116 protein-coding genes, 2 tRNA genes, 1 other RNA gene and 5 pseudogenes (2 of these 124 only partly in view) are annotated in these 115343 nt (G+C 42.3%); 90 read left to right on the top strand and 34 right to left on the bottom strand.

Features of this window, described 5'->3' with window-relative positions:
- From SSV_RS10480 to SSV_RS10455, 6 genes are all read left to right on the top strand, one after another.
- Positions 1-705 carry the 3' portion of a LicD family protein gene (locus SSV_RS10480; RefSeq protein WP_002914162.1) on the top strand. Its footprint begins 219 nt before the window's first position, so the window shows 705 of its 924 coding nt (coding positions 220-924); the start codon falls outside the window, past its left edge; the stop codon is at positions 703-705.
- On the top strand, positions 705-2030 hold the full coding sequence (locus tag SSV_RS10475; RefSeq protein WP_072074729.1) for an O-antigen polymerase: 1326 nt from the start codon (positions 705-707) through the stop codon (positions 2028-2030). The genes SSV_RS10480 and SSV_RS10475 overlap by 1 nt, the downstream gene beginning before the upstream one ends.
- On the top strand, positions 2027-2749 hold the full coding sequence (gene ispD, locus SSV_RS10470) for a 2-C-methyl-D-erythritol 4-phosphate cytidylyltransferase (RefSeq protein WP_072074728.1): 723 nt from the start codon (positions 2027-2029) through the stop codon (positions 2747-2749). Before SSV_RS10475 ends, ispD begins: the two co-directional genes overlap by 4 nt.
- Positions 2730-3815: an NAD-dependent epimerase/dehydratase family protein gene (locus SSV_RS10465; RefSeq protein ID WP_176693605.1), complete on the top strand. Its 1086-nt coding sequence runs from the start codon at positions 2730-2732 to the stop codon at positions 3813-3815. Before ispD ends, SSV_RS10465 begins: the two co-directional genes overlap by 20 nt.
- Before the next feature lie 9 nt (positions 3816-3824).
- Positions 3825-5234: a lipopolysaccharide biosynthesis protein gene (locus SSV_RS10460; protein WP_141640147.1), complete on the top strand. Its 1410-nt coding sequence runs from the start codon at positions 3825-3827 to the stop codon at positions 5232-5234.
- 158 nt (positions 5235-5392) lie between these two features.
- Positions 5393-6367 (top strand): acyltransferase family protein, encoded by a 975-nt coding sequence (locus SSV_RS10455; protein WP_072074727.1) that lies wholly within the window; start codon positions 5393-5395, stop codon positions 6365-6367.
- Positions 6368-6485: 118 nt separating this feature from the next.
- Here the strand turns inward: SSV_RS10455 and SSV_RS10450 are convergent, their stop codons facing one another.
- On the bottom strand, positions 6486-7358 hold the full coding sequence (locus tag SSV_RS10450; RefSeq protein ID WP_176693604.1) for an RluA family pseudouridine synthase: 873 nt from the start codon (positions 7356-7358) through the stop codon (positions 6486-6488).
- 176 nt (positions 7359-7534) lie between these two features.
- Between SSV_RS10450 and pbp2a the strand changes: the two genes are divergently transcribed.
- The 4 genes from pbp2a (at position 7535) to nusG (ending at position 10970) form a co-directional block, all read left to right on the top strand.
- Positions 7535-9763, top strand: a complete 2229-nt coding sequence (gene pbp2a, locus SSV_RS10445) for a penicillin-binding protein PBP2A (protein WP_072074725.1) — start codon at positions 7535-7537, stop codon at positions 9761-9763.
- Between the two features lie 68 nt (positions 9764-9831).
- Positions 9832-9984 carry a 50S ribosomal protein L33 gene (gene rpmG, locus SSV_RS10440; RefSeq protein WP_002914139.1) on the top strand — a complete coding sequence of 51 codons (153 nt, stop codon included), beginning with the start codon at positions 9832-9834 and terminating at the stop codon, positions 9982-9984.
- Positions 9985-9993: 9 nt separating this feature from the next.
- Positions 9994-10173 (top strand): preprotein translocase subunit SecE, encoded by a 180-nt coding sequence (gene secE, locus SSV_RS10435; protein ID WP_002894022.1) that lies wholly within the window; start codon positions 9994-9996, stop codon positions 10171-10173.
- Between the two features lie 260 nt (positions 10174-10433).
- A complete protein-coding gene (gene nusG, locus SSV_RS10430) occupies positions 10434-10970 on the top strand; it encodes a transcription termination/antitermination protein NusG (protein ID WP_002894018.1) in 537 nt (178 codons plus the stop codon).
- 105 nt (positions 10971-11075) lie between these two features.
- On the opposite strand, the gene SSV_RS10425 is transcribed toward nusG, so the two are convergent.
- The 3 genes from SSV_RS10425 to SSV_RS10415 form a co-directional block, all read right to left on the bottom strand.
- Positions 11076-11606, bottom strand: coding sequence for a hypothetical protein (locus SSV_RS10425; protein ID WP_072074724.1), 531 nt, complete (start codon positions 11604-11606; stop codon positions 11076-11078).
- Between the two features lie 303 nt (positions 11607-11909).
- A complete protein-coding gene (locus SSV_RS10420; RefSeq protein ID WP_072074723.1) occupies positions 11910-12674 on the bottom strand; it encodes a hypothetical protein in 765 nt (254 codons plus the stop codon).
- Positions 12675-12803: 129 nt separating this feature from the next.
- Positions 12804-12874, bottom strand: a tRNA-Cys gene (locus tag SSV_RS10415).
- A 307-nt stretch (positions 12875-13181) separates the two neighbouring features.
- Here SSV_RS10415 and rpsB point away from each other — a divergent pair.
- The 3 genes and pseudogenes from rpsB (at position 13182) to SSV_RS10400 (ending at position 16712) form a co-directional block, all read left to right on the top strand.
- A complete protein-coding gene (gene rpsB / locus SSV_RS10410; RefSeq protein WP_002894015.1) occupies positions 13182-13964 on the top strand; it encodes a 30S ribosomal protein S2 in 783 nt (260 codons plus the stop codon).
- A gap of 72 nt (positions 13965-14036) precedes the next feature.
- Positions 14037-15080, top strand: a complete 1044-nt coding sequence (gene tsf / locus SSV_RS10405) for a translation elongation factor Ts (RefSeq protein ID WP_002928238.1) — start codon at positions 14037-14039, stop codon at positions 15078-15080.
- 155 nt (positions 15081-15235) lie between these two features.
- Positions 15236-16712 (top strand): annotated as a pseudogene (locus tag SSV_RS10400) (IS1182 family transposase).
- A 35-nt stretch (positions 16713-16747) separates the two neighbouring features.
- Here SSV_RS10400 and SSV_RS10395 read toward each other — a convergent pair.
- Positions 16748-17236, bottom strand: a complete 489-nt coding sequence (locus tag SSV_RS10395; protein ID WP_176693603.1) for a hypothetical protein — start codon at positions 17234-17236, stop codon at positions 16748-16750.
- A gap of 146 nt (positions 17237-17382) precedes the next feature.
- On the opposite strand from SSV_RS10395, the gene SSV_RS10390 reads away from it, so the two are divergent.
- The 9 genes from SSV_RS10390 to SSV_RS10350 all read left to right on the top strand — a co-directional run bounded on the left by SSV_RS10390 (position 17383) and on the right by SSV_RS10350 (position 25865).
- Complete coding sequence (locus tag SSV_RS10390) at positions 17383-17847, top strand: CtsR family transcriptional regulator (RefSeq protein ID WP_002899234.1); 465 nt, start codon at positions 17383-17385, stop codon at positions 17845-17847.
- Positions 17848-20277 carry an ATP-dependent Clp protease ATP-binding subunit gene (locus SSV_RS10385; RefSeq protein WP_072074721.1) on the top strand — a complete coding sequence of 810 codons (2430 nt, stop codon included), beginning with the start codon at positions 17848-17850 and terminating at the stop codon, positions 20275-20277.
- 127 nt (positions 20278-20404) lie between these two features.
- Positions 20405-21115: a DUF4272 domain-containing protein gene (locus SSV_RS10380; protein WP_072074720.1), complete on the top strand. Its 711-nt coding sequence runs from the start codon at positions 20405-20407 to the stop codon at positions 21113-21115.
- 41 nt (positions 21116-21156) lie between these two features.
- Positions 21157-21642 (top strand): ECF transporter S component, encoded by a 486-nt coding sequence (locus tag SSV_RS10375; protein ID WP_176693602.1) that lies wholly within the window; start codon positions 21157-21159, stop codon positions 21640-21642.
- Positions 21626-22027 (top strand): DUF4430 domain-containing protein, encoded by a 402-nt coding sequence (locus SSV_RS10370; protein WP_002911498.1) that lies wholly within the window; start codon positions 21626-21628, stop codon positions 22025-22027. Before SSV_RS10375 ends, SSV_RS10370 begins: the two co-directional genes overlap by 17 nt.
- 187 nt (positions 22028-22214) lie before the next feature.
- A complete protein-coding gene (locus tag SSV_RS10365; protein ID WP_072074719.1) occupies positions 22215-23273 on the top strand; it encodes an AAA family ATPase in 1059 nt (352 codons plus the stop codon).
- 21 nt (positions 23274-23294) lie between these two features.
- Positions 23295-24110, top strand: a complete 816-nt coding sequence (gene pnuC / locus SSV_RS10360; RefSeq protein WP_072074718.1) for a nicotinamide riboside transporter PnuC — start codon at positions 23295-23297, stop codon at positions 24108-24110.
- Between the two features lie 56 nt (positions 24111-24166).
- Positions 24167-24955, top strand: coding sequence for an NUDIX domain-containing protein (locus SSV_RS10355; protein ID WP_072074717.1), 789 nt, complete (start codon positions 24167-24169; stop codon positions 24953-24955).
- A gap of 160 nt (positions 24956-25115) precedes the next feature.
- Complete coding sequence (locus SSV_RS10350; RefSeq protein ID WP_072074716.1) at positions 25116-25865, top strand: DUF6287 domain-containing protein; 750 nt, start codon at positions 25116-25118, stop codon at positions 25863-25865.
- Positions 25866-25905: 40 nt separating this feature from the next.
- Here SSV_RS10350 and dusB read toward each other — a convergent pair whose 3' ends face one another.
- On the bottom strand, positions 25906-26883 hold the full coding sequence (gene dusB, locus SSV_RS10345) for a tRNA dihydrouridine synthase DusB (RefSeq protein ID WP_176693601.1): 978 nt from the start codon (positions 26881-26883) through the stop codon (positions 25906-25908).
- Positions 26870-27742 (bottom strand): Hsp33 family molecular chaperone HslO, encoded by an 873-nt coding sequence (gene hslO, locus SSV_RS10340; protein WP_072074943.1) that lies wholly within the window; start codon positions 27740-27742, stop codon positions 26870-26872. The genes dusB and hslO overlap by 14 nt, the downstream gene beginning before the upstream one ends.
- A gap of 118 nt (positions 27743-27860) precedes the next feature.
- On the opposite strand from hslO, the gene SSV_RS10335 reads away from it, so the two are divergent.
- Positions 27861-28679, top strand: a complete 819-nt coding sequence (locus SSV_RS10335; RefSeq protein WP_072074715.1) for an ADP-ribosylglycohydrolase family protein — start codon at positions 27861-27863, stop codon at positions 28677-28679.
- 76 nt (positions 28680-28755) lie between these two features.
- Here the strand turns inward: SSV_RS10335 and SSV_RS10330 are convergent, their stop codons facing one another.
- The 3 genes from SSV_RS10330 to gshAB all read right to left on the bottom strand — a co-directional run bounded on the left by SSV_RS10330 (position 28756) and on the right by gshAB (position 33370).
- Positions 28756-30012, bottom strand: a complete 1257-nt coding sequence (locus SSV_RS10330; RefSeq protein ID WP_072074714.1) for a toxic anion resistance protein — start codon at positions 30010-30012, stop codon at positions 28756-28758.
- 24 nt (positions 30013-30036) lie between these two features.
- On the bottom strand, positions 30037-30882 hold the full coding sequence (locus SSV_RS10325; protein WP_072074713.1) for a hypothetical protein: 846 nt from the start codon (positions 30880-30882) through the stop codon (positions 30037-30039).
- 235 nt (positions 30883-31117) lie between these two features.
- Positions 31118-33370, bottom strand: a complete 2253-nt coding sequence (gene gshAB / locus SSV_RS10320) for a bifunctional glutamate--cysteine ligase GshA/glutathione synthetase GshB (RefSeq protein ID WP_072074712.1) — start codon at positions 33368-33370, stop codon at positions 31118-31120.
- A gap of 297 nt (positions 33371-33667) precedes the next feature.
- Here gshAB and SSV_RS10315 point away from each other — a divergent pair, with 297 nt between their 5' ends.
- From SSV_RS10315 to SSV_RS10240, 14 genes are all read left to right on the top strand, one after another.
- On the top strand, positions 33668-34960 hold the full coding sequence (locus SSV_RS10315; protein WP_002899212.1) for an adenylosuccinate synthase: 1293 nt from the start codon (positions 33668-33670) through the stop codon (positions 34958-34960).
- Positions 34961-35203: 243 nt separating this feature from the next.
- Positions 35204-35674 carry a tRNA adenosine(34) deaminase TadA gene (gene tadA / locus SSV_RS10310; RefSeq protein WP_072074711.1) on the top strand — a complete coding sequence of 157 codons (471 nt, stop codon included), beginning with the start codon at positions 35204-35206 and terminating at the stop codon, positions 35672-35674.
- Between the two features lie 34 nt (positions 35675-35708).
- An RNA gene (gene ffs, locus SSV_RS10305) (signal recognition particle sRNA small type) lies at positions 35709-35794 on the top strand.
- A gap of 659 nt (positions 35795-36453) precedes the next feature.
- Positions 36454-37803: a glucose-6-phosphate isomerase gene (locus SSV_RS10290; RefSeq protein WP_049547242.1), complete on the top strand. Its 1350-nt coding sequence runs from the start codon at positions 36454-36456 to the stop codon at positions 37801-37803.
- A 134-nt stretch (positions 37804-37937) separates the two neighbouring features.
- Positions 37938-38798 carry a hypothetical protein gene (locus SSV_RS10285; RefSeq protein WP_072074709.1) on the top strand — a complete coding sequence of 287 codons (861 nt, stop codon included), beginning with the start codon at positions 37938-37940 and terminating at the stop codon, positions 38796-38798.
- A 79-nt stretch (positions 38799-38877) separates the two neighbouring features.
- The gene (locus SSV_RS10280; protein WP_072074708.1) at positions 38878-39813 is read left to right on the top strand and encodes a hypothetical protein; all 936 of its coding nucleotides are present in this window, start codon (positions 38878-38880) and stop codon (positions 39811-39813) included.
- A gap of 30 nt (positions 39814-39843) precedes the next feature.
- The gene (locus SSV_RS10275) at positions 39844-40857 is read left to right on the top strand and encodes a hypothetical protein (RefSeq protein WP_072074707.1); all 1014 of its coding nucleotides are present in this window, start codon (positions 39844-39846) and stop codon (positions 40855-40857) included.
- Between the two features lie 291 nt (positions 40858-41148).
- Positions 41149-41826 carry a response regulator transcription factor gene (locus SSV_RS10270; protein WP_072074706.1) on the top strand — a complete coding sequence of 226 codons (678 nt, stop codon included), beginning with the start codon at positions 41149-41151 and terminating at the stop codon, positions 41824-41826.
- The gene (locus SSV_RS10265; protein ID WP_072074705.1) at positions 41804-43141 is read left to right on the top strand and encodes a sensor histidine kinase; all 1338 of its coding nucleotides are present in this window, start codon (positions 41804-41806) and stop codon (positions 43139-43141) included. The genes SSV_RS10270 and SSV_RS10265 overlap by 23 nt, the downstream gene beginning before the upstream one ends.
- Before the next feature lie 209 nt (positions 43142-43350).
- Positions 43351-43890, top strand: a complete 540-nt coding sequence (locus SSV_RS10260; RefSeq protein WP_072074704.1) for a PepSY domain-containing protein — start codon at positions 43351-43353, stop codon at positions 43888-43890.
- Positions 43891-44125: 235 nt separating this feature from the next.
- Positions 44126-44824 carry a 2,3,4,5-tetrahydropyridine-2,6-dicarboxylate N-acetyltransferase gene (dapD, locus tag SSV_RS10255; protein ID WP_072074703.1) on the top strand — a complete coding sequence of 233 codons (699 nt, stop codon included), beginning with the start codon at positions 44126-44128 and terminating at the stop codon, positions 44822-44824.
- Positions 44825-44901: 77 nt separating this feature from the next.
- Positions 44902-46035 (top strand): N-acetyldiaminopimelate deacetylase, encoded by a 1134-nt coding sequence (locus tag SSV_RS10250; RefSeq protein ID WP_072074702.1) that lies wholly within the window; start codon positions 44902-44904, stop codon positions 46033-46035.
- Between the two features lie 20 nt (positions 46036-46055).
- A complete protein-coding gene (locus SSV_RS10245; protein ID WP_072074701.1) occupies positions 46056-46595 on the top strand; it encodes a 5-formyltetrahydrofolate cyclo-ligase in 540 nt (179 codons plus the stop codon).
- Entirely contained in the window at positions 46576-47259 is a 684-nt protein-coding gene (locus tag SSV_RS10240; protein ID WP_072074700.1) for a rhomboid family protein, read from the top strand. Before SSV_RS10245 ends, SSV_RS10240 begins: the two co-directional genes overlap by 20 nt.
- A gap of 98 nt (positions 47260-47357) precedes the next feature.
- On the opposite strand, the gene galU is transcribed toward SSV_RS10240, so the two are convergent.
- Together galU and SSV_RS10230 are read right to left on the bottom strand one after the other, a co-directional pair.
- Positions 47358-48263, bottom strand: a complete 906-nt coding sequence (gene galU / locus SSV_RS10235; RefSeq protein ID WP_176693600.1) for a UTP--glucose-1-phosphate uridylyltransferase GalU — start codon at positions 48261-48263, stop codon at positions 47358-47360.
- 16 nt (positions 48264-48279) lie between these two features.
- Positions 48280-49302, bottom strand: a complete 1023-nt coding sequence (locus tag SSV_RS10230; protein WP_002922579.1) for an NAD(P)H-dependent glycerol-3-phosphate dehydrogenase — start codon at positions 49300-49302, stop codon at positions 48280-48282.
- Between the two features lie 160 nt (positions 49303-49462).
- On the opposite strand from SSV_RS10230, the gene SSV_RS10225 reads away from it, so the two are divergent.
- The 5 genes and pseudogenes from SSV_RS10225 to SSV_RS10215 all read left to right on the top strand — a co-directional run bounded on the left by SSV_RS10225 (position 49463) and on the right by SSV_RS10215 (position 53811).
- A complete protein-coding gene (locus tag SSV_RS10225; RefSeq protein ID WP_176693599.1) occupies positions 49463-51169 on the top strand; it encodes an ABC transporter ATP-binding protein in 1707 nt (568 codons plus the stop codon).
- Position 51170: 1 nt separating this feature from the next.
- Positions 51171-51309 (top strand): annotated as a pseudogene (locus SSV_RS12430) (ABC transporter ATP-binding protein); the annotation flags it as partial.
- Positions 51285-52007, top strand: a pseudogene (locus SSV_RS12425) (ABC transporter permease); the annotation flags it as partial. The pseudogenes SSV_RS12430 and SSV_RS12425, both read left to right, overlap by 25 nt.
- 144 nt (positions 52008-52151) lie before the next feature.
- Complete coding sequence (locus SSV_RS12420; protein ID WP_374989834.1) at positions 52152-52940, top strand: ABC transporter ATP-binding protein; 789 nt, start codon at positions 52152-52154, stop codon at positions 52938-52940.
- Positions 52941-53121: 181 nt separating this feature from the next.
- On the top strand, positions 53122-53811 hold the full coding sequence (locus SSV_RS10215; RefSeq protein WP_002907876.1) for a gamma-glutamyl-gamma-aminobutyrate hydrolase family protein: 690 nt from the start codon (positions 53122-53124) through the stop codon (positions 53809-53811).
- A gap of 633 nt (positions 53812-54444) precedes the next feature.
- Here the strand turns inward: SSV_RS10215 and SSV_RS12130 are convergent.
- From SSV_RS12130 to SSV_RS10135, 15 genes and pseudogenes are all read right to left on the bottom strand, one after another.
- On the bottom strand, positions 54445-54789 hold the full coding sequence (locus SSV_RS12130) for a hypothetical protein (protein ID WP_072074695.1): 345 nt from the start codon (positions 54787-54789) through the stop codon (positions 54445-54447).
- 214 nt (positions 54790-55003) lie between these two features.
- The gene (locus SSV_RS10200) at positions 55004-55195 is read right to left on the bottom strand and encodes a hypothetical protein (RefSeq protein WP_072074694.1); all 192 of its coding nucleotides are present in this window, start codon (positions 55193-55195) and stop codon (positions 55004-55006) included.
- Positions 55196-56115: 920 nt separating this feature from the next.
- Positions 56116-57096: pseudogene (locus SSV_RS10195) on the bottom strand (hypothetical protein); the annotation flags it as partial.
- A 202-nt stretch (positions 57097-57298) separates the two neighbouring features.
- Complete coding sequence (locus tag SSV_RS10190; protein ID WP_072074693.1) at positions 57299-57628, bottom strand: hypothetical protein; 330 nt, start codon at positions 57626-57628, stop codon at positions 57299-57301.
- Positions 57629-57640: 12 nt separating this feature from the next.
- A complete protein-coding gene (locus SSV_RS10185) occupies positions 57641-58186 on the bottom strand; it encodes a hypothetical protein (RefSeq protein WP_072074692.1) in 546 nt (181 codons plus the stop codon).
- Between the two features lie 651 nt (positions 58187-58837).
- Positions 58838-60487 (bottom strand): phage/plasmid primase, P4 family, encoded by a 1650-nt coding sequence (locus tag SSV_RS10180; RefSeq protein WP_080983550.1) that lies wholly within the window; start codon positions 60485-60487, stop codon positions 58838-58840.
- Positions 60484-60999 carry a hypothetical protein gene (locus tag SSV_RS10175; RefSeq protein WP_072074691.1) on the bottom strand — a complete coding sequence of 172 codons (516 nt, stop codon included), beginning with the start codon at positions 60997-60999 and terminating at the stop codon, positions 60484-60486. The genes SSV_RS10180 and SSV_RS10175 overlap by 4 nt, the downstream gene beginning before the upstream one ends.
- Positions 60996-61286 (bottom strand): hypothetical protein, encoded by a 291-nt coding sequence (locus SSV_RS10170; protein ID WP_072074690.1) that lies wholly within the window; start codon positions 61284-61286, stop codon positions 60996-60998. The genes SSV_RS10175 and SSV_RS10170 overlap by 4 nt, the downstream gene beginning before the upstream one ends.
- Before the next feature lies 1 nt (position 61287).
- A complete protein-coding gene (locus tag SSV_RS10165; RefSeq protein WP_072074689.1) occupies positions 61288-61506 on the bottom strand; it encodes a hypothetical protein in 219 nt (72 codons plus the stop codon).
- 10 nt (positions 61507-61516) lie between these two features.
- The gene (locus SSV_RS12300; protein WP_255297062.1) at positions 61517-62044 is read right to left on the bottom strand and encodes a hypothetical protein; all 528 of its coding nucleotides are present in this window, start codon (positions 62042-62044) and stop codon (positions 61517-61519) included.
- A 26-nt stretch (positions 62045-62070) separates the two neighbouring features.
- Complete coding sequence (locus SSV_RS12295; RefSeq protein ID WP_255297061.1) at positions 62071-62205, bottom strand: hypothetical protein; 135 nt, start codon at positions 62203-62205, stop codon at positions 62071-62073.
- Positions 62206-62229: 24 nt separating this feature from the next.
- Positions 62230-62490 carry a hypothetical protein gene (locus SSV_RS10150; RefSeq protein WP_072074688.1) on the bottom strand — a complete coding sequence of 87 codons (261 nt, stop codon included), beginning with the start codon at positions 62488-62490 and terminating at the stop codon, positions 62230-62232.
- 13 nt (positions 62491-62503) lie between these two features.
- On the bottom strand, positions 62504-62719 hold the full coding sequence (locus SSV_RS10145; protein ID WP_255297060.1) for a hypothetical protein: 216 nt from the start codon (positions 62717-62719) through the stop codon (positions 62504-62506).
- An 11-nt stretch (positions 62720-62730) separates the two neighbouring features.
- Positions 62731-63138, bottom strand: coding sequence for a hypothetical protein (locus SSV_RS10140; RefSeq protein WP_072074687.1), 408 nt, complete (start codon positions 63136-63138; stop codon positions 62731-62733).
- 255 nt (positions 63139-63393) lie between these two features.
- Positions 63394-63579 carry a hypothetical protein gene (locus SSV_RS10135; protein WP_072074686.1) on the bottom strand — a complete coding sequence of 62 codons (186 nt, stop codon included), beginning with the start codon at positions 63577-63579 and terminating at the stop codon, positions 63394-63396.
- Positions 63580-63721: 142 nt separating this feature from the next.
- Here SSV_RS10135 and SSV_RS10130 point away from each other — a divergent pair, with 142 nt between their 5' ends.
- From SSV_RS10130 to SSV_RS10080, 11 genes are all read left to right on the top strand, one after another.
- Positions 63722-64231, top strand: a complete 510-nt coding sequence (locus tag SSV_RS10130; RefSeq protein ID WP_072074685.1) for a helix-turn-helix domain-containing protein — start codon at positions 63722-63724, stop codon at positions 64229-64231.
- On the top strand, positions 64218-65162 hold the full coding sequence (locus SSV_RS10125) for an exonuclease domain-containing protein (RefSeq protein ID WP_255297059.1): 945 nt from the start codon (positions 64218-64220) through the stop codon (positions 65160-65162). The genes SSV_RS10130 and SSV_RS10125 overlap by 14 nt, the downstream gene beginning before the upstream one ends.
- Before the next feature lie 579 nt (positions 65163-65741).
- Positions 65742-66887, top strand: a complete 1146-nt coding sequence (locus tag SSV_RS10120) for a tyrosine-type recombinase/integrase (protein ID WP_072074684.1) — start codon at positions 65742-65744, stop codon at positions 66885-66887.
- Between the two features lie 94 nt (positions 66888-66981).
- Positions 66982-67428, top strand: a complete 447-nt coding sequence (locus tag SSV_RS10115) for a dUTP diphosphatase (protein ID WP_072074683.1) — start codon at positions 66982-66984, stop codon at positions 67426-67428.
- A gap of 1 nt (position 67429) precedes the next feature.
- Positions 67430-67945 (top strand): histidine phosphatase family protein, encoded by a 516-nt coding sequence (locus SSV_RS10110; RefSeq protein WP_072074682.1) that lies wholly within the window; start codon positions 67430-67432, stop codon positions 67943-67945.
- Between the two features lie 12 nt (positions 67946-67957).
- Positions 67958-69319: a DNA repair protein RadA gene (gene radA / locus SSV_RS10105; protein ID WP_072074681.1), complete on the top strand. Its 1362-nt coding sequence runs from the start codon at positions 67958-67960 to the stop codon at positions 69317-69319.
- 116 nt (positions 69320-69435) lie between these two features.
- Positions 69436-70152, top strand: a complete 717-nt coding sequence (locus SSV_RS10100; RefSeq protein ID WP_072074680.1) for a TIGR00266 family protein — start codon at positions 69436-69438, stop codon at positions 70150-70152.
- Between the two features lie 113 nt (positions 70153-70265).
- A complete protein-coding gene (locus tag SSV_RS10095; RefSeq protein WP_072074679.1) occupies positions 70266-70961 on the top strand; it encodes a TIGR00266 family protein in 696 nt (231 codons plus the stop codon).
- Between the two features lie 147 nt (positions 70962-71108).
- Positions 71109-71606: a beta-class carbonic anhydrase gene (locus SSV_RS10090; RefSeq protein ID WP_072074678.1), complete on the top strand. Its 498-nt coding sequence runs from the start codon at positions 71109-71111 to the stop codon at positions 71604-71606.
- A gap of 97 nt (positions 71607-71703) precedes the next feature.
- Positions 71704-72570, top strand: a complete 867-nt coding sequence (locus SSV_RS10085) for an ABC transporter permease (RefSeq protein WP_002928137.1) — start codon at positions 71704-71706, stop codon at positions 72568-72570.
- Positions 72567-73325, top strand: a complete 759-nt coding sequence (locus SSV_RS10080; RefSeq protein WP_002905458.1) for an ABC transporter ATP-binding protein — start codon at positions 72567-72569, stop codon at positions 73323-73325. The genes SSV_RS10085 and SSV_RS10080 overlap by 4 nt, the downstream gene beginning before the upstream one ends.
- Positions 73326-73521: 196 nt before the next feature.
- Here SSV_RS10080 and SSV_RS10075 read toward each other — a convergent pair whose 3' ends face one another.
- On the bottom strand, positions 73522-75003 hold the full coding sequence (locus SSV_RS10075) for an AcpB/EbpR/MafR family transcriptional regulator (protein WP_072074677.1): 1482 nt from the start codon (positions 75001-75003) through the stop codon (positions 73522-73524).
- Positions 75004-75296: 293 nt separating this feature from the next.
- On the opposite strand from SSV_RS10075, the gene SSV_RS10070 reads away from it, so the two are divergent.
- The 5 genes from SSV_RS10070 (at position 75297) to SSV_RS10050 (ending at position 77243) form a co-directional block, all read left to right on the top strand.
- Entirely contained in the window at positions 75297-75536 is a 240-nt protein-coding gene (locus SSV_RS10070) for a GlsB/YeaQ/YmgE family stress response membrane protein (protein ID WP_002899160.1), read from the top strand.
- 56 nt (positions 75537-75592) lie between these two features.
- A complete protein-coding gene (gene amaP, locus SSV_RS10065) occupies positions 75593-76174 on the top strand; it encodes an alkaline shock response membrane anchor protein AmaP (RefSeq protein ID WP_002893930.1) in 582 nt (193 codons plus the stop codon).
- An 11-nt stretch (positions 76175-76185) separates the two neighbouring features.
- On the top strand, positions 76186-76356 hold the full coding sequence (locus SSV_RS10060; RefSeq protein ID WP_002899156.1) for a DUF2273 domain-containing protein: 171 nt from the start codon (positions 76186-76188) through the stop codon (positions 76354-76356).
- Positions 76357-76373: 17 nt separating this feature from the next.
- Positions 76374-76964 carry an Asp23/Gls24 family envelope stress response protein gene (locus SSV_RS10055; protein ID WP_002928115.1) on the top strand — a complete coding sequence of 197 codons (591 nt, stop codon included), beginning with the start codon at positions 76374-76376 and terminating at the stop codon, positions 76962-76964.
- 75 nt (positions 76965-77039) lie between these two features.
- Positions 77040-77243, top strand: coding sequence for a CsbD family protein (locus SSV_RS10050; RefSeq protein WP_002899152.1), 204 nt, complete (start codon positions 77040-77042; stop codon positions 77241-77243).
- Positions 77244-77356: 113 nt separating this feature from the next.
- Here the strand turns inward: SSV_RS10050 and SSV_RS10045 are convergent, their stop codons facing one another.
- Positions 77357-78415 carry a TIGR00341 family protein gene (locus SSV_RS10045; RefSeq protein ID WP_072074676.1) on the bottom strand — a complete coding sequence of 353 codons (1059 nt, stop codon included), beginning with the start codon at positions 78413-78415 and terminating at the stop codon, positions 77357-77359.
- A 933-nt stretch (positions 78416-79348) separates the two neighbouring features.
- Between SSV_RS10045 and SSV_RS10040 the strand changes: the two genes are divergently transcribed.
- The 11 genes from SSV_RS10040 to rpmH all read left to right on the top strand — a co-directional run bounded on the left by SSV_RS10040 (position 79349) and on the right by rpmH (position 90240).
- Positions 79349-81016 carry a ribonuclease J gene (locus SSV_RS10040; protein WP_072074675.1) on the top strand — a complete coding sequence of 556 codons (1668 nt, stop codon included), beginning with the start codon at positions 79349-79351 and terminating at the stop codon, positions 81014-81016.
- 74 nt (positions 81017-81090) lie between these two features.
- Positions 81091-81870 (top strand): alpha/beta hydrolase, encoded by a 780-nt coding sequence (locus SSV_RS10035; protein WP_072074674.1) that lies wholly within the window; start codon positions 81091-81093, stop codon positions 81868-81870.
- Positions 81871-81975: 105 nt separating this feature from the next.
- Entirely contained in the window at positions 81976-83430 is a 1455-nt protein-coding gene (gltX, locus tag SSV_RS10030; protein ID WP_072074673.1) for a glutamate--tRNA ligase, read from the top strand.
- 92 nt (positions 83431-83522) lie between these two features.
- Positions 83523-84158: a DUF6287 domain-containing protein gene (locus SSV_RS10025; RefSeq protein WP_072074672.1), complete on the top strand. Its 636-nt coding sequence runs from the start codon at positions 83523-83525 to the stop codon at positions 84156-84158.
- A gap of 175 nt (positions 84159-84333) precedes the next feature.
- The gene (locus tag SSV_RS10020) at positions 84334-85533 is read left to right on the top strand and encodes an argininosuccinate synthase (protein ID WP_072074671.1); all 1200 of its coding nucleotides are present in this window, start codon (positions 84334-84336) and stop codon (positions 85531-85533) included.
- Positions 85534-85547: 14 nt separating this feature from the next.
- The gene (gene argH / locus SSV_RS10015) at positions 85548-86933 is read left to right on the top strand and encodes an argininosuccinate lyase (RefSeq protein ID WP_072074670.1); all 1386 of its coding nucleotides are present in this window, start codon (positions 85548-85550) and stop codon (positions 86931-86933) included.
- A 147-nt stretch (positions 86934-87080) separates the two neighbouring features.
- A complete protein-coding gene (rnpA, locus tag SSV_RS10010) occupies positions 87081-87440 on the top strand; it encodes a ribonuclease P protein component (RefSeq protein WP_002917781.1) in 360 nt (119 codons plus the stop codon).
- A complete protein-coding gene (locus SSV_RS10005) occupies positions 87424-88239 on the top strand; it encodes a YidC/Oxa1 family membrane protein insertase (RefSeq protein ID WP_072074669.1) in 816 nt (271 codons plus the stop codon). Before rnpA ends, SSV_RS10005 begins: the two co-directional genes overlap by 17 nt.
- Before the next feature lie 21 nt (positions 88240-88260).
- The gene (jag, locus tag SSV_RS10000; RefSeq protein WP_002916591.1) at positions 88261-89286 is read left to right on the top strand and encodes an RNA-binding cell elongation regulator Jag/EloR; all 1026 of its coding nucleotides are present in this window, start codon (positions 88261-88263) and stop codon (positions 89284-89286) included.
- A 48-nt stretch (positions 89287-89334) separates the two neighbouring features.
- A complete protein-coding gene (locus tag SSV_RS09995; protein WP_072074668.1) occupies positions 89335-89967 on the top strand; it encodes a ribonuclease P in 633 nt (210 codons plus the stop codon).
- Between the two features lie 138 nt (positions 89968-90105).
- Positions 90106-90240 (top strand): 50S ribosomal protein L34, encoded by a 135-nt coding sequence (gene rpmH / locus SSV_RS09990; RefSeq protein ID WP_002893904.1) that lies wholly within the window; start codon positions 90106-90108, stop codon positions 90238-90240.
- Between the two features lie 61 nt (positions 90241-90301).
- Here rpmH and SSV_RS09985 read toward each other — a convergent pair whose 3' ends face one another.
- Entirely contained in the window at positions 90302-90919 is a 618-nt protein-coding gene (locus SSV_RS09985; RefSeq protein WP_072074936.1) for a helix-turn-helix transcriptional regulator, read from the bottom strand.
- A 24-nt stretch (positions 90920-90943) separates the two neighbouring features.
- On the opposite strand from SSV_RS09985, the gene SSV_RS09980 reads away from it, so the two are divergent.
- Complete coding sequence (locus SSV_RS09980; protein ID WP_072074667.1) at positions 90944-91408, top strand: pyridoxamine 5'-phosphate oxidase family protein; 465 nt, start codon at positions 90944-90946, stop codon at positions 91406-91408.
- An 11-nt stretch (positions 91409-91419) separates the two neighbouring features.
- Positions 91420-91980, top strand: a complete 561-nt coding sequence (locus tag SSV_RS09975) for a DNA-3-methyladenine glycosylase I (protein ID WP_072074666.1) — start codon at positions 91420-91422, stop codon at positions 91978-91980.
- Between the two features lie 132 nt (positions 91981-92112).
- Here SSV_RS09975 and SSV_RS09970 read toward each other — a convergent pair whose 3' ends face one another.
- Genes SSV_RS09970 through SSV_RS09960 form a run of 3 tightly spaced genes read right to left on the bottom strand, consistent with a single transcriptional unit; the run spans position 92113 to position 94234 of the window.
- Complete coding sequence (locus tag SSV_RS09970) at positions 92113-93528, bottom strand: DUF4153 domain-containing protein (protein ID WP_072074665.1); 1416 nt, start codon at positions 93526-93528, stop codon at positions 92113-92115.
- Positions 93529-93530: 2 nt separating this feature from the next.
- Positions 93531-93749, bottom strand: a complete 219-nt coding sequence (locus SSV_RS09965) for a helix-turn-helix domain-containing protein (protein WP_072074664.1) — start codon at positions 93747-93749, stop codon at positions 93531-93533.
- Positions 93750-93757: 8 nt separating this feature from the next.
- The gene (locus SSV_RS09960) at positions 93758-94234 is read right to left on the bottom strand and encodes a DUF2975 domain-containing protein (RefSeq protein ID WP_072074663.1); all 477 of its coding nucleotides are present in this window, start codon (positions 94232-94234) and stop codon (positions 93758-93760) included.
- Positions 94235-94439: 205 nt separating this feature from the next.
- Between SSV_RS09960 and SSV_RS09955 the strand changes: the two genes are divergently transcribed.
- The 8 genes and pseudogenes from SSV_RS09955 (at position 94440) to SSV_RS09915 (ending at position 102254) form a co-directional block, all read left to right on the top strand.
- On the top strand, positions 94440-95522 hold the full coding sequence (locus SSV_RS09955; protein WP_072074662.1) for an ArsR/SmtB family transcription factor: 1083 nt from the start codon (positions 94440-94442) through the stop codon (positions 95520-95522).
- 131 nt (positions 95523-95653) lie between these two features.
- Positions 95654-96895: an MFS transporter gene (locus tag SSV_RS09950; RefSeq protein ID WP_072074661.1), complete on the top strand. Its 1242-nt coding sequence runs from the start codon at positions 95654-95656 to the stop codon at positions 96893-96895.
- Positions 96896-96991: 96 nt separating this feature from the next.
- On the top strand, positions 96992-97762 hold the full coding sequence (locus tag SSV_RS09940; RefSeq protein ID WP_072074660.1) for a TatD family hydrolase: 771 nt from the start codon (positions 96992-96994) through the stop codon (positions 97760-97762).
- Positions 97734-98324: a ribonuclease M5 gene (gene rnmV / locus SSV_RS09935; protein ID WP_176693598.1), complete on the top strand. Its 591-nt coding sequence runs from the start codon at positions 97734-97736 to the stop codon at positions 98322-98324. The genes SSV_RS09940 and rnmV overlap by 29 nt, the downstream gene beginning before the upstream one ends.
- 11 nt (positions 98325-98335) lie before the next feature.
- Positions 98336-98470, top strand: a pseudogene (locus tag SSV_RS09930) (SDR family NAD(P)-dependent oxidoreductase); the annotation flags it as partial.
- Between the two features lie 305 nt (positions 98471-98775).
- A complete protein-coding gene (locus SSV_RS09925) occupies positions 98776-100746 on the top strand; it encodes a retron Ec67 family RNA-directed DNA polymerase/endonuclease (RefSeq protein WP_072074658.1) in 1971 nt (656 codons plus the stop codon).
- A 172-nt stretch (positions 100747-100918) separates the two neighbouring features.
- Entirely contained in the window at positions 100919-101791 is an 873-nt protein-coding gene (gene rsmA, locus SSV_RS09920) for a 16S rRNA (adenine(1518)-N(6)/adenine(1519)-N(6))-dimethyltransferase RsmA (RefSeq protein WP_072074657.1), read from the top strand.
- A 55-nt stretch (positions 101792-101846) separates the two neighbouring features.
- Complete coding sequence (locus SSV_RS09915; protein ID WP_072074656.1) at positions 101847-102254, top strand: hypothetical protein; 408 nt, start codon at positions 101847-101849, stop codon at positions 102252-102254.
- A gap of 15 nt (positions 102255-102269) precedes the next feature.
- Here the strand turns inward: SSV_RS09915 and SSV_RS09910 are convergent.
- Positions 102270-102352: transfer RNA gene (locus tag SSV_RS09910), tRNA-Leu, on the bottom strand.
- Positions 102353-102536: 184 nt separating this feature from the next.
- Here SSV_RS09910 and SSV_RS09905 point away from each other — a divergent pair.
- The 11 genes from SSV_RS09905 to fusA form a co-directional block, all read left to right on the top strand.
- Entirely contained in the window at positions 102537-106952 is a 4416-nt protein-coding gene (locus tag SSV_RS09905) for a Cna B-type domain-containing protein (protein ID WP_072074655.1), read from the top strand.
- A gap of 234 nt (positions 106953-107186) precedes the next feature.
- Complete coding sequence (gene rsgA, locus SSV_RS09900) at positions 107187-108065, top strand: ribosome small subunit-dependent GTPase A (protein WP_072074654.1); 879 nt, start codon at positions 107187-107189, stop codon at positions 108063-108065.
- Positions 108066-108076: 11 nt separating this feature from the next.
- On the top strand, positions 108077-108736 hold the full coding sequence (rpe, locus tag SSV_RS09895; RefSeq protein WP_049552868.1) for a ribulose-phosphate 3-epimerase: 660 nt from the start codon (positions 108077-108079) through the stop codon (positions 108734-108736).
- Positions 108729-109361, top strand: coding sequence for a thiamine diphosphokinase (locus SSV_RS09890; RefSeq protein WP_072074653.1), 633 nt, complete (start codon positions 108729-108731; stop codon positions 109359-109361). The genes rpe and SSV_RS09890 overlap by 8 nt, the downstream gene beginning before the upstream one ends.
- A gap of 1 nt (position 109362) precedes the next feature.
- Complete coding sequence (gene rmuC / locus SSV_RS09885; RefSeq protein WP_011837560.1) at positions 109363-110619, top strand: DNA recombination protein RmuC; 1257 nt, start codon at positions 109363-109365, stop codon at positions 110617-110619.
- Entirely contained in the window at positions 110609-111553 is a 945-nt protein-coding gene (locus tag SSV_RS09880; RefSeq protein WP_072074652.1) for a 3'-5' exoribonuclease YhaM family protein, read from the top strand. The genes rmuC and SSV_RS09880 overlap by 11 nt, the downstream gene beginning before the upstream one ends.
- A gap of 92 nt (positions 111554-111645) precedes the next feature.
- The gene (gene purR / locus SSV_RS09875; protein WP_032905583.1) at positions 111646-112461 is read left to right on the top strand and encodes a pur operon repressor; all 816 of its coding nucleotides are present in this window, start codon (positions 111646-111648) and stop codon (positions 112459-112461) included.
- 21 nt (positions 112462-112482) lie between these two features.
- Positions 112483-112947 (top strand): hypothetical protein, encoded by a 465-nt coding sequence (locus SSV_RS09870; RefSeq protein ID WP_072074651.1) that lies wholly within the window; start codon positions 112483-112485, stop codon positions 112945-112947.
- Positions 112948-113162: 215 nt separating this feature from the next.
- A complete protein-coding gene (gene rpsL / locus SSV_RS09860; protein ID WP_002893867.1) occupies positions 113163-113576 on the top strand; it encodes a 30S ribosomal protein S12 in 414 nt (137 codons plus the stop codon).
- 19 nt (positions 113577-113595) lie between these two features.
- Positions 113596-114066, top strand: a complete 471-nt coding sequence (gene rpsG / locus SSV_RS09855; RefSeq protein WP_002893865.1) for a 30S ribosomal protein S7 — start codon at positions 113596-113598, stop codon at positions 114064-114066.
- Positions 114067-114341: 275 nt separating this feature from the next.
- Positions 114342-115343 carry the 5' portion of an elongation factor G gene (gene fusA / locus SSV_RS09850; RefSeq protein WP_072074650.1) on the top strand. It continues 1080 nt past the right edge of the window, so the window shows 1002 of its 2082 coding nt (coding positions 1-1002); it begins with the start codon at positions 114342-114344; its stop codon lies off the right edge, out of view.

Here is a 115343-nt window from a genome sequence, read left to right as displayed (position 1 = left end):
GACGATGATATCGACTTGGTGATGTTCCGAGAGGACTACAATCGTCTTCAGGAAATCTTTGCGGACAGCGAGGACTTCGAGCTGATCTCTCCTGCGGATGCGACAGACAGTGTCTTTAAGGTTCTAAAGCTGCAGAGCAAGTCACTGACCTACTATGATGTTTTGGGAGAAGGTTTCAGTAAAAAGAAACATCTTTATCTTGATATGCTGCCAATTGACTTTGTCCCAGAGAATAACATGCTTCGCAAGCTCAAGGGTCTTCTATTCAGAGCCTTGGATTTGTCACACAATAGCTCACGCTGCTATACGAAGTTTACTCCGCATCTGACCTATATGGCTAAAGAATCCAAAGAACTCAGACAAAATCTTTGGATCAGAAGACTGATAGGCTTCCCTTCTTTTATCATGGGACCAGCTAATATGTATAAGTTGATGGAAAAGCTCATCCAGTCTAATAAGAAGACTTCAAAAATAACAATTGCTTATGGTGTAAAAGGCTATTTGGGAGAGACAATTGACTATGAAAGTTTCTATCCAGCTAAGAAGTATTCCTTTGAAGGCTATGAGTTCGATGGACCTAATGATGCGGACAAGTATCTGACCAATCGCTACGGTGATTACATGACACCGCCTGAAAAAAAAGAACAGACAGAACGTCATGTCAGACTGAGAGATAATTGGGTTGAATTGATAGAAGGAAGATAATGGTTTTTTTACTAATTTTGGGTGGCCTTTTCCTATTGTTTTTGACAATCAAAACAGTAGGAAGAGACTATGCTAACCCGGCTTTTATATATCTGGCAATATGGATGATAGCAAGCATTTTTACTGCATTTTATTCATCCAAATGGGGAGAGGGACTTTCTCTGATAACGGTCACTGTTATCTTTGTTGGAAATGCCATTTTTTTAATGGGAGTCCTCTTGTCATCGAATTTGTTTGCTGAAAGGAAGTTGGACGCCAAACCTAGTCAAATAAAGGTGAGTACTCTTTTCATTATTTTAGTTCTCTTGTTTTTGGCTTATGCGGTCAGGTTTATTTATTCCGATTTGCTTTACTTGGCGGCGCAGAGCAAGCAGGTACCTGGGGGATTGTTTAAAACCATTGAATTGGCTCGGCATATGACTACAAATTATGATTTCTCTCTTAGTCGTCTTAGCCTCAATTTGTTGCGGGTTAACTTTTCCTTAGGAATTGTTTTCTTCTACTTTTTCTGCGAGTCTCTTTTTTCAGGAAAAGATGGCATTTTTTACAAAGGCAAATTACTGCTGATTAGCCTGATTTCTTTAGGTATTTCCCTCTTGTCCACTGGACGTACGGAGTTGTTGGGCTTGGTTGCTGGCTATGCGATTGTGTATATGTTGTTTTTCTCGAAGTATTATTCGTGGAAAGACAGCAGGTATGGTGTGAAGCTTTTTCGATCTTTGCTGATAATTGGCTTTGTATTCCTTGTCTTATTTATGGCGGTTGGAACCTTTGTTCTCAATCGAGTGGATAGTCGGGCAGAGTTCGGAATTTTGGATAATTTGGTTAAATATATGGGTTCCCCCATTCAGGCTTTAGACTATTATCTGAAAAATCCTACTCTTTATAGCGATAATCAAGTCTTTGGAGAAAATACACTTATTGCTATCTATGGGACATTGAAATCCCTCGGTCTGTCTAGCCATGAGCTGACACCTTTCTTGCCTGTTGTTCATTTTAACGACGATAAAACCAATGTTTACACAATTTATTACTACTTTATCAAGGATTTTGGCTATTTCTCAGTCCTTATCTTTCAGCTTTTATATGGCTTCTTTTACGGAAGTTTCTACTATTCTATCAAAAAACGCTATTTCACCCCGCTAAAGGTTATTGTTTTCGCTTTATTTGCGTATCCTTTGGTCATTTCATTCTTTCAGGAAACATTGCTGTCATTGCTGACAACCCATATTAATCGGATTATCTATGCTTTTGTGATTTATATGGCAGCTGATTTACTGAGTAGAGTACGATTTACAACGAGAGGAAGGAAAGTATCGGTATGACGACATCAGCTCTGATATTCGCAGGCGGCACAGGCAGCCGCATGAATACCAAGACCTTACCCAAGCAGTTTTTAGAGTTGCACGGTAAGCCTATTATTATTCATACGATTGAGCACTTTGAAGACCATCCAGCAGTATCGGACATTGTGGTTGTCTGTGTAGACGGCTGGCTGGACTACTGCAGAGATTTATTAGCTAGGTTCAATATTAAAAAAGTCAGTCAAGTAGTTCCTGGTGGAGAGACTGGCCAAATGTCTATTTTTAATGGTCTCGCTGTCTTACGGGAAAAGTACAAGAACGATGACGACTATGTTTTGATTCATGATGGTGTTCGCCCTTTGATTGACGGGGGAATCATTTCTAAAAATATTGAGGCAGCAAAAAAGTATGGGGCAGCTATTACGGTTAAGCCGGTTATCGAAACAGTTATTCAAGTCGATGAGGCGGATGTTATTAATCAGGTTATCGAGCGTTCCACTTGCCAGACAGCTGTCGCCCCTCAAACCTTCGCGCTTTCAAAGATTCACTCCTTGCATTTAAAAGCTCAGGCAGAGAATCAGTTTGATATGACGGATTCTGCGACACTGGCTCGTTATTTTGGACTCCCTCTGCATACAGTCATGGGGGGCAGCGAAAATATTAAAATTACGACTCCATCTGATTTTTATATTTTTAGAGCGATTTACGAAGCGCGTGAAAATGCACAAATTTTTGGTTGATATGGGAAATAATACGATTTTACAAAAGGATATGGAAGACCTAGCTGCTGTCAGTCCTATTCTCAGAGAACTGAGCAATGTTACAGTCTTGGTAACTGGAGCAACCGGACTTATAGGCAGACACTGCATTTCCGCTTTGATGGCTTTAAACGATTTGTACCAAGCTAATGTCAGAGTAGTGGCCTTGGCACGAAATCAGAAAAAAGCGGAAGATCTATTTCAGGATTTTTTACATAGTGAGAATCTGAAGCTAGTGTATGCTGACTTGCTGTCAGATTGGAAAATAGAGGAAGATTTGGATTATATTATCCATGGAGCCAGTGCAACGGACTCCTCTTTTTTCGTTGAGCATCCTGTGGAGACAATTGATCTAGCCATAAATGGAACGAAAAAAATGCTAGAGCTGGCTAAAAATAAGCAGGTTCGCAGTATGGTCTATCTCTCTTCTCTGGAAGTCTATGGGACGACAAATCCAGATGCTTCCAGCATTAACGAGAAAGATTACGGTTATTTGGATCCAACCAGTGTTCGTAGCAGTTATTCGGAAAGCAAGCGCATGGCAGAGTCCTTGTGTGTAGGCTATTGTCATCAGTATCAGGTACCAGTTAGAATGGCTCGTTTGTCACAAACCTTTGGTCCAGGTGTGAGCTATGAGGACAACAGAGTTTTTGCGCAGTTTGCGCGTGCTGTCCTTGAAAAGAGAGATATTGTTCTCCGGACTAAAGGGGAAACTGTTCGGAACTACTGCTATACCAAAGATGCCATTGAAGCCATTTTTTACATTCTGCTGAAAGGCCAAGCAGGTCAAGCTTATAATGTCGCCAATAAAGAGACGGCTATTTCTATTCGTGAGATGGCGGAGATGGTTATTGAACTAAGCGGTAGCAATGAATCGAAGTTGGTCTTTGATTTGGCAGAGGATGTGGAAAAGCTAGGCTATAATCCGACAGTTAAGATTCGTCTCAATACGGACAAGCTTGAGAGTTTGGGCTGGAAAGCTTATACTGATTTAGAAACCATGTTTTTACGTTTGATTGAGAGCATGGCAACAGATAGGAAGAAATAGGGGGCAAATTTGTCTGGTGGATTTAAAAAAATAGTAGCTAATTTTTCCTATGTTGTCTTGTCCAATTTGCTGACAGTAATAGTTTCTTCTCTGGTTGTCTTGATTTTGCCTAAGATTATGGGTGTAGAGGAGTATGGATACTGGCAACTCTATATTTTTTATTTATCTTATGCTGGTTTTGTTCATCTGGGCTGGGTGGACGGAATCTACCTTCGCTACGGTGGTTTGGAGTATGCGGATCTGGATAAAGAGAAGTTTTTCTCTCAGTTTCTCATGCTTTTGATCTATCTGACAGGGATTGGAATTTTATTTTTCTTAGGGACTTCTGCCTTTATTAGAGATGAGAGCAGTCGGTTTGTTTTTATACTTTTGGTTTATACCATGTTGGTCACCAATCTGCGCTTTCTCTTTGTGTACGTTTTGCAGATGACTAATCGACTGAAGGAAAGTTCCTATGTTGTCAGTGGAGACCGACTCCTCTATTTACTGCTTTTGCTGGTCTTTATTTTCGTGGGTTTTCGAGACTTCAAGATTATGGTCTATGCAGATTTGATTGGTAGAGTTGTTTCTCTTTTTTATGCCATGTATCTATGCCGAGATATGGCCCTGCGACCTCTCAATCAGTTTAAGCTTGATATACAGGAAACGGTTCGCAATATTGCTGTCGGTATCAATCTGATGCTATCAAATGTAGCCAGTATGCTCATTATCGGAACGGTTCGAATGGGGATTCAAAAGGTATGGAATATTGCTACATTTGGGAAAGTATCCTTGACCCTGAGCATTTCCAATCTGCTGATGACCTTTATCAACGCTATCGGTTTGGTTATCTTTCCAATTTTGAAACGGACGGATGAAAGCAAATTGCCTAAGATTTACAGTCAGTTGCGGAATGTCCTTATGGTTCTTATGTTTGGTGTGCTTTTGCTGTATTATCCCCTGAAAATAGCTTTGGACAGCTGGCTGCCGGCTTACAGAGAGTCCTTGATATTTATGGCTCTAGTCTTTCCTATGTCTGTCTACGAGGGTAAAATGGCTCTTCTTATCAATACCTACTTAAAAGCCTTACGAATGGAGAGGCAGATTTTTAAAGTAAATGTTATTGCCATGTTCTTAAGTTTCGCTACTACCTTGATTTTTGCAGTTTTTCTGCGCAATCTGAATGCTACAGTGCTGTCTATCGTGCTGTTGCTGGCGACTAGGAGTATACTGGCAGAGCTAATCTTAGCCAAGAGGATGAAGATTGAGGTCGTCAAAGATATCTGGGTTGAATTGCTAATGACGCTTGTATTTATTGCTTCGAATTGGTTTTTATCAGTTTATCTAGCTGCAGCAGCTTACGGATTTGTCTATCTGACCTACAGCATTTACAAATACCAAAGTTTAAAAGGCCTGCTCCAGCAATTGCGGACTCGTTGATGCTTGAGAAATTATAAATGAAAAAGTAATTTGAATGTATAAAAGGTCCTAGATAGGGCTTTTTATATGCACTCCCCTGTCATCAATTGATATGTTTTTTAATGGGCGTGTAATCTGGTCTTGATGAGCTGTAATAATAAACATGCTATAATGTCTGCATGAAAACTGAAAACACAACTTTGCACGCTTTTAAGGCCCTAGCTTGTTTTAGTATTGTTTCCTTACACTTTCTGCTGCCAGGGCAATTTGGGGTTTTTTATCAAATTGTGGCCCGCTTTGCAGTTCCCTTTTTCATGATGCTGTCGGGCTATTTTTCCTTTAATATTTCCAGAGACAAGGTCAAGTATCGTCTCAAGCAGATGCTCCTTTTGACAGCTGCCAGTCTTCTGTTTTACACGATTGTGCATTTTGTCAACTTGCTGCTGACAAGAGAGTTAACAGAAAAGATGGCAGCTATAGACCTATCTGATTTTGCGGACTTTTTCCTCTTTAACAGTCCCAGAGACTTGATTGGCTCGGCTGCTACGCCGACTTGGTATTTGCTGGCTATTTCTTATATCTACACGCTTTATCTGGTTTTTTATAAGCATTTTCACCGCTTAACTAGCTTGGGTGTGTCATTGTTCTTGTTGATTCTGGCTTTTTGTATCGAGTTCAATACAGATAGCGAATTTTACTATCGCAACTTCCTGTTTATGGGTCTTCCCTTTTTCATTCTAGGGATGCAGTTTGCTAAGCATCGGGATCGGATTTTAGCCTATGACTTGTCGTCTGTCAGGAAATGGGCGATCGGTCTAGGAATAACTGGTTTGATTTTACTTGAGTACTGTTTCATGGGTACGGAATATGACCTCTACCCCAGCACTCTTTTTTCATCCAGTGCAATTTTCTTCTATGCGGTAAGAAATGGGTCCGATATTGATATTCCGATTTTGAATAATATCGCCAAGAGATATGCCACCATGATTTATATCATTCATCCTTTCATTATCTTCATTTTCAGGTCGATAATGCCTCGGAATACTATTTATAGTTTTGGCTTTTTTATCATTTTCTTACTATCTTACTTGCTGAGCATAGCTTTTCAAAAAGCCCTCAGGCCCAGACTTATCAGTGCGCTTCCGGCTCAGTGATGTAAACTGTCAGAGCTTATCATTGCTTTCACTCCAAACCAAAAGCAACAGATGATTTCTGTTGCTTTTCGTGGTTTATCTAGGATAAGGTTACAGTCTATCTCTCAGAGTAGAGCTTTTATGATTTCAGGCTGCTTAAGACCTTTTCAAAACTGTCAGAGCGGGCTTCGACGGTGATTTTTTCTAGTGTAAAAGGGTGGGTGAAGGTCAGCCGATGGGCGTGGAGCATAAGCCGCCCTTGGGGTTGCGGATGATAGAGTGAGTCGCCAACCAGAGGGTGTCCGTGGTGAGCCAGATGGACACGAATCTGATGGGTGCGGCCAGTCTTGAGTTGGCATTTGACCAAGGCAGCCTGTCTAAACTGCTTGAGACGAGTCACATGGGTCTCTGCATAGAGCCCTTTTCGGGGGTCAACCCGCCGTTTCCTGCGATCATGGCGGTCGCGGCCAATCTTGTCTTTATATATAAGCTTTTTGCTTGGGAACTTGCCTTGGACCAAAGCCCAATATTCGCGGCTGATTTCTCGCTTTTCCAGCAGCCGATTGAGGATGGGCAGGACAAAGGGATTCTTGGCAAAGAGGACAGCACCGCTGGTTTCTTTATCCAGCCGGTGAACGACATAGCAGGTCTCACCGACATAGGCGGAAACATGATTAAGAAGGGCTAGTTCCGTTGGCTCATTAGCGTGGGTTTTTATACCTTCGGGTTTATTGACGATGATGAGGTGCTGGTCCTGGTAGAGCTCTTCTACGAGTTCGCCATTTCCAAACAAGATTGTTTTTTGAGGATAATCCTCTTCATCAAATATCAGGCTGATGTCATCTCCGGGGTTGACTACAGTCTGCCAGTTGATGGCTAGACCGTTGACAGACACATGCTTTTTGATCCGTAGAAAGTGCCGGATTTTTCGCGGAATGAGAAATTGTTCTTCCAGCAGCTCTTTGACCGTCATGGCGGGCAGTCCATCTGGGATAGTCAGTGTAAATTTCATACATTTATTGTAGCAGAAAGCCAGAACTTTGAAAATAGGCAGTGTCGGATAAGACTTGCTGCAGAGGCTTTTAAAAGGCTATTTAATATACTCTTTTTCTTAAAAATAACTAAAAATCAGACGGGAAATAGGGTACTTTCTTGTCTGCACCTAAATAAGGTGATAAAATAAGGTTTATGAAGAATTTAAAAGATTTGTTTGAAAAATTAGTAGATTATTTTACCATACAGAAACCTCAAAAAGAAGCAGCAGAGGAGGTAGAGCTGACAGAAGAGCAGGCCAAATCTGGTCTCAGCCGTTCGGGCAAGACCAAAAAGAAACCTCTCTCTCAACACCCTATCCGCCGTTTTTGGCGCAGGTTTCATCTGACCAAGATATTCCTGATTCTCGGTTTAACCTTTGGTCTGGTAGTCGGTGGCTATCTCTTTTATGTTGCTAAGACGACCAATGTCAAGGATTTGCAGAATGCCCTCAAGGCGACCACGCTCATCTTTGACAAGGATGGCAATGAAGCGGGAAGTCTGTCTGGTCAGAAAGGAACTTATGTCGAGCTGACTGAGATTAGTCAAGACCTGCAGAATGCTGTCATTGCAACAGAGGACCGGACTTTCTATGAGAATGGTGGGATTAACTACAGTCGTTTTATCCTAGCTATCCTGACAGCCGGTCGCTCGGGTGGGGGTTCTACCATTACCCAGCAGTTGGCCAAGAATGCCTATCTGTCTCAGGACCAGACCATTGAGCGGAAGGCCAAGGAATTTTTCCTAGCTCTGGAAATCAATAAGAAATACAGCAAGCAGGAAATCCTGACCATGTACCTCAATAACTCCTATTTTGGAAATGGTGTCTGGGGTGTGGAAGATGCCTCTAAGAAATATTTCGGAGTCTCAGCTAGCCAGCTCAGTCTGGATCAGTCGGCTGTTCTGGCTGGTATGCTCAAGGGACCAGAGATATATAATCCGCTGTATTCGGTTGAAAATGCGACCAATCGCCGCGATACGGTGCTACAAAATATGGTTGCTGCAGGCTTTATTGATCAGGGGACAGCTGATCAGGCTGCCGCTGTGGGAATCGGTGGTCAGCTGGTTGATGCTTATGCCGGTAAGTCAGAAGACTATCGCTATCCATCCTATTTCGATGCAGTTATCAATGAAGCGGTCAATGACTACGGCTTGACAGAAGAAGAGATTGTTAATAATGGCTACCGCATTTACACGGAGTTGGATCAGAACTACCAAGCCAGCATGCAGGTTATTTACAGCAATGTTTCTCTCTTTCCTGTAGCAGAAGATGGCACTATGGCTGAATCAGGCAGTGTTGCCTTGGATCCAAAAACCGGCGGTGTGCGGGCATTAGTTGGACGAGTCAATAGTGCAGAAGGCTTGACCTTCAGAAGCTTTAACTATGCAACCCAGTCCTCCCGTAGCCCAGGTTCTACAATTAAGCCTTTGGTTGCTTATAGTCCGGCAGTTGCTGCTGGTTGGCCGACAGATAAGGAGCTGGATAATACCAGAACTACCTTTGGTGACTATACTATCAACAACTACGGCAATATCCAAAGTTCACCTACAGTTCCAATGTATCAAGCCTTGGCAGAATCTCTGAACATTCCGGCTGTTTCAACTGTGGACCAGTTAGGCATTAACAAAGCCTTTGAGTACGGGAAAAAGTTTGGTCTCAATATGGACAAGGTCGATCAGACCTTGGGGGTTGCACTAGGAAGTGGAGTCACGACCAATCCACTGCAGATGGCTCAGGCTTATTCGGTCTTTGCCAACGGCGGCGTGATGAACGATGCCCATCTCATTACCAAAATTGAAAATGCCAGCGGTCAGGTCGTCAAGACCCATCGCCAAACCTCTACTCGAGTTCTTAATGGCTCAACTACTGACAAGATGAACAGCATGATGCTGGGGACCTTCTCAAACGGTACAGGTATCTATGCGGCTCCTTATGGCTACACTATGGCTGGTAAGACTGGTACGACTGAAACGGACTTTAACCCAGATCTATCTGGTGACCAATGGGTTATTGGCTATACGCCGGATGTGGTTATCAGCCAGTGGTTAGGTTTTCCAAAAACTGACGAAACCCACTATCTGACTGGGACCAGCGCAAATGAAGCCTCGGCGGTTTTCCGAAATGTTGCCAATAGCATCCTGCCATATACAGAAGGAACTTCCTTTGAAGGGCAAAAGAATGCCTATGCTGCCAACGGTATTGCCCCTGTCGACACCTATGGTACCGAGGAAACGGGAACTACAACCGAAAACAAAGACTTCCTGCAGGACGTTCAGGATCGAGCTCAAAATCTGGTGGATGAAGCCAAGAAGGCTATTGATGATACCGGTCTACCTGAAAAAGCTAAGAATCTCTGGGATACCATCACCAGCTGGTTTCAATAGGATTTAAAAGAGCTGAACGGCTTGTCAAAAGTATAGAATCCTGCTATAATAAGAAAGATGGAGGCGTTATGGCATTAAAAAAAGCGAGTCTAGCGTGTACAATCTGTGGTTCTAGGAACTACTCGGTTAAGCTCAGTAGCACTCCAAAACCAACGCGTTTAGAAGTTAATAAATTTTGTAAGCATTGCAGTAAATACACCCTGCATAAAGAAACTAGATAGGAGATTGTTGTGAAATTCTTTAAAGACGTTTTTAAATTATTGAAAGATACAACTTGGCCTACCCGAAAAGAAAGATGGACAGATTTTATCTCTGTCATGGAATACACTGCATTCTTTGTGGTAATCATCTATATCTTTGACAAAGTAGTAGCAAGCGGTCTTTTCCAGATTCTGAATATTTTCTCTTAATAACTGTAGAGGAAGTAGAAAAGAATACTGCGACAGATATATCATTTAAAGTCCCACCTATTGTGAGTAGGTGGGATTTTTGGCCTATATCGCTAATTACTCGTTCTTTTATTTTTCAAAAAATTGAGGCAGAATTACAAGGCTTTGATTTGTCCGGGAAATAGTTAATAAATTCCTTTGCATTTGAGGAAATTATGGTATAATAGGGCTAGAAAGAAGCAGAAGCCCGCAGGCTTTTTTATTTAGGAAAGGATGAACTCATGGACAGTTTTGATAAAGGCTGGTTTGTACTGCAGACCTATTCAGGCTACGAAAATAAGGTGAAAGAAAATCTTTTGCAGCGCGCTCAGACTTATAATATGCTGGAAAATATCTTGCGCGTGGAAATCCCTACTCAGACCGTGCAAGTAGAGAAAAATGGCAAGACCAAGGAAATCGAAGAAAATCGCTTCCCTGGTTATGTCTTGGTGGAAATGGTCATGACAGATGAAGCTTGGTTTGTTGTGCGGAATACTCCGAATGTAACAGGATTTGTCGGGTCACACGGGAACCGCTCTAAACCAACGCCACTCTTGGAAGAAGAGATTCGCAACATTCTCATCTCCATGGGTCAAACAGTTCAGGAATTTGACCTAGATGTCAAGGTTGGCGATACCGTTCGTATCATAGATGGTGCCTTCACTGACTATACAGGTAAGATTACGGAGATTGATAATAACAAGGTCAAGATGATCATTTCCATGTTTGGTAATGACACCGTGGCCGAAGTTAATCTTAGCCAGATTGCAGAGCTTTAATTGATGAAGCAGGGAGAACTCTTCGCTATCCTCGTCAAAAATAAAATCCAAGACCTTTTCAGTCTTGGATTTTTGTGTTTTTGGAAGGAATTGCAAGATTACTTTTTAGGGTTCGGCAATCTGATAGACTTTTCCGTTTTCTAAGCGCAGGTAGTGGAATTTGCCAGCCATATACCAAGAAGTAATGATTTGGCCTTGCTTCTCACGGATGGCATAGGGCTGTCCAGTTTTTCCAAAGGCTTCTGGAATGGGGGTGCCATCTTCTATACTCGGGAAAAGCATACAGGTACCGCGCGTGTGCTCGAAGACCAGCTCTTTTTCTCGCACCTGATCCTTATCGAGATGAATATGAATCTCTAGGTGCTTGGCTAGTTTCCAGGTTAGTTTTGTTTGCTTATTCTCTTTCTTAGTCTGGCTGGGCTTTCCTAGCAGCTTATCCAGTTCTTGAACAGTGCTGGGATTATCCTGAGTACGGATTTGTTGGAATTGCTTCCACTTATCTACCGACTCCATACCCGGTATCAAAGCCAGGTCCTTACTAGGATCTGAAGCTTGAGTGCTGGCACGCTGGAATTGGCAGGAAATTAGGAAAAAGCTGGATAGAATAATGGTCAGGATCAAGCTAAAACGTTTCATAAACATCTTCCTTTCTACAGAAAAGTAAGGCCTTCACTTGCATTATAATCCTTTTTGTAAGCTACAGCAAGGAATTGACGGTAAGGAAATAGGAAGAGAAAAAGATGTCAGGAAACCTTGAGGTCCAAGTCTTATCTGGTTGTCAAAAAAGCCCCATATGACTTGTAGTGAAAGGTGTTAAAACTGAGATTTTCATCGCTTTCAACGTCAAAAAAGAGAGAACAAATCTGATTCTCTCTCCAGTTTAATGCTAAGTCAACCGCTACAGCTGATATTTTTATGTTTTTGGAACTGATTAGAAGATTACTTATCCTTAATGACGGAGTCAATAATGTCTTTGGTTTGTTTCATTTGATAGGTAGACATTACCCCAACGATTTGATTGTTCTGGGTAGAGAAACTAAACTGTTCGTCATTGGAATTTTTATAGACAAAGGTTGTATCGCGTTCTGAACGCATAATCATTTCCGGACGACCAAGCTTGTCGAAAGCTGTCTTGGGAGTGTCGGATGTGGTGATGCTAGAATAACTGCTTTTGGCTGGCTGAGCGTCTTTTAGACTAAAGCTCAAATTCGTCAGGACATTATTGGTAAAGTAGCACATAATGTCTCCGTTGTCTGTGTGCCAGATGTTAACAGAGTTGCCAGGGTCATTCTCATCAGTGCTGAATGTAGGTTGGCCTAGAGCTGCTGTTACTTCATCGTAAGACGTTTTAGGTTTGTCACCATTGATATCCTCTCCGTTTACCTGAATGACAAAGCCAGTGGAAATATGGAAATTTCTTATTTTCTCTAATTCAGGAATAGAAGCTGCATCTGGTATGTATTGTAGTGCAGAAGCGTCATCTGGATCAAAGGTAGCACGTTTCTGAAATACCTCATCACTACTTTCATAGGTGCTAGAGCTACTGCTAGATGATTTGCTGGATGTTTCCTTAGAGGATGAACTTTTCGAAGCTTTGAGGGAGCTAGGCGTCTTTTTTCTTTGCTGTGTCTGCTTGGCAGGCATGCAGGCTGAGAGAGCTAGCAAAGAGAGGAGACTAAGGGTATAGAAGCTGACTTTTTTCATAATCAATCTTTTTTCCTTTCGCTGATGATGAATGATGTTTTTATAATATTATATCAGCAAAATTTGCTAGAAACAATAGAAAATGCAATAAAAAAGCCCTTTGAGGGACTTCTAGAAATATATTTATGAAGGCGGTAGACGGATTTGAACCGACGATCAAGCTTTTGCAGAGCCGTGCCTTACCACTTGGCTATACCGCCGCAACTCTTATTATTCTATCGTAAATACTTGCTTTCGTCAAGAGTCTTTCATAGCCAAAGCAGAAAATGTTAGACGCTGCCATTCTGAATGCTTCAGGAACAAATGTTCAGCCGAGAAGTAGAATTCGTACTTAGTGGCAGAAAATCTGGCAAACACCTTGTCAAAGAGCTGCGCTTTTGTTATAATAGAGGGTGCCGTGTAAATGGCGAAATACTCATTTTAGATGAATTGTGGGACTGTTGCCCTCGGGTGGTCCTGCGAGCTGAAATCTAAAAGAGGGAAAAAACAAAAAAGGAGAATTTACTCATGGCAGTAATTTCAATGAAACAACTTCTTGAGGCTGGTGTTCACTTTGGTCACCAAACTCGTCGCTGGAACCCTAAGATGGCTAAGTACATCTTCACTGAGCGTAACGGTATCCACGTAATCGACTTACAGCAAACTGTAAAGTATGCTGACCAAGCTTACGACTTTATGCGTGATGCTGCTGCTAACGATGCAGTTATCCTCTTCGTTGGTACTAAGAAGCAAGCTGCTGACGCTGTCAAAGAAGAAGCAGAACGTTCAGGTCAATACTTCATCAACCACCGTTGGTTGGGTGGAACTCTTACAAACTGGTCTACTATTCAAAAACGTGTAGCTCGTTTGAAAGAAATCAAACGCATGGAAGAAGACGGAACTTTCGAAGTTCTTCCTAAGAAAGAAGTCGCTCTTCTCAACAAACAACGTGCTCGTCTTGAAAAATTCTTGGGCGGTATCGAAGATATGCCTCGCATCCCAGATGTGATGTACGTAGTTGACCCTCATAAAGAGCAAATCGCTGTTAAGGAAGCTAAGAAATTAGGTATCCCAGTGGTTGCCATGGTTGATACTAACACTGATCCTGATGATATCGATGTTATCATCCCAGCTAACGACGATGCAATCCGTGCGGTTAAATTGATCACTGCGAAAATGGCTGATGCTGTTATCGAAGGCCGTCAAGGTGAAGATAGCGTTGAATCAGTAGAAGCAGAATTGGCTGCAACTGAAACTCAAGCAGATTCTATCGAAGAAATCGTTGAAGTTGTTGAAGGTTCAAACGAATAATCAGTAAACTAACCTAAAGGGGCAGGGCTCAGCCCAGCTCCTTTATTTAAATTAAAAAATAGGAGAAGAAAAATGGCAGAAATTACAGCTAAGCTTGTCAAAGAATTGCGTGAAAAATCTGGTGCTGGTGTCATGGACGCTAAGAAAGCACTTGTTGAAACAGATGGTGACATCGAAAAAGCGATTGAATTGCTTCGCGAAAAAGGTATGGCAAAAGCAGCTAAGAAAGCTGACCGTGTTGCCGCTGAAGGTCTGACAGGCGTTTACGTAAACGGTAACGTTGCCGCTGTTGTTGAAGTGAATGCTGAAACTGACTTCGTTGCGAAAAACGCTCAATTTGTTGACTTGGTAAATGCAACTGCGAAAGTAATCGCTGAAGGCAAACCAGCTAACAACGAAGAAGCACTTGCTTTGACAATGCCTTCAGGTGAAACTCTTGAAGCTGCATACGTATCTGCAACTGCAACTATCGGAGAAAAAATCTCTTTCCGTCGTTTTGCTTTGATTGAAAAGACAGATGCTCAACACTTTGGTGCTTACCAACACAACGGTGGCCGTATCGGAGTTATCTCAGTTATTGACGGTGGAGACGATGCTCTTGCTAAGCAAATCTCTATGCACATCGCTGCGATGAAACCAACTGTTCTTTCATACAAAGAATTGGATGAGCAATTTGTTAAAGATGAATTGGCTCAGTTGAACCATGTTATCGATCAAGATAACGAAAGCCGGGCAATGGTTGGTAAACCAGCACTTCCACACTTGAAATACGGTTCTAAAGCTCAATTGACTGATGCAGTTGTTGCTCAAGCTGAAGAAGACATCAAGGCTGAGTTGGCTGCTGAAGGCAAACCTGAAAAGATCTGGGACAAGATTATCCCAGGTAAAATGGACCGCTTTATGCTTGACAATACTAAAGTTGACCAAGCATACACACTTCTTGCGCAAGTATACATCATGGATGACAGCAAGACAGTTGAAGCTTACCTTGAATCAGTAAATGCTTCAGTAGTTGAGTTCGCTCGCTTTGAAGTTGGTGAAGGTATCGAAAAAGCTGCTAACGACTTTGAAAACGAAGTAGCTGCAACAATGGCTGCTGCTCTTGGTCAAAACTAATCGTTTTTAGCTTAGAAATAGAACGATAAAAAGGTCTGAGATTTTTTCTCAGACCTTTCAGATTGAAGACAAAGTCCTAAGAACAGAAGTTTCTAAGGGCTTTTCTTTTTGTAAAGTCGTATCATAGAGGTAAGAACAGTTGTGAGGTACTAGCTATGTTTCACAAAGAAAAACCTGATTATCATCGCTGCCAATATGGCTTCTATACGATAGACGAATTGGTCCCAGAAGATCACTTTCTTCGCCAAGTGGAATCAGAGGTTGATTTCGACTTTATCTATGACTTGGTTGAAGAAACCTATAGCCCAGATCAGGGTCGTCCCGGTCTAGATCCCGTCATGTTAGTCAAAATCCCTTTGATTCAATGTTTTTATGGCATTCGCTCTATGCGCCAAACCATTAAAGACATTGAAGTCAATGTAGCCTATCGTTGGTTTCTTGGACTAAGCTTGGATGACAAGGTGCCTCATTTTACCACATATGGAAAGAATTATAGTCGTCGCTTTCAAGATAAAGCACTGATGACTGAGATATTTTCACAAGTACTCCATCAAGCTTTATGTGCTGGTCTAATGGATCCTTCGGAAATATTTGTGGATGGAACCCCTATCAAAGCGGCCGCTAACAGTCACAAGTATCATAAGGAAATGGTTGCCCAACAAGCTAAATTTATGAGTGAGCAATTGGAAGTGGAGATTGATGTAGATAGGAAAAAACACGAAAAAAAGTCCTTAAAGCCCGCAAAAGGAAGCGAGGCTAAAGAAAAGAAAATCTCAAGGACAGATCCTGAGAGTGGTTGGTTCCACAAGGGGGAACACAAGGAAGTATTTGCCTATTCTGCCCAAGTAGCGTGTGATAAGCATGGTTGGGCCTTGGCTTATACGGTTGAAGCAGGAAATGTTCATGATAGTCAGGCTTTCCCTGCCCTTTTTGCCAAGATTGAGCCTTTTCATCCAACCTATCTCATCGCCGATGCAGGTTATAAAACCCCAGCTATTGCCCATTATTTATTACAGCGAAACATCATCCCTGTCTTCCCCTATACCCGCCCCAAGGGTGTAAAAGGGAACTTAAGGCCCAGTGATTTTGTTTACGATTCCTATTATGACTGTTACCTCTGTCCAGAGAATCAAGTATTAGCCTATCGCACGACGACCCGAGCAGGCTACCGTGAGTATAAGAGTAATCCAAATACATGTGCTTCCTGTACCCTATTATCCGTTTGCACCCAAAGCCAAAATCACCAAAAAGTAATCGCGAGACATGTATGGAAAGATGCGCTTGAATTTTGTGAAGAGATTCGCCACCGAAGAGGAATGAAGGAGATCTATAAGAAGCGCAAAGAAACCATTGAACGGCTCTTTGGGACCGCCAAAGAATACCACAACCTCCGTTATACAAGAGAGAAAGGCAAGTCCAAGATGGAAGATAAGGTTGGGCTTGCTTTGGCGTGTTTGAATCTCAAAAAACTAGTAAAAATGAGGGTGGGGAAGTCTTTTTATTTTGTTCAAATGACCATTATTCTATCAAAAGATGGCATTTTAGCCTGGCAAACAGAAAAAGACAAACATTCCAAATGGTGTTTGTCTTCGGTCTGAAAGGTCTGAGATTTTTTCTCAGACCTTTTTATAGGTTTTTAAACATCAAGTTTAGAATGGTGAGCAGCATCACTTAGCTGCTTTTTCTCTTTCTTCCTTATGAGCAATCAAGCCATTGGTAAAAATCAAAACAACCAATATGAAGAGAAGTGCAGTTGTTTGGGGGTAAGTCAGGCTAAACTGGTAGACTTTGGTAATAAACAAAAGGGGCAGAGTAACCACCATCATGATCAGAAAGCTATACCATTTGACTCGGTTGCTGACCAGCTCCTGTTCGAAGAGTAGGGGAGCATAAAGACAGGCGATGAGAGCTCCGATAGGAATATCAACGTAATCAGCGGAAAAGATGGTGAAAATACTCAGAGCTGCAAAGAGCCATTTGAGTACATGACGAGAATAGTTGAGCCAATCCATTTTCATTGGATTATCCTCCTTGTTTAGATGATAGTTGGCAGGAAGTAGTTTCTGTCTGTCTTTTCCTTGTGGATTTCCACCTATATTATAACGCTTTAAAAGCAAAAAGCAAGCGGTTACACAAGCCTGACAAAGCTTTTTCACTAGTTTGAATTGTCAGACCTTTCAGTCATCCCTTTTTCTTTTAAAAAAGAGACTTTTCCGGTATAATATTAGTCAAAGATAGTCAATGTTAGAGAAGCAAGGAAAAAAGAAATTTATTCTGAAATTCTCAACTGGAAAGGGAAGTCATGGGTGCAAAAAACACATCGGACAGTATTGAAGCATATATCAAGTCTATTCTGGCTCAGGCGGGGATGGTTGAACTGAAACGCAGTGAACTGGCTGATGTTTTTCAGGTGGTTCCCAGTCAGATTAACTATGTGATTAAGACGCGTTTTACGGAAAGTCGGGGCTATATCGTTGAAAGCAAGCGTGGTGGCGGAGGCTATATTCGGATTGGAAAGATTGAATTTTCCGACCGCCATCAGATGCTTTGCGGCCTGTACGACAGTGTGGGAGAGCGAGTCAGCCAGCAGGTTTTCACAGATGTTATTCAGCTTCTTTTTGATGAAAAGATTATGACTGAACGTGAGGGCAATCTAATCTTGTCAACAGCGTCGGACTCGATTTTAGGTGATGGAGCTGCGGTGATTCGTGCCCGAATATTAAAAAAGATTTTACAACAACTAGACAGAAAAGGAATGGAATCATAAATGAAATACTCAAAAGCCTTAATAGAAAGCTTGGAAGCAGCCCAGCTCTTGGCCGGCCATTTTCGGACAGATTATCTGGAATCATGGCATCTACTGATTGCTCTGGCTAATAATCCCTACAGCGTTGCTGGCTCAGTCCTCAATGAGTTTCCTGTGGAAGTGGATGGATTTGAAGAAGCGGCTTTTCAGATTACTGGTCAGGCTTATCAGAAAGACGGTCACTTCGAGCTGCTGCCTTTTTCTTATCGCTTAGAGGAGTTGTTTGAGGAGGCGGGGCAGATTGCAGAAGCTGTTCGCGCTAAGCATGTAGGTACTGAGCATGTGCTGCTGGCCATGTTATTTGACCGAGGGACCTTGGCCTCTCGTATTCTGGAATTTACCGGCTTTAGCTACGAAGACAAGGAGCAGGGACCGAAAATCAGTGATTTGCGAAAGGTCTTGGAGCAGAGAGCTGGCTGGGGCAAGGAAGATATCAAGGCTATCCGCAGTCTGAATAAGGGAGTAATGGCCGCTAAGCAGACCATGGCTAATATGATGGGCATGCCGGCTTCTACCAGCGGTGGTCTGGAAGACTACACCCGTGATCTGACGGAGTTGGCTAGAGATGGCCGATTGGAGCCCGTCATTGGCCGTGATCAGGAAATTTCACGGATAGTTCAGATTCTCAGTCGCAAGACTAAAAACAATCCAGTGCTGGTTGGAGATGCTGGGGTTGGTAAGACTGCTCTGGCTTTAGGTCTGGCCCAGCGTGTGGCAGCTGGTCAGGTTCCGGCTGAACTTGCCAAGATGCGGGTTTTGGAACTGGACTTGATGAATGTAGTCGCTGGCACTCGCTTTCGCGGAGACTTCGAGGAGCGGATGAACAACATCATCAATGACATTGAAGAAGATGGTCATGTTATTCTTTTCATCGATGAACTTCATACCATCATGGGCTCTGGCAGCGGTATTGACTCGACCTTAGATGCGGCCAATATCCTGAAACCGGCTCTGGCTCGCGGAACTCTGCGGACAGTTGGTGCTACGACGCAGGAAGAGTACCAGAAACATATTGAAAAAGATGCTGCTCTTTCTCGGCGTTTTGCCAAGGTCAGCATAGAAGAGCCTAATGTGGCTGACAGCATTGCTATTTTACAAGGTCTGAGAAAGAGCTATGAGGACCATCACAAGGTACAGATTAGTGATCAAGCTATTGAGACGGCGGTGAAATACGCCCATCGCTATCTGACTAGCAAGCACCTGCCAGACTCTGCCATCGATCTTTTGGACGAGGCTAGTGCGACAGTGCAGAACAGAGGACCGCAAAATTACGAGCAGTCGGATTTGACAGAAGTGGATCAAGCCTTGATGGCAGCGGACTTTAAAAAGGTGTCGAAGCTGCTTGAGCAAGAGCAGCAACCCAAGCTCTATAAACTGAAAGTGGAAGAAGACGATGTTTTGGCTACTCTTAGTGCTTTGTCTGGTATTCCAGTGCAGAAGCTGACTCAGACAGATGCGAAGAAATACCTCAATTTGGAAACAGAACTGCATAAACGCGTGATTGGGCAGGACGAGGCGATTTCAGCTATCAGCCGAGCTATCCGACGAAACCAGTCTGGTATCCGCAGCAGTAAGCGGCCGATTGGTTCCTTTATGTTCCTAGGTCCGACAGGAGTCGGGAAGACAGAGCTAGCCAAGGCTTTGGCCGAAAGTCTCTTTGATGACGAATCTGCCCTCATCCGCTTTGATATGAGTGAGTACATGGAGAAATTCGCAGCTAGTCGCCTAAACGGAGCACCTCCAGGCTATGTAGGCTATGAAGAAGGAGGGGAGCTGACGGAAAAGGTGCGCAACAGACCTTATTCTGTCCTACTCTTTGACGAGGTGGAAAAGGCGCATCCGGATATTTTCAATGTTCTCCTGCAGGTCTTGGATGACGGTCAGCTAACTGACAGCAAGGGCCGCAAGGTAGACTTCTCCAACACGATTATTATCATGACCAGCAATCTGGGGGCAACTAGTTTGCGGGATGATAAGACGGTGGGCTTTGGAGCGCGGGATATTCGCTTGGACCATGCCAATATGGAAAAACGGATGCTGGAAGAACTCAAGAAAGCACATAGACCGGAGTTTATCAACCGTATTGACGAGAAGGTAGTCTTCCACAGCTTATCTGCAGAAGATATGCAGGAGGTGGTCAAGGTTATGGTCAAACCGCTCATTGCCAGTCTTGCTGAGAAGGGAATTGAGCTGAAGTTTCAGGCTAGTGCCCTTAAGCTGCTGGCTCAGGAAGGCTACGATGTGGAAATGGGAGCACGGCCATTGCGCCGAACTCTACAGACCCAGGTAGAGGACAAGCTGTCTGAACTCCTCTTGACAGGTGATTTAGCTACTGGCCAAACACTTAAGATCGGGGTCAAGGCTGGCCAGCTCAAGTTCGAAGTGGCTTAGAAAGCGCAGTTTTTCAATGGAAAGTTGTGTGTTCGCGGTTAATCCCTGATAGCAATCATACCTATAGATACCGAACAGTTATTTCATCATTCAATGAAACTGGAAAATTGAAGGATTGGAGACTGATATGTCGTTTTTTAAAGATTTGTTTGCTGGCAAGAAAGCCAGAGTGAAAACACCAGAAGAGCGCAAGGCGGCTAGTATCCAGCGCTTGAAAAAGGAGGGAATTCCTTACCTTGAGCACTTGCCGGTTATCGAAAGTGCTGAGCAGGTACGGCCGCGCTCGCTAGAAGAAATTGCGCGTCGGGCTATTACCAGCCTCTTGATTATTCAGGCGGCCTTGGATATCGAAAATAATAATTATAATGAGGAGAGCCGCCAGTGGCTGCAGGATAAACTGCAGCAATACGGGGTGCAGGAAGAGCTGACGCCCAAAGAAAGGGCGGTCTTGGAAGATCGTGCCGACCCGGCAGCTATCGTCAATATGGTCTGGAAATACGAGGCCTATTGGTCCTTGATTTGGTCCTTGGGTCTAGTAGATACTTTACCTTTTCCAGATAAGATTTGTGATTGTGATGCTGCCATTGACGCAGTCGCTAGTGCAGTTGACTTTCAGGAATTTCTAGGTAAATGCCAACCGCGCAGCTTAGAAGAGTTACTGGATGAAGATGATTTGATTTATCGTTATCACTGGGCCTGTGTTGATGCTCGGATTCATGACCAGCCAGCACCGGCAGGCCTTGATGAAAGTGTTGTTCTGGAGAGGCGGTCTGGTCTTGACTGGCTGCTGGGGCTGAATACGGCCCAGGACTGGGATGCTGTTGAGCTGCATACCTAGTCCAACTTCTCTTGATTCACTCAATTAGAAAGGAGGTGCCTTTGTCTGCTCGTAAAATGGCTAAAATTGCCATCCTATCGGCTCTATGTGTGGCCTTTCGCTATGCATTTTCCTTTTTACCCAATGTGCAGCCTATCTCAGCTATCTTTTTCCTGATAGTTATCTTTGAGGATTTGCAGACTTCACTCCTAGTGATGGCTGTGACGATGTTTACATCAGCCTTTCTTTTGGGAATGAGTCCGATCGTCCTCTTTCAGTTGCTGTCCTTTGGACTGATTCTTTGCCTTTGGCGGCTGCTCTATCCTCGGTTAAATCTAGTGGGACAGGGAATAGCAGCAGCTCTCCTATCCTTTGGCTATGGCATTGCCATCGATACACTGACAGCCTTGCTGTACAACTATCACTGGTGGTCTTATGCGGTTATCAACGCTTTGACTTTCAATATAGCGCACGGACTGTCGACTTTGTTTTTTTACCCACTCTTGTACCCTATTTTAAGGAGGCTCTATAATGAAAAAAATCTTTAGTTTGCTCACACTTGCTTTTGCCCTTCTCCTTGTTGGTTGCGGCAGCAGCCAGACAAATACTGACAAGAGCTCTAGCTCGGCTGATTCTTCTGTCAAAAAGGAACTGAAAATCAGCATCAGTATTGCACCAGAAGGTCAGGAGAAGAGCGAGAAAACAGTGGCTGTCGAAGAAGGAAAGACAGCGATGGATGCTTTGAAGAAGGCCTATAAGGTCGAAGAAAAAGATGGTTTTATCACTTCTATTGACGGTCATGCTCAAGATGAAGCAAAGGGCCTCTACTGGATGTTTAAGGTCAACGGAGAAATGGCTCCTAAGGCAGCCAATCAAATCACTGTCAAGGATGGAGACAAGCTGGAATTCTACCAAGAAGTCTATCAGCAATAAATCTTTTATAAAAAGAATCTGATGCTCAAGGCATTAGGTTCTTTTTTTGTGCCCTTGATACAGTTTTAAAGTTTCTGAAAAATATTTTATAAAATTTTATAAAAAACTATTGACAAAATAAAAATATAGTTTATAATAAAAACATATAAAGAACAAAAATATAAAAAACAATAAAAAGGATAGCCCTATGAAAGAAAAAATTGCAATCGTCTTTGGAACTTTCGCTCCTCTACATCAGGGGCATATCGATTTGATTCAGAAGGCTAAGCGTTCTTATGATAAGGTGCGCGTGGTGGTTTCAGGTTATCAGGGAGACCGTGGGCAGGAAGTGGGTCTGTCTCTGCAGAAGCGTTTTCGATATACGCGGGAGACTTTCGCAGATGATGAGTTAACACAGGTTTATAAGCTAGATGAAACTTCCTTTCCTCGCTATCCTCTGGGGTGGGATAAGTGGCTGTCAGCTCTATTAGAGTTGGTGAGCTATGATGCAGAACGCGAGGAACTTATTTTCTTTGTTGGTGAGGCTGACTATCAGAAGGAGTTAGAAAAGCGTGACTTCAAAACTTCCTTGCAGGAGCGCCAGTTTGGTATCTCAGCTACCATGATTCGGGAAAATCCTAGTCGTTATTGGAAATATATCGCCCAACCTTTCCGGCGTCACTTTACCAAGAAAGTGCTGATTATGGGCAGCGCTAGCAATGGCAAAACAACCTTGGCCAAAGATTTAGCTCGCTACTATGATGCTCCGGTTAGTCTAGAATATGCTCGAGAATATCAGATTCAAAATAACGTGAGAGACGATGAGCTGACCCCTAAAGACTATTATTATCTGCTCTTAGGACAATATGCTCAGACTTCTCGTTTGATTGACAGCAGCTCCAACCGTGGTCTGGTCGTGGCTGATACAAATTCGCTGGTAACCAAGGCTTACTATGATTACTATCTGAAAGAAAGTTCGGTTCAAGACGAGGAAACAGATACTTTTGACAATCTCTTTGCCAGCATTTTGTCCAAGGAAAAATGGGATTTGATTCTCTTTGCTGAGCCGGTTGGGGCCTATGTCAACGATGGCTTTCGCGATATGAGGATGGCAGACGAGGCTATACGCAGTGATTTTTCAAGCTATCTGAAAAAGCTGAAAGAGCAGTGCTTGGCTCATATTCCGACGGTCTATCTGGCTGGCAGTTATTTGGACAATTATCAGGTGGCCAAAGAAGCGATTGACATGATTTATCAAGCGGATTAAAAAAGAAAGTGGTAAAATAGAATGGTAGTAAAAAATCAAAAACTCTCGCCTGCAGCTCTGTACGCAGGACTGAAACAAAAATCTCAAACCTTTGTTCAGAATTTCCGCAATGTCTGTGTGGCAGCTAAAAAACAAGGTTTTAGCGGCATAGCGAAATTGTTCTGGCAGGATTTATTTGGCGGGCGCAGCTTGCCTAAATGGCTCTACTTGCTTGCTCTTTCCAGTCTGCCTTTCATTCTGGAGTTCACCAGTGGTCAGGAGCAGCATGACTGGCTGGGACTCTTTGCTTCCTGGACAGGCATCGTCTGCGTTATTCTAGTAGCCGAGGGGCGGGCCAGCAATTATCTCTTCGGAGCGGTTAATTCGGCAATTTACCTTATATTGTCCTTCAATGCTAGTTTTTATGGAGAAGTGTTGACTACAGTCTACTTCTTTATCATGCAGCCGATTGGCCTTTATACTTGGCTGTCCAACCGGGTCAATGAACAAGATAAGGAAGAGCCATCTCATTTTGAAGCTAAGAAGTTAGACTGGCGTGGCTGGCTTAAATATTTGGCCTTGACTGCCTTGATTTGGATTGGTATGGGCTTTGCCTATAAGAGCATTCACAGTCACCGGCCTTTCCGTGATAGTGTGACAGATGCGACCAATGGTATCGGTCAGCTTCTTATGACTGGTCTCTATCGCGAGCAATGGCTTTTCTGGATTGCGACCAATCTCTTCAGTATCTATCTCTGGTGGGGTAGCAATCTCCATATCCAGGCTATGTACTGGGTTTATACCCTCAATAGTATCGTTGGATGGTATCAGTGGACCAAGGCAGTGAAGAAAGCTTAGAGCAAGATTTGGAGGATTTTTGATAGAAAAAGATAACTTGGGAAAGGAAGAAACTCATGACCAAACAGGATATCCCAGCGGGAATATCGGAAAAAGAGTATTACGAAACCATGGCGGATGAGTCCGCCTTTTTGGCATGGTACAAGACACAGGATTTACCCAAGTATGAGACGCCCAGCGTAACAGCAGATATGGTAGCCTACTGCTTCGTGGAAGGCCAGATAAAACTCTTGGTCATCAAGCGTAAGACTCATCCTTATCAGAATAAATATGCCTTAGTCGGAGGATTTGTGGACAAGTATGAGGATGCCTATCAAGCTTGCATTCGGGAAGTCGAGGAAGAGGTAGGGCTGGAGATACCGCTGGAAAAGGTGGAGCAGCTGATGACGGTTTCTACTCCTGGGCGTGATCCACGCGGATGGGTCATCGCTATTGCTCATCTGGTCTATCTGCCGGCCATAGCAGTAGATCAAGCGCAAGCTGGGGATGATGCCAAGGAAGTCACCTTTCTCGATGTTGACTTTAAGACAAGTAGTTTTAAAGATGGTGAACGGCTCCTGACAGCAGAGGACTTTGCCTTTGACCACTACCAAATCCTGCTGGAATCTATCAAGCGGATTCAGGGGCGACTGGACTGGAATCCAACTTTTCTCCATCTGCTGGAATCACCGTTTACTGTTTATGAAGGGACTGAGTTGGTCAATCTCATCACGCCTAGACGACCTATTGTCAGCAATAATTTTCTAGTGAAATTTGGAGAATACCTAGAGGAGGCAGGCGTTAAGCGCGTGCCAAAGAAGAAGCCGAGAAAAGTGTATCGGCTGAAGGCAGAAAAATCAGATTAAAAGAAAGTTGATCATATATTTCTCTTGCAGGACAAATTTGTCCTGTTTTTTCGTTTCTAATTACGAATAGATAAGTAGGAGCAAGTTTCTCATGACAAAAGAAACAGATTGAGAAACAGAACTTCGCTTGAGTAAAAAATTTTTTAAGAATTTTGCATAAATGATTGACATAGTAAAATCACAGTGTTACAATAATGTTACAAAAAGATTTCTTAATATTACAAGGAGACAAAAGATGAAAACACGTACTTATACAAAAATGATGGCAGCTGCAGTTCTGGCTTCTAGTTTGCTTTTAGGGGCATGTGGTAAGAAAGAAGAAAGTACAACAAGTGCTAGTTCTAGCAAGACTGTTCAGACTTCCTCTAGCTCAAAAGCTGCGTCATCCAGCAAGGCCAGCGCTTCTCCTAAGGTTAGCAATAGCGCTTCTTCAGGAGGAGCAGTTAGCCAGCCTGGACAAGCCCAAGCTCCTGCCAGTCAGCAACAGTCTACTGTAGAAGCGTCTCAAGCCCAACAAACGCAGCCACAGCAAGCTTCAGGTCGACAAAATACTCAGAGTCAGGCAACTCAACCAGCCCAAGCACCGGAAAGCAATCGCCAGCTTCAGAATAAACAGGCAGCTAGCAATGCTCGCTATAAAGGTGTCTTGACAATGGTGGATGGGGATTTCTCAGCCGCTGCTGGAACTTGGAAGGATGCCAATGGAAATACTGTGACTGTATCAGGTAATGGTCAATTCACAGTCCAGTCTGCAGATGGAAAGACAGATAATTATTCCATCGCTTCCTACTCTTATACACTGGATGATGGCAAATACAATGCTCAATTAAGCGGCCAAGGCAATGCCAATCTGCAGATTACAACAGGAGCAGACGGCTCAGTAACAAGCGTTGTGGTGACCCAACCCTAAACAGAACAAAAAAGGAAGTCCAATTGGCTTCCTTTTGTTTTTATTTTTGAATTTGTAAGAGTTCTTCAATTTCAGCCAGACTTTCAGCTTGTGAAATAGCACCGCGGAGCTTGGCTGCTCCGGCAGTACCGCGCAGATAATGCGGTGCTAGACCACGGAATTCGCGGATGGCCACATATTCTCCTTTGAGATTTACCAAGCGGGAGAGGTGGTCGTGGGCGATTTTCATCTTGTCCTCAAAGCTGAGGTCTGGAAGAACTTCGCCGGTTTCAAAGTAGTGGTTGATTTGGTTAAAGAGATAAGGATTTCCCATAGCTGCTCGACCTACCATAACGGCATCGGCACCGACTTCCTCGATACGCTGTTTAGCATCATGCACACTACGGATATCACCGTTAGCGATGAAAGGAATCTTGGTCAGAGCATGGGCTACGTCGTGTAAGGTCTCAAGGTCAGCATGACCAGTATACATTTGCTCACGAGTGCGACCGTGCATAGCTAGGGCTGAGACCCCAGCGGCTTCGGCTGCTAGAGCATTTTCTACAGCTAGTGAGCTGTCAGACCAGCCAGTTCGCATCTTGACTGTCAGAGGAATATCCAGAACGGACTGGACCTTGTTGATGATTTTATAGATTTTCTCAGGGTCCTTGAGCCATTTAGCTCCAGCTTCGTTTTTAACGATTTTATTGACCGGGCAGCCCATATTGATATCGACGATATCCGTCTTGGTATTTTCTTGGATAAATTCCGCTGCGCGAGCCAAACTGTCCTCGTCGCTACCGAAAAGCTGGATAGAAACGGGATTTTCTCCCTCATCAATGTGAAGCATGTGGAGGGTTTTTTCGTTGTTATACTGGATGCCCTTGTCAGAGACCATTTCCATCACGACCAGGCCTGCTCCCAGCTCTTTGGCAATGGTTCGGAAAGCAGAGTTGGTTACGCCGGCCATAGGTGCTAGAACTGTGCGGTTGGGAATTTCAACATTCCCAATCATAAAAGGGGTATTAAGATTTGTCACGAATCAGTTCCTCCAGGTCGTTTTGGTCAAAGTGATAGGCTGTCTGGCAGAATTGGCAGACGATTTCAGCCCCTTGGTCTTGGTCACGCATCTCTTCTAAGTCAGCCTTTGGCAGAGTAGCCAAGGCATTCATAAAGCGCTCTTTGCTGCAGTCGCACTGGAAGCGGATTTCCTCTTCAGACAGGCGTTTGTATGGCTCATCACCATAGATGGCAGCCAGCAGAGCTTCAATATGGTCATCGGATTCCAGCAGTTTTGAGATGGCAGGCATTTCTTGGATCCGCTTCTCAAAGCGGGCGATTTCAGCTTCCTTGGCACCAGGTAGAACTTGTACCAAGAAACCGCCAGCAACCTTGACTTTATCATTCTCATCCAAGAGGACGTTGAGACCAACTGCGGAAGGTGTTTGCTGGCTTTCGGTTAGGTAGAAAGCTAGGTCTTCACCGATTTCTCCAGAGATGAGAGGAGTCATGGAGTTGTAAGGATTACCCGTACCGTAGTCCGTGATAACGAGGAATTCGCCTTGGCCAACAAAAGGACCAACTAGAACCTCACCGGTGGCAGTCTTTTTGATATCTACACCGGGATTCTGTACATAGCCTTTGACATTGCCTTCGGTATCTGCCACTGTGATAATTGCGCCTAGTGAGCTGGTCCCGAGGACCTTGACGGTAATCTTGGTCTGGCCTTTTTCATTTGCAGCCAAAATCTGACTGGCAATCAGTGTACGGCCAAGTGCAACGGTAGAGCTTGCTTGAGTTTGATGTTTTTCTTGAGCGGTCCGAACCGTCTCTGTGCTATCCAGCACGTAAGAGCGGAAAGAACCATTTTCTGAGATAGTTTTGATAATTTTGTCCATACCTTTTATTTTAACACAAAATAGAAAAACAAGCGCGCGACTGCGCTTGTTTTTTGGGGTTAGGAAGCATTTTAAGATCAAAAATAGTATAATAAAATAAAAAGCATAGGAGGCTGGCATGAACCAATCTTTGAAAGCGGCAGTCTATGGTTTAGCGGTAGCTGATGCATTAGGAGTTCCGTATGAATTTTTAACCCGAGGCAGTTTTAAAGCGGTTGAGATGGTGGGTTATGGCAGCCATCAGCAACCGGCTGGGACTTGGTCAGATGATACCAGCCTTGTTTTGGCGACCTGTGATTCTATTAGGGAAAAAGGTAAGATTGACCCTGTCGATATGCAGCAGCGGTTTAAACATTGGCTCTTCGAGGGAGTTTACACACCAGATGGTTTGACCTTCGATGTAGGAAATGCGACTCGCGAAGCCTTGACAAGAGGACACGGTCTGTCTGATGAATATTCCAATGGAAATGGTTCTTTGATGCGGATTCTGCCCCTAGCCTTTACGGCAGCTGGTCCGTCTGATATTGAGGCTGTTTCCAGTATTACACATGCCCATGCGACTTCCGTAGAGGCCTGCCTGCTTTATGTGACCATTGCTCGTAGACTCTTAAAAGGCCGGCAACTACAGGAAATACTATCAGGCTTAGAGACTAGTACGACCTATGCTCGTTTGCAAACTTTAGCAGAGCTGACCGAAGATGACATTCGCTCTAGTGGCTATGTGGTGGATACCTTGGAAGCAGCACTGTGGTGTCTGCTGACTAGCACTTCTTATCCGGAAACTGTCCTGAAAGCTGTTAACTTGGGCGATGACACTGATACAGTAGCAGCAGTTGCTGGCGGCTTGGCTGGTATCATCTATGGTTTGGAAGGGATTCCTGACAACTGGCTGGCCCAGTTACGAAATAAAGAACTGCTGGAAAGCTGCTTGTTTTAAAGAGATAATCGGAAGAAAGGACTGTATTGATCATTTAAAAAGTAAAACAGTAAAAGAGCCACCTAGGCTCTTTTACTTATTCTGTAGTTAATTCTTTCTGGGCTTCCTTGCCTTGGTCCAACAGGGCTTGGATAATCTTTTGATCACGCAGTTTGACAGAGTTGTTGATGGTCTCTGCAGATTGGATAACAGTGGCTTCTAGCAGAGCGCGTTTTTCTCGTCCTTTATCAATGGCTTCGATAATGCCTTGATTTTGTGCGACGAGGCTTTCTGCCAGCTTAGTGACAGATTCAACAGCGATAGTAGGGCTTTGGGAAATCCGCTCCAGTTGAGGAATGATTTCCTTGCTCGTTTCGGCGAGCATTTGCAGGGCAGCGTTATTCGCATTAGAGATAGCGTCAGCTACCTGACCAGACTTCATCGATTGCTGGAGAATGCCTAACTGGGCGATAGACAGTTTCATAGTTGGAATGGTATTTCGACGGAGCATTCCAAGTTTTTGGCGCATATCAGAGGAAACCTTGACGAGATTACGCATTTGAGGGGTAGTTGCCCAAGCCACATAGAGACGGCTGACATATTCAGTGTGTTGCTGCTCTAAGGTATTGACCACCTCTGTCATTCGGGCTAATTCTTGCGATTTGACTTGGTAGTCAACAGTTGTCATATTTAACTGAGCGACTTCAGCCTGCAGTTTGAGCGCTAGATTGCCAGATTCTTGCTGAGCAGCTTCGATAAAGGAAATAACTCCGACTAGGTTTTCAATCGATTTGGTATTGTCCTCAATCAGCATTTCAGCAGAGACAATATTGCGAGCCAGAACATCCTCTTGCTTGACGACGGTTGCAGCCATGCCGTCCATTTTCTGCTCAATATTTTGTGAGTCAAAATAGAATTCTTGAAGAGTGTTTTTGCTCTGTTTGAAGAGTTTTTCCAAGAAATTAGGCTTTTTGTCCAGTTCCGCTACTTGAGCATCCTTGTATTTTGCGACAAAGCCATTGAGTTCCTTGTTGGTATTTTTTAAAAGCTCATCTACCTGGGGAATTTGTAATTTTTTCTGCTCGGCTAAGATACGATTGACAGTACCGTTGACCTCTTCTACAGCAGATTGGCCAAAGTCGAGCAGGGCATTTTGGTCCGACACGAAATTATCCACCAGCTGCGGAGCTTTAGCCGTAATCGCACTCTGTTGCTCAGGAGTCAGTTTTTCCAGAAAAGTTAGCTGGCCATTTCCTTGAGTCGTAGTGGCTTCGATGATTTCCGTTGTTTTGTCACTTTTACTGATAGCATTGTTGGCGATTTTATCAATGTCAAAATTAAATTCTTGGCTCATATTTTCTCCTTTGGTTTATCTAGCTTAAAAGCCAGTGTCTGTTTGCTTTTCTTTGTCTAAGATGCGCAGGCTAATGTCAAAGTCTCTCAAATCAGCTTCATTTAACTGACGCAGCGCTTCGTCTAGGTCCAAGTCAAACTGCTCAATAGCTGCTTTGGCCTTGGCTAGCCGCTCCTCTGCATTGTAAAAATCTTTGGGAGAAGCTTTGATTTTGAGGTAGCCTTCTAAAATATCTTTGTAGTGCTCCATCTGGGACTGATGAATGGCAGTCAGCTCTTCCTTATTATTGCTTTCGGATTGAGAGATTTTTTGAAGAATGGCCTCATGGTCAATCTGAATATTGCGAACCGTAGCGACCAATTCTGGGGCTAGCTCTTCTAGACTAGTTTTCTTAGGTTGCGCTTCTTTTCGTTTTTTCTCTCGTTCAATCTTTTTCAGCTGTTCATCAATTTCATCGGTGACAGTACGAATTTTGGTCTGGATTCGTTGGTAGACGGAAGTAGGAATTTCTCCGCGTAGGTCGTTAGCAGCATTTTTGATATAGGTTAGCTGGGGAAGAATTTCTAGTGCTAAATTCTGATAGCTTTCTTGGTCCCCATCTTCTTGGTAGCCTTCCAATTCTTTAATGCGGCGGTCAGCATGACCAATCTCTGATTTTAAATCTTCAATACGGCCAATGCTGGCTTGCTTTGCTTCAATCCGAACTTTTTTCTGGCTTTGGTGGCGATAGATTCCGTAACCAATAGCCCCCAGAATAGCTATGGGAATTAGATAGCTGGCTACAGCTCCAGAACCAAATACAAATACAAGTATCCAAATCCAGCTAAACCATTCTGGTTGCTGGTTGGAATCATCATTTCTCCTCGACATGGACGTTTCTCTTTCTTCTCAATGTGATATCTCTATTTTAACATAAAAGCTGATTTTTGAAGGATAAAGATTGAAATGATTTTATATATTGAGACCATTTTTTATATTTGCTTAATTCAGAAAGGCATTTGCTTCCTCTCAATAAAGCAAGCGTTGTTTCTAGAACGAAAGCTTCTTCGTTTCTCTCAAGTATTCAAACAAAAATCGCAAGGAATACCCTGCGATTCGTGTTTTATCAGTCCATTTCTGGGAAAAGTTTGGCTAGTATTTTAGGGGTGATGCTTTGTCCCGGTCCCTCAGCACAGTAAGTATGCATATACATGGAGGGGTTGAAGTTGAGCTCGATGCAGGTACAGTTGGGATTTTCCTTTGTGGAAATAGCAGAGCTGTCAGGGATGATCAGGTCAACGCCACAGGCCCAAGCTCCCATAGCTTTTGCCATATCCGCAGCGAGTTCCTTATAAGACGGGTGCATGCTGTCTGTGACATCGATCGAGTCTCCGCCAGTAGAAATGTTGGAATTGCGCCGCAAGTCAACCTTGACTCCATCAGGCAGGATATCATCTGGTCCATAGCCTTGCTGGTCCAGCATAAGGAGTTCAATGTCGCCCAGTTCAATGATTTCAAGTGGTGAACGATGATCTCGGCCCCGCAGCGGATTGTCATTTTTGATGGCAACCAATTCTCTCACAGTATGCTGACCGTCTCCGACGACATTGGCTGCTACTCGCAAGAGGACTGCCTCACACTGACCGTCTAAGACAAAAAAGCGGTACTCTGTTCCAGCGATAAATTCTTCGACTAAGACAGCAGTGTCTTCTGAAAAAGCAATCTCCAAAGCCTTGCGATAAGATTCCAGACTAGCTGGTTCTTGGAAGATAGAGATGCCCAGTCCGAAGTTGGTTGACTTGGGTTTGACGACAATTTGTCGGTCCTTAATCAAAGGGTAGTAGGCCAGTCCATCCTCTAGGGAAGAAAACTCTGCTCCAGCCGGAACAGGAAAGTCAGCTGCAGCCAAAATCTTTTTGGTGACTGTTTTATTGGCCATGGCCAGAGGGATGACATAGTTATCCTTGGAGGTCATATTGCTGTTCTTGACATATTCCACATGGTGACCATGCCAAAGCTTGAGAAATTGGTCGTTTTCATCTAAGATGTCGACATTCAGCCCCTTCTGAATAGCATCAAAGAGCAGCATCTGAGTGGATAATTCCATATTTTCATAGCCTTTGAGGGCATAAGGAGCAGTCCAAGCGTAGCGGTGATACTCCTCCGCTTTGTCTAGTCCAAAGGCCATTAAGGAATCCTGATGAATATGAGGCAGGAGCTGACCAGATAGGGTTAGTTGAGGATTTAGTAGTACCTCCTTAAGCTGCTCAAGCAAACTTTGGTAGTAAGTTGGCAGTTCAAAAAGCTGGATGAGTTCTTCCATGGCTTGGAGAAGGGCTGAGCTGTCTGCCTCATCTGGCAGGGCAGTCAGCGGGTGGCTACAAGCAATTTTTTGGTTCAAGTCGTGGGCAGCTTTTAATGCCGTATCAACATTTTCTACATCATCTAACCAGAGCAGGCTCAGTAAAAAGAGATGGACGGTATCTAAGGTCTCTTGGCTAATGCCTAAATGGTCAAAAGGATTGAGGTCAAAGCAGCGGAATTCCAGATAAGTGATGCCTTGCTCCAGATAGGCACGATTGTGCTTCTGTCCACGGAAGCGAACGGCTGAGTAAAATTCCTTTTCAGCACTGAGCTCGCAAGACTGAACGTAGTTTTCAATATCAGTTACATATTGCTCCAAAGAAGCGTAAGAAACTTTAATATTCTCGTCATTGACATAGCCATAGTCGCTGTTACGAAAAGAGCGGATAGGCTGGGAAATTTCCTGGCTATAGAAGCCAGCTTCTGCTAGAGGGGCAGCACCGTAGAGATAGGTTAAAACCCAGCGGAAACGGAGAAAGTTTCGAGCCAGCTTGAGATAGAGGTCATTTTTAAAGTCCTTGAGTGAATGGTAGGAGCTGACTTGAAAGAGAGCAGTGACCAGATCTTTCCCTAGTTCCATATTGTAGTGGATGCCAGAGATAGCCTGTAGTTTTTTGCCATATTTTTTAGCTAAGCCCTCTCGGTAGTGGCGTTCATAGTCGTTTTCCAGATGGGCGATGGCAATCTCTTCTTCCGTCAGCTGTGGTGGCATAGACAGAGGCCAGAGGCGTTCATTCTGGTCAATCGAGCGACCAGCCACATCGCTAATAGCTCCCAGTAAGCGTCGTGCTTCCTTAGTCGAGTGAGCGATAGGTGTAATTAGTTCCAGTTGTTGCTCGCTGAAGTCTGTTTGGATGGTTGGGTGGAAATTGCGGGAACCCAGCTGACTCGGATGAGCAGTTTGAGCTAAGTGTCCATCAGTTGTCACCCGCAGATTTTCCCTCTCCAGACCAAAGGTCGCTTGGAGAATGGGGCTTGCTGTATCCAGTTTCTGCAGTAATTGATTAATCATCATCGTTTCACCGTCCTATGATAGTAATTTTAGTCTATTACAAACAGAAAAAGAAAACAAATTTTCGCTACGATTTTACAAAAATTCCGAACTTTTATTTTTAATAAACTAATAAATTTCAGAAAATACAGATTTTGTGAAAATTTAATTCGTTTTCAAAAGGGAAAAAGCAAATCAAGAATGGGTCCCATCTTGAAAAATTGTTAAATTTTTCATATAATGAGGTATAAAACATAATCGCAGGTGAGATTCCTGCCTGCTTTTCAAGAAAGGAAGAGCTGCTTCAGCTCAGACAAAATTATGACATCAGTAGTTGTTGTAGGAACCCAGTGGGGAGATGAAGGAAAAGGTAAGATTACAGACTTCCTTTCAGCCAATGCCGAAGTGATTGCCCGCTATCAGGGGGGTGACAATGCCGGCCACACTATCGTGATTGACGGCAAGAAGTACAAACTGCACCTGATTCCATCAGGGATTTTCTTCCCAGAAAAAATATCAGTCATTGGAAACGGTATGGTGGTTAATCCAAAATCTCTGGTTAAAGAACTGAATTATTTGCATGAGGAAGGTGTGACAACGGATAATCTTCGCATCTCTGATCGAGCGCATGTCATCCTGCCTTACCATATCGAACTGGATCGCCTGCAGGAAGAAGCAAAAGGTGACAATAAAATCGGGACGACAATCAAGGGAATCGGCCCTGCCTATATGGACAAGGCTGCCCGTGTCGGTATCCGCATCGCTGACCTTTTGGATAAAGATATTTTCAGAGAACGCTTGGAGCGGAATTTAGCTGAGAAAAACCGCCTCTTTGAGAAATTATACGATAGTACAGCAATCAGCTTTGATGATATTTTTGAAGAATACTATGAATATGGTCAGCAAATCAAGCAGTATGTGACGGACACTTCTGTTATCCTCAACGATGCGCTGGATCAAGGCAAGAGAGTTCTCTTTGAAGGGGCTCAAGGGGTTATGCTGGATATTGACCAAGGTACTTATCCATTTGTAACTTCATCTAACCCAGTTGCGGGGGGAGTGACTATTGGTTCCGGTGTTGGTCCGAGCAAGATTGACAAGGTAGTTGGTGTCTGCAAGGCCTACACCAGTCGGGTCGGAGATGGACCATTCCCAACAGAGCTTTTCGATGAAGTTGGTGACCGCATTCGTGATATCGGCCACGAATATGGCACTACCACTGGTCGTCCGCGTCGGGTAGGCTGGTTTGACTCTGTTGTTATGCGCCATAGCCGCCGTGTGTCAGGGATTACCAATCTTTCGCTTAACTCCATCGATGTTTTGAGCGGTCTGGATACAGTGAAAATCTGTGTAGCCTATGACTTGGATGGTCAGCGAATTGACCACTACCCAGCTAGTCTGGAACAGCTCAAGCGCTGCAAGCCGATTTACGAAGAGCTGCCAGGCTGGTCAGAGGACATCACTGGTGTCCGCAGTCTGGAAGACTTGCCAGAAAATGCCCGCAACTATGTTCGCCGAGTGAGTGAGCTGGTTGGCGTTCGCATTTCTACCTTCTCAGTCGGTCCTGGCCGCGAGCAGACCAATATCTTGGAAAGCGTCTGGTCTAATTTATAAAAAAGTCAGCACAAGGAAATTGCTTCTTGTGCTTTTTTGTAGGAAAATTTCATATTAAGACTCATTTAAGATATATATTTTATACTAACGGCATAAACAAAGACCTCCTAACTTTGTTTAAAAATCCTAAACTTTTTCATAATAATCTCCTGAAAGTCACCCCAGTGGTGGCTTTTACTTTTTCTGAGAAGTGCGGCAGGCTTGTGGTATAATGGGATAGACGACTACAGATTTAGAAAGACAATGATGGATTATACGATTGAACAAAAAGAAGCATTTATGCGAGAAGCTTTAAAGGAGGCGGAGATTGCCCTGGCTCATGATGAAATTCCCATCGGCTGTGTTTTGGTTAAAGAGGGGAAGATTATTGGTCGCGGTCACAATGCACGTGAGGAGCTGCAACGGGCTGTTATGCATGCGGAAATAATGGCTATCGAAGAGGCAAATCGGCATGAAAATAGCTGGCGCTTGCTGGATACAACGCTTTTTGTGACTATTGAGCCCTGTGTCATGTGCAGTGGAGCAATCGGTCTGGCACGCATTCCTCACGTTGTCTATGGAGCAGCAAATCAGAAGTTTGGAGCAGCTGGCAGCCTTTATGATATTTTGACAGATGAGCGCCTGAATCATCGAGTAGAAGTGGAGGTAGGTGTTCTCCAAGAAGAGTGTGCTCAAATCATGCAGAAATTTTTCAGACAAAGAAGAAAAAAATAAAATTAGCCAAAATCAAAAGTTTGTGTTATACTAATTAACGGAGCAACAGTTTTGCGTGAAGCGGGTCAGGGGAGGAATCCAGCAGCCCTAAGCGAAGTAAGCTGTGTGCTCTTTTTCTATGCCTCTTAACGAATCAAGCCTGAAAGGCGCAGATGAATCTTAGAGCAATGGATGTAGTTTTTCCCCATAAGGGAAAAATCAGTAAACCTTATAGAGTCTTTAAGTGAATTAAGTCCAAAAGACGCAGAAGAACTTAGGTACATTGACGCAGTTTGAGCAAAGCGAGAACTAGGTTCCAATGTTGAATGAATCAAGCCTGCAAGGCGCAGATGAATCTTAGAGCAATGGATTCAGTTTTTCCCATAAGGGAAAAATCAGTAAACCTTATAAAGATTCTCAACGAATCAACTCCGAAGGAGGAAGATGAGTTTAGAGACATTGACGCAGTTAAGCGAAGCGAAAACTAGGTTCCAATGTTGAATCAGTTAAGCCTGAAAGGCGCAGATGAATATTGGAGCAGTGAATCTAGTTTGAACGGACCTGAAATGAATTCAGCTGACATTCAATCTTAAGAAGCATATTGGCTTTCTTGTCAATCAAAATTATTCTTCTCAATAGGGTTAAAATTTGCTGACTTACGCAAACGATTGCTTTCAGATGCTTTCTAGCTTTAGCCTATTTATAAAAAAATAAATTGGAAGCGTTTTAAAACAATAAATTACTTGCTAAATAACTATGAAAGCGATATGATAGAGTGGAATAAAAAATGGAGGAATATCATGTCACACATTAAATTTGATTATTCAAAAGTTTTAGATAAATTTGTTGCCCCACATGAAGTGGAGTACATGCAATCACAAGTAACAGCAGCGGATGAATTGATCCGTAAAGGAACTGGTGCTGGCAGCGACTTTTTGGGTTGGTTGGACCTTCCTGAAAACTATGACCGCGAAGAATTTGACCGCATTTTGAAAGCTGCTGAGCAAATCAAATCAGACAGCGATGTCTTGGTTGTGATCGGTATCGGTGGATCTTACCTTGGTGCCAAAGCAGCCATCGACTTCTTGAACCACCACTTTGCAAACTTGCAAACAAAAGAAGAGCGCAAAGCGCCACAAATCCTTTACGCTGGAAACTCAATCTCATCTACTTACCTTGCTGACCTGGTAGAGTATGTAGCAGACAAAGATTTCTCAGTAAACGTGATTTCTAAATCAGGTACAACAACTGAACCAGCTATCGCTTTCCGTGTCTTCAAAGAACTCTTGGTTAAGAAATACGGTCAAGAAGAAGCCAACAAACGTATCTATGCAACAACTGACCGCCAAAAAGGTGCCGTTAAAGTTGAAGCAGATGCCAACGGTTGGGAAACATTTGTGGTTCCAGATGATATCGGTGGACGTTTCTCAGTCTTGACAGCAGTTGGCTTGCTTCCAATCGCTGCATCAGGTGCGGACATCAAAGCCCTTATGGAAGGTGCGAATGCAGCTCGTAAAGATTACACTTCAGACAAGATTGCTGAAAACGAAGCTTACCAATACGCAGCAGTTCGTAACATCCTTTACCGCAAAGGCTATGCAACTGAAATTTTGGTAAACTACGAGCCATCACTTCAATACTTCTCAGAATGGTGGAAACAATTGGCTGGTGAGTCAGAAGGGAAAGACCAAAAAGGAATCTATCCAACTTCAGCTAACTTCTCAACTGACTTGCACTCATTGGGTCAATTTATCCAAGAAGGAACTCGTATCATGTTTGAAACAGTTGTCCGTGTTGACAAACCACGTAAGAACGTGATTATTCCTAGCTTGGAAGAAGACCTTGACGGACTTGGTTACCTTCAAGGAAAAGACGTTGACTTTGTAAACAAAAAAGCAACTGACGGTGTTCTTCTTGCCCACACAGATGGTGACGTACCAAATATGTATGTGACTCTTCCAGAGCAAGATGCCTTCACTCTTGGCTACACCATCTACTTCTTCGAATTGGCCATCGCCCTTTCAGGTTACTTGAATGCCATCAACCCATTTGACCAACCAGGGGTTGAAGCCTACAAGAGAAATATGTTTGCCCTTCTTGGTAAACCAGGGTTTGAAGAATTGAGCAAAGAATTGAATGCACGTTTGTAATAGGAAACGCAGCCTCCCTTAGGGGAGGTTTTTTGATTGGAAGAACAATTTATGTTATAATGTTGTAAAATTTGTCATTGTTTTTCAATATTTTCGCAATATGACAAATCAACAAAATTTATAAGGAGAAAACCATGTCAGATAAAGATGGTCAAGGTCAAGCGCAAGGGGCTTGGCAAGAAAATCAAACTAGCAGCCAGCCATTGCAAGGGAATTTCCAGCAGATTCAGCCGCAAGGATTGCCTGATAAGAAGGGTAATATCGGAAAAGTCATAGGACTTTCAATTTTTGCTCTCATAATTGGTCTTTTGATTGGCAGCGGTTCAGCTTATTTTATCGGCAAGCAGGCGCAGACAAATAAGGATATTCAAAGGATTAAGCGTCTGAGTAAGGCTCAGGAAGAAGCCAAAGACAAGAGTGACAGCTTTACTACAGACGGGCAGTCGGTTCAGTTTAATTGGACTTTGAAAGACTTGGGACGGTTGAGCTATACAAATGATGAAGGATTAGGTCTGACGGCTGATCAAATTGTTGAAACTTATGGCTTGGCTAGTTCAGCAGAATATGATCGTAATCGCCTGTTACTCCGATGGGGCCCTTCTGTCAGGGACAAGGAGCAAAATATTTCTTTTCAATTTGATAAAGTTGACCAGAACTACTATCTGAGGCAAGTGGTAGTTGGAGATTCTTTTAAAGAATATAGAAAAGGGAAGGAAACGACAGATTGGAGCGTATTATCTCCCAAAGACCTTGAACGTTTGAAAAAAGGAGACAAGGAAACGGGTGAAGGAGGAACAGCTTTATCAGAGGTTCTGAAGAGGCATCCTGTTCCGTCAGAAATTGTCATCACAAGCGAGCGTGACGTAGATAATAAGATTATCTCCAACCGTCTGATTGCTGAGGTGACTTATAAAACAGAAGATGGTTATGAATACCTATTGTTTGTAGGCCAGCCAGATGGAAATTTCTTATATATAAAGTCAGAGGAAATGTAAGTTTTTAGTTATTTAGTTTATCTTTTGTGACTGACTGCTTTCAAAGCATTTCGTTATTAAAAGAGAACTGATAAGACTATTGGAAATAAACAAGAAAGAGGAAAGAAGATTGACAGAACAGCAAACACAGCATTCTTTTGAGCCTTCAAGGAATGCTCAGTCGCAAGAGGAATTCCCGCATCATTTTCAACCTCAGCAGGGCCATGTTTCAAGTCCGCAGGGACCAACCCCACCTTTAACCAAGAATAAATCCTGGAAAGGAATCCTGATAGGTGCAGCCTTGCTCTCTCTTGGTCTTGGACTAATCGGAGGGGGAATCTGGGGTTATGGAATGGGAGTAGCGGATGTCATCAAAGGGGAATATCCTGTGCTTCATCCTTTGGCAGATGCTAGGGAATCAAAGAGAGATCAATCAAATCAGTACATTGACCCTGATACTACTGAGTTCAAGTGGGACATTGATAGTTTGTCAGAGTTACGGTTCAATACTATTCAGACAGATACGAATGGTACTTCTGTGGAAGATATTCTTGATAAATATGGCAAGGCTTTAAAAGAAGAAATCTCTCGTGACAGCCTTGATTTAGAGTGGGGAACGCTTCAAGATTCTGATGATGAGGAGGACTGGCCAGTTTATTATACAGATCAAACCGCTTCTCTGGCTTTTGAGAAGAAAAAAGATGGTTTCTATCTGAATAGCCTTCATATCTATAATATTCGCTTTGAAGAAAGCAAACATAATGCTGAGGACGAAGCGATGGCGGCTGATTACTTTGAAAAATTGAAAAAAGGCGATGCAAAGACTGGTAAGGATGGCATTTCCTATAAGGAAGTTTTTAAGGAATATGGCAGTCCGAGGAGTATTTCTATTCGTGTAGATGAAGATTTCAATGAGGATACTAGTCAAACCATTATGGAGGCGGCTTATGACGCTCCTAATGATGGTACTTATAGGTTGTTCTTCGTTCAGCAGGAGGACGGAAACTATCTTTTGTCCACTACTGCCAATAAATAAAATAGAACTCAAATAATAAAAGGAGAAACGATGTCAGAACAAAATAAACCGCAGGAACAATCTTTAGAAGGATTGGCTCCGTATCCACAGCAAGTCCAGTCATCAGACTCAGGACAATTTGTAGCTAACTCAACAGAGGGGCAGCCTTTCCCAACAGAAGGAGACAGTCCTGAAATGATGAATCCTAATCAAGATTTTGGTGTTCAGCAACCCATTTTTGAAGCTCCTCAGCAGCAGATGCCTCAGCAGGATAATTGGGGAAATCCTGCTTTTCAAGAAGCAATTCCTCAGGGATTTAATCCAGCTGGTCAGAACTTTGCCGGACCACAGCAAGCTACAAACTTTGCTGCACAGCCAAGTCCAGAGCCAAAGAAAAATAGTACGGGCAAGCTGATAGGATTTTTAGGAATAGGTCTGGCAGCGGGACTATTGCTAGGAGGTCTCGGCGGCTATTTCCTAAATGATTTTATGGGTGGGGGAAGTGTGCCAAGTCTGTCTCGAAAGGGACATCAAAGCGATGTTGCTTCTTTTGTGGCTCCGTCAAAAGAGGATGTATATGAGTGGGAAGTGAAAGACCTTGAAAAGCTGAGCGTTGTTAGTGCGGATGATGAAGGATTGACCCCTGAACAAGTAGTCAAAGATTTTGGCTTGGCCAGCAGTGTGACGTTTCAGGAAGAAGGGCTCTCATTGTCTTGGTTACCTGACTCTAGTTATACCACTCTGACCTTTATGAAACACGAGGATGGCAGCTACCATCTTCAGGGTATGAGTATTATGCCCGGTAGTGACGACTATGATAAAAAGGTATCTGGCCAGATTACAGAGAATTTAAAGACGGGTGATGCGGAAACAGGCGAGGGCGGTTCTTCCTTTAAAGAAGTGATCAAGGAATACCCAGAATATCAACATATCTCAGTTTATGGGGATGGTGAATCAGAGCCGAAGATGCTTGTAAACTATGAAACCTCTTCAAATAAGGAGATAACTTTGACTTTTATCCGTCAGGAAAACGGACAGTACCTATTGAGTAATCTTTCTAAATAGAATAAATGAATAGGAGTGCTTATCTTACAGCTGGTTGAGGCTTGTAGATCTGCGCTCTTTTTGTGACTCCAAGAAATTCGTAGTCAATTAATCTATCCTTGGCTTGTTGACCCTTGAACAGCAGCAGTTTTCCTTTCCCTGATTATATGTTACAATCAGAGGAGATGTAGCAGTATTGTGCTAGACTTTCATCTAGCTGCTAGAAACTCAATTAGCTCAGTTTTGTAGTTGTGATTGCCGTTCTTGTGATGGCTCTGAAAAACGAAAGACCAAGATTGGAAAGGAGTCCTGATGAAGTTATTGTTGGTGGAAGATGAAGCGGATCTGAATCGCAGTTTGATCAAGCTGCTCAAGAAAGAGCATTTTAGTGTGGACAGTGCTTTTGATGGAGAGGAAGCTCTGGAATTTTTGGAAATGGTGGACTATGACCTAATCATTTTAGATATTATGATGCCCCGTATGGACGGCTTTGCCTTTCTAGAGAAGATCCGTCAGGCTGGAAAGCAGGTCATCGTCTTGGTCCTGACGGCGCGTGACAGCTTGGAAGACAAGATTAGAGGCTTGGACTTGGGAGCAGATGATTATCTGGTCAAGCCATTTGAGTTTGAAGAACTTTTGGCGCGGCTGCGGGCTCTTTTGCGGCGACAGCAGCGTGAGCTGGTTAGCCAGAAGATTGACCTAGGGGATATCATCTTGGATCTGACTAAAAAAGCTGTCCTGAAAGATGACCAAGTCTTGGAGTTGACAGCTAAGGAATACGAAGTGCTGGAATACCTAGCTCGCAATCAAGATCATATTCTGTCGCGGGAACAAATTCGGGACCATGTCTGGGATTTTGATTATGAAGGAGAATCCAATATCATTGATGTTCTGATTAAAAATATTCGCCGCAAGATCGATCAGGACAAGAAGCAGTCCATTATTCACACCAAGAGGGGAGTAGGCTATGTTATCTGGAGATCGGAATAAGGAGAAAAAAGGCAGCATTGTTCTACGGATTACTCTTTGGTACAGCAGTTTTCTCTTTGTCTTTATTCTAGTGCTGCTGGGTCTGGCCTTTCTGCTATCCAGCAATCTGGCAGATGCAGCGGCCAAGCGTGAGCTGATTGAGTCAGCCACGGAAATCAGCCAGCAGCCCAGTGAGTACGAGGCTATGGATGATGGAATTTTTTATTCAATCTATGATAGTTCGGGAAACCTTGTCAGAAAAAGTCTGCCATCTGGCTTTGATGAGACTCTTCTTTTTAACCAATCTGTTGTAACGACGGCGACTGTTGATCAAAAGACCTATCTCTATTTTGACATTGAGATGAAAAATGGCGATCAATGGCTGAGGGCGGTAACGATGAGCAGTCATAGCAATCATGAATGGATTGATTATTTGACGTCTCTGGTCTTCATTTCTCCATTTCTATTAATCTTAATTATTGCTGGTGGTTGCTGGATTCTCAAAAAAGCCCTGAGGCCGGTAGATCAGCTATCTCAGACGGCATTAGAAATTCGCGAGAGCGGAGACTTTTCCAAGCGGCTGGCTCTGAAAGATAAGGATGATGAGCTGCATCGTCTGGGAAAGGCTTTTAATCTCATGCTGGATTCGCTGGAGACTTCCTACCAGCGGGAAAAGCAGTTTAATCATGATGTCTCTCATGAGCTGCGGACACCGGTGGCGGTTGTTTTATCGGAGAGCGAGTATGGTCTTCGTTATGCAGAAAATATGGATGAATCCAAGGAATCATTTGAAATCATCAACCGTCAGACCAAGCGCATGAAGGAGATGATTAGCCACATCTTGGATCTGTCCAGGCTTGAGAATCAGCCGGCTCTTGTCAAAAAATCCCTGTCTCTGTCTGACTTACTGTCGGATAAGATGACAGACTTCCAGAAGCTAAGTCAGGAGCATGGTCTTGTTTTAGAAGCTTCCATAGATGAAGATTGTTGGATTGTTGCTGATGAACTCCTTCTTCACCGGCTCTTAGATAATCTGATTAGCAATGCCTTGAAATTTACGAAGGATCGCATTGAGCTCTCCTTGCATAAGCTGGATGGCGTCTGTCAGCTGACGGTGGCGGATAATGGTGCTGGTATTGCTCCGTCCGAGACTGATAAAATATGGAATCGGTTTTACCAAGTTGACCAAGCCAGAAATAAAAACAGCCGAGAGGGAAGCGGCCTGGGACTAGCCTTGGTTCGGAAAATCGCCGATTTGCACCAGGTTCAGATAGAGTTGGTGTCAGAGCTTGGCCAGGGAAGTCGCTTTATCCTGACTTTCCAGCTGGAGAAATAATAGAAGATTTTTCGAATTATTTTTTAAATTTCCTCAAAATTCATTTTAGGTTCATTTAGTCCTTGTACAATATAAGTATCAAATGAATAACATTTGATAGCTCTCCCCTTTGAAATGAAAAGAATGGTCTAGGATGCATTAACTGGAACGGTGTTTTCCTCGCCTGATTTTGATTTCTAGGGTTAAGTTTTAGAAAGGAAGGACGAGCCATGAAAAAACTAAAAGGAATCTTATTAGCCGGTTTGGCAGTAGGAATTTTAGCAGGTGGAGCAGCAACTGTTGTTTCAGCGGATTCGTATAAGCAAGCTACTCGGATTCAGGCAGCAACCGTAACTCTTTCAGACGCTAAGGCGATTGCCTTGCAGACAGCTGGTTCAGGGAAAGTCGTTTCTATTGATTTAGACGGAAATAAAGCTGGTGCTGTATACTATGATGTAACGGTATTGGACGGCTTTACAGAAAAAGAGTACAAGATTGATGCTCGAACAGGAAGCATTCTCAAAGCCAAGGAAGAGCCAATTGATGACAATGAGGACATGCAACTGACTCAGACTAATGTGCAATTGACATTTGAAGATGCTGAGAAGATCTTGCAGCAAAAATATCCTCAAGCCCATGTTTATGACGAAGAACTGGATATTTGGAGCGGTCAGGTAGTCTACAAGGTTGAAGCTCTGAATGGTACGCAAAAGATCAAAATGACCATTGATGCCAACAGTGGAAACATTTTGAACGAAAGAATTAAATAATATCGTTGGTATATAGTTTGGAATTGCTTTGTTGGACGCGGACGAGAGTTCGTGTCTTTTTACAATCCGTATCTCATGTAGAGAATCTTATAGGAGTTTTGCAATCCCCTTTTTTGTGTTATAATATTGTCTAATCAAGCTTCTTGGTTTGCTTCAATTGTTCTTAAAATTGTTGTGTATTGAGGATGAAAAGTAAACTAAAAGGCTAAACCATTCACGAATCGAGGGAAGAATCATGTCTGCTACTAAAATGAACGCTCAAGAAATTATCAAATTTATCGCTGATGCCAAGAAAAAAACTCCTGTCAAAGTAACCTTTGATGGAGAATTGCACGGATCAATCCCTTGGTCTGTTGTGAAGTTAGGCAATGTTCTTTTTGGAGACTGGGAAGAAATTAAGCCGCTCCTAGCGAACTTAGAGGAGAATAAGACCTATGTCGTAGAGCAGGATGCCCGCAACTCTGCGGTGCCGCTTTTGGACAAGCGCGATATCAATGCCCGTATTGAGCCGGGTGCTATTATTCGTGACCAAGTTGAAATTGGTGATAATGCTGTCATCATGATGGGAGCAGTCATCAATATCGGTGCGGAGATTGGTGCTGGGACCATGATTGATATGGGTGCTATTCTGGGCGGTCGAGCGATTGTCGGCAAAAACAGTCATATTGGTGCTGGTGCTGTTCTGGCGGGAGTCATTGAGCCTGCTAGTGCTGAGCCAGTTCGGGTTGGAGACAATGTGCTGATTGGTGCCAATGCGGTTGTAATCGAAGGTGTACAAATTGGCAGTGGTTCCGTTGTTGCGGCCGGTGCGATTGTGACCCAGGATGTTCCGGAAAACGTAGTAGTTGCTGGCGTTCCGGCACGAGTTATCAAGACCATTGACGAGAAGACCCAGCAGAAGACAGCTCTGGAAGACGCTCTGCGTACTCTTTAAAGATGGCATAAATTTGAATTGATTGGGTGCGGCCCAACACTTTGACTGGTCTGACAAGATTTTAAAGGAAAGAAACAATGCTTGATTACCTGAACATTCGCCGTGATTTACACCAGATACCAGAAATCGGTCTGGAAGAATACAAGACTCATGCCTACCTGATGCAGGTCATTGATGGCCTGACGGCTGGCCTAGACTTTGTGGAAATCCGAACTTGGCGGACTGGTATTTTGGTCTTTATCAAGGGAAGTTCACCAGATAAGACGATTGGCTGGCGGACAGATATTGATGGTTTGCCGATTGTGGAGGATACAGGCCTGGACTTTGCCAGTACTCATGAAGGTCGCATGCATGCCTGCGGACATGATATGCACATGACGGTGGCTCTAGGTCTGCTGGAGCAAGCTGTGAGCACTCAGCCTACCCACAATCTGCTTTTTCTCTTTCAGCCTGCAGAGGAAAACGAAGCTGGTGGAATGCTCATGTACGAAGACGGTGCTTTTGGTGACTGGCTGCCAGATGAGTTTTATGGACTTCATGTGCGACCGGACCTCAAGGTCGGTGATATTGCGACTAACAGAGGAACTCTCTTTGCTGGCACCTGTGAAGTCAAGCTGACTTTTAAGGGTAAGGGGGGCCATGCGGCCTTTCCTCATGAAGCCAATGACGCTTTGGTGGCGGCTAGCTACTTTATCACCCAGGTGCAGACCATTGTCAGCCGCAATGTCGATCCTATCGAGGGGGCAGTTGTGACCTTTGGTTCGCTCCATGCTGGCACGACCAACAATGTCATAGCAGAAACGGCCTTTTTGCATGGCACCATTCGGACTCTGACTCAGGAGATGAACCTCTTGACTCAGAAGCGCTTACGGGAAATAGCAGAGGGCATAGCCCAAAGTTTCGGTCTGGAATTGGACTTGGAGCTTAAACAAGGTGGCTACCTACCTGTAGAAAATCATCCTGACCTAGCAGACGAATTGATGGACTTTTTCCAGAAGGAAGAAGGAGTGCAGTTGATTGATATTGCGCCGGCTATGACAGGTGAGGACTTCGGCTATCTGCTCAGTAAGGTCAAGGGTGTCATGTTCTGGCTAGGAGTGGACAGTCCCTATGCCCTCCATCATCCCAAGATGGCACCGGATGAGGCAGCACTGCCCTTTGCTATTGAAAAGATTGGGAAATTCCTAGATTATAAAATCAACGAAAGATAAGGAAAAGGTGGACGAGCTGCATGAAAAAAGAGCTGAGACAAACTGTACTGAACCAGATGAAGAAACTGACAGGAAAAGAAAAAGAGCAGGCAGATAACTGGCTGACCCAGCACTTGCTCAGTTCAGCAGCTTATCAAAAAGCTCAGGTTATCGCTACCTATCTTTCTATGCCGCATGAAGTCTCAACTGCATCCTTTATCAAGCAGGCTCAGTTGGACGGCAAGCGGGTTTTAGTGCCCAAAACCTATGGCCAGGGTCGGATGATATTTGTGGATTATGATGAAAGTTGCCTGCAAAAAAGCTCTTTTGGTCTTATGGAGCCGATAAGTGAAGAGGCTGTGGACAAGACAGAAATTGATCTGATTCATGTGCCGGGTGTGGTCTTCAATTCTCAAGGCTTTCGGATTGGTTACGGTGGTGGCTACTATGATCGCTATCTGGCTGATTTTGCAGGAGCATCCATCAGCAGCATCTATAGTTTTCAAAAGTCTGATTTTGAGCCTAATTATCACGATATAGCAGTAAAGGAAGTACTGATTTATGAACTACATCTACGATAAAAAATATCCTGTGACCAGTTTTTTGTTAATTCTAACAACACTTGTCTTTGTGGGGATGCTTATTTTACGTGGTTTTTCTTATGCTGAAGCACAAACTGTCTTTGAATTTGGAGCAGTTTTTTCTCCGACCATTATTATGTATCCTACTCAGATATGGCGTCTTTTTTCTGCTATCTTTGTGCATATTGGCTTGGAGCACTTTGTGGTAAATGCTGTTACTCTTTATTTTATTGGACGGCAGGCAGAAGACATTTTTGGCTCGCGAAATTTCTTTCTGCTCTATATGATGTCTGGCTTGATGGGAAATATCTTTGTCTTCTTTTTCAGTCCGGATACTCTGTCAGCAGGAGCCTCTACAGCCTTGTTTGGACTTTTTGCCTCTATCGTGACCCTGCACTATGTCGTTCGCGACAGCTACATTCAGCAGCTGGGGCAGTCTTATATGACCTTGATTGTGGTCAATATCATCTTTAGTTTCATGCCTGGTATCAGCCTGGCGGGGCATTTGGGCGGTTTGATTGGCGGCATACTCTGCGCGGTCATTCTTCCTGTCAAAGGCTCAAGCAATGCCTTTAAACCTGCTCAGCGCTGGTTAGTCCTGTTTGGTTATCTAGCCTTGGCTGCCCTTCTGATTTTTCTAGGCTTTCATCATTCCTTGATTTAACAAGTGTGTATAAATAACTGACGAAATATCAAAAAAGAGGTTAAAAACCTCTTTTTTATGGCTAAAATTTTATTTTCAACGCTAATTGTTTGAAGCCATTATTTTTTCTCTTGTTTTTTCTCTAATGTATGGCCTAAGTCAATGATATACTGCTTCAAGGAGTCTTTGACCTGCGGATGTTTGAGGGCGTAGTCGATAGAAGTTTTCATAAAGCCGAACTTGTCACCGACATCATAGCGATCACCCTTGAATTCGCGAGCGAAGACGCGCTGCGTCTTGTTGAGAGTATCAATTGCATCGGTCAGCTGAATCTCATTTCCAGCACCTGGTGTTTGTTTTTCCAAGATTTCAAAAATTTCCGGTGTCAGCAGGTAGCGGCCGATAATAGCCAAATCACTCGGTGCATCTTCAGGTTTTGGCTTTTCGACAAAAGTTTCCACGCTGTAGAGACCTTTGACACCTTCGCCTTGAGGGGCAATGACCCCGTAAGAGGAAACTTCATCATGAGGGACCTGCATGACAGCGATAGTAGAAGCATGAGTTGCTTCGTAGTCATCAATCAACTGCTTGGTCAGCGGTACAGCCTTATCATTGGTGATGTCCATAAGATCATCTCCCAGCATGACAACAAAAGGCTCGTTTCCTACGAAAGCCTTAGCCTGAAGAACAGCATCTCCCAGTCCGCGTGGATGGCTTTGACGGATGAAGTGCAGACCGATACCAGTGGTTTCATCGACCAATTTGAGCAAGTCGTCTTTACCCTTTTCTTTGAGGTTGTATTCTAATTCAAAGTTTGAGTCAAAGTGGTCTTCGATGGAGCGTTTTGACTTACCTGTAACAACTAGAATATCTTCAATTCCAGATTTGAGAGCTTCCTCAACGATAAACTGGATGGTTGGCTTGTCAACAATCGGCAACATTTCCTTGGCTAGTGCTTTGGTAGCTGGCAGGAAGCGGGTTCCTAGGCCAGCTGCAGGGATGACGGCTTTCTTAACTTTTGACATAATTATTTCCTTTCTATTAGAACGAAGTCCATTCGTTCTCAGCCTTGAATTCATTGTTCATGATTTCATAAATGGCATCTTTGATATTACAATTTTGATAAATAACCTTGTAGATAGCTTGGGTAATCGGCATATAAACATCCAGCTCTTGGGCTAGTTCATAGGCTGCCTTGGTGGTGGAAATTCCTTCGATAACCATGCCCATATTGGCTTCAATATCAGCTAATTTCTCGCCACGTCCTAGAGCATTGCCGGCCCGCCAGTTGCGGGAGTGAACAGAGGTTCCAGTTACAATCAGGTCACCGACACCAGATAGGCCGCTATAAGTCAGAGGATTGGCTCCTAACTTGACACCTAGACGCGTGATTTCGGCCAGACCGCGTGTGATAATAGCTGCCTTGGCGTTGTCACCATAGCCCAGTCCGTGGAGAGCACCGGCTCCAACTGCTATGATGTTTTTCAGAGCGCCTGCAGTCTCCACTCCGATGACGTCGGTATTAGTGTAGAGGCGGAAGTAGTGATTGCTGAAGAGCTCCTGCACATACTTAGCTGTTTCCAGATCCTTGGAAGCAGCAGTAATCAGGGTAATATCGCGTACAATGGTTTCCTCAGCATGGCTGGGACCTGAGACAACGACAATCTCGCTGCGAAGCTCTGCAGGGATTTCTTCTTCTAGGATAGTTGAAATCCGTTCGTGAGTATTGGGTTCCAGTCCCTTGGAGGCGTGCATGATTTTCACCTTGTGGTCTAGAGCCTGAGCTACTTGTTTGGCTACCAGACGGGTTACCTTGGTCGGCACAACAAAAAGCACAGCATCCGCATCTTTTAAAGCTTCTTCTAGGTCATGATAAGCCTTAATCTTTTCGTCCAGTACAATATCTTTGAAATAGCGTTTATTGGTGTGCTCGTCGTTGATTTCGTTGATTTGCTCAGCGATATTTCCCCAAATACGAACCTCGTGTCCGTTGTCATTTAGCACTTGTGATAAGGCCGTTCCCCAAGAACCAGGACCAATCACAGCAACTCGTTGTTTATCCATATCTTCTCCTTATGATGAAATTCCGAGTCTGAATTTAAATCAGTTTTAGAGTTCTATATCTCATTTTACCATATAATATAAGAAATTTCTTACTTGACATTGTTTTTATCTGTGATATAGTAAGGAAACTAAGCCAAATATGAAAAAAGTAGGAGGAAGCATGTTTTTTAAAAGTCTATTACGGTATAAATGGTATGCCCTGAGCTCGTTTTTGATGACCTCATTGATGATTGCCAGCTCTCTCTTACTGCCTTGGTTTTTAAAGCACATCTTAGATGCTCTGCAGGAGCAAAATAGCCAGACTATCTACAGTATGGGCGGTTGGCTAATTGGCATCGGCTTTGTTGGGTTGGTGGCCGGAGGGATCAACCTAAGCTTAGCTGCCTATATTGCTCAAGCTGTCTCATCGGATCTTCGTGAGGAGACTTTCTGCAAGATTCAGACCTTTTCTTATGCCAATATCGAGGAATTCAACGCTGGAAATCTAGTCGTGCGGATGACGAATGACATCAATCAGATTCAAAATGTGACTATGATGCTCTTTCAAATCCTCCTTCGACTCCCCATCCTTTTTATCGGATCGGTCATCTTGGCCATCGTGACCGTACCTTCCCTTTGGTGGATTATTCTCTTACTGATTATGCTCATAGCGGGCTTAACGGTCGGGATGATGGGAATGATGGGACCTCGTTTTAAGAGATTCCAGACTCTTTTGGATAAGATTAATGCCATTGCCAAGGAAAATCTTCGCGGTGTGCGAGTGGTCAAGTCCTTTGTTCAGGAGGAAGAACAGTTTCATAAGTTCAGTCAAGTATCTGATGAGCTTCTATCTCAAACTCTTTATATCGGCTATATTTTTTCAATTGTAGAGCCGCTGATGATGCTGGTCGGCTACAGTTCTGTTTACTTGGCTATCTGGACTCTGTCTGGCATGATTCAGGCGGAACCAGAGCTGGTTAGCTCCATCGCTTCCTTTATCGGTTATCTGAGCCAGATTATTTTCACTATCATTATGGCTGGTTTCTTGGGAAGTGGTGTGACGCGTGGTGTGATTTCTATCCGTCGAATCAAGGAAGTCTTGGCGACAGAGCCAGTCATGTCCTTCAAAGACCTACCGGACGAAGAGCTAGAAGGCAGCCTCAGCTTTGATCATGTGACCTTCTCCTATCCTAATGATGACGAGCCTATGCTAAAGGATATCAGCTTTGAGGTTGAGCCGGGACAAATGATTGGCGTTGTCGGTGCGACAGGCGCTGGCAAGTCTACCTTAGTCCAACTGATTCCTCGTCTTTTTGATCCGCAGGAGGGTTCTGTCAAGATTGGCGGCCGGGATTTGCGAGAGCTCAGTCAGGGAACTCTTCGTAAAAATGTTTCCATCGTGCTGCAGCAGGCGATTCTATTTAGCGGGACTATTGCGGACAATCTCCGTCAAGGCAAACTCAACGCTTCACTGCCTGAGATGGAGCGGGCGGCTCGCATTGCCCAAGCCAGTGAATTTATCAGCCGTATGGAAGAGAGTTTCGATAGTGCGGTGGCTGAGCGTGGCAGCAACTTCTCTGGGGGACAGAAGCAGCGGATGTCCATTGCCAGAGGTGTTGTCAACAATCCCAATATTTTGATTTTAGATGATTCGACCTCAGCCTTGGATGCTAAGTCAGAAAAGCTGGTTCAAGAAGCCTTGAACAAAGAGCTGCAAGGAACGACAACGATTATCATTGCTCAAAAGATTAGCTCTGTTGTACATGCAGATAAGATTCTGGTCTTGGATCAAGGACGGTTGATTGGTCAGGGGACGCATGCGGAATTAGTCGCCACTAACGATGTTTACCGTGAAATCTACGAAACTCAGAAAGGAAAGGAGGACTAAGATGCGGACGATTGCATTTTTCTGGCAATATTTTAAGCGTTACAAATTATCCTTTGTCATTGTCCTTTTGATGATGGTGACAGCGACTGTTTTTCAGGTCCTTTTTCCGGTTTATGTCGGTCAGGCTGTTCAGCATTTGGTTGAGTTGGGACGGGCTTTTGCGGATCGGGGCGAGACTGATCAGATTTTGTCCGCTTTTGGCAGCGTCATGTTCAGCGTATTGGTGTCCTTTGTCTGCCTGTCTGTTTCCAGCTTAATTTACATGCTTTTGATGACCCGCGTTATTGCCCATTCGACCAATGAGATGCGCAAGGGCCTATTCGGCAAATTGTCCAAGATGACTGTCGCTTTCTTTGACCGCCATCAGGATGGAGACATTCTGTCGCGCTTTACCAGCGATTTAGATAATATCCACCAGACTCTGAATGATGGAATGATTGAGGTTATGAGTAATGTTTTACTCTATATTGGCTTGGTGATTATCATGTTTGTCCAAAATGCTAGATTGGCTTGGATAACGGTTGCCAGTACGCCAGTGGCTCTCTTTCTTCTAATGGTCATTCTCAAGTTAGCTCGGAAATACACTAATCTTCAGCAAAAAGAAGTCGGCCGCCTCAATGCTTATATGGATGAAATAATCTCTGGTCAGAAAGTCGTTATCGTTCAGGGATTACAGGAGGAAGTCACTAAGGACTTTGTTAAACAGAATGACCGTGTACGTTCAGCAACCTTTAAAGGCCGAACTTTTTCGGGGCTTCTCTACCCTATTATGAACGGGATGAATTCTATTAATGCTGCCATTGTCATTTTTGTTGGCTCGGCAATCCTGCTTAGTGATCCTAATGTTGAAACAGCTGTTGCAGTTGGCCTGATTACTACCTATACTCAGTTTTCCCAGCAGTATTATCAGCCCATTATTCAGATTGCGGCCCGTTGGGGCAGTTTGCAGTTAGCCTTTACAGGGGCTGACCGGATTCAGGAGATGTTTGATGCGCCCGAGGAAGTCCGGCCAGAGAATGCACCTGCTTTCACAGAGCTCACAGACTCCGTGGAGATCAAGCATGTGGACTTCTCTTATGTTGAAGGCAAGCCCATTCTCAAAGACGTGTCTATCTTAGCCCCTAAGGGCAAGATGACGGCTGTTGTTGGCCCGACTGGATCAGGTAAGACGACCATTATGAACCTACTCAATCGCTTTTATGATGTGGATAATGGCAGCATTGAGTTTGACGGTCGCGACATTCGGGACTATGAGCTGGATAGCTTACGGAGCCATGTGGGGATTGTCTTGCAGGATTCGGTGCTCTTTAGCGGTACGATTCGGGACAATATCCGCTTCGGTGTGCCGGATGCCAGTCAGGAAATGGTAGAAACGGCTGCGCGTGCGACTCATATTCATGACTATATCGAAAGTCTGCCAGACAAATACGATACCCTGGTAGATGATGACCAGAATATTTTCTCAACTGGGCAGAAACAGTTGATTTCCATTGCTAGAACTTTGCTGACGGATCCGCAAGTCTTGATTTTGGACGAAGCGACTTCTAATGTTGATACGGTAACAGAAAGCAAGATTCAGCAGGCTATGGAAGCCGTTGTGGCTGGCCGAACTAGCTTTGTTATTGCTCACCGCCTCAAAACTATCCTAAATGCCGACCAGATTATCGTCCTCAAAGACGGAGAGGTCATCGAACAGGGCAATCATCACCAACTTCTCAAACTCGGCGGTTTCTACTCAGAACTTTATCACAACCAGTTTGTGTTTGAGTAGAAAGTTGAGATATTTTTCTAAACTCTCGTTTGTGCTTATAGTGCATTCGAGATTTTTTTATTCGAGAGACATGCAGAGCCTTTGATAAAAAATTTTTATAAGGAGCTTAAAAAAAATCTATTGGACGATTGAGAAAAGGCGTGGTAAGATATACTATATCAAAATAAGGAGGAATCACGGTATGTGCAGAACGATTGTTGGAATTTCAGCTAATCTTTGTCCAGTAGATGAAGCTGGAAAGAATATTCACACCTCTGTTTCACGCAAGTTTGTGGACGGCGTACGAATGGTTGGTGGCCTGCCGATGGTGATTCCCGTTGGGGATAAAAGTTTAGTTCAGGATTATGTGGAAACGATTGACAAGCTGATTTTGTCAGGCGGGCAAAATGTTCACCCGCAGTTTTATGGGGAAGAAAAGACCATCGACAGTGACGACTACAATATTGTCCGCGATGAGTTTGAGTTGGCACTCTTGAAAGAAGCTCTGCGCCAAAACAAGCCTGTAATGGCTATTTGCCGCGGCCTGCAGTTGGTAAATGTTGCTTTTGGCGGCACTCTTAATCAGCACATTGACAATCACTGGCAGGGCTTGCCATTTGGTACTTCGCACTCCATTCGCACGGAGAAAGACAGCGTTGTGGAGCGTTTGTTTGGTCAGGCTAGCCAGATTAATTCGGTGCATCGCCAAAGTATCAAGGACTTGGCGCCTAATTTCCGAGCGACAGCTTTTGACCCCAGAGACAATACCATTGAAGCGATTGAATCGGTTGACAATCATCGTATCATAGGCCTTCAATGGCATCCGGAGTTTTTAATAAACGAAGAAAAGGGCAATTTGGAGCTGTTTCAGTACCTTTTGCAAGAGCTGTAAAAAATTATTTCATTTTTTTAAGTTACTTTTAGGAAAATTTAAGATAAGTGTTCTATACTAAGATCATAAACAAAGACCTCCTAACTTTGTTTAGAAATCCTAAAACTTTTCTTTTTCATAATAATCTCCCTATAAGAACCGCCCAATTGGCGGTTTTTTTGCTTGTTTTTGGCGAATTTAGTATAATAGGGACAGCAAAAATAGAAAAGAGAATACAATGAAAATTCGAGGAATATTCTTCTAGTTATTCTTACAGCCCTTTGTAAGCTATTAACCCTTGATTGTATAAGGTTTAGAAGAAATTATATATCATACAAGGTATTTAATGCCCTCTCTTAGTCCACAAAAAGGTGAACAAAAAAAGCCCTAAAAAAGGGCGTGAAAATTATGAGTTCAGCAGGCAAGAACTAGCACGGTCAAACGTGCTTTTTTAATTGCTTGATGTCATTATACCATATTTTGCTTTTTGAATGTAACGTATCTCACCAGGGCATAATACTTTAATTTTTAAAAAGAAATGTTGTATGTTAAAATGAGATAAGGAACTGGTTTGGCACCCTATGGCCTCTTTGAGGTCGGCGCCTAAGTCAGTTCCTTTTTGTAGTTCGAGATAGAGCAACAAGGACATAAAAATCATGTCTTATACACCAATAAAGCGCCCTTCCGATAGCTTTTAGCAAAATCAAGCAAGATTTCAGTTTTAAGATGCCTATACTCTATTTTATCAACGCAAAGCACTTTGTATAAATCGCAAAGCTTTTTGGTCTCTTTTGGCTTTTTTGTAAACAAATTAGCGAATATCTCACGCTTTACCTCGTCCAGATTATCTCTGTAAGCTTCAATCTCTGTAACTAACTCCACAGCCTTATCCTTGAATGCTCCACGCTCGTTTTTTCGTTCTGCTAGTGTATGCAGCGATTTGTAACTCTTTAGAAAATAATAAGCTCTTCGTGCTGTTTCTATTTCATCTAAAACCATGTATCTTGATCCTTTCCCTTTTAAGTAAAAATGTTGTATACTTAAGTTAATGAAGGAAGTAATCTTGTTCCCCTTGTCCACTTTGTGGTCGGAATGATGGTTACTTCCTTTTTTGAACTATGTCGACTAATTGATTATCTCGTTTTACAACTGCTATATCCACATCTCTCCTTCTTTCTGAGAATATAAAAGCATCTCGGCAACTACCGACATGCTAATTTAAAATTTCCACAGAATAAATTTCAGACTCTGAAAATACAATATATTCGTTACCTACTTTGATATCCAGCATATCTTCATCTTCGTCGTAACTTTCGGCATCGCAATAATGAGCCATACCGCTCCATATCTTTCCTTCCACATCCGTCAGGGAAACTTTTTTATTATTATATTGTAATAAATTCATTTTTTTCCTCACTTTTCATAATATGTCGGGATTATATGTGCTCCGATCTTACTATAGCGATTCTTTTTCAATATTAACTTTGTCTAACCAGAACTTAGACTGCAATTTTCAGAATATAGGCCTTGTCAATCAATCGCTCATATTTCTCAATGGCATTATACTCCAAATCTTGAAATTTCGCCACAGATATAGGAGTGTTTTTGATATCTAAATCAGATATAGAATTATTTTCTTAGGTTAACTGCCCCAAAGTTCAAACAAGCAGAATTTCCTCTCTTTTCCCTTTCTTTTCAAGCAAAAATGTTGTATACTCTAAGTAATGAGGATTGGTTTCGTGCCCCTTGTCCGTTTTCACGGTCGGCACTATAGTCAATTCTCTTTTTTTATGCTCTGATAAGGCTCCTTGCTTTCTGTCAGGTCGATTAACTTTCTTTCTTCAGCTGCATCTTGTTTCTCCGCACTCCATTTTTTAGAAAAGACAATCTGCCTGCGCCCACTTCCTGAATGGTAGTCAACAGGACACCTGAAATTACTGTGCCTCTTATATACTTCAATTAGGAATCTGGATAATTATAAGCTCCTGCTATACCCTTAAATCAAGATTCTGCTGTCTAGCTGATTTACAAGACCGTCTAACTTATATCGATTTAAAATCGAACTATGAACAGAGGTCTTGTTTTTAGATTCATCATTCAGAATATTTTAGATAAACTATGAGTACACGATTGCTTTGTCATAATCACTGCCTAAAAAGCCTTCTAACAACTTCTTAGCTATATTGCAATACATTTTGCCATCTGACAAATTAGAAGCTGTTAAAGAGCCTATCAGAGCCTCAGAGAGAATCTGACCGCCATTCTTCCTGAAGAGGTAGAGGCTGTTCTGGCGCTGAGTTGTCAAGCAAATACAGGACAGTATCTTTAACCTTTACCCTGATCTGACTCTTGAGCATTCGCAGGCTTATCAGAGCCCTTGATACCTGTCAAATCTCGGATGATATCAGCATCAAGATATCCTGGTATTGCTTGATTGAGCTTGATAGCTCCATCACTAATCATGGTCAAGGTGCTAGCGTCTGCCTCAAAGAGAGGCTCCCATTTTGCGATTGTATTGACAAACTGACTGCGCAAGTATTTCCATTCATCACGCAAGCAAGCTGCTACATACGCCACATTCAGCAAACCAGATCCAAGAGAGCGCTGTGCTTTGCGTCCAGCAAGTCGCAGATTCTCATGACTTGCCCTGATAGCTTCTGCCGAGGATGGATTGTCTGATACAAAGCCAAGGTCAGCGAGTGTCAGCCCCATTTCACCAGCAAAACCGGCCGCTGCTAAGCGAAGCTGTTCGGTAAACGGTGACATGTTCGATGTAGTGAACTGACCAACTGTAGGCTTCTCCCCGTCGTCATCCTTGGTGAACTGCAGCATGCTGGAAACAGTTGCTTTCCAAGTATCCATCGGCTCAGCGTCTTGACTCAATCCCAAGACATACTTTTGAGGGAATGAGTAGAACTCAGCTGTAACATCGGCTCGCTCAAGTGTCCGTTTAGCATATCTCTGATATGACATACAAGCCCTTGTTATCCTTGACCGTCCAAAAGGACGCACAGCATCTGGTCTATGAATAATCGGAACTAATAAAGGAGTACCTGCAGGATTTGGAATCATGAAATCTTTTCCTTGTTTCAACAAATACCAGGTTTCTGTCGGTGTGAAATAAGCCTCTAAAACGGGCACCCCATACTCATCTCTTTTTAATACTGCATATCCTTCGGTTAGTAAGCCAGTGAAAGGATCTATCACACCAGTAGCGTTGCTGGCCTCGATTACTTGTAGTCTAGGTGTATCATCTTCACCTTTAGAGATATAGACGAAAGCACAAGAGCCAATTAAGGCTGATACTGCTTATATCTCATGTCAACCCTATCCCTGACATTTGCCAGCTTATTTCTTAGATAAGGTATTCCTTTTAAATCCATTTTGTTTTCATATCCTTTAATTTCGCGCGAGAAAATTTGTACAGTGACGGCGTGAAGCTCTCAAACTCCAAAGGGGAGGGGGATACCCCCCATACCAGATTTTAAAAAGAAAATTTTAAAAATAATTATTTTAGTTCTTTTATCATTTTTCTCATTGCATCATCCAGCGCCTTTTCATCATCTGTCTTTACACCGTGAGCTTTTTTAGAAGCTTCTAGCTGTTGTTTGGCTTCAAGTTCTGCTGCTTGATAGCCTGCCGCTTCTCGCTCCTCTTTCATCTTGTTCAGTGATTTCATCCAGAGTTCTTGTGTTGAATCATATTGAGCTTGAGACTTTCGTCTTATCGCTTCTAAGCCTTCCTCTGCTTTCTTGCGTCGCTCTTCTTGTTCCTGGGTTGCTCCCTCAACCATCTTGTCATACCAAGAATAATGATTGTTCTGTTCTGTTTCTGTCATATTGCTGCCTCCTTATTTCTTCAGTTCTTCAAATTGAACGAAATCAAGTACATCTTTTATTCCTGCAATGGATCTGCCGCGATAGCTATCAAGAGGCAGGGAGGGGATGGATGGAGTGTTCATAACGTCATAGGTCAGGAGTCTTGTCAGTTCATCAAACTGATTATAAATTTCTCCTGATTTTGCTGATAGTTCACGTAATGAATTGTACAGCGGTTTAGCCTTTTCAATCAGCTTCTCACTCTCTTCTCTCGCTGCGGCATGAATCCTATCCTGATATTCTTTGCATTCTTCGGATGTGATTCCCTGAGTAGACTCCAATTTCTTGAGTTTATCATTCAGAAGCTTCTGAGTCTGCTCTAAGTTCCACAGTTCCCCTACTTTTTCAGACAAGATTTTATAGTCAGTTTTGCTTTCTGCTTCTTTCTTCTCTGCTTCCTTTTCCTTTATGTCTTTAGATAGCGACGCTATTTGCTGGCGCAATCTATCACATTCTTGGTTTTTGTTTGTAACAATCGCTGTCAATTCAGCTTTGATTTGATTTAGTGTTTCAGTCATTTCTTTATCTCCTTCGCTTTGCTAGTAATCTACTTCATTAGTTCTATTCTTCAATCATTTTATAGTTTTGTCTCATTTCTTATCCAAGGTTTTTCTAACATTATCACCTCCTTTTTCTCCTGCTTGAATTTAACATATCTTACATTCTGTTAGATTCAACTAACCTTGCTTAACCTTAGTCTTATCAAGGCATTGACCTGTTTTTCTTAAAATGAATTTACAAATCCTCAATATGTTAAATACAATAGATTTTTATTGCTAAAATTCAATGTATTTCCAACCATGCCATGCTAGTTTATGAAAATCCTAAAGCACGAGCTGCTTACTGTATTTCTAATTCCTCTGAGGTAGAAACTTGCTAATATATGATGTAGTTTTAAGTTTTTTTCTAATTGATGATGGTTTTTCCTGAATTGATGCCGGTTTTGATGCCGGTTTTCATTTTTGAAAATCCAGTATTACCAAGGGTTGATGACGGATGAGGACGGTGATACGGTTTTTTTTAATTTCTTTTTTATTTTCTTTTTTTATTCCTTTCTTTTTTATTTTTTCTATTTTTCTTAAAAATATCCGTCATCAATCATCAAAAGGGTACTCAATATATGATAATAAAGGATTTTTGCTTTTCACTTATCCGACATCTTGCCGGCATCATCCGTCATCCAATTCCTTGTTTTTCAAATAACCCTTTTCTTGCCCTCTCTTTTCTATTCCCTTGCCTTGCATTCTATCTGTGCTGTAGTTTTTAGCTGCATAGTGAGGGAGGTCTTCCTTAGGTGAAAATCCTCTTGGCAACATTTGACCAGCTGGAATGTTGGCTTTGCTAGGTTTAAAACCATCTGGAAGATTGTTTTTAATCTCTCTATGCAGAGCATTGGGAGTCAGATCATTTTCTATCTGATAATACTCTTTAAAGCTCAGCCAAACCCACCAGACAAAGGAGTTAGGGAGAAAGGAAGATACTAAGCTTTTCTTAAAGAAATTGCGAGTAAAGGATACCACCTCATTCACCTCTTCTTGAAAGTCGTAAACTGCTTTTTGAGACGCTTGAGGATTTAACTTTAAATCTGTCTTAGTGTTTAAAGCTAGGCAAAGTAAATACTCTAGTACCTCTCTACGGCAGATATAGTCATCTTTGATGGCTGGGTTTACCTTTCCAGCAAAACCGCCTTTAAATGGCAAAATTCGGAATCGTCGACCAATAGCATCAGAATCACCGTTTATGATAGGCAGACCATTGGATGACTGGATGATGGTCATTTTTAAATTGACAGAGTAGGGTGTTTTCCCTTTTTCTTCAATTTTGATAGGATCTCCAGTGGTTAAACTAAAGAATGTCGATACATCTTTGATTTTCACTCGAACTTGGACATCATCACCTATTACAACTGTCTTGCCTACCAGTACAGAGGTCTCAAACCGGCTTTTATTCACCTCGTTTATTTTTAGGTTTGCCACATTTTGAGCGCCTACAAGATTTTTTATCAGTTCTTGAAAGGTTCCTTTACCAGTTCCCCCTTTGCCTAGTAGCCAAAAAACATTTTTCAAGCTCTCGCCTGTAACGCTGGCTTTGATGATCTGCAGTGCCATCCTATACAGTTCATCGTCTCCTCCGAACAGATTTTTCAGCCATTCAGTTACTTTCCAGCCTTTTATATTAGGTTCTTTTGCATCTGCAATATAATTACAGTCAATCTTCCTAATTACAAGCTTTTGAGGGCTAAATGGCTCTGTTACGCCGGTTTTAGCATTGTAAAGCAGATTTCCCAATGCAGTATAACGATTATCAGCTTTTCTGCTGACAGCTGCTCTGGATAGTTTATAGATAACATCAAGGGCTTTGCGTTCCGTCAGCTCTGGATTGACAACGAAAATCAAATCTTTTATAAATTCCTCGTTTGTCTCGTAGAAGCCCCTATCAGGATTGTAATAGTACAACGGCTCCCGTTGGCCCTCCATGTCATTCTTTAATCTGACAAAGTGCAGCCGCTGGCGTAGAAATTCGGCAATTTGCAATGCGCTTCGAGGCATTTTCCTTGCGGCAGCTTTCCTAGCCTTTTCCTCGGCTGTCTCTTCTGCAGTTTCTGGAGCTGTTGCTAAGGCTTTCTGATAAGTCTGTTCGTACAGACTTTGGAGATCATCTTTTAAAAGCTTCCTAACACCCTTGAAAGTCTTAAAATAACAGTCTTCTTGTAATTCTTGGGGCTGCCCTCGTTCCTGGTTGTCCAGTTCTGTTGACTTATCCTGCTTTACCCCTCTGTCATCCTCGATGATCGACTGTATGATTTCTTTTTCTGTCAAGTTACACCCCTTTCTAAATTGCTTAATTCTTTAATAAAATATCTGGCAAGGGCTGGGCGCTTCACAATAGCGGAGAATAACCCTGCTATATCCTCACAACTATAGCCATTGATATATAGTAAGCGGACGAATAAGGCTGTTTCTTGCTTGGTGTAAAGGCCTAGCGTCAAAGTTTCTAATATCCAGCCAGTCAGTTTTATCCCAGTTCCCTGGCGGTTTTCCTTGATTCTGACTTTTTCAAGGTCTTTTAAGACGGTTATTAGTTCTGGCTTAGCCAGAGATATTGGCATATCTCTTACTAATTTCCAGCCGGCCAGTTTCAGATTCTTGCTTTCTAGCTTTCTAAATTTGATGCCTTTATAAGTGAATTCTGAAATATAAACATCCAGTGGCTCAAAATAGAGGAACTTGTAGTAATTCCCTTTTTTATAGACAGCAGTGGGGTTTTCTTTCAAGAAGCTAAACAGCTTCATAGTCTGAGGAGTAAAAGTTAATTCCATAATTGTATTCATACTCTTCCTCCGTTATCATCTACTCCTAGGAAAATCAAAATATCTTTTATTTTGTAAAATACCTTACGAGTATCTTCGAGAGGCGGCTGGTAGCGCCTCAAACCCCCTTCCAACTCCCAACGTTTCAAAGTGTTGGCCTTAATTCCTAATTCTTCTCGGACCTCTACAGCAGACATTAAACCCAGATGTTTAGCCTTTGGACGTGCATAGGATTCCAAGAAGCCAGCAACCAGAGATAGAGCCTCTGTTTTTAATTCCTTTTCAGTTTCTGCGCTGAATAGTGCCATATCAAGGCCACCTCCTCTGATTTGCCATGACCTTGCCGGCAATTTTTCCTAGAGTTTTATTCATAAGCAATATTTTTTTATCTTGCTGCTCCAATAGGTCCAATGTTTGACACAATATCTTGGCCATAAGTTGCAAGGCTTCTCTTGTTGGCTCATTTTGGCAAGTTTCAATAGCTTTAAGGCTTTCTTTTATTGCTTTGATATCTTTAGACTTAATCAATGTTCGTGCCTCACTTTTTTCTTTTTAGATTTTCAATTTCCTTGGTCATGCTGCGAATGGTTTTCTGTTGTTCTTCCAAATACCCAATTAGTCTGTCTATATGGTTACTCATTCCAATGGCGAACTCACAGACCATGCTATTGAATGATCCATCATTCTGAAAGTTTGTTAGACTTATCTCTTGGTCTTCCAACTCCTGCATATGCTCAGAGAAATTGACAATATTATTGCTTGGTTCAAATTTATCGGCCATTCTAAAACCCTCCAGCTCCTCGGCATCGTCGCACTCCAAAAGCTGACTAGCTATATCATCAAGCTCAGCTATAATCGTTTCAAATACCTCGTAGGAAGAGCTTAGATAGTTTGTCGCTAGGTGTGTAAAAGTGAATGAATCTTGGTCTTTTGCAAGAGACACCCCAGCTTGAGCCACTTGATCCATTTTTATTGTCTTTAGGATATTAGACAGTCGGCAGCCTAAGTTCTGCAGCTCTTCAACGGTAAGTTGTACAGTTTTAGTTTGTTCTGTTTTTTTAGTCATTTTCTTGTTCCTCGCTTTTATAGTACTTATTTTCCGAGTTGTCGGATAAGGGTTTGCTTTTCTTCTTCGTTTACTGTATCTGCTACAAAAAGCACATCTAGCTCTTTAACGTAAAAAGCATTACGATTTAGTTTGTTGTGGTCAAAGATTGAAATTTCCATAATTTTTACCTCTCCTAGCTATTTCTAATTGCTAGTGCTTACCGTTTGGAAGTCCTGGAAGCTGTCGCAAATTCGATTAAATACGTCAATTAGATCATTGTCCTCGATATATACAGCAGTAAGCTGTCCGTTGTTATTGTGTGTCAGTTCAATCACTGGCTGGGCATAGTTTCCAACCATGTAGCCCATTAGAGCATGGCCACCTGCTTGTGCAGCATCACGATCTAAAAAGTCGTAAGTGAAAGTCCGTTTTGTTGCTTTATCTGAAAATGTTTGTAGTTTCATGTTTTTTGCTCCTTTAGTTGTACTTGCGTCCTGCAAGTTGGATATATGCCCCGTATTCGGGGGTTAGTTTGTCGTCAGTGCTTTCTTCCGTCTGAGAGCTTTCTGCCACTCTAAGGCCCTCTAGTGAGCTCTGATTGCTGTTTAGATGCCATAGCTTCCAGATTAGGAATAGCAGTAGTGAGACAAAGACGATTGCTTGCCCTGGCGTCATGTCAATTTCTTGTATCATTTGTTTTGCCCTCATGCAAAAATTTCTGCTAGTTCTTTATAGATATGATCAGGAATTTCGTTCAGTGCTTGCTGCTGCAACTGGATAGCTTTGAGGCGGTTAGTGTCACTAGCAGTTTTCTTTTCGATAATTTCGCGAGTAGGCATTACTTGCTTGTAATAATCTTCTAACTTTAGCTTGCGGCCGCCTGATGTCTGTTCTTCTTCCTGCTTCTTGTTTCTCAAAAGCTCAAAGCTGACGATTTCCTTGTTCTTTATGGTGAAAGCTATAGCCTTGCGAGCTTTCCAGTTGTTCAAGCGAACTTTTATCTGTCTGTCTGTCCAGTCTGGCAGGCGCTTTCTAAGAATGTCCATAGTGATCAGACCTTCGTCTTGCCAAAGCTGGGCCAGGTCTCCTTGTGTAAATGGTGTTTTAGTCATGTTGATTATCCTTATCTCTTTCTTTTGGTTTTTATCGGCAGTTTATAGAGTCGCCTCTCTGAGCGGTTGCATTTGATATCCCTTTTTGGTACAATCTAAGTATAAAATGTATTCTTAAAACCCTTACGGCTTGCCTGCTAGTAAGTGTTTGAATATCTTAGAGTGAAAGCCTTGCTGATTTGGTCGTCTGTTAAGGCTTTTTTTGTTGCTTCTAGACTTATTCAGCCTAATTGTATTAGTGCTGTAAGCTCCTTTCTAATAATCTTCTGCTAGCCATTCCATGGCTTTTTGGTAAATGCAAGGTTTTACTTCTCCGCCGTCTCGAATTTTTTTGTATGTAATAGGATTGATACCTATTTCTTCGCTAGCTTGCTTAGCAGTTAATTTTTTATCCGCTTGCTTTCGGCGTATTGCTTTTGCTTGAGTTGAGGTGATAAGCAATATATTTCTTCTCCTTTCCTGTTTGTAAAGATTATCTTTACTTGAGTCAAGTATATAATGTTTTTCTTTACTTGTCAATAGATAATAAAAAAAAACTTTACAAAAGTTTTCTTAGTAGTTATAATTTAACTGAGGTGATAAGATGCCAACAATAAAAAACAGACTTAAGGAATTAAGAACAAAAAAAGGAATAACACAAGATAAACTGGCAACGGAATTAAATGATGGGGTAAGTGATAACGAAAAGCTAGTATCAAAGATGGTTATATCTAATTGGGAAAATAATAAACATGCCATCAAACCAGAAAAAGCTCAACAGCTAGCTGATTACTTCAAGGTTAGTGTAGCATATCTGCTTGGGTATAATGATGAAATTATGACCTTTGACAGCGGAGAAGAGTTTGAAAAAGAAAAAATAAGAACTCTAAATACAATCTTTCTGTCTGAATTACGAAAATCTCAAGAAAAAGATGCCATTCAAATTGATGTGCTAGCGGCAATCAAATTTTTAGAAAGTGCTTTAGAAAAAATAAAAAAACATTCTAAAAATGTTAAAAATTCATATATTACAGATCTACAGAAAGCCCTCGATACTTTGAGTAACTTAGCTGATGGCCTGGCAGGAAAGAGGGGAAGTAATGATGAAAAGTAGTTTTGTTTCCCTTGATGTCGAAACAGCAAACTCTTTTAGAGGGAGTATCTGCTCAATTGGGCTGGTAAAATTTATAGACGGACAAGTGGTAGATAGTTTTTACAGCCTTATCAATCCTGAGGAAGAATTTGACGAGTTTAATATCTTTATTCATGGTATTACTCCAGTAGCAACCCATAGAGCTCCAACTTTTCCAGAGATTCGACAATCTATTATAAATTTTATTGATAATCTACCAGTGGTTGCTCATTTTGCTCAATTTGATATGGGAGCTTTAAAAGATGCTTATTTGAAATATCAGTTACCTTTTGATGACATCAGTTATTTTTGCAGCTACTTTGTTTCTAAATTTGCATATCCTGGACAAATAAGTTATAAACTTAATGAACTTGCTAAACATTTTGGGTTTAATTTAATTCATCACGATGCACTCTCAGATGCAAAAGTTAGTGGCCAGATTATTTGTAAATTAATGGAATTGAATAATCAGCCAAATTTAATGGAATTTTTACAATCGATACGCTATAAGAAATTAGGAAATCTTGGCGGAAATGGTTTTCTAAGGACTTCTATCAGGCACTCCTATACCCTTAAAAATAAATTTTATATTCCTACAGTAGAGGAACGGGCAGCTATGGATCCATCAAATCCAGTATATGGCACTTATTTTGTGTTTACTGGAAAGCTGGAACGTTTCACGAGGCAAGAGGCAGCAAAGGAAATAGCTCTACTTGGTGGTGTCCCTGAAGGTAATGTGACAACTAAGACAAATTATTTGGTTATAGGGGAACAAGATTTTCGTATTGTTGGGAAAAGCGGACAAAGTAACAAGATGAAAAAAGCTTTTGAACTTCTGGCTAAGGGATATGAAATAGAAATTCTATCAGAGCTTGATTTTTTGAAACTTATTGAAATGATGAAAAGTGGCTAAGAAAGTTATTCTTCTAAAATATGGAGTAACTGCCATATAAAAAGCCAGCAACTGATGACTGGTTCTCCAATTTTTTAAATATCTTGCCTGAAAAGAGGTAAAATGATATAATGTAGTTAATAGCGATATTACTCAAATATCACCAAAGCCCCTTGGAAGTGCGATTCCTTGGGGCTTTTTTTACGTTCTATTAAGATTAACGGGTGTTTTTTGGGCTAGTCTCGGTCATCTTCCTTACTATCTAGCCACTTGCAAAGGTAATGCAGGCAGAGACCTGCTATCACTTCTGCCATGATAGTAAGGACGAGCTCAATAGCGATATCACTCATTCTATCACCCCCTTTCCCAATCCTCACAGAAAGGTAATCGGTAACCGATGACAAAAAATAGTATAGCATAACATCCTTTGCCCCACAAGTTCGTATAAGCTTTTTTAAGCCTTGTCTTTATTTTCCAGATAGATTTTCACCGACTAACCTATCAAAACGAACTCTAGGGCATTCTACAACGCCCTGGATCCATTTAACCCTTTCTTAAAACCCTTACGGCTTGCCTGCTGATGAAAAGAAAGGGGAACTAATGAAAATTACTGAAGTCAAAAAGAAAAACGGCACTACCGTTTACCGAGCTAGCGTCTATCTAGGAGTTGATAAGGTTACTGGTAAAAAAGTAAAGACAAGTATCACTGGACGGACAAGGAAAGAGGTTAAGAGCAAAGCCCAGCACGCGCAGTTTGATTTTAAAACTAACGGATCGACAGTCAAAAAGACGGTACAGGTCAAGACCTACAAAGAGCTTGCTGCCCTATGGCTAGAAAGTCACAAGCTTACAGTTAGACCGCAAACATTTGCAGTAACTAGGAGACAAGTTAATCATCATCTTATCCCTGAGTTTGGGAGTATGAAGATAGACAAGATAACGCCTAGCAGCATTCAGGAGTTTATAAACAATCTGGCCTATAAACTTGTGAATTTCAAGGAGATTAACTCAATTAACAGAAGAATACTGCAGCATGGTGTAACATTGCAGCTGCTGACGTCTAACCCTGGACGTGATGTGATTCTGCCTAAGAAGCAAAAGAAAGGCAGAGAAGCGGTTAAGTTCATAGAGCCAGATAACTTAAAGGTGTTTATCGATTATGCTGAAAAGCTATCTACAAAGAGCTACAAGCATTATTACCGCTTTGTGGTCTTTAAATTGCTACTGGCCACAGGCTGCCGCATTGGAGAGCTTGCAGCCCTGGAATGGTCTGATATTGACTTAAAGGAAAAGACAATCACAATCAGTAAAACCTACAGCCAAGAAATTCGGATGATAGGGGAAACAAAGACAAAAGCAGGTACTCGAAAGATAAGCATAGATCCCAAAACTACGCTTATGCTGAGACAGTACCAGAATCGTCAGCGCCTAATGTTCTTAGAAGTAGGGGCTCCGGCTCCGTCTGTTGTCTTTGCCACTACAGTTAGAGAGTATCTGCCAAGGCATTCTCTTCAACAGATTATAGATAAGCGTTGCGAGACATTAGGCATCCCACGTTTCACTTGTCACGCTTTCCGCCATACTCACGCTAGTTTATTGCTCAATGCTGGTATCAGCTACAAGGAGTTGCAATATAGGTTAGGACATTCTAATATATCCATGACCTTAGATGTGTATAGTCACCTCTCCCAGGACAAAGAAAAAGAAGCTGTTTCATATTATGAAAAAGCTATAAATAGTCTATAAGTCCACAAAAAGGTGAACAATTTTATAAAACAACTTATCTATAAGGGTTATAAACCTTATTAAATCAACGTTTGAAAGGATAATAAAAGAAAATATGACGAAAATTCGCGGATTCGAGCTGGTTTCCAGCTTTACAAATGAAGATTTGCTGCCTAAGAGAGAGACGGCTTACGCAGCTGGCTACGATTTGAAAGTGGCAGAGCGCACCCCTATTGCGCCAGGGGAGATTAAGTTGGTTCCGACTGGTGTCAAGGCATATATGCAGCCGGGCGAGGTGCTTTATCTTTATGACCGCTCATCCAATCCTCGTAAAAAAGGTTTGGTCTTGATTAACTCCGTTGGGGTCATTGACGGCGACTACTATGGCAATCCTGGAAACGAAGGGCATATCTTTGCTCAGATGAAAAACATCACAGATCAGGAAGTCGTCCTTGAAGCTGGCGAACGTGTAGTTCAGGCTGTCTTCGCACCTTTCTTAATTGCGGATGGAGATGAGGCAGAAGGCGTGCGGACCGGCGGATTTGGATCGACAGGGAATTAGTATGAAAATCATTTTTATCCGCCATGGAGAGCCAGATTATTCACCCTTGGAAGAGGCTGGCTATACTGGCTTTGGACTAGATTTGGCTCCCTTGTCGACTGCTGGTCGTCGGATGGCAACAGAGGCCGCTGCTAATCCTTTGCTGGAACAGGCGGAAATTCTGATCTCCTCTTCTGTGACGCGGGCTTTGGAGACGGCTTCCTATCTGATTCGAGACCGCCAACTGCCGCTTTTTGTGGAGCCTTTGTTGCATGAATGGCAGGTATATGAGAATGGGATAGAAAAGTTTGAGCAGGCTCGGGAGTTGTTTTTTGAAAATAATGGTTGTCTCCCTGCAAGAAGTCCTGTCCAGTATGAAACGGCTGAGCAGATGAAAGAACGCTTTTTCAGTGCCTTAAGCAAATACAGAGACTACGAGACGGTAGCTCTTGTAGCCCATCGCATGCTCATCCGCCAGTTTGTAGCTGATCAGCAGATTGATTTTTGCCAGTTTATTGAATGTGAATTAGAAATATAAAGGAGATATCTTATCGCTAAGAAAAAAACGACCTTTGTCTGTCAAAATTGTGAATATCATTCGCCCAAGTATCTAGGCCGCTGTCCCAACTGTGGCTCTTGGTCTTCTTTTGTTGAGGAAGTAGAGGCTACAGAAGTCAAGCATGCCCGTGTTTCCTTGACGGGTGAAAAGACCCGGCCCATGAAGCTGGCTGAGGTCACTTCGATTGATGTCAACCGGACCAAGACAGAAATGGACGAGTTCAATCGTGTGCTAGGTGGTGGCGTAGTGCCTGGTAGTCTAGTTCTGATTGGCGGGGATCCCGGTATCGGGAAATCCACCCTGCTTCTGCAAGTATCTACCCAGCTTTCTCATCAGGGCACAGTCCTTTATGTCAGCGGAGAGGAATCAGCTGAGCAGATTAAGCTGCGGGCGGAGCGTCTCGGTGATATTGACAGTGAATTTTATCTCTACGCCGAGACCAATATGCAAAATATCCGCACAGAGATTGAGAAAATCAAGCCAGATTTTCTGATTATCGACTCCATTCAGACGGTGATGTCGCCGGAAATTTCCAGTGTTCAAGGCTCTGTCTCTCAGGTTCGAGAGGTGACGGCTGAGCTCATGCAGCTGGCCAAGACCAATAATATTGCGACCTTTATAGTTGGTCACATGACCAAGGAAGGAACCTTAGCTGGCCCCCGAACTTTGGAGCACATGGTGGATACCGTACTTTATTTTGAGGGCGAACGCCAGCACACTTTCCGTATCTTGAGAGCAGTCAAGAATCGCTTTGGCTCAACCAATGAGATTGGCATTTTTGAGATGCAGTCTGGTGGGCTAGTTGAGGTTGTCAATCCAAGTGAAGTCTTTCTGGAAGAGCGTCTGGACGGCGCGACAGGCTCTTCTATCGTCGTGACCATGGAAGGGACGCGGCCGATTTTGGCAGAGGTGCAGGCTTTGGTGACACCGACCATGTTTGGCAATGCCAAGCGAACCACGACTGGACTGGACTTTAACCGAGCCAGCCTCATCATGGCAGTTCTGGAAAAGAGGGCAGGACTCCTCCTGCAAAATCAAGATGCCTACCTCAAGTCTGCTGGCGGCGTCAAGCTAGATGAGCCAGCGATTGATTTGGCAGTAGCGGTAGCCATTGCTTCCAGCTACAAGGATCTTCCTACCAATCCTCAAGAGTGCTTTATCGGTGAAATTGGTCTGACTGGTGAAATCCGTCGAGTCAATCGCATCGAGCAGCGTATCAATGAAGCGGCAAAACTGGGCTTCACCAAGGTATATGCTCCTAAAAACTCTCTGAGTGGTCTCAAAGTTCCAGACAATATCCAAGTCATTGGTGTGACGACGATTGGGGAAGTGTTAAAGAAGGTATTTTCTTGATTAAAGTAGTATTGCGAAAAGTTGTTGTGCGTGCTATAATATTGCTAGAAAAAATAGGATTTGTCTGGAAATTCCTATAAGTTGTTTTTCCAGATTTTTTAGGAGGATAATCAACCATGGTAGATCATCGTATGAATGTTTCTATTACCAACAATGCTCAATTTCCCTTGGCGGAGATTGCCTTAGATGTATCAGAGTCTGTTCGTATTCAGACTGGGAGCATGATATACCACACTCCCAATGTTGTCCTGAATGCTAAAGTGAATGCAGAGTCTAAATCAATCTTTGGCAAGGCAATCCAAGCTGTAGGCCGTTCTATGGCTTCTGGCGAAGGAGTGTTTATCACTGAAGCAACTGCTCAATCAAATAACGGTCGTCTAGCCTTAGCACCTAATGTACCTGGTCAGATTGTTGCTCTGGAACTAGGTGAAAAGCAATACCGCCTTAATGATGGGGCTTTTCTGGCTATGGATGGCTCTGCCTCTTATACTTTGGAGACGCAGTCGGTAGGTCGAGCTCTCTTTGGTGGCCAAGGAGGCTTTTATGTGATGAGTACCCAAGGTCAGGGGACACTCTTGGTAAATTCCTTTGGCTCAATTCAAAAGGTAGAGCTGCATAATGATAGGATAACGATTGACAATGCTCACGTAGTAGCATGGAGTCGAGAACTGGAATATGATATTCATTTAGAAAATGGTTTCTGGCAGTCCATGGGGACTGGCGAAGGAGTAGTAAATACCTTTCATGGAACTGGGGAAATTTACATCCAAAGTCTCAATATTGAAACCTTTGCTAATGTTCTTCGCCCACATCTGCATATTGACAATTCTTGAAAATTTCTAAGAGAGACTCAGGCAGTCTCTTCTTTTTTGATGCTTCAGTTTTCCTTTGTTCAAAATGTAGGAAAATGTTATAATCAAGTCATAATAAGAAGGAGGCAGATTCAATGCGATTTTCTATGGACAGTAATATGCAGTTTCCTTTGGTTGAGTTGTCGCTCAATCAAGGAGAAACCGTCTTTATTCAGCGTGGCAGCATGGTCTACCACACGCCAAATGTGACCCTGAATACCCAGCTCAATGCTAGCGGTTCTGGTTTGGGACGTTTTGTCAAGGCTGTGGGACGTTCGATGGTTTCTGGCGAAAGTACCTTTATTACCCAAGCGGTTGCCCAGTCTGATAATGGCTACCTTGCTTTAGCACCAGATTCTCCTGGTCAGGTTATTCCTCTTCAGCTAGGCGAAAAACAATACCGGCTCAATGACGGTGCCTTTCTTGCCCTTGATGGTACAGCTTACTATACCATGGAGCGCCAGTCTGTTGGGAAAGCACTATTCGGCGGCCAAGGCGGTCTCTTCGTCATGACAACCCAAGGCCAGGGGACTCTGTTGGCCAATGCTTTTGGATCTATTAAGAAAATTGAGCTTCATAACCAAGAAGTGACCATTGACAATGCCCATGTAGTGGCTTGGAGCCAGTCCTTGAACTATCATGTACATTTGGAAAATGGTTTTTGGCAGTCTATCGGAACGGGTGAAGGAGTGGTCAACACCTTCCAAGGTACTGGTGAAGTCTATGTGCAAAGTCTCAATCTTCAAACCTTTGCAGGCTCACTCAGCAAGTATATCCCAAGAAGCTCATAAGAAATAAAACTAGGACAGAAGATCAGCTAGATGCTGGATTTATCTGTCCTATTTTTTTATAACAAAGCCGGCAGCTGACAAATAGCAGAAAAGATGGTAAGATAATATAAAATTATTTGAATATCAAAGTACCAGTAAGGGGAAAGAATGTCATATTTTGAAAATTTTATGAAGGCCAATCAAGCTTATGTCGATCTGCATGGAACGGCACATCTGCCGATCAAGCCCAAGACCAAGGTAGCTATTGTAACCTGTATGGACTCTAGGCTCCACGTGGCTCAGGCTCTGGGACTGGCACTAGGAGACGCCCATATCTTGCGCAATGCCGGCGGTCGGGTGACGGAGGATATGATTCGCTCGCTGGTTATTTCGCAGCAGCAGCTAGGAACGCGGGAAATCGTAGTTTTGCATCATACAGACTGTGGGGCACAGACCTTCAAGAATGAGGATTTTACGGCCTATCTTAATAAAGAACTAGGCGTCAATGTCAGCAATCAGGACTTTTTGCCCTTTACAGATGTAGAGGAAAGTGTGCGCGAGGACATGGCCTTGCTACGACAGTCACCGCTGATCCCAGCTGATGTAGAAATCTCTGGAGCGGTTTACGATGTAGATACTGGTCGGATGACAGTTGTTGAGGAATAGTTAGGAAGTCAATTTCTTTGTCTGCGCATTGGCATTGAAATTGGCTCCTTTTTTATGTTAAAATAGAGAAACGATTTTAATTAGTTAGGACAATGTTATGATTCTTTCCATTATTTCTCAGGGATTGGTTTGGGCCGTCCTAGGTCTAGGTATTTTTATGACCTTTCGGATTCTGGGCTTTCCTGATATGACGACAGAAGGCTCCTTCCCCTTGGGCGGGGCGGTGGCAGTTACCTTGATTACCAAGGGAGTCAATCCTTTTCTAGCAACAGCAGCGGCTGTTTTAGCGGGCTGTGCTGCGGGTGCTGTGACAGGTCTGCTCTATACTAAGGGGAAAATTCCGACCTTACTTTCTGGGATTTTGGTCATGACCTCCTGCCACTCTATCATGCTGATGTTAATGGGTCGTGCCAATCTAGGGCTTTTAGGCAGCAGTAAGATTCAGGATGTTCTGCCCTTTTCAGGGGAAGTTAATGACCTCTTGACTGGTTTGATTTTTGTCAGTCTGGTGATTGCTGCCCTGCTCTTTTTCTTGGATACTAAGCTTGGACAAGCCTATATCGCGACCGGAGATAATCCGGATATGGCTCGCAGTTTTGGTATCAATACTGGCCGGATGGAGCTGATGGGACTGATTCTGTCAAATGGCTTGATTGCTCTGGCTGGAGCGCTGATTGCCCAGCAGGAAGGCTATGCAGATGTTTCCCGTGGGATTGGAGTAATCGTTGTCGGTCTGGCCAGCCTTATCATCGGCGAGGTGCTCTTCCAGAGTCTGACCTTGGCAGAGCGTCTGATTACCATTGTAGTTGGTGCGATTGCCTATCAGTTCTTGATCTGGGGCGTTATTGCTCTCGGGTTTAATACCAACTATCTCCGTCTCTACAGTGCGGTGATTCTGGCCGTCTGTCTCATGATTCCAACCCTGAAAAATAAATTCTTTAAAGGAGCCAAGTTAAGCAAATGACAGCGATTGTAGAATTAAGAAATGCAACCAAGCTTGTAAAGAGCGGCTTTGATGAAGAAAAAATCATCCTAAATGATGTTTCTTTAGACATTCACGAGCATGATTTTATTACGATTTTAGGTGGAAACGGTGCAGGAAAGTCAACCCTGTTCAATGTCATTGCTGGAACTCTCCCCCTGACCAGCGGCAGCATTCATATCTTGGGGGAAAATGTCACTCATTTTTCACCAGAAAAGCGGGCCAAGTACCTGTCCCGTGTCTTTCAGGATCCTAAGATGGGAACGGCTCCGCGTATGACAGTGGCGGAAAATCTTCTTATCGCCAAATTCCGAGGCGAAAAGCGTGGCTTGGTGCCCCGTGGGCTCAACAGTTACAGGGAAGAGTTTCAGGCGACGATTGAGAAAATCGGCAATGGTCTGGACAAGCATCTAGATACCCCGATTGAATTTCTTTCTGGCGGGCAAAGACAGGCTTTGAGTCTGCTCATGGCAACGCTCAAGCGCCCAGAGCTTTTGCTTCTGGATGAGCATACTGCAGCACTGGATCCCAAGACCAGTGTAGCCTTGATGGAGCTGACCAATGAATTTGTCAATCGTGACCGCCTCACAGCCCTCATGATTACCCATCACATGGAAGATGCCCTCAAATACGGCAACCGATTAATCGTCATGAAAGATGGACAGATTATTCAGGACTTGAACAAAGATGAGAAAGCCAAGATGACCATCGCGGACTACTATGGCTTGTTTGAATAGGCTTTCTCAGAGTTTCGTAAAAATAAGAGAAAGAATATGTACTAAATAATGTACTGCTCCCACAAAGTTAGACAATTAATGTTCAAAAGGCTCAGGTTCTCTGTTAAATAGGGCTATGTCCTTTTTCTTCAAATTGCCCTAATAGATGAATAAAAACCGCTAGATTGCGGTTTTTTTGTTATCAAAATAGTCTAAATCACTCATCTAAGCGAATAAACATCATCGCGTTAAGTAAGGAGATGAGTGCGACTGTATTAATATTATTGGAATAGATAAGTCTCTTGTTCTCAATTGGTGGAATAATAAAATTAGAAATGATGATATCGTAAGGTGATTCTTTTAGAGAATCAATTGATAGTTCTAATTTATTCCAAACTTCAAGTTCAAAATTGTTACTGCAATAATAAGAAAGTGTCTCTGCTACCGATCTTGCATGATACTGATCAAAATTACTCATGACTAAAACCTTTAATTTAGGCTGATTTTGTAAAAGATTCAGCACTAAATGTTTGCTGTGAGTGATAAAAGTATAGGATAGATGGTTGACTTTCATTGGTGTGCTATGGATATCCAAAGTCTCTAGATAATGTTCAATCCCTTTTTTAATATCTGAAACAAATTGAGGGAAAATATTTTGAAAGTTCTTGATGGTATTCCCTTTTTGATCAAACAGAATAAATTCTGTAGATAGTTCCTGACGGTGCAGATGTGCTGTATTATGCAAATGCCAAATAAGATTGTCATTATTGTCTATTTTAAAATTATAATTGCTTTCTATCTGATCAATTAAATCACTTAATAATTGATACGAATTTTTTACATAGCTGTCTGTTTTTGCGCAGCTCATAAATAGATTTTCATCAATGAAAAACATTTTTTGAAAATAAGAGACAAATAGTTGGCCTATCACTTCTTTATTCAAAGAGATATGGTATTCAGAATCAAAGCTCGCTATAATGTCTTCGATTCCTTCTGCCTGCATGAAAGATTCTAACAATTGATTGTTAAAAGAATCTTTCTCAACTTCCAAGAAATGACCAAACTTTATTCGATATAAATTTGTAACCAGGAGCAACTTTAACATTCTGTGAGTTGCGAAATTGACAGGAAATGCAGTTTCTTTATAGACCAGTTCTAACAGCTTACACAAAGGTTCTACTGAAAAATCTGTAAATGGCCATTCAAGAAAATAATATTTTTCTGAAAAATACTGTGCAAAAAAATAACGGATATCAATCTCATCTCCAATAATCCGAGCAGGATTGAGACTAATTTTAAAATTATATTGTTTTTTTATAATTTTGTTAATGTGACTGATTATACGATAGAGTGAGGAAGAGCTTATATAAAACTCTTTACAAATACTCTCAGTTTCATATCCTTCGTTAAAGAAGATGAATTCTAAAATTGAAAAATGGGTTGAATGCTTAAAAAAATGGTGATAGACCATCTCAATATCACTATCATCGGTATTAATGATACGTATGCCATTAGTAGAAGAGTGAAAAATCAATTCAGGAAACGCAGACTTGACATGGGACAAATCATCTTTTACTGAGCGTTCCGTACAATTCAATAGTTCAGCCAGTTCAGAAATATGAAACCAGCGTTTGTTTTTAAATAGTAGTTCTAATAGTTCTAATTGCCTGTGGCTCTTTTTAGACAGTAATTCTCGCATTAAAATATTATCTTTCTTTATATAGTGTTTTTATTATCAGGCAATTATACCATATTTTATGCATTTAACCTCGTTTAACAACTCTAAAATATATCTAAAAATGCTGATAAAAACCTATAGAACAAGGAATTATTATTTTTGCGTATCTATAGTACATATAAACGGAAAGAAAACCAAGTTGAATTATTATGTTTCCAAGTTGGAAAATTATATAATTATGTTAATCAAAAAATAATAGTAAAAAATATTATTAAACAATTTTGATTTAGAAAAAATTAGAAAGGAGAATCAATATGCTTTGGTCTATTATTGTTGGAGGAGTTATTGGTCTTATTGCTGGATCAATCACTAAAAAAGGCGGCTCAATGGGTGTTATTGCAAACGTTGTTGCAGGTTTAGTTGGTTCTGCTGTCGGTCAGTCACTTTTAGGAACTTGGGGTCCTAGTTTGGCTGGTATGGCCTTGCTTCCTTCTATCATTGGTGCAGTTATTGTAGTAGCTGTTGTATCATTTTTTGTAGGTAAAAAGGCATAAATTGTCTTTTTGCTTTTCAAAATACAATTTAAAATTTAATGATGTGAGGATTCAATATGTCAAAATCAAGAAAAATACTTTCCCTTATTTTCTGTATTTTAATCTTGACAATTTTGATTCCTGTTTTGCTAGACTTTCATAAAGTCAGCGGTCTGGGGCTCCAGTTATTTAGCTGGAAGTTATTCACTTGGAAGCAGATTCCTTTTGTGGGCTACTATCTTTCTAGGTATGTTTTCTGGGGCACTGTGGTTTTAGCAAGCTTAATCTTACTACTGATGTTAGTGATAGCTTTTTATCCTAAGAGACGTTTGGAAATTCAGCTAGCTGATGCGGATGGGAAACTGATGCTGAAAAATTCAGCGATTGAAGGGTTTGTTCGTAGTCTGTTAACAGAACACGGTTTAATTAAAGATCCTACAGTTTCAGTAAATAGCCGTAAAAACAAATGCATGGTTTCCGTTAAAGGGGCAATCGTTCCTTCGGAAAACATCATCAAGAGAAGTCAGTTGATTCAAGAAGAAATTGCGTCTGGATTGACAGAATTCTTCGGAATCAATCATAATGTCAAGCTTAAAATCTCTGTCTCAGACTTCAAGCCAAAAGAAGCGGCTAAAAAAACTACTAGTCGTGTAAAGTAAGGAAGTAAAAAATGGAATGGTTTAAAAAATATCAATATCCAATCTTGTCTGGATTAGCAGGCATTATTCTAGCGTGTTTTATCCTATCCTTTGGCTTCTTTAAGACTCTATTTGTCTTGATTTGCGCTACTCTAGGGGCAGGAATCGGATATTATATTCAAAACAAAAATATATTTAAATAAGAATAAAGGAGTTTAACATGTCAAATAAAGATGTTAAAGATGTTGCTAAAAAAGAAGTTGCTCAAGCAGCTCACGAAGTAAAAGGTGAATTGACTTACGATGATAAGGTCATTCAAAAAATTATCGGTATCTCTTTAGAGAAAGTTTCAGGCTTGCTTGCTGTTGATGGTGGCTTCTTCTCTAACTTAAAAGATAAAATTGTCAATTCTGACAACGTGACTCATGGCGTTAACGTTGAAGTTGGTAAAGAACAAGTAGCTGTTGACTTGAACGTAGTTGTGGAATATCAAAAGAATGTTCCTGCATTATACGAGGAAATCAAAAAAGTTGTTGTAGAAGAAGTTTCTAAGATGACTGATTTGGAAGTTGTTGAAGTAAATGTTAATGTTGTTGATATTAAAACGAAAGAACAACACGAAGCGGATTCAGTGAGCCTTCAAGACCGAGTGACAGATGTTGCTGAATCAACAGGTGAATTTGCTTCAGAGCAATTCGAAAAAGCAAAATCTGGCATTAGCGGTGGCTTCTCAGCTGTTCAAGAAAAAGTTGGCGATGGTGTAGAGGCTGTTAAAGACGCTGCATCAAATGAAAAAGCTCGCGTTCGTTAATTCTCTCACTGAGGTTAGGAATTCTTATATTCTTTCATTCTTTAAAAATTGAAACTAACAACGGAGGTATCAAATATGTCTACAGAAGAAAAATTCAACCAAGCTAAAGGTTCTGTTAAAGAAGGCCTAGGCAAATTAACTGGTGATAAAAAAACAGAAAAAGAAGGAGCTGCTGAAAAAGTAGTTTCTAAAGTTAAAGAAGTTGCAGTAGATGCCAAAGATGCTGTTGAAGGTGCAATCGAAGGCGTTAAAAACATGGTTAAAAAAGACGATAAATAAAACCAATAGTTGATTTTCCTTATAAAAAAGTCTTTGTTAACTATAGTAACTAAAAAGAGAGAACATTTAATCCTGTTCTCTCTTTTTTGTGTATTTGACTAGGAAAATTGTTCTTACTCTTTGTTTTTAGTTGGAGTTTCTTTCTTCTCCTTCTCCTTATCAATTTTTTGAAGTTCATGGTCATTTTTATATTGAATAATATACTCGACGATGTCTTTTTCGGTCAATCGATCATTGGATAATTGTGAAATTTGAATTGAAATATTTTTCAAACCATAATCGTTTTGTTTACTAAGAATTTCTTTCAATTCTTCATCTGAAAGATAGTTTCCTGAAATAGTTAACTTTAAAGTATTATCGTCTTTGTCATAGTTCTTTTTTAGGATTGTGTTGTCTTTAAACTGATCAGATAAGTATTTATTTATAGATTCATTGATTAAGGTCTCTCTCACTAAGGTAGTCGCTGAAACCAAACTTGGAATAATAAGAATAAGCGAAACTAGAATTAATATTTTTCGCATTTTATAGGCTTCTTGATTATGTTTAATATAATGATTTTTCACCATAGTTAAGCTCGTTCCTATGTATGTAGCAAGCATAATAAAACTACAGTTAATGAAAAATAAGTAGGATGCTCCTAACATAAACTCAAAGTTTCCCGTTGCTATAGCATAGCCGACAGTACATACTGGGGGCATAAGAGCTGTTGCGATAGCAACTCCAGGTACAATGTTATTTGCTTCTTTTTTTCGTGCTCCAATAACTCCAGCTACCCCACCCACAAAAGCTATAACTACATCCCAAATTGTTGGTGAAGTTCTGGCAATAATTTCTGAACTTGCATAAGAAATTGGAGAAATAAAAAAATAAATCGTAGATGCTAAGAGGCTTAACAAAACTTGAATAGAAAGAATTTTAAATGACTTTCTGAGCAGTTTCATATCTAGTATTGCTAATGAAAAACCAATTCCAATAATAGGTGTCATTAATGGAGAAATCAACATTGCCCCAATGATAACTGGAGTGGAATCCATGTTTAAGCCAATAGATGCAATCAACATTGCACATAACAAGGTAGCTAAATCGCTTCTTGATAAATCTAAATCATCATAGAGCTTATCTCTAAATTCAGCTAAAGAATAAAGTTTATCCTCTTTTAAAATTTTTCTCATAATAGTATTCCCCTTATTAAAGTCCTCTAAATTATAAATTCATGCAAAGCAATGAATGAAATAAGTAATATTCCAAATGAAATACCGGAAGAAGTATACAACCGCTATTTATTTTAACATAAAAAATTACGATTAGAATCTAATTTCTGAGAAGAGGTTTCTTAACATTCTTACTGGATTGAAAAAGCAACACATACTGAATTATTAATCGAATAACAAAACAGCATCTAGTTTGACAGCCTTTTTTCTTTGTGTAACTACTTTTTCGAAAATCTTAAAATATTTTTGTATTTTTAATGTGTAAACGCTTGCAAAAATCTGGATAGAGTACTATAATAGAGTTAAGGAAATAGAAAGAAAGGAAACCAAATTCATTCGCTTTTAAGTTTACTTTGTTGGTATAGTTGTTTGTAATACATAAGTAGTTGCTTTACTTGACATATTGGTTGAATTGTCAGACAGGCCTGCTTAGCTTGCCTGATTGTAACGATAGTATAGAAAGTAGAAGCTTTTAGATGGTTTTCAAACTTCGAGAATTCAATCAATAGTGCTTTATTATGTTATAGAGATTTCCAATGCTAAGATAAAAAGAAAATCATTAGCGGTTGAAGGAATTAAAAGTTTATAAAAAATAATAAAAACAATAAATAAAAAATTGTTATTCAGTTACACTTTGGATGAACTGATTGCTCTCATACCAGCGAAGTAAACCAGACCTCTAGCCGAGTAAAGCTAGAGGTCGTTTTTTGTAGCCAAGGGCGCTAAGAAGGCACACTTGACTTTGAAAAAACATGAAAAAATGCTATAATAGGTTAGATATGCAAACCTAAGGTTTGCAAGACTGTAATTCGACTTGGCTAGCCAAGGACCGTTAGTAATAAAATAAAGAATCTTTGATAAAAGTGAGGTTCTGAAAATTGAATAGGAGAAAAAATGAGCAAGAGCAATATTAAACTGATTGCTTTAGGCGGCGTACGTGAAAATGGTAAAAACCTCTATGTTGCCGAAGTGGATGATTCCATTTTTGTATTGGATGTTGGGCTGAAGTACCCAGAAAATGAGCAGTTGGGTGTGGATTATGTCGTTCCCAACATGGACTATTTGTTTGAAAATAAGAAGCGGATTGCGGGTGTCTTTCTGACGCACGGACACGCAGATGCGATTGGTGCTCTGCCTAATCTTTTAGCAGATGCGAAGGTGCCGGTTTTCGGATCAGAGTTGACGATTGAGCTGGCTAAGCTATTTGTCAAAAACAATGATGTAGTTAAGAAGTTCAATGATTTCCATGTGATTGATGAAAATACCGAGATTGAATTTGGCAAAACCGTAGTTTCCTTCTTCCGGACGACCCACTCGATTCCTGAGAGTTTGGGAATTGTCATCAAGACCAGAAAAGGCAGTATCGTTTATACAGGTGATTTCAAGTTTGACCAGTCTGCCAGCCCATCCTATGCGACAGACTTTGGCCGTCTGGCTGAGATTGGCCGCGAGGGTGTTCTGGCCTTGCTCAGTGATTCAGCCAATGCGGACAGTAGCGTTCAGGTAGCTAGCGAGAGCGAGGTCGGCAAGGAAATCGAAGATACGATTGCTGACTGGGATGGCCGCGTGATTGTTGCGGCGGTTGCCAGCAACTTGTCTCGTATCCAGCAGGTCTTTGATGCAGCTGCAGAGACTGGCCGTCGAGTGGTTTTGACAGGCTTTGATGTTGAAAATATCGTTCGTACGGCTATCCGCCTCAAGAAGCTGTCCTTGGTGGACGAACGCCTTTTGATCAAGCCTAAGGAAATGTCTAAGTTTGAAGACCATGAGTTGATTATCTTGGAGACTGGCCGGATGGGTGAGCCTATCAATGGCCTGCGTAAGATGTCAATCGGCCGCCACCGCTATGTGGAAATCAAGGAAGGAGATTTGATTTACATCGTAACAACGCCTTCTATTGCCAAGGAAGCGGTCGTGGCTCGTGTAGAAAATATGATTTATCAGGCTGGGGGGATTGTCAAGCTGATTACCCAAAACCTGCGGGTTTCGGGTCACGCAAATGCGCGTGATTTGCAGCTCATGATTAACCTGCTGCAGCCTAAGTACCTCTTCCCTATTCAGGGTGAGTACCGCGGATTGGATGCTCATGCTAAGGCTGCCATGGAAATTGGCATGCTGCCGGAAAATATCTTCATTCCTAAGCGTGGCAGCATCATGGAATACGACCATGGTGATTTTGTGCCTGCTGGTGCAGTATCAGCTGGAGATGTCATGATTGATGGGAATGCGATTGGTGATGTAGGCAATATCGTCCTGCGCGACCGCAAGGTCTTGTCTGAAGATGGTATTTTCATCGTAGCACTCACGGTTAACCGTAAGGAAAAGAAAATCATTTCCAAGGCTAAAGTACACACCCGTGGATTTGTCTATGTCAAGAAGAGCAGAGATATTCTGCGTGAGAGCTCTGACCTTATCAATAAAACCGTGGAAGACTATCTGGCGCAGGATAGCTTTGACTGGGGTGAGCTGAAGGGTGCTGTCCGTGACAGTCTGGCCAAATATCTCTTTGACCAAACCAAGCGTCGCCCAGCTATTTTGCCGGTTGTTATGGAAGTGCGGTAAAAATCTGAACACAAATACAAGAAAAGTCGGGCTTCGGCTTTTTCTTGTCAGGAAGATACGAAGGAGAAATGCGAATGGCAGTGATGAAAATAGAGTATTATTCTGAGGCTTTGGAGATGGAATGGGGCGTTAATGTCCTCTATCCGGATGCAGCTCGCGTAGACAAGCCGGATGATAAGGACATTCCTGTTTTGTACCTGCTTCATGGTATGAACGGGAATCACAATAGCTGGCTCAAGCGCTCAAATATTGAGCGTCTAGTTCGCTCGACCAACTTGATTGTTGTCATGCCTAATACCAGCAACGGCTGGTACACCGATACTCAGTACGGTTTTAACTATTACGAAGCCATCGCTGAGGAGCTGCCTCGGGTGCTCAAGCGCTTTTTCCCAAATATGTCAGATAAGCGGGAGAAGAATTTTATCGCTGGTCTTTCCATGGGCGGATACGGAGCCTTTAAGCTGGCTCTCAAGTCTAACCGCTTTTCATACGCGGCAAGTCTTTCTGGAGCTTTGAGTTTTCTTGATGCTCGTCCAGATAATGCTGAGCTGGCAACACCAGCCTATTGGCGAGGAGTTTTTGGAGACTATAAAGACTGGACTAGCAGCCCTCACTCGCTGGAAAGTATAGCCAAGCAATCTGATAAAAAGACCAAGCTTTGGGCTTGGTGTGGCGAAGAGGATTTTCTCTACAAGGCCAATCAGGAGGCAGTGAAAAACCTGCAAGACTTGGGCTTGGAGATTACTTACAGCCACAGTCCAGGTAAGCATGAGTGGTATTACTGGGAAAAGCAGATGGAGAATGTACTGGCCTGGATTCCTATTGACTTCCAGCTGGAAGAGCGCCTGTCGTAAAAATAGATTGTAAAGTCGTATTCTGCCCTCAGAGTATGATATAATGATTACGTTTGAAAATCGGAGTGGGAATGATTCCCCGAATACAAATAGGAGAATGGAACTTTGACAAAAGCGATTCGAGTGCGTTATGCACCAAGTCCGACTGGACTATTACACATCGGAAATGCGCGGACTGCGCTCTTTAACTACCTCTATGCTCGTCATCATGGCGGGACCTTCATTATCCGTATCGAGGATACAGACCGCAAGCGCCATGTAGAAGACGGGGAACGCTCGCAGCTTGAAAACTTACGCTGGCTGGGTATTGACTGGGATGAAAGTCCTGAGACTCATGAGAACTACCGCCAGTCTGAGCGCTTGGATATTTACCAAAAATACGTCAATGAACTCTTGGAAAAGGGCTTAGCTTACAAGTCCTATGTGACTGAGGAAGAATTAGCGGCTGAACGTGAACGCCAGGAAGCAGCTGGTGAAACACCGCGTTATATCAATGAGTTTCTAGGCATGTCAGAGGAAGAGAAAGCAGCCTACATCGCTGAGCGCGAAGCAGCGGGGATCATTCCGACGGTTCGTCTGGCTGTCAATGATGCTGGTGTCTACAAGTGGACTGACATGGTCAAGGGCGAAATTGAGTTCGAAGGTGGCAATATCGGTGGCGACTGGGTTATCCAGAAGAAAGACGGCTACCCAACTTATAACTTTGCTGTGGTTATTGATGACCATCTGATGGAAATTTCGCACGTTATTCGTGGAGATGACCATATTGCTAACACACCTAAGCAGCTCATGGTTTATGAAGCTCTAGGCTGGGAAGCTCCAGAATTTGGGCACATGACCCTGATTATCAACTCTGAAACAGGTAAGAAACTGTCCAAGCGCGATACCAATACCCTCCAGTTCATCGAGGATTACCGCAAGAAAGGCTACCTACCAGAAGCAGTCTTTAACTTTATTGCACTGCTGGGCTGGAATCCTGGTGGCGAGCATGAGATTTTCTCTCGCCAAGAATTGATTGAGCTCTTTGATGAAAAACGTCTCAGTAAGTCCCCAGCTGCCTTTGACCAGAAGAAGCTGGACTGGATGAATAACGAATACATCAAGAATGCAGATTTTGACACAATCTTCGCTCTAGCTAAGCCGTACTTGGAAGAAGCGGGCCGTTTGACAGATAAGGCAGAAAAGCTTGTAGAGCTCTACAAACCACAAATGAAGTCTGTAGATGAAATCGTGCCTCTGACAGACCTCTTCTTTGCCGACTTTCCAGAGTTGACAGATGCGGAGCGTGAGGTCATGGCTGGCGAAACGGTACCGACAGTGTTGACAGCTTTCAAAGAAAAGCTAGAAGCAATGTCTGACGCAGATTTTGTGACGGAGAATATCTTCCCGCAGATTAAGGCAGTTCAAAAAGAGACTGGTATCAAGGGTAAAAATCTCTTTATGCCGATTCGGATTGCCGTTTCTGGTGAAATGCATGGACCAGAGCTGCCAGATACCATTTACCTGCTAGGTCGTGAAAAATCTATCCAGCATATCGAAAACATGCTAAATCAAATTTAATAAGATAAACCAGCTTTCGAGCTGGTTTTTACTTTGCAAATTTTTGTTTTTATGTCACAATTGTAATAAGAAAATACCTTAAGGAGAGAGAAATGAAAAAATGGATCATTATCTTGGTTGGAGGGCTAGTAGCCATACTCGTGCTAGTAACCTGTAACCAAAAGAAAGAGCAGACGAATCCTGCTTCCAACAATTCTAAAGCAAGTTCAACTAGCTCTGCATCTTCTAAAAAGTCTGAAAGAGGGTCCAATTCGAGCGAACTTGATGGTCAAGCGGACAATCAGGAAACTTCTGATACAGGCTCTCAGCAGAATTCGGAAACTGAAGCTGAAAAGTCTGCCAAGGAAACTAGCAAAGGAGAGAAAGATACGGCATCAACTTCTAGTTTGGATATGAAGGCTATTGCTTCTGGAGATTTTTCCAGCATGATTGGTACTTGGCAGGATGCCAAAGGGAACAGTTATACATTTGATGCGTCTGGTATCGACTCAGATGTTGCCAAGCTTGAGACAGGAGATTACTCCGGGCCAGATGAAAATGGGATTTACCGAGCAGGGATTCGTTGGAAAAACCAAACCGGTGCTGCCTTTCTCATCATTCCAGCAGGAAAGAGTCTGCCAGCTGGGGAGACTGTCAATGGGACGGATCCGACTGATACCAGTCAAGATCGTTTCATCATCACCCAGAGTGTTTCCGAACATCCCGATGTTTTTTACCGTGTAAAATAAGGAGTCTTGACAGACTCTTTTTTTCTTATTTTGAGTTCAGTATATAATATGTTGATTTTGAATAAAAATTGATAAAACGTTTTTATTTTAATAAATATTAAATTTCCTCTTGACATTCGCATTTTCATACAGTAGAATGTTTAAAAATAAAATGTAGAAGGATAGAGGTAATCGCATGGTTAAAGAAAAAGTCATTTTAGCGTATTCCGGCGGTTTGGACACTTCGGTGGCTATTACTTGGCTGGACAAGGATTATGATGTGATCGCGGTCTGTATGGACGTAGGTGAAGGAAATGATTTGGATTTCATTCATGACAAGGCGCTGAAAGTTGGCGCTATCGAATCACATGTTATTGATGTTAAAGACGAGTTTGCAGAAGACTACGTCTTGGTTGCTCTGCAAGGACACACCTTCTACGAACGAAAATATCCTCTAGTGTCCGCTCTGAGCCGACCTTTGATTTCTAAGAAATTGGTTGAAATTGCCCACAAGACGGGGGCGACAACCATTGCCCATGGCTGTACGGGAAAAGGAAACGATCAGGTTCGTTTTGAAGTGGCTATCGCCTCCTTGGATCCCAGTCTCAAGGTCATCGCTCCGGTTCGGGAGTGGAAATGGTCTCGGGAAGAAGAAATTAATTATGCTAAAGCTAATGGTGTGCCAATTCCTGCAGATCTGGATAGTCCTTACTCAGTCGATCAAAACCTTTGGGGACGAGCCAATGAGTGCGGAGTCTTGGAAAACCCTTGGAATGAAGCCCCGGAAGATGCCTATGATTTGACGGTTGCGCCAGAAGCAGCGCCAGACAGCCCAGTCTATGTAAATATTGACTTTGAGGCAGGCGTGCCAGTTGCTTTAGATGGCAAAAAGATGAAGCTGGCGGACTTGATTCTTGAGCTGAATGACTTGGCAGGACAACACGGTGTTGGACGGATTGACCATGTGGAAAATCGTCTGGTAGGGATTAAGTCTCGGGAAATCTATGAATGCCCTGGTGCGGTGACTCTCTTGGCTGCCCACAAGGAAATCGAGGATCTGACTCTAGTCAGAGAATTAGCTCATTTCAAACCGATTATCGAAAACGAACTGTCCAATCTCATCTATAATGGCCTCTGGTTTAATCCAGCGACAGAAGCTCTGATTGCCTATCTCAAGTCCACCCAGCAGGTGGTCAATGGCACAGCTAAAGTGAAGCTTTATAAGGGGTCTGCGACAGTCGTAGCGCGTAAGTCTGCTAATTCTCTCTACGACGAAAGTCTGGCTACCTATACCAGTGCAGATACCTTTGACCAGGATGCCGCGATTGGCTTTATCAAGCTATGGGGGCTTCCATCTAAGGTTCACGCAGAGGTTCAGGCCCACAAGGACAAATAGAAAGGGGCTTTCCTATGGCGAATCATAAACTGTGGGGCGGACGTTTTGAAGCCTCTCTGGAAGGCTGGGTAGAGGAGTTTGGTGCCAGCATTGGCTTTGACTATCGTCTGGCTCCTTATGATCTGCAGGACAGCCTAGCCCATGTCAAAATGCTGGGGCAGACAGGAATCATTGCTCCAGAGGAAGCAGCTGCTATTCAGGCAGGCCTAGAAAAGCTGTTAGCACGTTATGAGGCTGGAGAGCTTGAGTTTGATGTGCGTAATGAAGATATTCATATGAATATGGAATCTCTTCTGACCGAGGAGATTGGGCCAGTAGCCGGTAAGCTTCATACGGCTCGCTCCCGTAATGACCAGGTGGCGACAGATATGCACCTTTATCTTAAGGATCAGCTCGGTCAGATTGCGGATAAACTCTTGAATCTGCGTCAGGTGCTATTGGACTTGGCTGAGGAGCATGTGGAGACCATCATGCCAGGCTATACCCATCTGCAGCATGCCCAGCCGATTAGCTTTGCCCATCATCTGCTGGCCTATTATCAGATGTTCAGCCGGGATAGTCAGCGCTTTGCTTTTAATCTGGAGCATACGGATTTGTCTCCTTTAGGAGCAGCCGCTCTGGCGGGTACAACGTTTCCGATTGACAGGGAGCTGACGGCTGATTTATTGGGCTTCAAAGGACTTTACCACAATTCCTTGGATGCGGTCAGCGATCGGGACTTTATCTTGGAGTTTCTATCTAACAGCAGCATTCTCATCATGCATCTGTCTCGTCTCTGCGAGGAGCTGATTAACTGGTGCAGCTATGAATACGGCTTTGTCAGCCTGTCAGATACCTTTAGCACTGGCTCTTCCATCATGCCGCAAAAGAAAAATCCGGACATGGCGGAGCTGATTCGGGGCAAGAGCGGCCGGGTCTATGGGCATCTCTTCAGCCTTCTGACGGTTATGAAATCCCTGCCCTTGGCCTATAATAAGGACCTGCAGGAAGACAAGGAAGGTATGTTTGATACAGTAGATACCATCCAAAAATCGCTGGATATTATGGCGGGTATGCTGTCTAGTATGACTGTAAACAAAGAAAAAATGCTGGTTTCAACTCAGCAGGATTTCTCCAATGCGACAGAATTGGCTGACTATCTGGCCAAGAAAGGACTGCCTTTCCGGGAAGCCCATGAGATTGTCGGAAAGTTGGTACTGGAATGCAGCAAGGCAGGCTATTATCTACAGGATATTCCGCTGAGTCGCTATCAGGAAGTGTCGTCGCTGATTGAGGAAGACATTTATCAAGCGCTTGATTCGCAGACTGCTGTACAAAAGCGGAATTCCCTTGGCGGGACTGGATTTGCACAGATCCGTCAGGAGTTGGAACGGGCTAAGAAACAGCTGGAAAAGGAATAAGATATAGGGAACATCGCAAGGAATTGCGGTGTTTTTTAAGTGAATCGACCTTTTAAATATTTGCAAAAACAGCGTCATAGCGGCTCTTATTGGCATTTTCGAAAAATATGGTATAATAGATATAATTTTGGTGGATGGAGTTGAGTTTTGAGAAAAAACTATCGCGTCAAGAGCGAAAAAGATTTTAATGCGATTTTTAAAAGAGGACAGAGTTTTGCTAATCGAAAATTTGTCGTTTACATGTTAGAAAAAGAGCAAAAGCATTTTCGAGTTGGAATTTCCGTCAGTAAAAAGCTAGGGAATGCAGTGGTTCGTAATCGTATTAAAAGAAAAATCCGCCATGTCTTGATGCAGCATCAAAAACAGTTAGTTCAGGCAGACTTCGTCGTTATCGCTCGCAAGGGAGTAGAGGAGTTGGACTACCACCAAGTTGAACAAAATTTATTGCATGTGTTGAAAATTGCTAAACTTTATCAGGAAGGATTCATTTGTGAAACAGAAAAGTAAATTAGGGATTTTGCTGGTTGCCTCGCTGATCTTCCTCACAGCCTGCGGAACCAGTCAAGTAACAGCCGATTCAAATGGCTTCTGGGAGAAGCTGGTCTATTTCTTTGCCGACACCATTCGTTTTCTATCCTTTGGTGGAAGCAAGGGGATTGGGATTATTCTCTTTACCTTGATTATCCGAACAGTTCTCCTGCCAGTCTTCCAATTCCAGACGACTTCTTCTCGCAAGCTGCAGGAAGTACAGCCGCATATCAAGCAACTGCAGGAAAAGTATCCTGGTAAGGATATGGAGAGCAGAACAGCCTTGGCTGAGGAAACTCAAAAGCTCTACAAAGAAAAGGGTGTCAATCCCTATGCCTCATTCATTCCGCTCTTTATCCAGATGCCGGTGCTCTTGGCTCTGTTTCAAGCCCTGACTCGGGTTGAATTTATGAAAACAGGTCACTTCCTCTGGCTCAATCTAGGAGCGACAGATCCGACCTTTATTCTTCCCCTGTTGGCAGCTCTCTTCACTTTCTTCAGTACGTGGCTTTCAAACAAGGCCTTGCCTGAGAGAAATGGCGGTATGACAGTCATGATGTACCTGATGCCAGTGATGATTTTCTTTTTTGCCCTCTATGCAGCGAGTGGGGTAGCCCTCTACTGGGCGGTCTCAAATGCTTATCAGGTGGTTCAGACCTTGCTGCTGAGCAATCCTTTTAAAATCATTGCTGAGCGGGAAGCCAAGGAACGGTCAGAGCGTCAATTGGAACAGAAAAAGAAACGTGCCCTGAAAAGAGCACAGAAAAAGAAAAAGTAAGTAAGAAGGAGGACTCTTGCAATGGTTATTTTTACAGGAGCAAGTGTTGAAGAAGCCATTCAAAATGGTTTGAAAACGTTGGATATTCCACGTATGAGAGCGCATATCACTGTTATTTCACGTGAGAAAAAAGGCTTTTTAGGCTTGTTTGGCAAGAAGCCAGCTCAGGTGGATGTCGAGCCGATTGCTGAGACGACAGTTGTCAAGGCCAATCAAAAGGCTGTAAAAGGTGTTCCCGAAGAGATTAATGCTCAGAATGAGCCTGTGCAGTCTGTCAGTGAAGCAACGGTTGATTTGGGCCGTGTGGTAGCTGCCATCAAGAAGGTCGAAGGAGAAGGAGAAGTTATCTCGGATGAGGTCAAGGCTGAAATTCTCAAAAATGACAAGCAAGCCAATACGATTTTAGAAGAGACTGGCACTATTGATCTTCTCAAGACCAATCAGGCTATTGATGAGTCAATTGCTCAAGCAGAAGCGGACGATAGCAAGGTTATCTCTTTTGAACAAGCGGCTAAAGACAAGGCTGAGCCAACAGAAACAGAAGAAAGCTCTTTTGCTGACTTAGGCATCCAAGTCGAAGCAGACTACGATATTGAAGAAGTAGTTGAAAACGTAACGAACTATGTTCAGAAAATCGTTGATGAGATGGATGTTGAAGCGGGCATTTCCAGCAGCCACAACCGCCGAACTATCAACATGCAGATTGATACCAATGAACCGGGGCGCGTGATTGGCTACCACGGAAAAGTCTTGAAAGCTCTGCAGCTCTTGGCGCAAAACTATCTTTATAACCAATATTCTAAGAGCTTCTACATTTCTATTAATGTGAATGATTATGTTGAGCATCGGGCTGAAGTGCTGCAAAGCTATGCGCAGAAATTGGCTCAGCGGGCCTTGGAAGACCGACGCGGTCAGCACACAGACCCTATGTCTAACAGCGAGCGCAAAATTATCCACCGCATCATATCTCGCATCGATGGCGTGACTAGCTATTCCGAAGGCGACGAGCCAAACCGCTATGTCGTTGTGGATATTGACAGCGAATAAAAAGAAAGCCAGCAGAGATGCTGGTTTTTGCATATAGAAAGGATTTTTATGTCACTTTTTCCAGCTATTGAAAGTTATCTGCCTCATCAAGGGGCTAAGTATATGTCTCCAGATAAAGCAGGGCAGCTGCGTGAGTCTATGTTGGAGTTGAGAGCTAAGGGCCAGGCGGCACGAAAGGAGTTTGCGGCACTAGTCAAGGATTTTCAGAGCCTCTATCCTAAGCTGACCTTGGAGCGAACCAGCCAGTGGATGAATCAGGCGCAGATACTGCGGCCCCATTTTTGGAATTATCTTAAAGGCTATGGAGAAATTACTGAGCCAATGTTTGCTCTGCGCTTGTATGGAACTGCGGAAGATTTTGGAGTGTCGCTGGAAGTGAGCTTCATGGAGCGCAAGAAAGATGAGCACAGCCTCAGCAAGCAAAATCGGGTCTTGGAGCTACCTATTCAGCCGCCGGCTTACTATTTTGCTCAGATAGATGGTGTGAGTCAGCGCTTTGAAGGAACAGAGGAAAATCGCCAGTTCCTTACTCAGCAGCTGACGGTTGGTCAAGTTCGTAAGGTCTTGATCAAATACGATATTCCCCTTTCTCAGGCTCCTTCAAGAGAGCAAGTGCTGTCCCAGCTGCAGGAGGCCATGACAGCCTTGATTCCCTTTTATGAAGCGACTCGGGCTTTATGATTACGTTTACAAAGAGAAAGTTATTTAAGTAAGTATTGACAAAAGCCCCAGAATCATATAGAATAGTAAAGTATGTTTAGTAACTGATCACAACTAGCCGGCTAAACGAATACAAGAATCTAAGAGGAGGTATTCATCGTGAAACGTACTTATCAACCAAGTAAAATCCGTCGTGCGCGTAAACATGGTTTCCGCCACCGTATGTCAACTAAAAACGGTCGTCGTGTATTGGCAGCTCGCCGTCGTAAAGGACGCAAAGTTTTGGCTGCTTAATCCAAACGATTTATCAAGAAACCAGCGGAGACTCGAGACCACTGGTTTTTTTGTGTTAAATTCACGGGTAAAATTCAATAGACTGGCAGGAAAGTTCCTCTTTTTGGCCAGTGTCTTTATTTATGACCTCTGCATACCAATCCCCTTTGTGGCTAAATAGTTTGACAAATTGAACCTGAAGAGACTGCTGATTATACTTAATTGGAAAAAATTCTTCCTGCCTGTGCAATAAAATATCGAGAATTATTCGCAACTGAGAGTTGTTGATTGCCTTTCTGACTTCTGGTTGAAGGATCTTCTCAATTTTTGCAATCTTGCTTAACTGCTGTTCTGAAATCGAGTTTTCAAATTTTTCTTTTAATTTTTGCAAATCTATATCAAAAGGGCACATATTGTAGTTTTCCAGAGTCAGCATGGAAAAATATAAGGCAGAAATTTCATCTATGGAGAAAATAATAGGAGATAACAAGTCGTTGCTAAGAATTTTATAACTGCCATTCCGGCCTAAGTCAGAATAAATTGGAATGCCTAGCGTTTCAAGGCTGGCAATATCACGAAGGGCAGTGCTTTTTGAAATGTGATATCGATTCATAATATCTTTTAGATTGAATCGTCTTTTCTTATTGAGAAAAATAAGCATATCGTTAATTCTTTGAGATTTATTCATGCTAAACTCCATATTTTTATTAAATGGTTTCAAAAAATGATACCTTTTTATATTATACTAGTTTTAGAGAAAATAATAAAGGAGTCAAATATGAATCAATATTTTAAGGCCTTATTGGCAGAACAGACAGAAATGGCTCTAGCTACTTCTGTAAAGGATATCCCAAATGTAAGAATTGTCAATTTTTACTATGATGAGGAGACAAAGAAATTGTTCTTTATCTCATTTAAAAATAGTCATAAAATCCAAGAGTTGGCAATCAATAATCGTATTGCTCTTACAACAGTCCCGAAAGGTGATGGGAGGTATGTCCGGATTCAAGGAAGAGTCAAAGAAAGCCAGCTTTCTATTGAGGATATAAGAAGCGTTTTTGTCCAGAAGTATCCTTATTATCAAGCTATTATTGAGCAGCATAGCAACTCCTTGCAACTTTTTGAAGTCTCTTTTTCTGATGCTGTCTTGGTCTTAGATAATAATCAAGTTGAGAAAATCAAACTATAAGGAGAAAATAGATGGTTGAGATAAAAAGATGCGACTGGGCTGAAAATAGTGAGCTTGAGAGAAATTATCATGACCATGAATGGGGGCGACCTGTGCATGACGAGCATAAACTCTTTAAAATGTTGATTTTGGAAGGTCAGCAGGCGGGCTTGAGCTGGCAAACTATTTTGTCAAAAATGCATGCTATGACAGAGGCTTATGAAAACTTCAATCCTGAAATAGTCTCCAACTATGACGAGCAGAAGATTGAAGAATTGCTTAGTGATCAAAGAGTGATACGAAATAGGCTAAAAATAAAGGCAGTTATAAAAAATGCTAACGCCTATTTAAAGCTAAAAGAAGAATATGGTAGTTTGGATTCTTATATTTGGTCTTTTGTAAAGAATGAACCGATTGTCAATTCGTGGTCCAGTATTGAAGAGGTACCCGCTCGAACAGATCTATCCGATAAAATTAGCAAAGAACTCAAAAAGAAAGGTTTTTCTTTTGTTGGTTCTACGACCATATATGCTTTTATGCAATCCATTGGCATGGTCAATGATCATTTACTGACCTGTGGTTTTAGGATATAATCATTTTTTCTTTGAATTAGAAGAATGAGCGGTCTATTATTGAATGCCGGTAAATGATATAAAAAAGAAGAATAAAACCAGAAAGAAACTGATTTTCTTTCTGGTTTTTTGTGTATAGTTAAGTACAGTTGCTTATTTTGCCACTGGTAAAAGCATTGGATACAGATAGCAGAGCAAGGTAAAGCTTATCAGAGCATAAAAGATACCAATGCGAATAGCTTGGATAGGTTTGTAGAAGCGAATCAGGGTCAGTAGGCACCAGACTAATAGAACTAGGATGAACCATGCTGAGATCAAGCGCAGCGGTGTTGGTCCATAAAGGTAGATGTAGATGCCAAATAATTTCCAGCCAGCTAGCAAGGCCAGCAGACCCGTAAAGATAAAGAGGATAGTAGCTGCGAATCGCGTCCCTTTTTGATCCCAGAGTGGCTTTTTGGCAATCAGATAGAAGACACCTAGAACTGCAAAGTTAAGGATAGACACCCGAACCAGCTGCCAGAAGCCAGCTACGGCAACAGTCGAAGCATTCTGCGGAGAAATCGCTTGAGCTACTGTTCCAGCACTTAGTAACTGACCGAGCTCAGTCAGGCCAGTCAGGAAGAAGACAGCATAGGTCAGACAGAGGCTGCCGATGATAATGTAGGCTGCGAAAGCGGGTGCTACTCGCAAAGGGCGGATACTTGCTTGGAATTTTTTGTAGCTAAGTTTAGTATCTTTTTTGCCTAACAGACTGCCGGCTAGGAGGCCGTACAAGTAGAGACTGACAGGGATAGCCAGGCAGGCCTTGAATAGAATCATGCTGCTATCGAGACTTGAAAAGAGGGAGTCAAGTAGATTCTCAATAACATCAGCGGTATTGCTGAAGAAAGAGGCAAAGCTGTCTGAAACCTGACTCAGCTGGGACCAGACAAAGTAGACCAAGATTCCCGCGACAAAGAAGCTACTGACAATAATAGCGAGCTGTTGGGCTTTCTTTGAAGATATACTTTCAGAGTTGTCGGAAGAGTCCTTCTGCTTGCCTTCTATAAAGACTAGAATAGCAGCAATGAAATTTTTAAAGGGCAGGATGCAGAAGGCTTGAATGGCATCAAACCAGACCAGGATCCCCAAACGCCCCTGACTTAACCATCCGGTGCGGGACAGAATGTAGAAGGCGAATGAGATGTGGATTGCTAGAAATTGGAAAAATTCTAGCTGGCGATGAAGCCCCCAGAGACTTAAAGCTAGGGCTTGAGCTAGCGTCATAATCAGAAAGCTTCTAGCCTCTAATCTGCTGTCAAGATTCTTTATCTGCAGTGATGGATAGGCCAATTTCCTGATTAGGGTTTCGCATAATAATATAAGGCCGATTGCAAACGGGAAAAAGGATGCAGTTTGATAATTAAAAAATACTGCAGAGTAAAAGTATGTTAAAAGATAGAGGATTAGATAGCTGATTTTAAAGAATCGCAGTTGCTTGTCCTCTAGGCCTGTGAAGATGGTCTGTCGTTCTGCTTCTGCGGGCAGACAAGGCTGGACATTCATCTCTTCTTGTGCTGGATATTCCATAATTATTTCTCCTCCTCATCGTCAGGGATATACTCCAAAATATCGCCAGGCTGGCAGTCTAGTTCACGGCAGAGAGCGTTGAGTGTTGAAAAGCGGACAGCCTTAGCTCGATTATTTTTTAGGATAGATAGATTGGCTGGTGTTAGGTCAATCAACTCTGCTAAACGGCCAGCACTGATGCGCTTTTTCGCCATGACAAGGTCTAAATTTATCTGAATCATAAGACCTCCTAAATAGTGTAGTCCACTTGATCCTGCAGCTCAATGGCCTTGCCAAAAGCATTGCGGATGACACGGATAATCAGGGTCAAGATACTGCAGGAAACAGTGACTAAGAGCATGGGCAAATAGGCTGTCAGTCCCATAAAGAGGGAGATAAGAGCGACAGTGCCGACTTCCCAGCCAAGATAGCGCATGTACTGAACATTTTGTGTGATAAAGACCTGATTTTTACCGATGCGGCTAAGGAGCCGATAGAGATGGACAATGCAGGCCAGAGCTAGGCAGCCTAGGACATAGCCGAGCAGCAGCAAGATCCAAAAGCGCATCTCCCCTTGAAAGAAAGGAGAGGGAAATTCGATAACTAGATTGACGACCCAAGGTCCTAGGGCTATCAGTATAATGGAAGCAATAAATAAAAGGCTGATACTGATTTTTGTAAGAATGATGCTCATATCTTCAGCAGTCTTTTTCATTTTGTCTGTCATAATTTCCTCCGACTAACGATTCATTTCTTAGTAACTATAACACGGATATTATCGATAATCAATAAAAAACTATCGAAAAAAGATAAAATCGGTCTTAAGGACTAGATGGAAGTTTCTAAAAAGTTCTTATTATATAGAGATGGATTTCTTATCAGGAGATGAACAGAGCAGAAGACGATGAATATTTCGCCTGATTTTTGGTATAATGAAAAACAGGAATTGTATACTCTTTCTGGTCAGAAGCGGAGTATGTGCAAGGAGGGAAGAATCTGTGGGTGTAAAACTTGTTCATTATCGTAGTAAGTTATATGAATTTCTCATGGTGCCTGCCATCGTTTCAAGGGTTGATAAACATATGTGGAAGGATTTACGGCAGAATCAAAAGGAGCGGCTTCTTGATGTACAGCCGCACTATGATAAGCTCTATCAGGATTTACTTCCCTTGAAGAGAGAGCTTGTTGCGGTTAGTTTGTTTGAAGGAGCTACAGTGGGACTGGCTCCGCTCCTCTACCTATACTTGCTAGAAAAAGGAGAAGATCCGGCCAATTTGCATGACTTGTTAGAATGTCTGAAAAAACTAGACGCAGAGCAAATCATCTATTGCTTATCACTTAAGCTTTCTGCTGGGGAAGTTACCAAGGAACGTCCTGAGGATCTGCTACCTCTTATAGAGAATAGTGACAAGTCTCCGGAAAAAAAATGGTACTGGTACCAAGCTATTCAGCATCCAGAGAAGCTTCGGGACCAATTAGTTTCCTTGTTGGAAAGAGTGTTCGAGCTCTATCAGCCTATTTATGAGCAGTTTGAGCAAGAAGTACTAGCTTTTGAAAAAGAATTTAGCCTATCTGATGTGATGGATGATGAAGAACAGAATGCCAAGCTTCTTGAAAAGGACACACAAGTCTTTGTTCTGTCACCCATGTTTATTGACTCTTTTCTCGAAAAGGTTCCTGATTTCACTTCCTATTCCTTAGTCCTTTCGACGAGAAGTTCCCAGTTATCAAAGGCGGAATCGGAGCTTAACGATGAAACATTGGCTCTGACCTTAAAAACTCTTGGAGATGAAACCCGCTATAAAGTCTTGATTGAATTGATTCAACCGCATGCCAAGAATAAAGATATAGCTAAAAAACTAGGGCTTACAAGAGCCTCTATCTCATTCCATACGCAGAAGCTGCTAAATTCTGGCTTGCTGGAGCTTGTGATGGATGATGATTCTGTAAAATACACGGTCAATAAAGAACTGATTCGAAAGATTATGGAGAAGTTCAAACAGGACCTAACATAGTTTCAGAAGACCTGGATTCATTCTAGGTCTTCTTTTTTGTTAAATAATTATATAATAAAAATTTGACAAATGACTAATTTATTGTTAGGATTTGTTAAACAAAAATCTAACAAGAGTAAAGGAGATGTCGTATGATTGCTTTTGCAAAAAACAAAAATTTTCGCCAGTTGCTTATCAATCAATGGATTTCAGGTTTTGGAGACATTGTTTTTTATTTGGCTTTGATGAACTATGTCTCCGCTTATTCTTTTGCTCCACTTGCGGTTTTATTGATTTCTCTTTCTGAAACGCTACCTCAGTTAATTCAAGTTTTTACTGGAGTTGCGGCGGACGTTCAGAAGAATCGTATTCATAAATACCTGCTTATACAGTTTAGTAAGGTATTCTTATATAGCTTGGTAACGTTTTTGCTGCTTGGACAAGATTTCTCTTTCTTGATTCTGCTTGTGATTTGCTTGATTAACTTTCTGTCGGATAGTTTGAGTTATTTTTCAGGGGCCATGCTGACCCCAGTTTATGTAAAGATGATTGAGCAAGATATGACCTCTGCAATGGGCTTTCGGCAGGGTAGTATGAGTCTGGTTCATATTTTGGGGAATCTAGCTGGCGGTTTTCTCATCGCTTGGTTGAGTATCGGAGCTTTGGCAGGACTAAATGCTCTGACATTCTTGCTAGCTTACATAGGTTTTTGGCACATTAGTAAAAGCTTACAGGACTTAGAACCGGAGCTCAGCAGTGCCAAGGAGCTAAATAAAGAGAATTATTGGCAGCATTTATTGGATTCTCTTAAAGTCTTGCTTGGATTGAAAAACGTTGTGAGATTGTTATTGGTTTCAACCTTTGGGCAGGTTACTCTGAATATTCTGACGCCAGTAGCGACTCTTTTATTGCTGAAAAGGCCTTTTTGGAATTTGCAGGTCGGTCAGTCCATTGCCATGTTAATTATTCTAAGTTCCGCTGGTCTAATCTTAGGGAATATTTTGAGTGGCAGTTTGTTGAAAAAACTTTCGACTAAGCTTGCTATGTATAGTAGCCAAGTATGTGAAGGTTTTATTCTTTGCGGTTTTTTCTGGCAAAACTTTTTACTTGTCCTGATAGCAAGCTTTGCTTGCTCTGTTACAGTCGGTCTGCTGAGTCCTAGATTGCAGAAATCTGTCTTCAGCCTAATACCAGAAGAGTCCATGGGAGCCATCCAGTCGGCTATTAATCTATTTAGCATGGCTGTTCCGAGTGTTTTATCCATGCTGTTAATAGCTCTTGCCAGCAGTTTGGGGGTTATTTATATTCTCCTCCCGCTTGTGTTAATGCTGGTACTGTCTTTCTACTTAATTATTCCAATGGAGAACTTGAAGGCAGATTCGGATAGCTGTTGAATGGCAGCTATCTTATTTTTTCTGCTTTGAAGAGACTTCTGATTTTTCAGGTCATTTTTGGTATAATGAAAAACAGGAAAGACAAGGAAGTAAAACATGAAGATTTTTGATACACACACGCATTTAAATGTGGAAGAATTTGCTGGTCGAGAGGAAGAGGAGCTGCAGCTGGCTGCAGAAATGGGCGTCAGCAAAATAAATATTGTCGGTTTTGACCGACCGACCATTGAGCGCGCCCTGGAGCTGGTAGATTGCTATGATCAGCTTTATGCTACGATTGGCTGGCATCCGACTGAGGCGGGGACTTATAATGAGGCGGTGGAAGCCTATCTGCTGGACAAGCTTCGTCACCCCAAGGTGGTGGCTTTGGGCGAAATTGGGCTGGACTATCACTGGATGACAGCGCCCAAGGATGTTCAGGAGCGGGTATTTCGCCGCCAAATCCAGCTCTCTAAAGAGCTAAACCTGCCCTTTGTCGTTCACACACGTGATGCTTTAGAAGACACCTATGAGATTATCAAGAGTGAGGGTGTCGGCCCTAAGGGCGGTATCATGCACTCTTATTCCGGTTCTTTGGAAATGGCAGAGCGCTTTATCGAGCTAGGGATGATGATTTCCTTTTCTGGAGTCGTTACCTTTAAAAAAGCTACGGAAATTCAGGAGGCTGCGCAGAATCTGCCTTTGGACAAAATCATCGTCGAGACGGATGCGCCTTACTTGGCGCCTGTTCCCAAGCGTGGCCGAGAAAACAAAACAGCCTATACTCACTATGTTGTAGAGAAAATTGCTGATCTGCGTGAGCTGACTGTCGAAGAAGTAGCGCAGGCGACCTATGATAATGCAAAGAAGGTGTTTGGGCTTGATTGAGAAGATAAAAATCCCTCAGGTGCTTGTCGTTGAAGGCAAGGATGATACAGCCAATCTTCAGCGATTTTACCAAGTTGACACTTACGAGACGAGAGGTTCCGCCATTAATGAAGAAGATCTAGAGCGGATTGAGAAACTGCACCAGCTGCGTGGTGTTATTGTCTTTACCGATCCAGATTACAATGGCGAGCGTATCCGTCGAATGATTATGGAGGCTGTGCCAACTGCTCAGCATGCCTTTCTCCGCCGTGATGAAGCGGCTCCTAAGTCTAAGAACAAAGGTAAATCGCTTGGAGTAGAACACGCTTCATTTGAGGATTTACAGCAGGCGTTAGCTGGGCTGGTCGGATATTTCGATGATGAGGATAATTTTGACATCACTAAAAGTGACCTCGTGCGACTGGGTTTGCTTATGGGAAGTGACAGCCGTCAGCGCCGAGAGTATCTGGGTGAAGAGCTCCGTATCGGCTATTCTAACGGCAAGCAGCTGCTTAAACGCTTGGAATTGTTTGGGGTGACTTTGGCGGAAGTGGAAGAAGCCATGCTCAAATATTCAGTCTAACGGAGTCAGAAATGAAAAAAGGAATTATTACGGGCGGCAATAGCGGTATTGGCTATCAGGCTACTAAGCAGTTAGCTGAAAAGGATTGCTCAGTATTCCTGTTTTGTAGGCGAAAAGAAGCCGCTGAGCAAGCTTGTGAGAAAATCTGGGTTAGAGTTATGTTTTTGTTGATATTGAGGTTGCACAACGTACTAATGGTATAATTGTTGGAAAAAACAAAGCTTTTATGGTATTATATGATAGCGCATGATTAGATTTTTGACTTGTGTGTTCGCAAGTATTAAGAACAATGTTACTAGAGTGTTCAGCTCACTCCAGTCATTTCCGACAATAGTGACAGTTAGATTTTTTCGAGAATTATTCCAAACTTTCATCAATTGAAGTCTTAGGAAGATTTCTATACTGTCGTTCGCATAAGAGTTTTCATGCGCTTTTTACTAAGGATAAGATAATGAATAAATTAAACCAATTAAAAACCAAGGATGACTTAGCAAAGCTTCTTGGTTTTAAAAATGCCAGATATATTAACTATTTACTGTACAATATACAAACCGATAATTTGTACAACTCTTTTACAATTCCTAAAAAGAATGGGGGAGAAAGAATTATACATGCCCCTAAAAAAGAGCTAAAATTCCTTCAGAAAAAATTAGCTAATGTTTTATGGGAATGTTACCTTGAAAGCATAGAATCTAAATCTAAGGGCAAGAACTTTAAAACGCCTGTTCTGTCTCATGCATTTGAAAAAGGGAAAAGCATCATTACCAATTCTCAGATGCATCGAAACAAGAAATATATTCTTAACATTGATTTGAAAGACTTTTTTGATTCTTTTAATTTTGGGAGAGTGAGGGGGTTCTTTATAAAAGATAGAGATTTTGCAGTTTCACCAGAAATTGCTACTGTAATTGCGCAAATTGTGTGTTACCAAGGTAAGTTACCACAAGGAGCACCATCTTCTCCTATCATCACAAATTTAATTACTAGAATTTTAGATTATCGGATTGTCAAAATTGCTAAAAAATATCGTTTTACATATTCTAGATATGCCGATGATATGACTTTTTCGACAAATCGTGAATTAAACTCTAATAAATTGAGAGCAAGCAAAGAGTTAGAAAACTTTTTAGCTGAATTAGAGGAGTTGATTGCCTCGTCTGGATTTAAAATTAATCCTAAAAAAACAAGATTGAGTAATAACATGCAACGCCAAGAAGTTACTGGACTAGTTGTCAACAAAAAGATAAATGTAAGAAGAGAATACGTGAAAAATACTCGTGCAATGGCCTTTCAATTATATAAAGATGGAGCTTTTGAAATAGATACAAAACCAGGAAAACTGAATCAATTGACGGGACGATTTGCTTTTATTTTTCAAATAGATCAATATAACAACTATTTACTTTATAAAAAATCCCTGATACAAAATAATCTAGATTCACAAAAATATTTATTAGGAAGAAATTCTTCAAAAAAATCTGAATCAAAATATTATTGGAAGTATATCTTTTATAATAAAGATTTACGAAAAGAATTGTTTGATAATACAGAACATAATACATATAATTTACCTAAAGAATTTTACAGTATAGGTAAGGAACAAAAGAAAATGTACATGTCTTTATTCAATTCTAGAGAAAAAGAGTACAAGAAATTTCTATTTTATAAATATTTTTTCGGAAACGACAAACCTATAATTGTAACAGAGGGAAAGACTGATCCCCGGTATATTAAAGCGGCTTTAAAAAAATTATATCTAAGCTATCCTGAACTTGTTGAAAAAGTTGGTAATAACTTTATATTTAAAATTGAATTTCTAAATCGTAGTAATACGGTAGAATACCTGTTTAATATTCCAGGAGGTGGAGAAGGTCTCAAGCATTGGTATAATTATTTTTCTAATAAAGAAAAATTTCAAATGGACTCAAAAGAGAAATTGCTATACCCTAATTACATTGAATATTTTCAAAAGCTTACTACAAGAAAACCTCAATATCCAACAATATTCTTATTTGATAATGAACCAAATAATAGAAAGAAGGACGATAAGGCTCCCTTGTTTTTATTTGCGAGTCATGCAAGAGATTTGGAAATTGATTCAGATAATTTAGAACAAGCTAGAAGGGGATCGTCTAGTAGAATTACTAAAAAAGGAAGCTTGTATATAATGGCAACCCCTTTATTACCTAATATGAATAACGGTAACTCATCTGATATTGAAGATTTGTTATTATCTCAAAAAAAACCTCCTATTTTAAAAGGTAAGGCTTTTTCGAAAAAGGATGATCCTAATCATTATGGAAAAGAAATCTTTTCAAAATATGTTCTTAAGAATTATACGCAATTTGATTTTACTGAGTTTATTCCTTTGCTAGACGCCATAAGAAATAATATTTTAGATTATCAGAATATTAATGATTAATCTTGTCATATCGTTTGTAAAATCAAAAATACTGATTCTATCATAGACGAAAAAGAAAAAAACATAAAAGATACTAGGAAAGGTAGAATATTTAAGTAAAATTGTTTATTTAACAAACATATATAGAAATATTTTGAATTTCTATACGAATACAAAGGATGGGAGATGATGCATGCGAATTGCAGACCATAGTGTTACCCGTGCCATTCTGGAGCGTCACGGTTTCACTTTTAAAAAATCTTTCGGTCAGAATTTCCTGACGGATACCAACATCCTCCAGAAGATTGTGGATACAGCCGAGATTGACAAAAATGTCAATGTCATCGAGATTGGACCCGGAATTGGGGCTTTGACGGAGTTTTTAGCGGAAAGCGCCGCGGAGGTCATGGCCTTTGAGATTGATGATCGGCTGGTACCGATTTTGGCAGATACTCTGCGCGATTTTGACAATGTGACAGTGGTCAATCAGGATATTCTCAAGGTTGATCTGGCTCAGTACATAGCAGAGTTTAAAAATCCAGACCTGCCTATCAAGGTAGTGGCGAATCTTCCGTACTACATCACGACACCGATTCTCATGCATTTGATTGAGAGCGGGATTCCTTTTAGTGAGTTTGTCGTTATGATGCAGAGGGAAGTGGCGGATCGAATTTCGGCTCAGCCGAATACCAAGGCCTATGGCAGTTTGTCAATCGCGGTGCAGTATTACATGACGGCTAAGGTTGCCTTTATCGTGCCGCGGACAGTTTTTGTGCCAGCGCCAAATGTGGATTCGGCTATTCTCAAGATGGTGCGCAGAGACCAGCCAGCTGTTGAAGTACAGGACGAGAAATTCTTTTTCAAGGTTTCCAAGGCCAGCTTTGTCCACCGCAGGAAGACTCTCTGGAATAACCTGACCAGTTGTTTTGGGAAGTCTGAGGAGACTAAAGGCAAACTGACAGCAGCTTTAGAACGAGCTGACTTATCTCCAAGTGTTCGGGGAGAAGCTCTGATTTTAGAGGAATTTGCGCGCCTGGCAGACGCTTTGAAGTCTGAGGGATTATAAAAAATAGAAGATCTGCTCTGTATAGTTGGTCTTCTATTTTGCTAATGAGGTACATATGAAAATGAAATTTCTGTCTTTGTTTTCTGCCCTGCTCTGGTTTTCGCAGTCTTTACTCCATTTCCTTCTACTGCTAGGACTTCCGCTGGGGCGTTTGGTATTTGGCGGCGCTTATATAGTATTTCCTTTATGGCTGCGTCCTGTCAACTTCCTGCTTTTCTTACTGTGGGGTTTCTTTAGTCTTAGTTATCTATCTTTGGGCGGTTGGCTAAGAAGTAGCTTGAAGTCTTCTGTTCTGAGAAAGATCATCTTAAGCGGAACTGTTTTTCTCTTTTTGGCTACTGTTTTCAATTCCTTTGTAACCGCAAGTCTATTAGAGAAGTATTTAACTGGGGGACTGACCTTTCTGGCTTTTCTAAGCAGTGTAATTCTACTTCATAATAACAAAAAATCCTATCAATCATGATAGGATTGCTTTTTATGCGGAGGAAGGGATTTGAACCCTCACACCCGTACGGGCACATGCGCCTGAAGCATGCGTGTCTGCCGTTCCACCACCTCCGCTTGAGACTCTATTATAACTTATTTTTGTGAAAATGCCAATAGAGAATGTGAAATTTTTTCATACTACGAAAAAGCCTCTATTTTTCTTTACTAAAATAGTTCTATAATATTGCCATTATAGTAAGTATTTGTTACAATTAGATTAATTACTTATTTAGGTAACGAAATAAAAAAGGAGAATGTTATGAAACTGAAAAAATGGCTGCTATTTTTGATGCTGCCCCTTCTGTTTTTGCTGGATTTGAAGCTGTTTACAGCAACGGCTCAAGCGGATGTTTTGAAGAATGCAATCACAGATATTAAAATCTGGGACCATTCTAATGGTCGGGAAGCAACCAAGGTTAACGGTGCTTATAATTTGATTCAAGGGGGAAATTATCGCTATGAGCTGACTTTTGATTTGTCTGCTTACGATAACCAGCTCAAGGATGGGGATACCTTTAACTTTACAGTGCCAAATGGTGCTACCATTGCGAACGGTACAACCTTTACTCTGACAGATAGTGAAACGCAGGTCCAGCTTGGATCAGCTAAGATGACTTCCAATGGTTCAGCCAAGGGTGGCCTTATTACAGTCACTATTCAAAATTTAGCAGATTACAAGGCTAAAACGACAGCTACTGGCGTAAGAGGAAGCTTCTTCTTCGACTTTCAGGCGACGACAGTAGGTGCTGAACAGGATTGGAATTATAAGCCTGAGGAAACCCAAGGGACGATAAGCCACAAGGTGACTATTAACGAGCGCAGACAAGGTGGCTTTTCAACTGCAGGAGAAAACTACGCTAAAATTGGCGGAGTTATTGCCAAGAAACCTTATAATTCGGCTATTCTAGGCAAGAGCGGTGACTACTCACACAACTGGACTGTACGTATCAATACTCAGCAAAAGTCCTATAATTCGCCGATTGTTATCAAGGACACTATTCCGGATAACAGTGCTCCGATGCAGTTCGTTCCGGAGCAATTTGTCCTTCGCCAAGGGGAGTACAAACAGAGTTTATCAAGTATTGCGAATTCTGTTATTTTGAAAGAAGGTCAAGATTATACGGTTGCCTATAATGACACTTATACAGAGTTTACTCTAACCATCAATAACCCAGGCAACCATGCCTTTATGTTGAACTATATGACAACTTCTCCAGCTGACGGATCTTTGGTATCCAATATAGCTGAAATGGAAGTTGACAATGAAACATTGCCATTCAGAGATGATCGTCCTAGTGTTAAGTCTTCTATAATAGAACGTAGCAGCCGGATTACAGAGGGCGGGGTTATTACAGCTGATATCAGTAACAGTCTGGTTATTTACAAGCAAGATTCCAAAACAGGCAAAATGCTTGAGGGGGCTGTCTTCAAGGTGACAACTCCGAGCGGCGAAGAGATTACTCTGCCGCCAACAGATGCTAATGGTCGGGTTTCTACACAGCCTTTCTCAAGTGAAGAAATCAAGAAAGGTCAATTTACAGTAGAAGAAGTAACAGCTCCGGAAGGCTATGTACTGGACAGCAATCCGATGAAGGTGACTATCAAGGCTGATGGAGCGGTTAAGACAGTCAAGAATACGGTGGATCCAAATGCCAGCAAAAAGCTGACAGTCAAGAAAATTTGGAAAGATGAAAGCAATCAAGACGGCAAGCGTCCAGCTTCTATTGCTGTAGATGTCTACGCTAACGGTCAAAAGCTGGCTGACAAGACAGTGACCGTAACTGGTGGAAGTACAGATGCGGAGTGGACAGCTCAGACAACTGATTTACCAATCTTTGATGCAAATGGTCAAAAAATCACCTATACAATCGGTGAAGATCAGCTTGATGGCTACGATGCTCCAGAAGTAGATCAGGAAAATCTCACTGTTACCAATAGTCGTACGCCAGAGAAAATCGCTATTAAAGCTAGCAAGAAATGGGATGACGCTGAAAATCAAGACGGCAAACGTCCTGCCAATGTTGTTGTAAAACTTTATAAAGAAGTCGGTGGTCAGAAATCAGAAGTTGCGAACCGAACTCTGACCGAAGCTGACCAGTGGGCAACTCAGTTCACAGATCTGAACAAATACGAAAAGGGCCAAGAAGTTGTTTATTCTCTGGAAGAAGACGCAGTCCCTCATTATCAATCTCAGGTAACTGGCAATGCTGCTGATGGCTTTGTAGTGACCAACACTTACAAGCCAGAAACCATCAAGATTTCCGGTCAGAAGAAGTGGGATGATGCAGATAACCAAGATGGTAAGCGCCCAGCTTCTGTTAAGGTTAAAATTCTGAATGGTGATACGGTTGTTGACGAGCAAAATGTGACTTCCGCTAACGAATGGAAGTATGAGTCGAAGGCTCTGCCTAAATATGCAGCAGGTCAAGAAATCACTTATACCGTAAGTGAGGAAGCTGTGCCGGGCTACACGAGCAAGGTGGACGGCTACAACATTACTAACTCTTACACTCCAGAGACAACGACTGTGTCTGGTAGCAAGACTTGGGAAGATGGCGATAACCAGGATGGCAAGCGCCCAGCTTCTATCACAGTTAATCTGCTAGCTGACGGTCAAAAAGTCAATACCCAAACAGTCGGTGAGGCAGAAGGCTGGTCTTACAACTTTACTGGCTTGCCAGTCTACAAGGATGGTCAACGGATTACCTATACAGTAACGGAAGAAGCTGTTCCAGGTTATTCAACTAATCTTAATGGCTACAATATCACTAATTCTTATACACCAGAGAAGACAGAAATCACTGCCAGCAAGACCTGGAATGACAGCGATAATCAAGACGGCAAACGTCCAACTAAGATTAGCATTAAGCTGATGAAGACAGTCGGCGGTGTCAAGACAGAAGTCGCTAGCAAGGAAGTGACGGCTGCTGATCAATGGCAAACCAAATTTGAAAATCTGCCAGTTTATGAAAATGGTCAGAAGATTGACTACTCTATCGAGGAAGATGATGTAGCTGGCTACACTAAAGAAATCAAAGATTTCACAGTTACCAACTCTTACACTCCAGAGATGATTAAGATTTCCGGTCAAAAAGTCTGGGATGACGCTGAAAACCAAGATGGCAAGCGTCCAGCTTCTGTTAAGGTTAAGGTGAAAAATGGTGATACTGTCGTAGATGAGTTGGAAGTAACAGCTGCTAACGATTGGAAGTTTGAGTCTAAAGCCCTTCCTAAGTATGCAGCAGGTCAAGAGATTGCCTATACTGTTACTGAAGAAGCAGTTGCGGACTATCAAACTAAGATTGATAAGTTCACCATTACTAATTCTTACACTCCTCAAAGTACAGAATATGCTGTGACTAAGGTTTGGGAAGATGCTGATAACCAAGACGGCAAGCGTCCAGCTTCTATCACAGTGCAACTGTATAGCTCAACAAATGGTCAAGATCCAGTTGCTGTCGCAGGTAAGACATTAACCTTGACGGCTGATAATGAGGCATCTGCTAACACTTGGAAAGCAAGCTTCACCAATCTGCCTCAATTTGACAAGGGACAGGAGATCACCTACTCTGTCAAAGAGGATGATGCAACAGTAGCTGCTTTAAAAGAAAAAGGTTACAGTCCGAAAGTAGAAGGTCAGACAATCACTAACTCTCATACTCCTGAGCAGGTTAAAGTTTCTGGTCAGAAAGTCTGGGATGATGCAGACGATCAAGACGGCAAACGCCCAACATCTATTACAGTTAAAGTAATGGATGGAAGCACAGTTATTGATACACTTGAAGTAACAGCTGCTAATGGATGGAAGTTTGAATCTAAAGACCTGCCTAAATATAGAAATGGTCAAGAGATTGTTTACACACTTAAGGAAGATGCTGTTGCTCAGTATGAAACTAAGATTGATAAGTTCACCGTTACCAACTCCTACACACCGGAAACTGTTAAAGTCTCTGGCCAAAAGGTTTGGGATGATGCTAATAATCAAGACGGCAAGCGCCCAGCATCTATCAAGGTCAAGATTTTGGACGGAGATAAGGTGGTAGATGAGCTGGAAGTGACAGCAGCTACTGACTGGAAGTTTGAGTCCAAAGATCTACCTAAGAATAAGAAGGGCAAGAAAATCAACTATACAGTCCTTGAAGAAGTGACAGTTGAGGGTTATAGCAGCAGCCAAGAACAAGCAACAGATGGCAGCTTCACTTTGACTAATAGCTATAAACCAACACAGATTGCTGTTAAGGGAACTGCGGTATGGTCAGATGCTGAAAATCAAGATAAGGTTCGACCTTCCAAGATTACTGTTCGCCTCTTGGTAGATGGCAAACCAATCAAAGAAGAGGTTGTGTCAGAAGAAAATGGTTGGCAGTATGACTTTAGCGACCTTCCTAAGTACAAGGACGGCAAGGAAATTGTCTATAGTGTTGCGGCTGATCCAGTTGATGGCTACAAGCTTGAGATCAACGGTACTCAGCTAACCTTCAGTCGTATCCCTACTAAGAAAGTGGCTGTTGAAGGAGCGGTTTCACCTAATAAGTCAGGCGGTCAAGCTCCGAAAGTCGGAGGAAAAGCTCTTCCTCGTACTGGACAGGAAGAAAATCTCCTTGTTACTATTCTTGGCTTCCTAGCAGCGCTTCTCGCAGGAGGAATGCTGATGGCTAAGGCGAAACGCAGCTAATCAGTTTTGTGACTTACTGAAAATTACAGTGAGCATCTCATTCGATATAAAAAAGCGAACAGGTTCTTTTGGACTTGTTCGCTTTTATCATGCTGGTTTCATCTCAAGTATTTTATAGCAGCTGCTTTCTATGAAAAATGAAGCAAACCTTAAGAAATGCCTTCTATGCAAAACAAGCAAGCTAAATCTCGCATTTTTTGTTATAATGAGTGTATTAACTTTTAAGGAGCAATCTTGCAAGGAAAAATCATTAAGGCTCTGGCTGGTTTCTATTATGTAGAGTCGGACGGACAGGTTTATCAAACCAGAGCGCGGGGTAATTTTCGCAAAAAAGGGCAGACACCCTATGTCGGTGATGAAGTCGAATTTTCAGCAGAAAAAGACTCGGAAGGCTATATTTTAAAAATAGCAGAGCGTAAAAACAGTCTTGTGCGACCTCCCATTGTCAACATTGACCAAGCAGTTGTAATCATGAGCGCGAAAGAGCCAGATTTCAATGCTAATCTGTTGGATCGCTTTCTGGTGCTTTTAGAGCATAAGCGGATTCACCCTATTATCTACATCAGCAAGTTAGACCTACTTGAAGATGAGCAGAGCTTGGATGTCTATGTGCAGTCTTATCAGTCCATCGGCTATGAGGTCCTTAAAACTACTGAGGAGTTGCTGCCGCTGCTGACAGGGAAAATCACTGTTTTCATGGGACAGACTGGGGTCGGAAAGTCCACTCTGCTCAATAAAATCGCCCCAGACCTGCAGCTAGAAACAGGAGAGATTTCTGAAAGTCTGGGCCGTGGCCGTCATACAACACGGGCTGTCAGCTTTTACAATCTAAATGGCGGTAAGATTGCCGATACGCCAGGATTTTCGTCTTTGGACTACGAGGTGACTACAGCTGAAGATCTCAATCAAGCTTTTCCGGAGATTGCTGAGGTCAGCCAGTCCTGTAAATTTCGTACTTGCACTCATACCCACGAGCCAGCTTGTGCCGTTAAGCCAGCAGTCGAGTCCGGCCAGATAGCGTCATTCCGCTTTGATAATTACCTGCAGTTTCTCAGCGAGATTGAAAATCGTCGGGAAATCTATAAAAAAGTTGCCAAAAAAAATTCTAAATAAGGAGAAGAACTATGACATCATTCAAAATCGCCCCTTCAATTCTAAGTGCGGACTATGCTAATTTTGAAGCAGAATTGAAGAAGTTAGAAGCGACAGGTGCTGAGTATGCCCATATTGATATTATGGACGGTCATTTTGTACCAAATATCAGCTTTGGAGCTGGGGTTGTTGCCAGTATGCGTCCTCACAGCAAGCTAGTCTTTGACTGCCATCTGATGGTTTCCAATCCTGAGCACCATATCGAAGAATTCGCTCGTGCCGGTGCAGATATTATCAGCATCCATGCCGAAGCGACACCTCATATCCACGGAGCACTGCAGAAGATTAGAGCAGCGGGAGTCAAACCTAGTGTTGTGATTAATCCGGGAACACCAGTCGAAGCAGTCAAAAATGTTTTGAATTTGGTTGATCAAGTCCTTGTGATGACAGTGAATCCAGGCTTTGGCGGTCAGGCCTTTCTGCCAGAAACCATGGATAAGATTCGTGAACTGGTCGTTCTGCGCGAAGTCAATCAGCTGAATTTTGATATTGAAGTGGATGGCGGTATTGACGATAAGACTATTGGAATTGCTAAAGAAGCCGGTGCCAATGTCTTCGTAGCAGGCAGCTATGTCTTCAAAGGTGATGTCAATCATCAAGTTCAGACCTTAAGGGATGCCCTGCATGACTAAGGTTGCGCTGTTTGCTGGCGGGAACTTGGAACATTTTAGCTTGGATTTTGATGTTTTGGTTGGAGTAGACCGTGGGAGCCTCTTTCTGCTTGAGCAGGGAGTTTGTCCGGATTTGGCTGTCGGGGATTTTGACTCTGTGAGCAAGGAAGAATTGCTGCGCATAAAAGATAGAGCCAAGGAAGTCATTCCGGCCCATCCTGAAAAAGACGATACAGATTTGGAGTTAGCTGTTCTAGCTTGTTTTGAACGGTGTCCAGATGCCCGTTTGACCATTTTCGGCGCCTTTGGCGGCCGTCTGGATCATGCCTTGGCCAATGTTTTCCTGCCCAGTAATGAAAAAATTGCACCTTATATGGAGAAGATTTTTTTGGAAGACGAACAGAATCTGCTGACCTATGTTCCAAAGGGGCGCCATGAAATCAAGCCGGTAACTGGCATGCGTTATCTAGCCTTTCTGCCATCTGATGATGCTGCCTTAACGATTGAGGGCGCCAAATATCCGCTCAATAAAGATAACTTTTTTTTCAAAAAAGTGTATGCTTCTAACGAATTTATAGATAGGCCCATTTATTTGGACTTTGATAGCGGCTATACAGTCGTCATTTACAGCAAAGACAGGAGCTGATATGGAGTTTATAATCATCCTCATTCTTTTGGGAAATCTAGTGTTGACCTTTCTTCTATGGCAAAAGCTCAGTCAGCAGACCGAGACGCTAAAGCAAGTCTTGGAAAATCAGGCAGATCATTTATCGGATCAGTTGGACTATCGCTTGGAGCAGGAAAGCCAGAAAAAGCAAACGGCTCAGAAAGAGCTGGAATTAGCTCTTGGAGACCGTTTGAGCGAGGTCAGGACAGATTTGCACCGCAACTTGACAGAGCTGCGCTTGGAAATCAGTGATAACCTGACCAAGAATCGGGATAAAACTGACGAGCGTATGCGGCAGATTCAAGAGTCCAATGAAACCCGTCTAGAGCAGATGCGGCAGACTGTTGAAGAGAAACTGGAAAAAACACTTCAGACTCGTCTTCAGACTTCTTTTGAAACGGTCTCTAAGCAGTTGGAGTCTGTCAATCGCGGTCTGGGAGAAATGCAGAGTGTTGCTCGAGATGTCGGCACGCTGAACAAGGTTCTTTCCAACACCAAGACACGAGGGATTCTAGGGGAGCTTCAGCTAGGCCAGATTATCGAGGACATTATGACGGCCAGTCAGTATGAGCGAGAGTTTGTGACGGTGGCTGGCTCCAGTGAGCGTGTCGAATATGCTATTAAACTGCCGGGACAGACGGAGCATGAATATGTCTATCTGCCCATTGATTCTAAGTTCCCCCTGGCTGATTACTACCGTTTGGAAGATGCTTATGAGTCTGGCAGCAAGGAAGAGATTGAGCTCTATCGCAAGTCTCTCTTAGCAAGTGTCAAGCGCTTTGCCAAGGATATTAAGAGTAAATATCTGGCACCGCCGGCTACGACCAATTTTGGAATTATGTTTCTGCCAACGGAAGGTCTCTATTCGGAAGTTGTCCGCAATCCAGCCTTTTTTGACAGTTTGCGACGGGAGGAGCAGATTGTGGTGGCAGGTCCATCTACCTTGTCTGCCTTGCTCAACTCGCTCTCTGTCGGCTTTAAAACGCTCAATATCCAAAAAAGTGCGGACGACATCAGCAAGGTTCTGGGTTCTGTCAAATCCGAGTTTAACAAGTTTGGTGGCATTCTGACCAAGGCACAGAAACATTTGCAGCATGCTTCGGGCAATATTGATGAACTATTAACTCGGCGGACAGGAGCTATCGAAAGAACTTTACGCCATATTGAGCTGTCTGACCAAGACCTCGATTTGAACTTACTTGATTTTTCAGAAGAAAGGGAAAACAATGAAGATTAATCAAATGAAAAAAGATGAACTGTTTGAAGGTTTCTATCTGATCAAGTCAGCAGAAGTCCGTCAGACAAGGGCTGGGAAAAATTATCTGGCTTTTACCTTCCAAGATGATACAGGAGTCATCGAAGGAAAACTCTGGGATGCTCAGCCGCACAATGTTGAAGAATTTACAGCTGGCAAGGTTGTGCACATGCAAGGTCGACGGGAAGTTTACAATAACACGCCTCAGGTCAATCAATTAACCCTGCGCCTTCCTAAGGCTGGAGAGCCCAATGATCCAGCGGATTTCAAGGAAAAACCGCCAGTAGACCAGAAAGAAATTCGAGACTATTTATCTCAGATGATTTTCAAGATTGAAAATTCGGTCTGGCAGCGCGTGGTCCGCTCTCTTTATGGCAAGTATGACAAGGAGTTTTATTCTTATCCAGCTGCCAAGACCAATCACCATGCTTTTGAGTCTGGTCTAGCCTTTCATACCGCTACTATGGTCAAGCTAGCAGATGTTATCGGAGACATTTATCCTCAGCTTAATAAAAGCTTGCTCTTTGCTGGGATCATGCTTCATGATTTGGCCAAGGTCATTGAGCTCAGCGGTCCGGAAAATACGGAGTATACCGTGCGAGGCAATTTGATTGGCCACATCGCTTTGATTGATGAAGAACTGACCAAGACCTTGATGGAGCTGAAAATTGATGATAGCAAGGAAGAAGTAATCGTACTGCGCCATGTCCTTCTCAGCCACCACGGTCTCTTGGAATATGGCAGTCCTGTCCGGCCTAAGATTATGGAGGCAGAAATTCTGCACATGATTGATAATCTGGATGCGGAGATGATGATGATGACTGCTGCCTTAGGACTTGTAGATCCAGGTGAAATGAGCAATAAAATATTCGCTCTTGAAGGCCGTTCTTTCTACAAACCAAAACTTGAACAGTAAAATACGAAAAATGGACATTACTTGGAAAAGAATGTTCGTTTTTTTGTTTCTGTTATGGTATAATGAATAAAATAACTTTAATTGGTGAAAAAATGAAATTAAGAAGAAGTGAGCGTATGGTGGTTATTTCTAATTATTTGATTAACCATCCTTATGAATTAACGAGCTTAAATACATTTGCAGAAAAATACGAATCTGCCAAATCTTCTATTTCAGAAGATATTGTCATTATTAAGCGAGCCTTTGAAGAGATTGAAATTGGGACCATTGAAACGATTACTGGTGCCGGTGGAGGAGTCATTTTTAGCCCGTCCATCTCCGATACAGAAGCTAAGACCATTGTGCAAGGTCTTTGTGATCAACTGTCTGAAAGCAATCGGATTCTTCCGGGGGGCTACATTTACCTATCTGATCTGCTCAGTACTCCATCCATTTTGAATAATATCGGACGGATCATTGCCAAGAGCTTTAAAGATCAACAGATTGATGCTGTCATGACGGTTGCTACTAAGGGTGTTCCTTTGGCCAATGCAGTAGCTAATGTTCTCAATGTGCCTTTTGTCATCGTTCGTCGGGATTTAAAGATTACAGAAGGATCAACGGTCAGTGTCAACTACGTATCAGGCTCCAGCGGAGATCGTATTGAAAAGATGTTCTTGTCCAAGCGCAGCCTAAAGGCCGGCAGCCGTGTCTTGATTGTGGATGACTTCCTCAAAGGTGGGGGGACTATTACAGGGATGATTAGCCTCTTATCTGAGTTCGACTCTGAGCTGGCAGGTGTAGCTGTCTTTGCAGACAATGCACAGGCCAATCGCGATTATCTGGACTATAAATCGCTCTTGAAAGTAACCAATATTGATGTCAAGGCGAATACCATTGATGTGGAAATTGGAAATATTTTTGATTAGGGAAAAGGGCGGAGATTATAGATGAAAACAGTTTTAGAAAAGTTTGACCACAGTCCGCTGTGGATTCGTTTAGGAGTATTGTCGATTTTATTTGGAATTCTGATTACTGGCATGATTTTGGTGCAGGGACAGTCTAATTCCAACAGAAATTCAGTTAGTTCAGCTGCCAGCATCGCATCAAGCAGCTCTTCCTTGCAACTGTCTTCTGCTCAAAAAGAAGCACAGGAAAAAGAAATCCAGGAAGAGGAGCAAGCAGTTCAGGCCGCAGAAGAAGCAGTTAAACAGCTTGAAACCATGCAAACTTTGGAAGATTTGCAGCTAGCTAAGACTGCAGCAGAGAAGGTCAAAGATGCAGCTACTAAGGCTAGATTCCAAAGCCGTATTCATGCAATAGCTGTCCTGATTGACCCAGAAGGGGCTCAGGCTGGTGTTTATGAAAATTCAGTTGCTACACCAGAAGAAGCAGCGGCTCAGCCGCAGCAATAAGTTGGCAGCAATCTAATAAGCATAGATAGGCTTAAAATAGAAAAAATGTATTGACAGAAAAGTATCGTCGTGCTATAATGATAGACGGTACTTTTTACTTTTGGTCTCTCAAAAGTGTACAGAGACGTGCTGACAAATGTTGCAAAAGTACACGCAGATGGTAGCTGTCACCAAGTGTATCATCACCAAAATTAAAAAAATACAGGAGAATGTAGATGCCTACAATTAACCAATTGGTTCGCAAACCGCGTAAATCAAAAGTAGAAAAATCTAAATCACCAGCTTTGAACGTTGGTTACAACAGCCATAAAAAAGTTCAAACAAACGTATCTTCACCGCAAAAACGTGGAGTTGCAACCCGTGTCGGAACTATGACACCTAAGAAACCGAACTCTGCCCTTCGTAAATTTGCCCGTGTACGTCTGAGCAACCTGATTGAAGTTACAGCTTACATTCCAGGTATCGGACACAACCTGCAAGAGCACAGCGTGGTGCTTCTTCGTGGTGGACGTGTAAAAGACCTTCCAGGGGTACGTTACCATATCGTCCGCGGTGCACTTGATACAGCAGGTGTTACTGATCGTAAACAAGGCCGTTCTAAATACGGTACTAAAAAACCAAAAGCATAAGGAAAGGGGAGAAAGATAAATGAGTCGTAAAAACCAAGCGCCTAAGCGCGAAGTATTGCCAGATCCGCTTTACAATTCAAAATTAGTTACTCGTCTTATCAACCGCGTTATGCTTGATGGTAAGCGTGGTACAGCGGCTTCTATCGTTTATGGAGCTTTTGACCAAATCAAAGAAGCAACTGGAAACGATGCGCTGGAAGTATTTGAAACAGCTATGGAAAACATCATGCCTGTACTTGAAGTTCGTGCTCGCCGTGTCGGTGGTTCAAACTACCAAGTTCCGGTTGAAGTTCGTCCAGAACGTCGTACAACACTTGGACTTCGCTGGTTGGTAACGATTGCTCGTCAACGTGGTGAGCACACAATGGTTGACCGTCTTGCAAAAGAAATCTTGGATGCATCTAACAACACTGGTGCAGCTGTTAAGAAACGTGAAGACACTCACCGTATGGCAGAAGCTAACCGTGCCTTCGCACACTTCCGTTGGTAATATAGGATGCGAAAGCGTTAAGAAAGTCCCAGAGAAAATAGGGAATCGAAGCAGGTTGCGACTGCAACCAATGAGATTCATCTTTTTCTCCAGACTTTTAGCTTGAGCTCAAATAGGCTAAGTCGAGCTTTTAGCCCGAGTTCAATTCAACTTATCTACAAGTTGAAACCAACAAAAACAAGATAAGCATTGAGAACGGGTAGGTCCTGCCTATCCGTTTTTGCTAAATAATGTTATAATAAACTGTAAAATAAATTAATAGGAGAAATAACCAAATGGCTCGCGAATTTTCACTTGAAAAAACTCGTAATATCGGTATCATGGCCCATGTCGATGCTGGTAAAACAACAACAACTGAGCGTATTCTTTACTACACTGGTAAAATCCACAAAATCGGTGAAACTCACGAAGGTGCGTCACAAATGGACTGGATGGAGCAAGAGCAAGAGCGTGGTATCACTATCACATCTGCTGCGACAACAGCTCAATGGAACAACCACCGCGTAAACATCATCGACACACCGGGACACGTGGACTTCACAATCGAAGTACAACGTTCTCTTCGTGTCTTGGACGGTGCGGTTACCGTTCTTGACTCACAATCAGGTGTTGAGCCTCAAACTGAAACAGTTTGGCGCCAAGCAACTGAGTACGGAGTTCCTCGTATCGTATTTGCTAACAAGATGGACAAGATTGGTGCTGACTTCCTTTACTCAGTAAGCACTTTGCATGATCGTCTTCAAGCAAACGCTCATCCAATCCAATTGCCAATTGGTTCAGAAGATGACTTCCGCGGAATTATTGACTTGATCAAGATGAAGGCTGAAATCTATACTAACGACCTTGGTACAGATATTTTGGAAGAAGATATCCCAGCTGAATACCTTGAGCAAGCGCAAGAATACCGTGAAAAATTGGTGGAAGCAGTTGCTGAAACTGATGAAGAATTGATGATGAAATACCTTGAAGGTGAAGAAATCACAACTGACGAATTGAAGGCTGGTATCCGCCGTGCGACTATCAACGTTGAATTCTTCCCAGTATTGTGTGGTTCTGCCTTTAAGAACAAGGGTGTTCAGTTGATGCTTGATGCAGTTATTGACTACTTGCCAAGCCCACTTGACATCCCAGCAATCAAAGGTATCAACCCAGATACAGAAGAAGAAGAAACTCGTCCTGCATCTGATGAAGAGCCATTTGCAGCTCTTGCCTTCAAGATCATGACTGACCCATTCGTAGGTCGTTTGACTTTCTTCCGTGTTTACTCAGGTGTCTTG

The organism is Streptococcus sanguinis, from assembly GCF_001078705.1.
GTDB lineage: Bacteria > Bacillota > Bacilli > Lactobacillales > Streptococcaceae > Streptococcus > Streptococcus sanguinis_D.
The sequence above is the reverse complement of the archived record's forward strand: the minus strand, read 5'-3'. Positions and strand labels throughout refer to the sequence as shown.

Bases quoted from the DNA above. Each gene is read 5' to 3' on its own strand.
- SSV_RS10380 (WP_072074720.1), top strand. From the start codon at position 20,405: ATGTCGTTTTTTAAAGATTTGTTTGCTGGCAAGAAAGCCAGAGTGAAA.
- SSV_RS10100 (WP_072074680.1), top strand. From the start codon at position 69,436: ATGGTAGATCATCGTATGAATGTTTCTATTACCAACAATGCTCAATTT.
- SSV_RS10185 (WP_072074692.1), bottom strand. From the start codon at position 58,186: ATGACTGAAACACTAAATCAAATCAAAGCTGAATTGACAGCGATTGTT.
- SSV_RS10450 (WP_176693604.1), bottom strand. From the start codon at position 7,358: ATGAAATTTACACTGACTATCCCAGATGGACTGCCCGCCATGACGGTC.
- SSV_RS10420 (WP_072074723.1), bottom strand. From the start codon at position 12,674: ATGAAAAAAGTCAGCTTCTATACCCTTAGTCTCCTCTCTTTGCTAGCT.
- rpsL (WP_002893867.1), top strand. From the start codon at position 113,163: ATGCCTACAATTAACCAATTGGTTCGCAAACCGCGTAAATCAAAAGTA.
- SSV_RS10475 (WP_072074729.1), top strand. From the start codon at position 705: ATGGTTTTTTTACTAATTTTGGGTGGCCTTTTCCTATTGTTTTTGACA.
- SSV_RS09955 (WP_072074662.1), top strand. From the start codon at position 94,440: ATGAAAAACAGGAATTGTATACTCTTTCTGGTCAGAAGCGGAGTATGT.
- SSV_RS10285 (WP_072074709.1), top strand. From the start codon at position 37,938: ATGTCAGATAAAGATGGTCAAGGTCAAGCGCAAGGGGCTTGGCAAGAA.
- SSV_RS10020 (WP_072074671.1), top strand. From the start codon at position 84,334: ATGGTTAAAGAAAAAGTCATTTTAGCGTATTCCGGCGGTTTGGACACT.
- galU (WP_176693600.1), bottom strand. From the start codon at position 48,263: ATGTCAAAAGTTAAGAAAGCCGTCATCCCTGCAGCTGGCCTAGGAACC.
- SSV_RS09870 (WP_072074651.1), top strand. From the start codon at position 112,483: ATGAAAACAGTTTTAGAAAAGTTTGACCACAGTCCGCTGTGGATTCGT.
- SSV_RS10050 (WP_002899152.1), top strand. From the start codon at position 77,040: ATGTCTACAGAAGAAAAATTCAACCAAGCTAAAGGTTCTGTTAAAGAA.
- SSV_RS09995 (WP_072074668.1), top strand. From the start codon at position 89,335: ATGTCACTTTTTCCAGCTATTGAAAGTTATCTGCCTCATCAAGGGGCT.
- SSV_RS10325 (WP_072074713.1), bottom strand. From the start codon at position 30,882: ATGTCGAGGAGAAATGATGATTCCAACCAGCAACCAGAATGGTTTAGC.
- SSV_RS10350 (WP_072074716.1), top strand. From the start codon at position 25,116: ATGATTGACATAGTAAAATCACAGTGTTACAATAATGTTACAAAAAGA.
- rnmV (WP_176693598.1), top strand. From the start codon at position 97,734: ATGCAAAGAAGGTGTTTGGGCTTGATTGAGAAGATAAAAATCCCTCAG.
- tadA (WP_072074711.1), top strand. From the start codon at position 35,204: ATGATGGATTATACGATTGAACAAAAAGAAGCATTTATGCGAGAAGCT.
- rpmG (WP_002914139.1), top strand. From the start codon at position 9,832: ATGGCATTAAAAAAAGCGAGTCTAGCGTGTACAATCTGTGGTTCTAGG.
- rsmA (WP_072074657.1), top strand. From the start codon at position 100,919: ATGCGAATTGCAGACCATAGTGTTACCCGTGCCATTCTGGAGCGTCAC.
- gshAB (WP_072074712.1), bottom strand. From the start codon at position 33,370: ATGATGATTAATCAATTACTGCAGAAACTGGATACAGCAAGCCCCATT.
- SSV_RS09915 (WP_072074656.1), top strand. From the start codon at position 101,847: ATGAAAATGAAATTTCTGTCTTTGTTTTCTGCCCTGCTCTGGTTTTCG.
- SSV_RS09940 (WP_072074660.1), top strand. From the start codon at position 96,992: ATGAAGATTTTTGATACACACACGCATTTAAATGTGGAAGAATTTGCT.
- SSV_RS10275 (WP_072074707.1), top strand. From the start codon at position 39,844: ATGTCAGAACAAAATAAACCGCAGGAACAATCTTTAGAAGGATTGGCT.
- hslO (WP_072074943.1), bottom strand. From the start codon at position 27,742: ATGGACAAAATTATCAAAACTATCTCAGAAAATGGTTCTTTCCGCTCT.
- SSV_RS10090 (WP_072074678.1), top strand. From the start codon at position 71,109: ATGTCATATTTTGAAAATTTTATGAAGGCCAATCAAGCTTATGTCGAT.
- SSV_RS10075 (WP_072074677.1), bottom strand. From the start codon at position 75,003: ATGCGAGAATTACTGTCTAAAAAGAGCCACAGGCAATTAGAACTATTA.
- SSV_RS10040 (WP_072074675.1), top strand. From the start codon at position 79,349: ATGAGCAAGAGCAATATTAAACTGATTGCTTTAGGCGGCGTACGTGAA.
- amaP (WP_002893930.1), top strand. From the start codon at position 75,593: ATGTCAAAATCAAGAAAAATACTTTCCCTTATTTTCTGTATTTTAATC.
- SSV_RS10045 (WP_072074676.1), bottom strand. From the start codon at position 78,415: ATGAGAAAAATTTTAAAAGAGGATAAACTTTATTCTTTAGCTGAATTT.
- SSV_RS10260 (WP_072074704.1), top strand. From the start codon at position 43,351: ATGAAAAAACTAAAAGGAATCTTATTAGCCGGTTTGGCAGTAGGAATT.
- SSV_RS09890 (WP_072074653.1), top strand. From the start codon at position 108,729: ATGACTAAGGTTGCGCTGTTTGCTGGCGGGAACTTGGAACATTTTAGC.
- SSV_RS10095 (WP_072074679.1), top strand. From the start codon at position 70,266: ATGCGATTTTCTATGGACAGTAATATGCAGTTTCCTTTGGTTGAGTTG.
- pnuC (WP_072074718.1), top strand. From the start codon at position 23,295: ATGGTAGTAAAAAATCAAAAACTCTCGCCTGCAGCTCTGTACGCAGGA.
- SSV_RS10365 (WP_072074719.1), top strand. From the start codon at position 22,215: ATGAAAGAAAAAATTGCAATCGTCTTTGGAACTTTCGCTCCTCTACAT.
- SSV_RS10055 (WP_002928115.1), top strand. From the start codon at position 76,374: ATGTCAAATAAAGATGTTAAAGATGTTGCTAAAAAAGAAGTTGCTCAA.
- tsf (WP_002928238.1), top strand. From the start codon at position 14,037: ATGGCAGAAATTACAGCTAAGCTTGTCAAAGAATTGCGTGAAAAATCT.
- SSV_RS10115 (WP_072074683.1), top strand. From the start codon at position 66,982: ATGACGAAAATTCGCGGATTCGAGCTGGTTTCCAGCTTTACAAATGAA.
- SSV_RS10150 (WP_072074688.1), bottom strand. From the start codon at position 62,490: ATGAAACTACAAACATTTTCAGATAAAGCAACAAAACGGACTTTCACT.
- SSV_RS10060 (WP_002899156.1), top strand. From the start codon at position 76,186: ATGGAATGGTTTAAAAAATATCAATATCCAATCTTGTCTGGATTAGCA.
- SSV_RS09960 (WP_072074663.1), bottom strand. From the start codon at position 94,234: ATGACAGACAAAATGAAAAAGACTGCTGAAGATATGAGCATCATTCTT.
- rpsG (WP_002893865.1), top strand. From the start codon at position 113,596: ATGAGTCGTAAAAACCAAGCGCCTAAGCGCGAAGTATTGCCAGATCCG.
- SSV_RS10245 (WP_072074701.1), top strand. From the start codon at position 46,056: ATGAAAAAAGAGCTGAGACAAACTGTACTGAACCAGATGAAGAAACTG.
- rpe (WP_049552868.1), top strand. From the start codon at position 108,077: ATGACATCATTCAAAATCGCCCCTTCAATTCTAAGTGCGGACTATGCT.
- SSV_RS10265 (WP_072074705.1), top strand. From the start codon at position 41,804: ATGTTATCTGGAGATCGGAATAAGGAGAAAAAAGGCAGCATTGTTCTA.
- SSV_RS10085 (WP_002928137.1), top strand. From the start codon at position 71,704: ATGATTCTTTCCATTATTTCTCAGGGATTGGTTTGGGCCGTCCTAGGT.
- rpsB (WP_002894015.1), top strand. From the start codon at position 13,182: ATGGCAGTAATTTCAATGAAACAACTTCTTGAGGCTGGTGTTCACTTT.
- SSV_RS09880 (WP_072074652.1), top strand. From the start codon at position 110,609: ATGAAGATTAATCAAATGAAAAAAGATGAACTGTTTGAAGGTTTCTAT.
- pbp2a (WP_072074725.1), top strand. From the start codon at position 7,535: ATGAAGAATTTAAAAGATTTGTTTGAAAAATTAGTAGATTATTTTACC.
- SSV_RS10170 (WP_072074690.1), bottom strand. From the start codon at position 61,286: ATGGCACTATTCAGCGCAGAAACTGAAAAGGAATTAAAAACAGAGGCT.
- argH (WP_072074670.1), top strand. From the start codon at position 85,548: ATGGCGAATCATAAACTGTGGGGCGGACGTTTTGAAGCCTCTCTGGAA.
- SSV_RS09925 (WP_072074658.1), top strand. From the start codon at position 98,776: ATGAATAAATTAAACCAATTAAAAACCAAGGATGACTTAGCAAAGCTT.
- SSV_RS10270 (WP_072074706.1), top strand. From the start codon at position 41,149: ATGAAGTTATTGTTGGTGGAAGATGAAGCGGATCTGAATCGCAGTTTG.
- nusG (WP_002894018.1), top strand. From the start codon at position 10,434: ATGGACAGTTTTGATAAAGGCTGGTTTGTACTGCAGACCTATTCAGGC.
- SSV_RS10175 (WP_072074691.1), bottom strand. From the start codon at position 60,999: ATGAATACAATTATGGAATTAACTTTTACTCCTCAGACTATGAAGCTG.
- SSV_RS12420 (WP_374989834.1), top strand. From the start codon at position 52,152: ATGTTTGATGCGCCCGAGGAAGTCCGGCCAGAGAATGCACCTGCTTTC.
- SSV_RS10190 (WP_072074693.1), bottom strand. From the start codon at position 57,628: ATGACAGAAACAGAACAGAACAATCATTATTCTTGGTATGACAAGATG.
- SSV_RS10120 (WP_072074684.1), top strand. From the start codon at position 65,742: ATGAAAATTACTGAAGTCAAAAAGAAAAACGGCACTACCGTTTACCGA.
- SSV_RS09965 (WP_072074664.1), bottom strand. From the start codon at position 93,749: ATGATTCAGATAAATTTAGACCTTGTCATGGCGAAAAAGCGCATCAGT.
- SSV_RS09905 (WP_072074655.1), top strand. From the start codon at position 102,537: ATGAAACTGAAAAAATGGCTGCTATTTTTGATGCTGCCCCTTCTGTTT.
- SSV_RS10225 (WP_176693599.1), top strand. From the start codon at position 49,463: ATGTTTTTTAAAAGTCTATTACGGTATAAATGGTATGCCCTGAGCTCG.
- dapD (WP_072074703.1), top strand. From the start codon at position 44,126: ATGTCTGCTACTAAAATGAACGCTCAAGAAATTATCAAATTTATCGCT.
- jag (WP_002916591.1), top strand. From the start codon at position 88,261: ATGGTTATTTTTACAGGAGCAAGTGTTGAAGAAGCCATTCAAAATGGT.
- SSV_RS10315 (WP_002899212.1), top strand. From the start codon at position 33,668: ATGACATCAGTAGTTGTTGTAGGAACCCAGTGGGGAGATGAAGGAAAA.
- SSV_RS10130 (WP_072074685.1), top strand. From the start codon at position 63,722: ATGCCAACAATAAAAAACAGACTTAAGGAATTAAGAACAAAAAAAGGA.
- SSV_RS10110 (WP_072074682.1), top strand. From the start codon at position 67,430: ATGAAAATCATTTTTATCCGCCATGGAGAGCCAGATTATTCACCCTTG.
- SSV_RS09985 (WP_072074936.1), bottom strand. From the start codon at position 90,919: ATGGAGTTTAGCATGAATAAATCTCAAAGAATTAACGATATGCTTATT.
- rmuC (WP_011837560.1), top strand. From the start codon at position 109,363: ATGGAGTTTATAATCATCCTCATTCTTTTGGGAAATCTAGTGTTGACC.
- SSV_RS10200 (WP_072074694.1), bottom strand. From the start codon at position 55,195: ATGAATTTATTACAATATAATAATAAAAAAGTTTCCCTGACGGATGTG.
- SSV_RS09980 (WP_072074667.1), top strand. From the start codon at position 90,944: ATGATACCTTTTTATATTATACTAGTTTTAGAGAAAATAATAAAGGAG.
- SSV_RS10335 (WP_072074715.1), top strand. From the start codon at position 27,861: ATGAACCAATCTTTGAAAGCGGCAGTCTATGGTTTAGCGGTAGCTGAT.
- SSV_RS10230 (WP_002922579.1), bottom strand. From the start codon at position 49,302: ATGGATAAACAACGAGTTGCTGTGATTGGTCCTGGTTCTTGGGGAACG.
- SSV_RS09975 (WP_072074666.1), top strand. From the start codon at position 91,420: ATGGTTGAGATAAAAAGATGCGACTGGGCTGAAAATAGTGAGCTTGAG.
- SSV_RS10145 (WP_255297060.1), bottom strand. From the start codon at position 62,719: ATGATACAAGAAATTGACATGACGCCAGGGCAAGCAATCGTCTTTGTC.
- SSV_RS10140 (WP_072074687.1), bottom strand. From the start codon at position 63,138: ATGACTAAAACACCATTTACACAAGGAGACCTGGCCCAGCTTTGGCAA.
- SSV_RS09970 (WP_072074665.1), bottom strand. From the start codon at position 93,528: ATGGAATATCCAGCACAAGAAGAGATGAATGTCCAGCCTTGTCTGCCC.
- SSV_RS10290 (WP_049547242.1), top strand. From the start codon at position 36,454: ATGTCACACATTAAATTTGATTATTCAAAAGTTTTAGATAAATTTGTT.
- SSV_RS10250 (WP_072074702.1), top strand. From the start codon at position 44,902: ATGCTTGATTACCTGAACATTCGCCGTGATTTACACCAGATACCAGAA.
- SSV_RS10465 (WP_176693605.1), top strand. From the start codon at position 2,730: ATGCACAAATTTTTGGTTGATATGGGAAATAATACGATTTTACAAAAG.
- SSV_RS10070 (WP_002899160.1), top strand. From the start codon at position 75,297: ATGCTTTGGTCTATTATTGTTGGAGGAGTTATTGGTCTTATTGCTGGA.
- SSV_RS10215 (WP_002907876.1), top strand. From the start codon at position 53,122: ATGTGCAGAACGATTGTTGGAATTTCAGCTAATCTTTGTCCAGTAGAT.
- SSV_RS12130 (WP_072074695.1), bottom strand. From the start codon at position 54,789: ATGGTTTTAGATGAAATAGAAACAGCACGAAGAGCTTATTATTTTCTA.
- SSV_RS12295 (WP_255297061.1), bottom strand. From the start codon at position 62,205: ATGGAAATTTCAATCTTTGACCACAACAAACTAAATCGTAATGCTTTT.
- SSV_RS10035 (WP_072074674.1), top strand. From the start codon at position 81,091: ATGGCAGTGATGAAAATAGAGTATTATTCTGAGGCTTTGGAGATGGAA.
- SSV_RS10240 (WP_072074700.1), top strand. From the start codon at position 46,576: ATGAACTACATCTACGATAAAAAATATCCTGTGACCAGTTTTTTGTTA.
- SSV_RS10390 (WP_002899234.1), top strand. From the start codon at position 17,383: ATGGGTGCAAAAAACACATCGGACAGTATTGAAGCATATATCAAGTCT.
- SSV_RS10355 (WP_072074717.1), top strand. From the start codon at position 24,167: ATGACCAAACAGGATATCCCAGCGGGAATATCGGAAAAAGAGTATTAC.
- SSV_RS10025 (WP_072074672.1), top strand. From the start codon at position 83,523: ATGAAAAAATGGATCATTATCTTGGTTGGAGGGCTAGTAGCCATACTC.
- SSV_RS10455 (WP_072074727.1), top strand. From the start codon at position 5,393: ATGAAAACTGAAAACACAACTTTGCACGCTTTTAAGGCCCTAGCTTGT.
- SSV_RS10425 (WP_072074724.1), bottom strand. From the start codon at position 11,606: ATGAAACGTTTTAGCTTGATCCTGACCATTATTCTATCCAGCTTTTTC.
- ispD (WP_072074728.1), top strand. From the start codon at position 2,027: ATGACGACATCAGCTCTGATATTCGCAGGCGGCACAGGCAGCCGCATG.
- SSV_RS10370 (WP_002911498.1), top strand. From the start codon at position 21,626: ATGAAAAAAATCTTTAGTTTGCTCACACTTGCTTTTGCCCTTCTCCTT.
- SSV_RS10080 (WP_002905458.1), top strand. From the start codon at position 72,567: ATGACAGCGATTGTAGAATTAAGAAATGCAACCAAGCTTGTAAAGAGC.
- SSV_RS09950 (WP_072074661.1), top strand. From the start codon at position 95,654: ATGATTGCTTTTGCAAAAAACAAAAATTTTCGCCAGTTGCTTATCAAT.
- SSV_RS10385 (WP_072074721.1), top strand. From the start codon at position 17,848: ATGAAATACTCAAAAGCCTTAATAGAAAGCTTGGAAGCAGCCCAGCTC.
- SSV_RS10125 (WP_255297059.1), top strand. From the start codon at position 64,218: ATGATGAAAAGTAGTTTTGTTTCCCTTGATGTCGAAACAGCAAACTCT.
- SSV_RS10330 (WP_072074714.1), bottom strand. From the start codon at position 30,012: ATGAGCCAAGAATTTAATTTTGACATTGATAAAATCGCCAACAATGCT.
- SSV_RS12300 (WP_255297062.1), bottom strand. From the start codon at position 62,044: ATGACTAAAAAAACAGAACAAACTAAAACTGTACAACTTACCGTTGAA.
- purR (WP_032905583.1), top strand. From the start codon at position 111,646: ATGAAATTAAGAAGAAGTGAGCGTATGGTGGTTATTTCTAATTATTTG.